The following is a 107,930-nucleotide window of genomic DNA, read 5'->3' as shown; positions in this document are numbered from 1 at the left end:
GAGCCCACAGGCCACTACTGGCACAATCTCGCCGGCTGGCTGCTGGAGCAAGGCATCGAGGTCGTGCTGGTGAACCCCATGACGACGCATCGCAACAAGGAAAACCGCGACAACAGCCCGTCGAAGAACGACCCGAAGGACGCGCTTGTCATCGCTGATGTGGTCAGCCGGGGCTACTACACCGACTACGCACCGCAAGAACCCATGTTCGACCGAATCAAGGCTGTGATGAGCGCACGCGAATACTGGTCGGGGCAGTCCACGAGTTTGGGCAACCGCATCGTGCGCTGGATCGACCTGTACTTTCCCGAGTTCCGAAGCATCTTCCAAGAGTGGGACGGCGTACGTTCGCTGGCCACGCTTCAGGCTTTTCCGCTGCCTAGCGATTTGGACGGCCTTAGTGCCGACGAGGTGATGGAAGGATGGCGCAATCAAGGCATGCGACGTGTAGCCGGCGTCAGCGGTAAAGCAAGGGCCGTACAGTTGCTGAACGCTGCGAAGCGTAGTGTCGGCAAGTCGGGCACAAACGATGCGGCACGCCAAGACATCTTGCGGCTACTGCATTTCTACGAAGAGACGCAGCGCATACTGAACGAGATGCAGCAAGAGCTTGAAGCCCTATTGGAGCAGGTACCAGTCGCTCAGCAGCTCCGCAGCCTGAACGGTCTAGGTACGATCACCATTGCCTGTCTGCTCGGATGCGCAGGAGATCTGCGTCATTACGCCCATGGTAGGCAACTGCTGCGCCGCGCCGGCCTTAATCTAGCGGAGCGAAAGTCAGGGAAGTATACGGGCCAGATCAAGCTCTCTAAGCGGGGGGACAGCATGCTGCGCAAATACTTATTCATGGGAATGCTGAACTTGGTAAAGCAGCATCCGGACTTCAAGCATTGGCATGAGCAAAACCAACGAAAGGGCATGCCCAAGATGAAATCCGTCTTTAAGCTCATCGGTAAGCTGGCACGAATTGTTGTTGGTATGGTGCAACGTGGCGAAACGTACCAGAGCAAGCAACAAGACGCTGTGGCCGCTTAGCCCAAAGCCTTCAGTAGTAGCACGAAACCTAAGATCCACTCACGAATGTTGACTCGTTCGCGGGACTTCAACGACAAAGAAAGCACAGAGAACCGAGTACTGCTTCCGTCAGGGCATATGACCCGTCTTCTAAACGCAATCGGTCTCCACGCCTTGGTCAGGTACAACGAAGGAATGTAAGGGCATAGACCCGTAGAGACATGGGAGGGTGAACCTCCAAGGGACAAGTGGAGCGTGCAGCAGAGCGTCTACGCGAAGTGCGTAACAACGCGACTTCTGTTCCTGTATGCCAAAAGTTCCGTCGACGATCGTCTATGCCGAAAACCATCCGCCCCACCTGAAATTCATCATGTTGAAATCCTGCGAATGAGTGAGCATTCGTGAGATAATCCCTAAAATACGAGGGACGGAAGCAGCCGACGCTATTCGGCTCAATTTGATCGATTTGATAGGCTAACGGAAGCACGGTGCCTTATTTATGTTTTTCAGGCTGAAAAACACCAATTTCAATGGAATAAGTGCTCTATGTTCCGTTAGATATCCGTATCGGCTCAAAATCGCAAAATAAGCGCGCTGAGTTCCGCTAGATCAACGAATGGTCGCGTTGGTCGCGATTGATCGCGATTGGTCGCGATTGGTCGCGATTGGTCGCGATTGGTCGCGGATCGTCGCGAATGGTCGCGGAAATGTCAGAGCGATCTTATAGCTAGCTCTTACCCCTCTTGCAAGAAAAACTGCATCGTACGGTCCGACGCGCCCGGCAGGCCTTCGTGGCCGAAGTCCGGGTAAATCGCGAGCTGCTTCGGCGCCTTGATCTTGTTATAAGCCGCAAACTGCGTGGACGGCGGGCAGATCGTGTCCATTAGGCCGACGAACATGAGCACGTCGCCTTGAATGCGATCCGCCAGGAATTGCAGGTCGATGTAGCCAAGCTTCTCGAAAATCTCGTCCTCGCGCTCATGCAGCGGGTCGAAATGGCGGAAGAACGTACGCAGCTCGTGGTAGGCGTCCTTCGCGAGATCCATCTCCCACGTCCGCTTGTAATCGCACAGGAACGGATAGATCGGCGCGAGCTTCTTCACGCGGGGCTCCAGCGCCGCGCATGCGATCGTCAGCGCGCCGCCTTGGGAGCCGCCCGCCGCATAGACGCGTTCCGGGTCGACTTCCGGCAAGCCCAACGCGATTCCGGCGAGCTGGGCCGTGTCGAGGTAGATGTGGCGGAACAGCAGGTTGTCCGGGTGATCGTCGAGACCCCGGATAATATGGCCGTGATGCGTATTGCCCTTCACGCTGCCCGAATCCTCGGACGAGCCGCCTTGGCCGCGGCAGTCCATCGCCAGCACGGAGAAGCCTAGCGAAGCATAGGCCAGCTTGTCGCTCCAATCGCCCGCATTGCCCGTATAGCCATGGAAGAGAACGACGGCCGGATGCGGCTCGGACGCGTTTTTCGGGCGAACGTATTTCGCGTGAATGCGAGCGCCCCGAACACCCGTGAAATACAAATCGAAACATTCCGCCTGCGGCGACTGGAACGCACTCGGCACAAGCTCGACGTTCGCGTCGACGGCGCGCAGCTCGGCAATCGCGCGGTCCCAATACGCGTCGAAGTCGGCCGGTCGCGGATTTCTTCCCTGGTATTCTTTCAACTTGTCTAGCGGCATGTCTACTAACGGCATCTCACAATTTCCCCCTCGGAAAAACGAATAGATTAGGCTGCATGCAAAAACTGCAAAATTTTCGCAAGAATAACCCCATCATACCCGATTTTGAGAGCGATTCCAATGTCAAAATGGCGTCATCCCGCCGCGAATCCAGGCTACCTCCAGTCGCCTAATTGCTTACGAATGAGCACGACTTGGCCGCTATGGTAACCGTCGTGAAGCATCCAATCCGCCAGCTGCCGGCCAACCGTCGATTCGATGTACGGCTTCTCCAGGTCGCCCTCGGAAAGCGCTGCGATCGTCTCGCGCAGCCGGTCCGCCAGCTCGTGCGTCCTGCCGAGCGTCGCCTGCCAAGCTGCCTCGTCTTCGGAGCCTCCTTCGCCTAGGAACGTCGCGTCGTTGGACGCCGCGCCTTCGCCGAGCGGTTCTCCCGTCAGCCGCAGCAGCCTGTCATTATAAAAGTTAATATGGCGAACGGTCTCCCAGATCGAATTGCCCCCGCCCTGCGGCTTCCAAGCCGCAACGGATGCCCGAACGCCCTCCAGCGCCACGCCCAAAGGAACGATCCACTCCTCCCGGCTCCACGATTGGTCCCTCTGCAGCAGCAACAGCTCTACGCGGTTCATGCTCATCCCAAACCTCTCCTCCCGAATATGTAACTAGCTAAATAATATTTTGAACGTTACAATGAAAAGGTAGCATATGCGCCATTAAAACGAAACCATCTAAATTAATTTAGGTCGTTACACTTAGAATAGACATTGGGGGAAAACAATGATGGAATTACTCTGGATCGATCTGGCCGACAGCCTGTGGCATGATTGGAAAGGTGACGGCCATGCCGAGGACAGGCTGGAAAGCCGGGAATGGCAAGCCGCCTTCCTCGAGCGCAACCGACTGTCCGCTCCCGTGCCCGCTTCCGAAGAGGAGGTCGCCGAGTTGCGGCGTTTCCGGGATGAGCTGCGCGGTTTCTCGGTTCGGCTGGCGGCAGGCGAAGCGGCGACGGAGGACATGGTACATGCCATCAATGATCAACTGGCTGAACAAGCGGTCGTTCGGCGGGCCGAGCTGGAGGAAGGAGGAAGCGTGCGCCTCTCCTGGACGCCAGCGGCGGATTCCTGGCGAAGCGTCCGCGCGGAAGCCGCGGCCGACTTCGCAAGATCGCTCGCCGAAGGGCTCGGCAGCCGGATCCGCTTATGCGACAACGGCAACTGCAAGTGGGTGTTCCTCGACGACACGCGCAACCGGTCCAAACGCTTTTGCGACGACAAGCTTTGCGGCAACCTGATGAAGGTCAGGCGATTCCGCGAAAGAAAGAAAACCGAGACCTAAGCCGTAGAAGGATTCCGGGCGCCCGCGCATAGGCTAAATCATGCAACGCCTTAATCCGTTAGGAGGTCTGGCTGATGGCAAGGTTTTCTCCCGCGTCGCCCCCATCTCGAACGCAAAGGCTCGACGCCTATTTCCGCAAATTAAACGATCGGAGAAACAAAAAAAAGTCCGGCCCCGTGCCGGACTTGCAAGTGCTAATCCGCTCCGAGCGGCTCGGGCTCGAATACCGGTATTCGTCGGCGAACCCACCGAGGCCCTACCACATCGCCAGCATCGGCAAGCTGTTCACGGCCGTCTTGACGATCATGCTCGCGGAGCACGGACGGCTCAAGCTGGAGGATGCCATTGCCGACTACTTCGAACCGGCCGAGCTGGACCGGGTATTCCTCCATGAACGGACGGATTACTCCCGCAAAGTCACGATCGAGCAACTGCTGACGCATCGATCGGGCATCGCGGATTATTTTGGAGATCCCGTCGCGGACGGTCCCTACTTCTACCAAGAAATTATCGCGAAGCCCGACCGTCTCTGGACCCCCGAGCTGCTCCTCGACTTCACCCGAACGAAACAAAAAGCCGTCGCTCCCCCGAACGGAAAGTTCCATTATTCCGATACCGGCTACGTGCTGCTCGGGCTGCTGCTGGAGCGCGCGACTGGCGAATCGTTCGGCGCGAACCTGAGAAGGCATATTTTCGAACCTCTTGCGATGAAGGACAGCTACCTCCTGTTCCATACGAAGCCCGCACGCGAGCCCGCCGCGGAGCTTGCCCCTATCTGGTTCCAGGGCACAGAGATTAGCAAATACCGCAGCCTGAGCTGCGACTGGGCTGGTGGAGGCATCGTATCGACCTGCGAGGATTTGCTGGCTTTCGGTTGCGCGCTGCGGGAAGGCAAGCTGATCCGGCCGGAAGCGCTTCAAGCGATGGAAGCATGCGACCAGCGGTTTCGGCCCGGCCTCTATTACGGGCAAGGCATGATGGAAACGCGGTTCGAGCAGTTCTTTTTCCTGCTGCGCGGCCTGCCTCGCCTCAAGGGACATATCGGCGTCTTGTCCACCCACTTCTTCTACGACCCGAACACCGACACCCATATAATCATGAACTTCGGCTCCGACGCCGACATGGTCCCAAGCTTTAAAGCGTTGATTCGCATCGTAAACGAGCTGAGGAATTACAAAAAAATCCCTTGACTTTTAGCTATGAATAAACGGGTACTTGACACCCGTATGCTATATTAAAAATGATTATTATTTAGCAGATTTAATCTACTACGGGAGAGGTATCTAATGTTTCAGTATAGCAATCAGTATTATTCTGAAGTAAACTTTGGAACGCAAGAATTGAGATACGGCGAGCTGATCGGTTGTACATTCCAACGCTGCTCGTTTGCGAACGGATCACTGGAGGAGATTGCTTCCACGAATTGCCGATTCGTTGAGTGCGATTTTCGGGGAGCATCGTTAAATGGCTCTCTTCATAAAGAATCAGCATTTGAGAATTGCAATTTTAACGGGGCAAATCTATTTTCTTCAAAATTCGAAACATGCAAGATGACAGGGTCTGATTTCACTAACTCCACTCTGGACGGGATCACGATTCTTCAGGGCGACTGGTCCTATACGAATATGAGAAATACCCGATTGGCCAGACAGGACTTGCGGGGGATTAAATTTTTCGAAGCGGACTTTACGGGAGCCAATCTAGAAAAAGCCGATTTAAGAGATGCCGACTTGACGATGGCAATACTCTCGAAAGCGAAAATGCAGGGAGCTGACGCGAGAGGGGCCAAAATGGAGGGTGTTGACTTCAAAACGTTTGCGATCGCAGGCATGAGAATGGACAGGGAACAAACTGTATTGTTTTCGATTTCCCATGGAGCCAAGGTCGGTTAATCGACCACGCTAACCTGCGAGGCTGCCGGATCGTTCGGCAGCCTCGCTCAACCAACCCATCAATCTGCGAACGTTCCCGAGCGAACGATCAACATATCCCAAAACAGGAGAGGCGGCAGCTCCAAGACGGCAACCATGCCGCGATCCGTCGTCTCCACCCGGTAATCGACCGCGACCGCTTGGCCGCCATTCGCGTCGGGGCTTGCCAGCAGGATGGACGACGGGGCATCGTCCACCTCGATCCGGACGATGCGCCCCGTAACGGGAGCCGGACGTTCCTTAGCCTCGTTCCAACGATCATCCGTCGCGGAAGCCAGATTCACGAAGTGGATCTGCGACATCCCTTCCCGTTCCCGGACGATCGTCCACGTCTTGCCCGCTTCCCCATACGTGCTGTAGGCGAATCCTTCGAACGCGTACTCCAGATTGTCGCCGTCCGCGTGCGTCATGGACACGTCCCGCAGCCCGGGAGCGTTCAGGACATGCCCGTACCGCACGCCGAAGTCGGCATAGTCACGCACGGTTCGCAAAAACCCGGGGCGCAGCTTCGAATGATCGACGTAGTAGCCTTGCGTCAGCACGCCGCCATTCTCCCCATGCAGCAGGTGGCTCGCCCCATGGGCGGTCACGACCGCGTTCAGCAGCCGGAACCCGTTCTCCGCCCCATCCTCGCCAAGCGGGCCAACCTCCCGGAAAGGCTTCAGGTAAGCCGCGAGTATGACGTTTTTGCCTCCGCTCAGGCTCTGCGCCCACGCAATGATTTCCCGCAAATGATGGTAACGCTCGTAAGGCTTCCATACTTCCACGTAAATCGCGTCCTGACTTGATCTCGCGACCGTGTCCACGGGCCAGTTTCCCACATTGTTGAAGACGAGGCAAATCTCGTCCTTAATCGGCGCAAGCGCCTCTCGCGTCGACTCGATCAGTGCCGGAAACTGCTCCGTGAGCCGCTCCCGCCGAGGCTCCCCGTCAAGCCGCGACCATCCCGTCTTCGGGAAGCCGTACGTGTCCATGTGAATGCCGTCGAAGTCAAGCTTCTCCACCGCTTTGCGGTATTCGCCCACGATATGATCATGCCAAGGGCAATCCCTCGAAATATTCATAATGTTAAAGATGCCGATAAAATCGTACGGCTCGCCCGAGCCCGTATACAGCCGCCAATCGGGATGACGCTCGGCGACCGGCTTGCTCGCGGCGTACACCGCCCCGTACGCCATCGCCTTCATGCCATGCTCATGGCATAACGAGATTTTCTCCTCGACCACGCTCCGGCTAACGGACCGGCCCATCAGGTCGGTATACGTCTCCTCATCGCTCACTAAGTCATCGTGACGGTACATCCAATCGTAGAACTGCACCAGATTCAGGTGCAGCTTGGCCATCCACTTCACGTCCTCCATGTCGCCGGCTTCCGCCCCGTCGAAGTCGCTCAGGAAGCCGTAGCGTAACGCGCGACTCCAATCCGACACGACGTCAAAAGCCGTTGACGCTCGGCTCGCGCCGACCGCAACGTCACTGCCTCGTCCCGGCACCATTCCGGCTAGCGCTCCAGAACGTTTCCCGTCCCCCGCAAGCAGCTCGGCGTCGACGCCGAAGCCCGCGTAGTCCACGGCGAACGGGCCCGCCTCCAGCCTCAGCGCCGCCGTTCCGTTCGCCGGAACGACGACCTCCCTCTCCAGCACTTCCACGATGGCATCCAGCTTGCGGATGACGCAGCGCACGCGCGCCGTCGCCGCTTCGCCCGACACGTTCGCGAGCTCGACGGCGAGCGTCGCCGTTTCCCCGCTGCGATACTGCGCCCTCACGGGATACAAATCCGTTATCGCAACCATCTTTTTACTTTCGTCCATTTCTTTCATCCTTTCAGCGCGCCCGCCGTGATGCCTTTAATGAAATACCGTTGGAACGCCAGGAACGCGAGCACGGCCGGAGCGAGCCCGATCAAAGCCGCGGCCGCCATCAGGTTCCACTTTGCCCCGTAAGTCTGGAAGAACATCGACACCGCGAGCGGCACCGTGCGCATCTCTTGACTCTGCAGGAAGAAAACCGCCTGCCCGTAATTGTTCCAAATCCCAAGTCCGGTCAAGATGACGACCGCCGACGTGACGGGACGGAGGAAGTGGAACGTGACCCGCCAGAACGCGGTGAAATACGTGCAGCCGTCCATGACCGCCGATTCCTCCACTTCCCTCGGCAGCGACCGGATAAAGCTCGTATACAGAAAGACCGACAGGGGCAGCGCGTTCGCCGCCGTCAGCAGGATCATCGCCCAATGGGTGTTGATGCCGCCGATGGATCTCATTAATGTGTACAGCGGCACCGTAATGATAATGGCCGGGATCATGAGGCAAGCGAGCAGCGTGTTGAAGATCGCGATATTCCCCTTGCTCCGGAACCGGGCAATGGAATAGCCCGCCGAGCTGGCGACGAAGACGATCAGCGCCACGGCGCCGAACGTAATGATCAAAGAGTTCAGCATGGAACGTCCTAGCTTCGACCCCTCCCACGCCTCCGCGAAGTTGCCGAAGTGGAAGTCGGGCACCAGGAACAGTCCGCCGAAGACGTTCGCCGACGGCGTGTTCATGGATAGGTAGAGCAGGACATAGAACGGGATCAAGGCGATCAGCACCATGATCCCCGCAATCGTATATTTGGCCGCAGCCGATAATCTCTGATTCATAGTCATGGCGGGTACCCTCTCAAAGCTCGTATTCGGATTTCCTCGTAAACCGGAGGAACAGCGCGACCGGGATCAGGATGATCACGAACAGGATCAACGCGACCGCCGTGGAATAACCTGTGAAGCTGCCGTACAGCATGCGCAGGATATAAATGCTGAGCGACTCCGTCGCGTAGCCGGGACCGCCGTCCGTCAGCGCCACGATGATCTCGAATACCGACAACGAGCCGATGATGTTCGTTACGACGTTAATCTTGATGGACGGGTACAGCAGCGGCAGCGTCACGTACCGAAGCGACGCCCATCGCCCCGCTCCGTCGATCCGCGCGGCTTCGTACATATCGGCCGGGATGCCCTGCAAGCCCGCCAGGTAGACGATCATCGTCATCCCGACGTATTGCCAGACGTTCACGACGATGAGCACGACGAGCGCCGGGGAGCTCTCCCCTAGCCAGTTGACGTCAAAGGAACCTAGGCCGATACCTTTCAGCACGTGGGGAAGATAACCCCGCTCCGGCTGCAGAATGAAGTACCAGATGTAGCCCATGATGAGCGGGCTAATGACGGCCGGCAGGTAGACCGCCGCGCGGACGATCCCCCTGCCTGCCAGCTTCCGGTCGAGGAACAGCGCATACAGCAAGCCGAACAAATTCAGCAGCGGCGCGCTGCCGAGCGCGAACCAGACGGTAATCATGACGTCGTTCCTCGCCCGGTCGTCCCGGAAGAAATCGAAGAAGTTTTGCAGGCCGACGAAGCTTGGCGCCGTCATGCCGTTGGAATCCGTTAAGCTGATCCCGATGCCCTGCGTGAGCGGATAGAGGAAGAACAAGCCGAACAGCAGGATCGCCGGCACCGCCATGAAATGATGCAGCTTGCCGCTGATTTTGTTAAGCATTACGCGCATGGTTTCTCTCTCCTGCCTGCCGACCGTTCGTTACTTGTTGGTCGCTCCCCACGCTTTGTCCCAAGCTTCCTTGTACGCAGAGGCGAAGTCGACGGATGTTTTGTATTTGCCTGCCAGCAGTTCCTGCACCATACGTCCCGCGTCGTCGCCCGAGAAGCCGGACGGCGTGTCGGTGAACGCGATGTTGACGCCGGCTTGCAGCGCCGCTGCCGCTTGATCCTTGAGCGGTCCCCAGTCCGCGCTGACGTCCGTGAACGCCGGCGGCGATTTCAGGAATTCGCTGTAGGCTTTCAGATTTTCCGGCTTGAACAGGAACTCCAGAAATTTTTTCGCTTCTTCCGGATGTTTCGACTCCGCTGTGATCGCGTAAACGGAATCCTCCGCCGACAGCGTCACCGGCTTCGTGCCGTCGACGATGGCCGGGAACGGCGAGAAGCCGATGTCCCCCGCCATGCCGGGATTCAGCGTCAGGAGATCGCCGAGCACCCACATGCCTTGGCTGAACAGCGCGGACTTGCCTGTGACGAACGCTTCCTTCTGGTTGTCGTACGTCGCCGTAATGGCGTCTCCGTTGATCAGCCCTGCTTCCTTCAGCTCGAGCAGCCTGCCGGCGAACGCATCGATGCCGCCGCCTTCGGCGTCGAACTGCAGCTTTTCGGACTCGTTGTTGATAAACGCCGCGCGGGCATCCGCCACGCCGTACTTTTGCTTGATGACGCCGTGCGCCATGAATTCGATCAGATGGCCGAGCGTCCAAGAATCCTTGCCCGCCAGAAACATCGGCGTCATGTCCGGTTTCTTGTCTTTGATCGTTTGCAGATTGCTCTTGAACTCCGCCCATGTATGGGCTTCTTTCAGGCCCAGCTCCTCGAACACCTTCTTGTTGTAGAAAATGCCCGCCATCGTGACGTTCGTCGCGACGCGAAATTGTTTGCCCGACTTGATGTCGGTGTTCAGCTCCTTGATCGCGGGCAGGACGCGGGACCAGAACGGCTCGTTCGAGAGATCCAGATACTTGCCCTGATCGACGTAATCCTGCGCGTACACGGTCGTAATATCCGGAATGTCGCCGGAGGCGAACTTGACTTTGATGACGTTGCTAGCGTCCTTCTGGTACTCTTGCTCAACCTTGATGTTCGGATTCTCGGCTTCGAACTTCGCGATCAGTTCATTGATGAGATCCACCGTTTCCACCTTGCCCGTAAAAAACTTCAGCGTCACCTTCTCCTGCGGCTTCTCCGTCGGCGCCGGCTCGGCCGAGGCGCTCGGCGAAGGCTCCGCCGTAGCGGCGCCGCCATTATTGCCGTTGTTGCCGGAGCCGCATGCCGCGGCCATGGCCATAATCAGGATGACGCTAGTGAACCCCATCACTCTTTTGCGTAGAATCACTGTGTTTCCTCCCCCGAGGATCGATTTTGTGCTACACGTTAAGCTTAAGCGGTGCGGAAGCCTGTTGGAATACCTGAAATCCACGATTGCGGTACGGATTTTTCAGATCGTCTTCCAAGGCGCGGGGATCGTCCTATACAATGGAGGAAGCAAATCAGCCGATTGCGAGGAGGAGCGAAATGTTGCCAGTCGCCCCGATCAGAAGCTACCGCGAATGGAGCATCAAGACGAAGCTGCTCGCCATGACCGGCCTGCTGCTCCTAAGCTCCGTTTTTTTCGAATCCTATTTGTCTTATACACGCTACACGCGCGACTTTCAGCGGCAATCCTCCGAGAAGGTCCAGCAAATCCTGGATCAAGTGACGCTCAATATCGATACGTATCTCGACGACCTGTACCGGCTGACGCTGTACCCGTACCGGAACGAAGGCATCATGGAGGCGCTTGAGGCGCCGTCCCCCGCAACCGAGCTGGCCCAACTGGAGAAACGGCGGTTAATCGAAAATTACCTCGACGAAATTATGATTTACCCCCGGGGCGACATCGTGCGCGTCTCTATCGTCACGGATGAAATCTATTCCAGCGCCCGGCTCCCTACCAAGCTCGTCCCGAACGAGAAGCCGGAGGAGTACGATTGGTACCGGCAAGCGCTCGCCACCCAAGCATATATTTTCGTTCCGGACAGCGGCAGCGCCGCGGGCGAACGCGGAGGCAAAGTGCGCACCTTCTCCGTCGCCAAGCAGCTTCGCAGCATCAGCAACACGCAAGTCATTCTAGGCGTCATCAAGGCGGATGCCGACTATTCGGGCATCGTCGACATTTTGGAGAAAGCGGAGATGGGCGCTGGAGGCGGCCTTTACATTCTGGACGCGGACAACGAATTCGTCTATGCATCGGCGGACGCCCATAAGGTCACGGCGCTGTCCGGGCTGGCCTCGCCGGACGCCATCGCGGACGGCTATCTGCTGAGCACGGCTTCCGTGCCCCGCATCGGCTGGACGATCGTGGCCGTCAACTCCGTCTCGGAGATGAACCGGGAAGCGATCGCGACCCGCAACCGGGCGCTGCTGTTCTCCGTCGGCTGCGCAGTGATCGCCTTGCTCGCGCTGATCGTGCTGACGCGGCATTTCCTGAAGCCTCTCCTCTCCATCGTCAAGCTGATGAAGGAAGTGGAGATGGGCAAGCTGGACGTCACGTTCCAGAGTGAACGGCGAGACGAGATGGGGTATTTGGGGGCGGCGTTCAACCGGCTGGTCGGGCGCATCGGAATCATGCTGCGGGAGAATACGGAGCTCGTGAAGGAAGTGTACGAATCCAAGCTGCTCCAGCAGGAGGCGCAGATCAACGCGCTGTTCAACCAGATCCGGCCGCATTTTATATTCAACACGCTGAACCTGATCAGCCTCTCCATGCAATCCGGCAAGCAGGAGAAAGCGATCGAGCATATTAACGCGCTGAGCAGCATCCTCCGCGGCATGTCGCAGTGGGACAAGGAGATGCCGCTGCGCAAGGAGGTCGAGCTGCTGCACGCCTACCTCGGCATCCAGAGCAGCCGCTACGAAGGCCGGTTGTCCTATGCGATCGACATCGATCCGGCCTTGTTCGGACATCACGTCCCGGCGCTGCTGCTCCAGCCCATTGTCGAGAACGCGGTCGTCCACGCCTGCGAGCAGCGGAAGGAGCCGACGACGATTACCGTCTCTTCGGCGCTGCTCCCGGGCAAGCTCCTGCTGGAGGTCCGCGACGACGGCCCCGGTATGGACGAGGAGACGCTAGCGACGCTAATGAGGAAGGTTGAGCAGTTGGAGGATTCGGCTAACGCCAACGCAGCCGAACGCACCCGCACCGGCATCGGGCTCGTGAACGTAAACAAACGGATCAAGGTCAAATACGGCGCAGGCTACGGCCTGTCTATCCGGAGCGCTCCGGGACAAGGCACTGCCGTGACGCTGGCGATTCCCTACCCCGATACGAAAGAAGGCTGACCGACATGTACAAACTGCTGATCGTGGACGACGAGCCGATGACGAGGGAATATATCAAATTGTTCGTAGGCGGGCTGCATCAAGAATGGATCTGCGCGGGGGAAGCAAGCGACGGACAGGAGGCGCTCGAGGTGCTCGCGGCGGCCGGCGAAGACTTCGACCTCGTCATGACGGATATCAAAATGCCGGTCATGGACGGGCTGGAGCTCGCCAAGGAGCTGTCGGCCAGACGTTCGAAGCCGCGGATGGTCATCCTGTCCGGCTACGACGAATTCGCTTTGGCCAAGGAAGCGATGCGTTACGGGGTAAACGAATATATGCTCAAGCCGCTCGTCAAGGAGGAGCTCGTTGCCGTGCTGGACCGGATGGCGCGCGAGCTCGCCGCCGAACGCGCGGAGCAGGCGGCCTATCTTTCGTTGTCGGAGCAGTCGCGGGAGCAGGTCGCCCGCAACTTCCTGCATGCCGTCGTGACGGACAATCATATGGAGATCAAAGTGCTCTACCCCCTCCTGCACCGGCTCAAAATCAACCTGCTCGAAGCGGAAGGCGCCGTCCTGCTCGTCGACCTCGACGAAGGGCAGCTGCTTGAGCGCGGAATCGCGCCGAGCGACCAAGCCTTGTACCGCTACATCGTCCATCAGACGGCCGCGGAGCTGGCGGAAGAGAACCCCGGCATCATCCTCTTCGCGGACCATAAACAACGAACGGCGCTGCTCGTGCCGGGCGAAGACGGCGATGATGTCGCCTTGCGCTGCGCGGCCCTTTTCGCCAAGCTATCGCAGGCCGTCCTCGGCATGACCGGCCTTGGGCTTTGGGGCGCCGCCGGTTCCGCCGAGCTCGACATTCTCCAGCTCGGCGCTTCGTACCGGTCGGCTCGGAGCGCCATGAAGGGCAGGCTGCTCGAGGAGGAGCATCGGCTGCTCCCGCCTGTGGGCCCGGGCTCCGATGACGGCGCCAAGCTGCTGGAGGCGGCCAAGGAGGCTTGCCGCGGCGCGACGATCGGCGGGCATGGACGCGAGGCCGCGCTTCTGGCGGCGCTGCAGCCCCTCATGCCGCCAGCGGGGAGCTGGAGCCGGCGAAGCGCGCTGCGGCTAGGCGTCTACCTGCTCCGATCGCTGGCGGAGGAAGACCGGCCGGCGGCCGCGAGGGCGATTGCCCTGCTCGTACGGCCGGAATCGGCGGCGGACCGCTACGGTCCGGAGGCTTTCGCCAAGCTTCTAGCCGCGGCGCTGGCATCCATGCGCGAACAAGCGCAAACCGGGACATCCGGCCATTCGGCCGGCGCCGGCGAGCCCGAGCACGAGACCGTCACGAAGATGAAGGCCTACATTCACGCGCATTACGCCGAGCCGATCAGCCTTGCGCTGATCGCGGACAAAATGGGCCTGTCGCCCGGCTATCTCAGCAGCCTTTTCCATCAGAACACGGGGGAATCCTACATCAAATATTTGACCCGCGTCCGGATGGAACGCGCCGCGCAGCTGCTCCAAGCGAAGCCTCCTGAGAAGGTATACGACGTCGCCGAGAAGGTCGGCTACCTGAGCGTCAAACATTTCTCCTACGTGTTCAAGCAGCACTTCGGCACGCCGCCGGGGGAGTACCAAATGAGTAGGTGAAAATAGTTGCGCTGTTTGTTGATAAATGAGAGTCTAAAATTGGCGAGAAATTTCCTGGGTAGCAGCGGCAAGTCTTGGACGTGAAAGTCCTAGACTGCCACTGCTTTATTGAGCTAACGTGCCCGTTAGTTCAATGAAATGGTGCAAGATTGCCCATACTAACGCACAAACAAAAAAATTAGTATCCAAAACACAAATACACCTAAAATTAAAGAAACAACATTAATCCACCATTTGTTTTTTGATAAAGTAAAAAATATAGCTGTTATTACAACTAACAACGCTCTTGAAACATTCCTGTTTATGTTCAGTGATTCAGGTAGGAAAACAACTGTTAAATAAAGTAGTATAACCATTACTAAAGAATAACCAATCACCCGTAAAGCCATTAGATAAATCACCTGCATATTCATTTAAACTAAGATTTGACAAATAAAGTAAATAATAGTCCTCCATACTAACTATCCTGCCCTTTAGCTTAACACCGCTGTCAGTCTAAAATTGCAGGACTATTGTCGTACTTATAAGCTTGACGTGGGCGAAGTTGAATGTCTACAATCGGGATGAAGGAGTGATAGGGAAATGATGGTAAAAATGCAGCGTGAAGTTTTTGAAAGGATGGATGACGGCGCTTTAATTTCTGCCTGCTTTAAACCGCTCATCCAGACATACAAGGAAGTAAGCAGCGAAGGCGGCGATTTGGTCGATTTTTACCACAAGATGACCTCCGGCCAGCAAGCTTTATTTATTTTCCGCACCTATTACAGCCATGTTATAGAGTCGGTACAGGAATTTTACTGGTGGAACGCCTTTTTTCTGGCTCAGGAGGCGAGATGGGCTACGCTGATTAAGAAGATGCGTGAGCTTGGGGACCTCAAATTCGTTACACTTATGCAAGACGTTGAAGGCATGCTCCGCACCCGTAATCATCCGATTCTTCTGACTGATTTTGCCTGTGTATCCCGTGATGGTCTGGATTCGGACACTGAGCTTCGCGTTTTCTTCCAGTCGGCATATGAGCGGCTAACCCAAGTTACCGTTGGAACAATTAAGCACCTGGCTGCATCGATTCGCAATTCACCGGACTCCTTCGTAACGTGGAGCTAGATCGCATAAAGCAGCACTGTTTAGGGGCTGCTTTTCTGTTAAATATATTTTAATCCAGCCAATGGGTTACCCAATTATCGTCAGTGTACCGAAGATAAATGCAAAGGTCGCGTATTATTGTGCTAATCTGCCAAAAATAGCTTAACGAGGCTGCCGATCGTCCGCGGCAGCCTCGTGGTGTTATTTATTGCGCTCTCGTACACGTTAGCGGAACAACGCCTTTTGAAGTTTGTGCCTCGATATTTATTGGGTGTGATAATAGAACTTCTAATGAGATAGCTTAGAGGGGCGGCGTTTGTCCACCCTACTAAATTCGTTAAACGTAACGTTAATCCAAATCTTTCAGCCATAAGGCAAGCGCTTCGCCAACTTCATCGGGTGCGTCTTCTTGGGGATAATGAACTCCCGGCACCGAGACTTCTGTCTGCTCTGGCCAACTGCGGCAAAAATCTAAGTGAGATTCTGGAGCTCTTCCATTTTTGGTATGAATGAATAGTTTTGGAATGGGACTTTGTGCTAACCAATCTCCATTAGCTGTGATAATTTCGGCCACCGCTGAATCGCTATCAAAAGGAAGTTGTCGTGCCCAAGATAACATCGGACGACGCCCCTCGCCTGGTTCGATAAAGGGACGGTGATACTGCGCCACCTCTTCCTCCGTCAACTCACGTAAAATACTAATGGGAAGATTGACATTGAGAAAAGAGTTTTGTTCCAGTATCATCTTTTCTCCTTCTGAAGATTGCAATGCCTGAAAAATTTTACGCCCTTGTTCTGAAATCTCATTCCAGCTACTCGGTTTGATAAGTGCTTCCATATAAACAATGCCGTCCACAGCGCTAGGATGCCGCCGTGCCCAATCAAATCCCAAAACCGAACCCCAATCGTGTACTACGAAAGTGATATTTTTATGGATTCCAAGTTTATCGAGAAGCTCATCGAGATATTTCCGATGCTCAAAAAAGCTGTAGGAGTCAGGACCGCTAACCGGTAATTTATCGGAATCTCCCATCCCAACTAAATCAGGCGCAATGCAGCGGCCAAACTTCTGGGCATAAGGAATAATGTTGCGCCAAAGATAGGAGGATGTCGGATTGCCGTGTAGGAAGACGATCGGATCACCGCTTCCTTCATCCACATATGCCATCTCTAACCCGAATACTTGATTTCGCTTTTTCTCATAGGGGAATGCCTCGTTAATCATTTATCATCTCACCCTTCAATTTTATTTGATCATATTTAGAACGCGCGATTTCAATGGCACAAGCAATATCTTGCTCGGTATTCAGATAAACGGATACCCAGCCTGAATCGGGATACATATGATGCGGACTTGCCTTCCCTTCTTCAATCCACCGATCACGTTCGGATTTCGACAAAAGCAAGTCGAACAAGCGGTTGCCGTGAAGATGCCCGATTTCAGTTTCGTTTAGCTGAAATTCCACCCCTCCGAACCGATGAGGTTGCTTTGTAACGTCAGCCCAAGCTAACAGCTCTTCCGTCAAGTCTGTTCTCCCGTACCTGCTCATCTTACATCTCCTCCTGCTCGGTCAGATTGCGAAGCACGATTTTCAGCAAGCTTACTAACAAGTCATACTCTTCATCGGTAATACCTTTCTGCGTTTTGTTCTTAACGCGGGCCAGCGCTTCCTGCACCTTAGGTACCACCTCACGTCCCGAGTCCGTCAAATAGAGCAGATGATAGCGGTTGTCGGCGGGATCGATTTCCCTCCGTACGTAACCTTCTGCTTCCAGCTTGGTAATTGCTTTAGCGGTAGTCGTTTTGTCAATGAGCAGTTTCTCACTTAGTTCCTTCTGAGTGATTGGTTGCTGAAACGCAATCGCCATCAGAAAAATATACTGTCCGCTTCCGATTCGATATGGTGCCAACTCGGCTGAGATCACTACCTGCATGTGTCGGTAGATTGCTGAGATGTATTGACCGTGCGATTCCGCTGCGCCCTTGTCATTCTGCCTCCAATGCTCGCTCACATTATCCCTCCTTTAATAGAGTGTTATTGCAACTAATTTCATGATACACCCAATAGGATGTTATTGCAACTATTTTTTGTGAGAATTACCCAGAACAAATATGCTATCGAACGCTCTGGTTTCGTTACACAAAACTGCCCGTTCAACACCGACGCACGAGTCTACTTTATTTTCCTAGTTTATCAAGACCTAAATTAAATTAAGTGAGATAAAATAACCCCTTATGCTTAACTTTCGTCTCCCATAGTTGAACGAGCCCTTACAGGAATGTCTAGTGTCTAGTGTAACGATGCTACCAAATCGCATCGTAAAATTTGAGCCATTGTCTTGTTAACTCTTTTCTTAAGACTTTCCGATTAAATGGAAAAAGAGCGCCTTCTCTTGGGGCGCTCTCTAGCTATAGAATAATTCATCGGAAAGAATAAGTCTATTCTTTTTTTCGGATTCCCGGTATATTGTTGTTGCTGCTTCCGCGCGGGCCAGCAATCAAAGGAAAGGAAGCGTTCAGCTATATGTCAAACGAACTTAATGATCCAAACCAACAACCAAAAGTAAAATTCATCACCATCAGCCTATTAATGGGATTGATCTTAGCCTCTATAGACCAGACTATCGTATCCACGGCTATGCCAACCATCATCAAACATTTGGATGGATTGTCCTTATACAGCTGGGTATTCACCATCTATATGTTAGCTTCGACGACCACTATCCCGGTTTACGGGAAACTGGCGGATTTATTCGGACGCAGGAACGTCTACTTAACCGGCTTATCCCTCTTCCTGATAGGGTCCGTTCTATGTGGATTCGCAGGAAGCATGACGCAATTGATTGTCTTCAGAGGAATTCAGGGATTGGGAGCCGGGGCATTGATGCCGATTGCCTTTACCATAGTTGGGGATCTGTACCCACCGGAATCAAGAGGGAAGTTCATGGGCCTGTTCAGCGCCGTGTTCTCTATCTCCAGCATTCTCGGGCCGGCAGTCGGCGGAATGATCTCCGAATACTTAGGCTGGGGTTGGATTTTTTTCATCAACCTCCCGATCGGTATTCCGGCCATCTACCTTATGGCTGCTGCTTGGAAAGAAAGCAAGCGCTATGCGAGACGATCCATCGATTGGGCCGGTGTTGTCACGTTCAGCATCTCTATCGTCTCTCTTTTACTGGCGCTGGTTCTAAGCGGGGACTCACCAACCATTATCGCCTTGTTCAGTCTAAGCGCTCTCTTTCTTGCTTTGTTTATATGGATCGAAACGAAGGCGAAAGAACCGATGCTACCGCTTCATCTATTTAAGATCCGCGTCATTGCTTTCGGAAACATTGCCGGATTTTTTATGAGCGCCGGAATGTTTGGTGCGATTGCGTTCATTCCTCTTTTTGCCCAGGACGTGATGGGAGTGAGCCCTACCTATGCCGGCTACATCCTGATACCGCTCATGCTGTCCGTAGTCGTTACTACGACAATAGGCGGAAGGTTGATGAGCAAGATCTCGTACCGGGCCATTCTCGTTCCCAGCATGGCTCTAATGGCAATCGGATTGGGGCTGCTCGGTGGGATGACAGTTGATACGACTTCGCTGCAGCTGGTCTTGTACATGATCATTACGGGTCTGGGCATGGGTGCGCTGTATCCGGTAGTCGGCACTGCTGCACAAAGTGCAGTGGAGCCTGGAATCCGGGGTGTCGCTACCTCTTCCTCTCAATTTTTCCGGTCTATCGGGGGAACGATCGGAGTCAGCGTGCTTGGCAGTTTGCTAACGCAGCGAATGGTTGCAGGCGGAAGCGAAACAGATTCTAGAGTGGTGCTGAGCCATGTCTTAAATAGTATCTTCCTGGTTGGGCTCGGCTTTGTCATTATCGCTCTGATTGCCTGCTTCTTGATGGGAAATGCGAGATTAGTTCCGAAAGCTAGCAAAGTGAAGCAAGGGGCTTGAAAATACATTGTGTCATATCCAGGTCGTGCAGATGTTTCCACGGAACGGATTGGTGTCCGTAAGATCGGCCCCTTCGTAAAATATGTTTAGACTGACCCAATAAATGAAACAGCGGCGGACTAGATTGTCTAAGAATGCCGCTGTTTTTTATTGATCTAAAGTCACCCGTTAGAGCGCAATTGTTGAACGGGTCTTCATTCATGGAAAAGTGAAAATGGCTTTAAACTGAGTGCACAGCGGCCACTCCCAGTCGAAGTTTATCGATTGCTTGAGTTTAGGCTGAAAATTTATCGAAATCGATATAATCAGCAATTGAAGATAACTGCCCGTTAACGTAATGGTAACTGCTATGCAATAGCCTTTTTGTAATAATCAAAGTGCAACCTAGACAATACTATATCCAGTTTTTAGTGTAGCAAAATCCAATGTTAGTCCGGTCCTAATCATATAATCAATTCCTAAAAGTCCATCAAATCCATACATTTCTTGAACCATACCAAGCTGCAGATCATAATCTTTCAATAACTTGCCATCAATATTAAGTCCGTTAACTTTTTGCTGATTACAAACCTCACCCACTCCCCCCACTCCATACATTTTTGTGGCCCTACCATTAACAAAATCGATTACAACGCCAATCTCTGCCATTAAATCCGTATCAAAAATTGTGACTGCGCATCCTGTATCTACCAATACATTTTTTAAAGTTATTGAATTTCCCTCATAAATTAACTCTAGTGTAGCAATAGGAAGGCCATTTTCAATTCGCAACTTCATACGCTCCCCCTAATTCCTACAAAAAATTGCTCTATGACTTCGGCTTTTTCTTTAGATGTATGAAAAATATAAAGTTCTTTCTCTGGCATATCTCTATGAATTTTTTTATATTCCTTCCAAGCGTCCATATTATCTCGAAAATCGGATAAAATGGACATTTCCTCGACTGTTCGAATATTATCCTTTGAAGATGTTCTTAACGCCTCAACTAGTACAATTTGATTTGGGTATTTCTCGCATATTTCAGACCATTGCATTATCAGTACCTCCCAAACCGTTTTATCTTCATTGTATCAAATCAAGGCAGTGATGTAGAGTGACTCATTCGTATATTGGTTCGCTGATGATACGTTTTTTACAAACTTAAGTCCTGCCTGTTCATTACGCTAAACTCCCGTTAGAATGAAACATCCCAGACTAATACTTACTTCGGCACGCCGCCGGGGGAGTACCAAATGGGTAAGGGAACGATTGGTTAGTTGTTGTTTTCTGAATAATTCAGCTAGATCATCATTGAAAATCAAGGTATATCGCAATTTCGTTCTCTTCCGGACCGGCTTGCCCGATCACTCGATCGCAGCCTGTAAGCAGGTATTGGCGGCTGGTGCTGGAAGCTGGATTTTCTTCGACTCGCAGTCCCTTGCATGTAGCTTTCTTGTCCCCGTACCGATATTGAAGATGCTCGTCTGTGTATATCACGTCACCGATATGCGGCTTTCCTTCGTCATCGAACCGGACAATGCGCAACTCGCCCTTAATTGAGGCGTCGACATCCTCAAAGAACCGTTCCAAGCTTTCTAGATTGAGAGGGCCTCCGGGCCCTTCCACGATAGCCCCTTCTTTTTTGGCTTCTTCGAGTGTGTAGGTGGAGCAACCAGTGATGAAAAGCAATGTTGCAATCATCAAGAATATCTTGGTCATGGCTATCCTCCTTTATTGAATAAGATGCCAACACAATCTCTGCTTTTCTAACTAAAAACCTTAATACGGAGGGACGCAGCACGATACTATATTACAATAAAACCCATCATTATTGGTGGGTTCAAAAGAAAAGACACCTCCAATTCCGCGTTCGAATCAACGCAAAATTGGAGGTGTCTTTTTTGGGGCATGCGTAAACCAATCAATGATCTAACGGAACTCAGCGCGCTTATTATGCGATTTTGAGCCCATACGGAGATCTAACGGAACACAGCGCTCTTATTCTATTAAAAATGACGTATTTCAGTCAAAAAAATCATAAATAAGGCACCGTGCTTCCGTTAGCCTATCAAATCGATCAAATAGAGCCGAATAGCGTCGGCTGCTTCCGTTAGCATTCAAAAGGATCATTCTACTAGGAACTGAGGCGCGAAACGCAGTGATAGCTAAATAAGCACATCACCGGAGGTTTCGCGCGTCAGAAACGCTTCAATCTCCGCCTTGTCCGGGATCGACGACTGCGCGCCGGGGCGCGTGACCGCCAGCGCGGATGCCGCGACGGCGAACCGCAGCGCGTCCTCCGTGCCGAGACCGTCCGCGCTAGCGGCGGCATACGCGCCGATGAACGTGTCGCCCGCGGCCGTCGTATCGACTGGCTTCACGCGGAAGGCGGGGACCGCCAGGCGAGCGCCCTGCGCATCCGCATAGAAACAGCCCTGCTCGCCAAGCGTTACAATGACGCTGGACGCGCCCTTTGCCAGCGCCCATTCGGCCGCGACCGCAGCCGACGCCACGCCGTCCACCTTCACGCCGGTGACAACCGCGGCCTCCGTCTCGTTCACGATAAGCGTGTCGAGCAGCGGAAACGTCTCGTCCGGCAGCGACCTTGCCGGCGCGGGATTCAGGAAGACGCGAACCCCGGCATCCTTCGCGCCGCGCATAGCGGACAGAGTCGTCTCCCAAGGAATCTCGTTCTGCAGCAGCACGGCGTAGACGCCGTCCCACGCCGCAGACGAAGCGACGTCCGCAGCCGTTACTTTGCCGTTCGCGCCCTCCGACAGGATGATGTTGTTCTCGCCTTCCTCGTTCACAGTAATAAGAGCGATGCCGGATGTGCCCTCCTTGCGCAGGACGGCGCCCGCATCGACCCCGCGTTCCGCGAGGGAAGCGACAAGCGTATCGCCGAAAGGATCGAGCCCGACCGCGCCGACCATGGCGCAGTCCGCTCCGGCTCTTGCCGCCGCGACGGCCTGATTGGCCCCTTTCCCTCCCGGAACAAAAGCCGTGCCGCCGCTGTGGATCGTCTCCCCCGGCAGCGGGAACTGCTTCACGTTGCTAACGACATCCATATTTATGCTTCCTACGACAAGCAACTTACGCAACGGTGGAAACGCTCCTTTCTACTAAAGCCAATTTCCAATTGATTCAGCCATTAGTCCGAGTATACCTTAACGTCCTTGATTTCGCACTCACCTTGCTTCAGGCAGCCGAAACCGAACATGCCGGCGGCGAACGAATCGTCCTTGCAGGTCAGGACGTTAACCCCGTTAATCGTTAAAGTCAATTCGTCATTCTCCGCCGTCAGCTTCAGACGATACTCCTCGCCATGCCGCCAATCGAATGCCGCGCCGGCCAATCGCTCGAGCCCAAAGTTTTGCCGGATCAGCGAAACCTTGCCTTCACCGTCGAAGCCCGCGAGATAATGGCGTTTAATGCCCTGCGCTCTTGCTATCATGCAATGGCTATCCCCGGAAATCGGCTTGATCGTCGCTTCCACGACGGTCTTCTCAGCGTAATAATTGCCGGAGTACGCGGAGCAATCGCCTTCCGACACGCAATGAAGCGCGCTTCCCCGCAGCTCCCACTTGCCGCGATGTTGGGCGAACGGCGTCACGGAGCCGAATTCCTTGGTTTGCTTGGCGAAATCGATGGCGTAATCCGCCGCTCCCGTCACGCAGAACTGTCCGAGGAACAAGCTGCCGATCGCCCGGTTCAGCAGCGGCGACGCGCTTTCCAGAATCCATCCGATCTCGTCGACCATGGCGCCGTCCGTATCCGGAATGACGAACTCGATATCCGTCCATTCGCCGCCCGAAGGCGTGACGGAGGAAAGCCTCATCTCTTCCTTCGTATGCGTATTGCGCACATACGGCGTAAGCGTCAGCGGCTCTCCTTCCCATTGCTCCACGTAAATCTTCGCGCTCACCTTCTGCCCGCCGCAAGCGAGGGGAGCGAAGGTCGGTTTGTATTTCTCGTCGTTAAATTCCTCGCGCCGGTAGAACGGCTTGAAAAACAGCTTGCTGCTGTCGCCCTCCACGAGCCGATCGAATACCACTTCGAGCGAACCTCTGCTCTCGAACGTACGCGCCGCGGAATGCCGCATAACCGGCGTTTTGAACGAATTGCTCGTACGGAAGCCGTGCGTCGAACCCGGCAGGTCGAAGTCGAAATACACTTCGCCGCGCCTCACCCTGCGCTTCAGCTCTTCCGGCACTTCCTCCCCGTTCACGCGGTAACCGAGCAGCGCCAGCTCCTTCGAGAACGTCGGGAAGTCGACGAGGTTCAGGTAGCCGGACACGCTGGACGCGACGATAAAGTCGTTGATCGGCTTCCGGTAGTGTTCTGGGATGCCATCCAGCCCGACCATGACGCCAAGAATAGTCCCGACGTTGCCCGCATTGCAATCCGTATCCCAGCCGCACATCGACGCGATCTCCACCGTCCGGGCGAAGTCGCCCACTCCGTAGAGCAACGCGAGCACGCAGACGCCGGCGTTCGGTATGATGTGGCAGACGCCGCCGTATTTGTCATATCCCCAATTCTCTTCGAGGTACTTCCAGCAAGCCCGGAAGTCGGTCGGCTCACCGCGGTGGAAATCCATAACCGCATGCACCACGCGAGCATACGTGGAGTCATCCGGTATAACGCTAAGCCCGGCCGCGATCACTTCGTCGATCGACTTCGTCTCGAACGCCTTCGCGATGCACGCCGCCATGAACCGCGCGCCGTACAGGCCGTTGCCGTCATGGGAGACGCTTGCCGCCTTTTCGGCATAATCCGCCGCTTTGTCGATATTTCCCGGGAAAAGCAAGCCCCATGAATCGATAAAAATCTGTCCGCCGATCTGCTCCGCCAGCTCCAGCCCGTTTACTTCGATAGAACCGGAGCGAGGGGCGGGAATGCCCCTCTTCAAATTCAGATAAGCCGTATGTTCGGTGCTGACGTTGTCCCCGCCCCACCAGAACATGCCAATGCCTTCCCTTGCGTAATTCAGCCACGCCTTCCCGACGTCGTCCGGCTCCAGGTCTCGATTCACGGCGTCGTCATACAGCGCTCGGATGAAAAAAACCGGACCGTTCGCGTCGTCGTCCGCGGAGAACGTCTTGTAATCTTTCACATATGAACGGATGTCGCCGTAAACGTCCCGGATGCGATCATGCGTCCACACGACCGGTTCGATCGGCGCGCCCAGCCGAATGCCGACGTTCATGCCGAGGAAACCCGCGTATATCGTCTCTACATAATGTTTCGGTATGATTTCTTTCACTCCCGCTCCTCCTCGCGCTAGTCCAGTATGCTTCTTCTCGCTTCATGCGCGCGAAGATCGTCTCGGATCATCTCTGCTGCCGCGTCGCTGAACCGGTCGGCAATGGCGAACAGGTCCAATCGGTTCACCTTGTTCAGCTGCTCGATATCCGCCGGGGCGATCGCCTCATAGCCGTACATGGCGCCTAGAATGACGCCGGCCATGACGCCGATGGAATCGGTATCCCGCCCCGAGTTGACCCCATCCAATATGGAACGGTAATAGTCGCCGTCGTTCAGGACGATGAAGGCGAGCGCCATCGGCAGCTCCTCGATCGACCACATGCGACTTGGCGTATAATGGTTGCTTGGCACGCCGACCTTGTCGATATGGCGGCTTACGTCGTCGCCCATCGGCGAATACTTAAGCAGGATCGATTGGAACGTCTCGATCACTTTATCCATGTCGTCCCGCTCCGCCCGAAGTGCCCTTGCCGCGTCGGTCAGCTCGCGGATCGCTTCCTTCGTGCCGTCCTTCGCCAACTCGATGGCGGTGCGGACGATATCGTCCACCGTCGCTCCGGGCTCGAACGCCTTGGCGACGCAAGCGGCAAGCACGCCCGCCGCCTCGAGGCCGTAGCTGCACTGATGGCCCATCGCGAACAGAATCGCTTCGTCGTAAGCGGCCTTCGGATGACCGGCATTGACAACCCCCACGGGGGCGATATACATCGCCGCCCCGCAGTTTACCATATTGCCGATGCCGCCTTCCCTCGGATCGCAATTCGCCAGCACATGGCGCATGAAGATATATTTCTCCGGATAGAACAACCGGTCGATAATAAAAGTCTCTTGATTCAGCTCCGGCACGAACGTCTTCCGGAAGGCGATTTCCTTCACGAATTCATTGCCCATGTCGTAAGCGTCCAGATGTCTGCCTTCGGTCAGATACACATTGATGAGCGCGACCGTCATGAGCGTATCGTCGGTCACGATGCCGTCGCCCCTTACTCGGCCAAGCCGGACGTCCGCGGGAAGATCGATCTTGTGCCAACGGGTCATCAACGATTCCACGCGGCCGTATTGCGACTTGATCCCTTCGTATGTCAGCTTCTCGATGGGCGCTCCCATTGCGTCGCCCAGCGCGGTCGAGGCGACCACGCCTCTCACTCGGTCTCGAAACGAGGTCATGGCTTTAGCTCCTTACTTGATGTTTTCGTTCGCGTATTTCGTAATATCCGTGCCGCCCGCCGCGTTCCAAGCTTCTACGAACTTGTCGAACTCGGACAGATCTCGCTTGCCGGTAATGAAGTCCGTCGAATATTCCTTGTACAGATTGTTCATGGCGTCCCAGTTCGCGATGAATTGCTCCGGAATGATGAAGCCGTTGTCCGCCGTGTAGAAGTCGGAAGCCGCTTGCAGCGATTTCGAACCCGGTTCGCCGAGCAGAGGCGTCTTGAGCGGAGTCTCGGACTTCATCTCGAGCGGCTCCCAGAAGCGCGCGTACCATTCTTTGTAATATTTGTCGTTCAGCTCGATTTGGCCGTCCTTCACCGTGTAATGCTCGTTCTCGAAGCCGAGACGATCGAGCATTTGTCCTTTCGGGCTGGCCATATAGTCGAACACTTTGAATGCGACGTCCTTATGCTTCGATTGCGAAGAGATGGCGAGGCCTCTCGACTCTTTCGTTACGTCGGTCGCGCCGAAGCCTTGCGCAACGCCTTTGGCAGGAGGCAGAACGACCAGGTTCGCGTCGTCGCCGTTCAGTTCTTTCATTCTGCCGTCGTACAGGTCGATGATTTTGCCCGCCGTGCCGGTAATGACCCCCGCTTCTCCCTTGTAGAACGCATCTTCCTTCGTATCCCATTGCTTCGTAATAAATTGCGGATCAAGCAGTCCTTCTTTGTACAGCTTGTTGTAGAACGTCAGCTTTTCCTTCTCTTGCTGAGACACTTTCGAGTATTCGTAAGTGCCGTCGTCTTTCTTCAGCCATGTCGTATCCAAACCGAATGCCGAGTTGAAAATAAAGTTGATTTCCGTAATGTCGCCCGCGGCCGTCAAAGCGTAGCTAGGTTTGCCGCCGCCCGGCTTCTTCTCCACCAGCTCCTTGAAGAAGGCGTAGTAGTTGTCGACCGTCGGATTTTCCAGCAATGCCTTCGAGCTGCCCATCGCGTTTAGCCAGTCCGCGCGGACAACCGGCGTTTTCGACGCGAGCGGTTTGATCCACAGCAGGTACGGATAGCTCTCCATTCTCGTTTGGTTATGCGGCATGATGATGTCTTTAATATAAGTGGACTTCTCGATATAAGGCGTCAGATCCTCCAGCAAGCCTTGCTCTGAAATTTGCTGGTCGCCGCCCTGGAAATAAATAATGTCCGGAATCGTGCCGCCGAGCAGCAGCAGGTTCAGGTTTTCCGCGTAGCTGCCTTGCGCCAGATCGACCAGCTCGAACTTCACGTTCAGTCCTTCGTCCTTCTTCAGCGCTTTCTCTAGCTCTTGGAAAAACTTAACCGATACGGGGTTAGCCGTCCCTTCATCCTTGTAAACGATCTTCAGCGTAACGGGATCCGCATTCGCGCTCGGATCGGAGGTTCCTGTCTCGCTCGGAGCCGGCTCATTGCCGTTGCCAGGCGTATTCGAGTTGGAACTGCATGCGGCCATGACCATAGCGAACATTGCGATAATGAGTAGCAGAGTTATTTTTTTCATGTACTCCATTCTCCCCTTATTTGTCATATAGTGAAATTGCCGAACATCTCTTCCCTTGCGCAAGCTTATATGCCGAGCTAATCCTTCACCCCTCCCTCAAGCGCTCCTTTCGCGTAATACTTCAGTATAAAAGGATATAGGATGAGGAGCGGCACAATCGCGAGAATGATCGTGCCGGCCTGCAGGGAAGCAAAGTCAAAATTCACAGCCCCGTTGAACAGATTATCTTGCGAGCCTATGATCGAAGTGTTGTCCTTGCGGACGACGAACTGCCTGAGCACGACCTGCAGCGGCCATTTGGCCGGTTCGGAAATATAGATGGTCGCCCGGAAATATTCGTTCCAGTGGAACACGCCGTAGAACAGCCCCAGCGTCGCCAGTCCTGGCTTGGACAAAGGAAGGATCATCCGGGTGTAGGTTCGGAAGTGTCCCGCGCCGTCGATCCGGGCTGCCTCCACTATTTCTTCGGGAATGTCCTGGAAGAAGCGCATCAGGATGAACAAATAATAGACGTTTACCGCTTTGTAGAGAATGAGCGACGTCAGCTTGTTCATCAGCCCCAGATCCTTCACCAGCAGGTATTCCGGAATGAGGCCCGGTTCGAACACCATGATGACGATCAGGAACAGAAGCACCAGCTTTTTCCCGATAAACGTCGTTCTGGCCAGCACGTAGGCCGCCATCGACGTGAGCAGCAAGTTGAGGAACGTGCCCGCCGCGGTAATCCACACCGAATTCACGATGCTTCCCGTAATAAGCGGATTGGACAGAAGCAGCTGGTAGTTGATGAACGAGAAGCCTTTGGGCAAAATGTCGAGCCCGCCCATCAGATGCGCTTTGCTTGGATCCGTCAAGGACAGCGCCAGCAGGTTCAGAATGGGAACCAGCACCGTAAGCGTCGACAGAAACAGAATGACATAGATGATGATTTTAGACATTTCCAGTCGTCTCATTGCGTGATCCCCCCTTTACCAGACGCCTTTGCCCGAGATGCGTTTCGATATAAAATGCGTGCCCAGAATAAGCACGATGCCGATTGCGCCTTTGAATAGGCTGGCCGCGGTCGCGTAAGCGAATTGGCCGTTGCCGATGCCGATCCGGTAGACGTACGTATCCAGAATGTCCACGACGCTGATGACGGAATCGTTCATGAAGTTAAATACTTGGTCGAAGCCCGCGTTCATGAAGAAACCGAGGTTCAGAATGAAGACGGTTACAATTGTGCTATATAAATGCGGCAGCGTAATGTACGTCATCTGCTGAAGCCGGGTCGCTCCGTCGATCTTCGCCGCCTCGTACAGTCCGGGACTGATCTTCATGATCGCGGCCAAATAAATGATGGAATCCCACCCCGCGCTCCGCCATATCTCGGATACGACGAATACCCACCGGATATGCTCCTTGCTTGTCATGTAATCGACGGACGGAATGCCGAATAGATTCGCGATTACGTTAACGCCGCCCTCGGCCGGATTCAGCAAGCTGATCCAGATGCCGGCGATAACGACCCATGACAAGAAATGGGGCAAATAAACAATGGATTGCACGTATTTCCGGTACTTCGAGCTGCGCACCTCGTTGATCAGCAACGACAGCACGATCGGAATCGGAAAAACGAAGATCATCTTCATCAAGCTGATGATAATCGTATTCTCCATCACGCTCGCGAACGCCGGCGAGCTGAACAGCACCTTGAAGTGCTTCCAGCCGACCCAGACATGATCCCCCAGGATGCGGTAATCCTGGAAGGCAAGCTTCATCCCGTACAACGGAATGAGATGGAAAATGACGAAGTAGAGCAGCGGCAAGGACAACATGGCGTACAACACCCAATCTTCCCGCATGCGTCTTAAAGCTTTCATGGTTTATCCCTCCTCCTCGGCGTCGATCGCCAGCATCATTAGAGGCGCGTGCTGCTGGGCTCCGTACACGTCGCGATCGCCGACGGTGCCGGATGAAATATCGCGCGAAATCGTAATTTTGAAGCCCAGCGCCTGATCAAAAAAGACCAAATGGTGAATCTGCTCCTCCGTAATGCCGTACAGCTCGCTGATCGTCCGTTTCGTAATGCGCCCGGACCGTTTCACCATACGGTAGTTGTTTTCGGAATCGAACAATACGTCTAAAGTAAGTTCGAAGGGGCCGGAATTTTTGCTTCGCAGCACCTTCGCCAGCTGTCCGAGCTGCGTCATCGTCCCATCCCTCCTACATGCTCGATTCGAAAGCCCTCTCCCGCCGTCTCCATCAGATGGTAGACTGAAAACTCGTATACGGGACCGAACTCGACGTCGCTCGGCGCGAAAGGAAAGGCGAGATTGCCCGCCGTCGACTTCCGGCCCTCGTAGCCGTAATGCAGGAAGGTGGAGCGCACGGTCGAGCAGATGCTGCTCGCGAGCTCCTGCGTCTTCGCGACGACCTCGAACATGACGCCGACCTCATGCCCGCGGAATCGTTCCGGTTCCTTATCCCCAAGCACGCCGTTAATGCCGTAATTGTAAAAATGAATGCTGTAGTCGGATTGCGGAATATCACTGTAATATTCTTGCGCCCCGTTCTTGACCAGCGCTTCGACTTCTTCCAGCTTGCCGATCAGGATCGGATCGCGGATGCCCGCCACGACGAACGTGCGGTAAGCGACCAGCCTCGCGCCTTCCAGCTTAATGAAATGTTTGTCGGCCGGAAGGTATCGGCTTCCCGTGACGCGGACAACTCCTTCGGTTGCTTCCTCGAACCGGCAGTTCTCGAGGTCCAGCGTAAAGCCTGGGCCGTGTAGAATGAACGGATGTTCCTTCTCGTAGAAGGTGTGGGCGGCAACGCTGGTCGGGCTGCATTTCCTAGCCGGATTAAGCGATTGCACCAGGAAGGCATCATCGGTGATTGTTCCCAGGATGCTGTCCTTCGTCGTGCCCGGCTCCGCGCATAACGCGCCGCATTCCAATATTTTGCCTAGATGATAGGAGAGACCCGGATCTTTGCCATGGTAGATGCCGATCGCCGCGAACGGCGACGGGTCGTACGCACGGCCGCAAACGATAATATCGGCGCCCTGTCTCAGCGCTTCCACGATCGGCTCATGCCCCATTTGCGCCACGATGCTGTTCGTTGCCCGAATCGCTTCTTCCTCCAGAGGCGGAACATTGGAACTGAGCGGATGGATCCGCCCTTCTTCCTTCGCCTTCAGCACTTCCTCTTGCGTAAAGTCTGCCCAAATGACGGAAATTTTCGCATGCAGGCCGCGTTCCTCCAAAATTTCCTGAATAATATCCAGCGTCCATTCGACATGTATCTTCGCGCCGGAGCCGCCTGCCGAACCGATAATGATCGGAATGTTCCGCGGCACTCCGTTCGAAATCATAATATCGAGATCTTTTTTCGCGGCGCGCTTGCTGACGATCGATACGCCGGCCCCCAGCTTATGCGGTCCCGCGTCCGTAGAACCCGCGTCGACGACGATCCCGTGAAGCTCATAGTCCATTCCTCTTAAAAAGGATTGCTCCGGGAATCCGTATCCCAGCATGCCGCATGGCGATAATATCCGTATGTCTGTGTTCATGTGCAATCCCTCTTTGGCAAATGATTTTTGGAAATTTGGATAATTGGATTGTCCAATTATAGCGAGAGAAGGGCGATATGCCCTTCCTTATATTGCGTGTTCAAAAAGTCCAGTTTTCATCGAATTGGCTTCATGTTATACTTCGTGATCAAAATTGGACTTTTTGAACTACCTATTAAACGTGAATGTAGTTTTTCTGTATGTTTTCTTTTACTCTGCCGAGGTGATGAAGCAGCGCCAGCTTCGCCTTGACGGGGTCGCGTTCCTTGATCGCCTGAAGGATGAGCAAATGCTCCTCGTACACTTCGCTCTTGCGGCCCGGAATTTCGGCCGTCTTTCTGAGCGTCCTTTGCAACAGATCCATGTGCAGCTCGATCATATTGACGAGCACGACGTTATGCGTCGCCTTCGCGATGGACAAGTGGAACGCTTGATCGGGCTTCGAGCGGTCTTCGCTGTCCTGGTTAATCTGTCCCCACTTCTCGAAAGCGGCTTCAATCTCGGCGATGTCCTCTTCCGTCGCCCGCTTCGCCGCCAGCTCCACGATGCCCGTCTCGAACAGCTCTCTTGCCTCCAACAGCTCGATAATGGTCGCGCGCTCTATATTGTCCATGATCCTGTTTTTGTATTCCGCGACGTCGAGCGACTTGCTTAGGAACCGCCCTCCGCCCGGTCTGGCGTCGATCAAGCCTTCGCGTTCCAGAATGCGGAACGCTTCCCGCAAGGTTCCCCGGCTGATGCCGAACGCTTGCGCCAATTCCCTCTCTGTCGGCAGGACGTCCCCGGGGGACAGATTCCCTTCCAGAATCAGATTTTTGATTTGCTCGATAACATCCTCGTAGACCCTATGATATTTGATTCGCTTAATCGTCATATTCGTACCCTTTCACATCGTAATGCGCTAAACGATAAGTTCGGGTTACCGATTTGATTTCGTACTGGATTCGAGTTGGACTCGAATTGGGTCACCCAATTAACCGCAAACTTAGAATAACCTCTCCGAACACCCGCTGTCAAGCGAAAGTAAGGCGCTTACATTCGCTATTGACAGGTTATTTTATCCATATTACGATTAATCCTGGATGATTGGGTGATCCAATTTTCCTATTGCGCCAAATGGAGGGATGTTCATGTATCGCAGAAAGAAGATGCTCGCGGCTATGCTGATTACGAACTTCATGTTATTCACCGCATCGGCGAACGCCGCTTCCGCTTCCGTGGAGAGCCAAAACGCCCGAACGACGAAAGTCGTCTCGTTCGCTTCGAACGCGCTGACACGGGACCATGTGACCGGCAACGACGAACTGACTTACAAAATCTATCTTCCGAAAGGCTACGACGAGCACCGAGCCGATGGTTATCCGGTTCTCTATCTGCTTCACGGCAGCTGGGGCGACGAAACCGGGTGGGACGACTTCTGGGAAACGCTTGACGGCATGATTGAAAGCGGTGACATAGATCCCGTTATCGCCGTCGCGCCAAGCTCCGGCAACAGCTACTGGGTCGATTCCGCCAAATTCGGCGCGTACGAATCAGCTATCACCCAAGATCTGATCGCCAAGGTCGACCAGGATTACAATACCGTCTCGGATCGCAAAGGCCGCTACGTATTAGGCTACTCTATGGGCGGTTACGGCGCGCTTCGATATGCGATGGCTTATCCCGATCTCTTCGGAGCCGCGACCCTGCTCAGCCCCGCCATTCAAAGAGACGAACCGCCTGCAACCTCCGGCGCGGTGGAGCGCGGCTCGTTCGGCGATCCGTACGATCCTTCGCTATGGACGGCGAACAATTACCCAACCGCGATCGACAGCTATGTGAAGCAGCCGAATCGCGTACCCGTTTATATTTTCGCCGGAGATGACGATTGGAACCATCTTAGCGAAAAGGAAGACCTTCCCCCTGACGCCTACAAGTACAACATGGAGGTGCAAGCGGTCCGGTTGTATCAGGAATTGAACCGCAAGAACATCTTTAACCTGCCTTTCGAGAAGTGGGAAGACGTGCCCGGCAGCCCGGCAGAGCTTCGCATTATCAATGGCGAGCATGATACCGACCTGTGGCTGATAGGCTTCCGGGATGGCTTGCGCTATATGTTAGGCAAAGCCGAGAGCGACGAGCTCAGCCCTTCGTTCAGCGCGGATCAATATGCGCCCAAACGCAAGGGCGCCGTCACGACGGAAACGGCATCGCTTGTGAGCTTGGCGGCAGGCGTCGATGCCGAGAATGTCGCGGATGCCGCGGATGGGAACGAGATGAGCTATCGGCTCTACCTGCCCCATGGATATAACCCGGATGGCAAGACGCGTTATCCCGTCATGTACCTGCTGCACGGCAGCGGAGGCACCGAGACGAGCTGGGACAAGTTCTGGCCGATTCTCGATACGATGATTGAGGAGAAGAAGATTCCGCCGGTCATCGCGGTCGCTCCCGTGACTGGCAACAGCTACTGGGTCGACTCGGACAAATTCGGAGCGGTCGAGTCCGCTGTCATCCGGGATCTGATCCCGCTGGTGGACCGCAGTTACAAGACAATTGCCTCCCGCGGAGGCAGAGGGCTTGTCGGCTTCTCGATGGGCGGCTACGGCGCGCTGCGGTACTCCCTCGCGTATCCGGACCTGTTCGGCGGAGCTACCTTGCTCAGCCCCGCCATTCAGGACGGCGAGGCACCGGCAACTTCGGGCGCCGTGGAGCGCGGCTCGTTCGGAGAGCCGTTCGATCCGGCGCGCTGGACGGAGCTCGGCTACCCGAACGCGCTGAAGTCGTACGCGACTAAGAAGCTTGCCGTGCCGATGTACATGATCGCCGGAGATGATGACTGGAACCATCTCAGCGAGAAGGAAGACCTACCGGCGGACGCTAACAAATACAACATGGAAGTGCAAGCCGTATCGCTGTACCAGAAGCTCCATCGTTCTAATCTCTTCGATCTTCCGTTCGAGAAGTGGGAGAACGTGCCGGGAAGCCCGGCGGAGCTGCGCATCGTGAACGGCGGCCACGACATGAACGTATGGGCGGCCGGCTTCGAACAAGGGTTGCCGTACATGTTCGCGAATGGATTGCAAGCGGCGACAGCCGGCTTCAAGGACTTGGAGACTCACTGGGCGAAGGCCGACGTGGACTCTCTTGCAGCGAAGGGCATCGTTACGGGGCGTACCGACAGCGAGTTCGCGCCGGACGCCGCTATCTCCCGAGCCGAATTCGCGGCATTGCTCGCAAGGGCGCTTGGCTTGAAGGCGAATATGACTGCCGATACGGATGCAGCGTTCGCCGACGTGCCAAGCGGCGAATGGTATTCGGAGGATGTTGTCGCCGCCGCCGAAGCCGGTATTGTCAAAGGGAATGGCAACGGCATGTTCCAGCCGAATAAGGCGATTACCCGCGAGGAAATTGCCGTGTTAATCGCACGCGCTTTGAAGGCAAGCGGCGATAAGGCGTCCGAATCCGGCAGCGGGCAAACGGCGGACTTTACGGATGAGAGCCGGATCAGCGGCTGGGCGTCCGATGCCGTCAAGCAGATGGCGCAAGCAGGCATCATCCAAGGTTATCCCGACGGCTCCTTCGGACCGCACCGCCAAGCGACTCGGGCGCAGTCTGCTGTCATCCTGAACCGGATGCTGGACAGCATGGAGTAAATAATCGAATAGCCAAAAAACGGGCTGGACATGATCCATTCATGTCCAGCCCGTCTGTATATCCGGCCGTTTTCTAGTTTCCACTAATACCCAGAATATCGTTCGCTACAAGGGCAAGATCCTCAATGTCGACTACGCCATCGCGGTTCACGTCCGCAATAGCCGCTTCTGGGTCTTGATCCACGCGCTTTCCGTAGTATCGGGCAACGATACCGAGATCCCCTACGCTGCATTTTGCATCGCCGTTCACATCTGTATTGACGATAAGGACTTCGAGGGAGGAAGTTTCAGCTGCCGTCTCCTCTCCGCTGCCATTAGCCACGATTGCGCGGGAAACGGCCAATTCGCTTCGCGAAGACGCCCCCCCTTTGGCCACGAATACAAGGTCAAGGATGCTGCTGTCAGAAGCGATCCCGTTCTCGCTGCCGAGCCTGGAAACGAGCAGTCGAATGGTACCGGCCGATTGTTCCGCTACATGAACCGCCAACCCCTCTTTTATATTAGCGATATCTTCGAATTCGAATACGTCGGGATTGTAGGTTATCGTATAATCCTGAGCGTAGATCGCATCCGCTGCGCCCGCTGGCACCTGGATGCCTAACGCTGCGCTGTAGCCTCCTCCGGATCCCACAGTGGATGGTCCGGTCAAGCTGACGACCGGCGCTTCGACCGTTTCGGCCGTTTCTTCGATTTTGAACGAATACACCTCAACATAGCGATTAGACGACGCTTGGTTTTTGCTGTCCTGCACCTCGATTTTGATCGTGTGCTGACCGCCTCCCAAATCCCCCGAACGGAACAGCAAAGCGCCGGTTTCTCGGCTCGTCGAATATAGATCGACGTTCGTCATGTACTGGCCGTCGATATAGACATCGGCAATGCCGTGATCGTCGCCGATAACGCCATACCATTCGATGAAATTACCCGTAAAGCTGTAGCTGGCCGTTGCTCCCGCCTCCGTTGAATCAATGGATTTATTGGAAGCTCTCGTCGTCCACGTACCCGTCTTCGCGATACCCGGGTCGTTTCCATAAACCGTTGCCACTTTCGGCATCACTTTAATCGTAATGAGCTTCTCCGCAACGACAGCGGCATTGGATTTGGATTTGGCGATAACTTTAACCGTTCCCGTTGCCTGATTGGATGTTAGCAATCCATTGCTGTCAATCGCGGCGAGCGTTGTGGCGCCCCCGTTAACATCCGCGACAGACCATTCGACCGATTTGTCGCTTGCGTATTGCGGGATGACCGAAGCCGTCATTTGCATGGACGAAGATAATCCCATCTCCTGGCTTTCGCTGGAAATCAGTGCGTTTTTGACAGGATAAACGTCATCAGGCGGCTGCGTCGTATGGTTATACACTTTGAATGCATCCAATTGCGCCTCTTGGGATCCGGACTTATACGCAACTTTAATTCTATGAGTCCCATATGGCAGATCCGTCTTTTTGTAAGCTTCAAATTGGTTTTGTTCAGGGGTGCCGTTAAAGGTCCCGCTGCCCGTAACCGTACCCGCCGCAATATCTCCATCGATATAAACGTCTATATTCGCCGACCATGACGCTTTTTTGCCAATCACACCAATGCCGGTACCCGTGAACTCCAATTCGACGGACGGCGATGCCGCTGTATTTTTGGAATAGTGGGCATCGTTGTTATGGTAACCGCTGTAGACGTTCGGGCCATAGGTCCATCCGGTATTCTCGGAGTACTTGATTCGGGCGTCGTTATTGTTCACCAACACTTCCGGCTCGGGCTCAGCTTGACGTACCGCTTTCTTGAGCGCGAAGAGAGCTTGAATGGTCGAATCCCCGGTCGTGCCGCCCTCCCACATTTTGATGTTTAGCGCAATTGGCACCTTTCGCTCCGACGCGCTCTTTACTTTGGCAATCAGCGTATTCGTATTGACCGTCAGATCAATCGTTTCGTTCTGGCTCGTAATGCCCCAGTTGCCGTTATTCAGCATCGGCATCCCCACTTGCTGCAGACCCGCTTCTCTGCCCACCTGGAATATGCCGTTCGCCGTTGGTTCCGTTACGTCCCCCCAAGTGCCTTCGCCAAAAATCATATCCTGGAACTCGGTGATCTTCGTCCCTTCCCAGGAATTATAAGAAACGATCCGATTCGGATTGCCTGCTTTCGTCGCGAGGGCCATTCTCTCGAACGGCGCAGGATAATAGACGCAGCCATCGTCGAAAAACCAGCCGTCCAAATTCGTTCCCAGCGTTGTGCCTATTTCCGTAACGACTTTCTCCCAGTTATTAATAAATGTGCTGCGATCCCCGACTCCGTATTTCGTAAAATCGTTTGGCCAATTTTGTTTCGCCTTCCAAGCTGGCTCCTGCTGAATGCCCTGATGGTAATACAAATAAAAGTCGATGCCTCTGGCCTTGGCGGCTGCGGCAATTTCGCCTACCAAATTGCGTTCCGTCGTCAGCGTTGAATCGCCCATGATGTCGTCAACCGCCTGCACAGGCATTTGCATTCTGTACTGCCACCATGTGATCGACCAGATGACGAAGCTTGCGCCCGTATCTTCCAACATGTCCACAAACGCTTCGACATCGAAATCATTGGTGGAATCCTCCGCATTCTTTTTCGGTCCGAATTGCGGATACCCCCATGTGCCATATTGGAAAAACAAACCGTAGCCGGAATTGCTAAATTTCGCCCGTTGCGCGCTTCCCGCGGCTTTATAAGACGCTGCCCTGTCCAAGTATGCCGCCTTGTCGGAAAGGCGGATCATATCAAGCCCTTTTATGGAGATGTTCTGATTGGCGCTTGTCACCTTCGTAAGCGTAATCGTGCTTTCTCCCGGCGGGATTTGCAGCGCGCCGACCTCCGCTACTTCCCAGCCATTATGCGCCTTGGTGAAATTCGTTTCGGTAGAGGACTGATTTTGCGTAACGGTCAGTTTGAACTGCGTACCCGTCGATGCTTTGATATGCAGCCATGCAAAATAATCGGTTGTTTCGTTCAAATCCGACCGCACGGTCCATTTCAGATAGTCACTGCTTCTTACGCCGAAATTGTTGATCCAAAAATATTTCGGCACCCCGGCGTTAAATATAGTGATCGCATCGTCCCGTTCTGCTGCTGCCGCCGGCAGCATCTCCAAATTATCGATCGTTCTTGCCGGGTTTAGCACAAACGCGCCTCCTTGCTGGGCTTGAGCCGACACGTTCTCCGCCGGCAAGAAAGGAAATACCAAGGCTAACGCCAATACCATCGCCAACCACTTTTTTGCTCTCATTTCATTTGCCTCCCTCATATATTTTTCATAGGTATTAAAATAAAAGCTGATCCTCTATCACATATGGTTGCACTCCCTTTTACAAAAGAAACCGCTTACAAGCAATGCTAATAAATTCCCTGCTTAATACTATTAAGCAGGTTATGGTGAAAAAGCTAAACCTTCGTAATGATAGGACGTGGATTCCGCCATTTCGCAACTATGCTAGCGTCACCTTCTTTCAGGGACAACCATTCCGTTAACGGATTATATGTCCGCGTCTCTTCCTCTCTAAAGTCAGCCAAAGTCAGGGAAGTCATCCTCCAAACCGAATCGATCCATCGGAAAGTTGCGGAATCCTAGCTCAAGCGCAGGAGAATCTGGCTTGACGCGATAATCGCCTCCCTCGGGATCGATAAACAACGGATCGCCGAATACGGAATGGGCGTCCCATCCCATCGACTGCCAATCCGACCATTCGTATGTCTCGGTCCGGCTCCCTAACGGGCGGTAATGGACGGTGGCAAGAAACCTTCCCACATCACTGAAGAGCACATTTCCATCCAGCTCACGCACCCATGTACCTTGGGCGGGAGGACCTATAAATTCGTACAATACGCCTTTAGACGCGCCTTTCTGGAAATCGATGTCGACCTCGGGATTGTCCCATTCGCTATCGGCAACGACGATGTTCCGGATGAACCGGTCACTGTTCCCCTCGTATCCGATATGAATGCCGGGAGGATTGGCTCCGTTGACGAATATATTGTTTTCGACCGTTCGGTGGTCGCCTTCCCGCAGCTTGATCGATACGCCGATGCACAAGTTTTCCCGCACAACGTAATTGGAGGAGCCGTCATCCAGGTCAATGCCCCATCCTTTGCGATCGCGGAACCGATTATTGCGGATGACGACCGGCTCCCTGGCATCCAGGCAGATATCTCCCGCGCCATGCGACGCGGGTCCGTGGGATTGGGACAGGCACCAGAATCGGTCTCGCCCCCATGAATTGAAGGGGCCGTGATCCCCTGTCTCCCTAACCGTATCGTAAATGTCGTTAAACTCAATGACATGCCCGCCCCAGGTACCGTCGTTGATGCAGACGGCGGCTCGCGGCAGACGGAAGATTTCGTTATGGCTGACGATATTATCTCTGCTGACCGAGATGAATACGCCAGCTGTCTGCTTCCCGTACACGCCGATATCGTGGATTTTGTTATTGCTGACCGTAATTTCGGCGGGGTAAGCATGCTGGCTTCCGAGTGTCAGCGGCTTGGAGCCGACCAGACAGACGCCGCTTTCTCCGATGTCATGCATCCAGCAGCCATGCACCCGGTTGCCCCGGTTGTACAGATTCATGAACACGGCATTGCCCCCCACGGAGTCGAAGCGGCAATAGGCGATCTCGCAATGCTCTGTCCCTTCCAGGAAGACCGCTCCTCCCCGGTGGATCGTCCAGTCTCCAAGCGACGGCGCTTCGTAAGCTTGAAGGTACGTCGGCGCCGCGTGTCTAAAGGTTAATCCGATAAACGCGACATGCCGTACGGGGCTCCGCTGCGTCCCCCTGCATGCGACAATGCCATCCAAGACCGGCACTTCCACGATGGCGGTACCCAACTTCAGGCCTTCGGGCGGATAATAATAGAGTAGTCCGCGGTCTCGGTCGGCGTACCATTCACCGGGTGCATCCAGCTCCTCAAACACGTTCTCGATGTAATAATCGGAACGCTGGTCGATGCCGGTGGCATCGGCTCCCTGCATGATGTCGTTAATCTGATAGCCGCCGTCGCCGAGACGGATCAAGCCCGCTTGGCGATCGACTTCCTTCACGCGCCATTGCAAGTTGCCCCATCGATTTTTGCCGAAGATATGTACGACCGCTTCTTCCGGGTGCGCCCAATCCTTGCCGGTAAACGTGGCGGGGTCGAAAGTGAATTCGGCATGCGGCCACGTTGTCGGTTCACGGAGAGGACGCACATAAGCCGGTTCGCCCATCACAGCATTCGGATAACGGGCCCGAATTTGCCTGACGCCGTTCACGAACAACTCGGTGAACAAGCTCTCCATCGGGACGCCTCGCCACTCCGGAATTTCGCATACCCAGATGCCGTCGCGGTAAGGCTCCCATTCCGCCTTCAGTCGCATACCCCCGCTTACGACAGGGCGTTCTCCAGGATAGGCGATATAACGTATCGGGGCATCCTCCGTCCCGGAATCCTCCGTCGTAAGCAGGAACGTCTCGCCCGCATAATGCGTGCCCTCCCTCAGCCATACAGTCGCCGAACGGACACCTGCCGCCCCCGTGCTTCGAAGCTCCCGCCTTGCCCGGTCCAGCGTAGCGAACGGCTCGCTCTCCGTTCCCTGAGAGCGGTCGTCCCCATGCGGGCTAACGTAATAATTGACCTGCGTCTGTAGTTCCCGTCGCATCGTTCCATCCTCCTAAACGTTTTTGCATCGCAAGCATTTGCCTAATCTTTGACGGCTCCCGAAGTAATTCCGCTCGTTATGAATTTCCGCGCAAATGTAAAGATGATGACGGCCGGCATCCCGAGCACAACAAGCGCCGCGTTAAATTTCCCCAGATCGGCGGGCGAGAAGCCGAACAAACCCTTCAGCGTGTTCACGGCTACCGTAGCCGTAAGCACTGATTTATCCGTCAGGAACATAAGCGGCAGCAGGAAATCTTGGAAGGACCACATGATCGAGAGCACTCCCAGATTGATTAAGGCAGGGGTGGATAACGGCAAATAAATGTGGATGAACGCCTGCAACTTGGAAGCCCCGTCGATCGATGCCGATTCCATCAGCTCCGGCGGCAAATTGTCGTAGTAGTTGCGCAGCATCAGGACGGCGAACGGCAGCGTCAACACCGCTTCCGAGAAGATAACAGCCCAAAGCGTGTTGTAGAGATCCAAGTTTTTCAGAATGTAATAAAACGGAATCAAGATAACGACGCCTGGCACGGCAAGGCATAGAAGAACCGAAACGTATATGGCTTCCTTCCCAAAAAATCGAAGCTTGGAGAAAGCGAAGGCGGCAAGCGCGCCTATCGACAGCAGCAGAAACGTCGAGCCGATCGCAATAAGCGCCGAGTTCTTGAACGTGCCCATAAGCGAAATACCGTTCAAATCGCTGGTGAACAAATCGACGTAATTCTGAAGCCCGTTCACTTTCAGCGAATTGCGAATGGCGGTATAGAACGGGAACAGCCATACAAGAGCGAAAGCATACAAAAATACGCTAATGATTCTTTTCTGCTTGCGGTTTGCGAGAGCGAAATTCATGCCCGTCCCCCCTTTCCCGTCCGAGGACGATAAGCGATAAGCTGGATGACGGATATCCCCAATGCGATAAGGAGCACGATGACGGACGCCGCGCAGACGTAACCGATATTCGCCCCGGCAGACCGGGCAAAGGAATAGATGTAGACGCTCGAATTTTCCGTCGTGCCCGCCGGACCGCCTTGCGTAAGCAGGAACACCCTCTCGAATTCGCGGAAGCTGCCAAGCAGCGTGGACAATATGATCGTCTTGTGGGCGTTCTTGAGCAGCGGAAACATAACGTTCCACAGCATACGTCCAAGTCCCGCCCCATCGATGACAGCCGCTTCGAGGATACCAGCATTGATCGTCGTCATATCCGCGTTGTAGTACATCATGGGCAGTCCGATCAGAAACACGGAGATGGAAATGATGGACATGTAAGCGAGTGTCGGATCGCTTAACCACCGCTGGGCAAGGAAATCGAGACCGATGCCGTGCAGCAGCTGATTCAGCGTGCCGAAGCGAAACTCCAGCATGATGGAGAAGACCATCGCGATTAGGGCAAGCGGCATGAAGGACGGGATAAAAAACAGCGAGCCCAGCAGCTTGGAGCCTCTGATCCCCATGCTCAGAACGACGGATACCAAAAACCCGACCGACAAGCTGATAACAATGGCGGCCGCCGAATAGGCCAAATTGTTCGCAATCGAGCGCAGAAATCTGTCATCCGACAATGCGGTGACATAGTTGTCCCAGCCTACGAACGTCGCATCCCTGAACGACAGCGTCTGGTCGTAGAAGCTGGCATTCACGATAAAATAAAAGCCATAAACTAAAAACACGGCAAACAAAAGCAGCAGCGGCGCGATAAACATAAACCCGACAACATGTTCCCTGCCTGTGATTTTCATAAGATGCACACTCCCTGCTTAGCAGGACAGGAGCGGAAGGCGGCGGCCTGCCGCTCCTGCCGGGCTATCATTCGTTCGGGTATTTGCCCGTCTGGAATTCTTGTTCAATCGCTTTGGCCGTCTCTTCTGCCGTCTGGTCGCTTATAAGCAGCTTCTGAAGCTGCCCGCCGGCGACGTCGGAGAACGGGGAGTTGTTGTTCCGGTCGGCTGTCGGGAAGCTGAGTAGATCTGATAACGTCTTATAGGATTGCTGCGCAGTCGGCGTCGTGAGCAGTGAAGCATCCGGCGCGAAGCCCGTCTTGTTGGTCGAGAAGGCGAACGTCGAGGCGAGCATGTCGTTGCCTTCGCCGAATACGAGGAAGTCGATGAGCTGCATCGCTTCCTTCGGATGTTTGGAATGCGCCGGTATGGCGATGCCGAGATCGATAAAGGATCGGATCGACGGTTTGCCGCCTGCCTCGATGGCCGGGATCGGCAGGACGCCTACGTCGCCCACGTCCACTTGATTGGACTTGCGGAAGCTCTCCAGCAGCAGGTTCGCCTCCCAAGTGCCTTGGATAAAAAACGCCGATTGGCCGGATGTAAAGGCGGTGCGGGATGATGTATAGTCCATATCGAGCACATCGTCTTTGCTGATGATGCCGTCATCGAACATTTTCTGGAAGCCGGCAACTGCCTGCGTAAACTCAGGTCCGTCCAGCTTCTTGCCGTTGTATCGCCACTGGTTGAACAGGTCGGATTGCTGACCGGCGATCGTCCAGACGAGCTCATCCATAATCCATGCATCCTTGCCGCCAACGGCTACGGATAGCTTGTCGCTCTTCGTCTCGCGAAGCTTATCGGATACGGCCTTCCACTCCGCGTAGGTTTGCGGTGCCGGCAGACCAAGCTCATCCAAGATGTCTTTGTTGTAATACATAACCATCGAGCCGACAGAAGCCATCGGTAAAAACTTCAGGCTGTCCGCTTGGGATTTCGCCTGCGCAACGCTGTTCTCGCTAATGACCGACTGCCAATCCGGCCGCGCTTCGGACAGCAGCTCCTCCAGCGGCAGCAGATCCGCCTGAATTTGCTTCGGCATCGCGCCGGTCTGAACGCCTACGACATCCAGTTCTTCCTGCGTGCTGAGGGCCAGCGGCATCTTCGTCTGGAAGTCTTTGCTCTCCATGACCGTAAGATCGACTTTGATGCCCGGATGCGTTTCTTCGAATTTCTCGATAACCGGCTTGTAGAGATCCGCAGACGGATGCCACGTCCAAAATTTCAAGGTGACGGTGTCCTCGCTGCTCGCCGTCGCGGACGGCATGTCGCTTGCAGCCGGCGCGCTGGCTTCGGGCTTGTCGCCCCCGTTCGATGTGCCGCACGCGGCCAGCATCATGGCAAATACGAGGAGCACGCTTAGCAGCGAATAAGCTTTGTTGATTGGTTTCTTCATGGATAATCCCCCTTCGAGCATGTATGAAGCGCTTGCAAAACAAGCGTAACATGCGCCGAAGGGGGCGCCCATGGACATTCCACATGAGTCGATATGGAAATCTTACATCGTTTTAGCGGGGATATTGGAACTCGGGGATGCCGCGGTCAATCGCGGCTTGCTTGCGGTAATTGTCCATGCCGGACAGTGCCTCTCGGGTCGTAATGACGCCTGTCATCGCTTGCTGAACCCACTTGGCCATTTCATACTGGCTGTAGCCAACGATAAACGGAGTGACGGAGGGAGACGTGTGACGATCGATCTGCTCCTTGTTCTCCACATATTGAGGGGTTGGCTGATTCGTCGTCACGCTGCCGAAATACGTTCCCGTCTTCAGGTCCCGGTAAATATCATTCAACACGGCAGGCTGCGCAAGGAAACGGATGAATTGCATCGCTTCCTCGGCATGGCTTCCGTTTTTGTTCACCATAAGCATAGCCGCATTCGGTCCTTCATACAGCTTGGCTTCCTTGCCTCCTACAAAGAGAGGCATTAACCCAAAATCGCCTGCCAAACCGGGATATTTCTCCTCCAGATCGGAATACAAATAGACGTCCCATGACATGACCATGGCGTAATCACCGCTATGCAGCGCGGCCGGCAAGCCGTCCCAGTTATTGCTCGCCGAATCGCTGCCGAAATATCCGCGATCATACATCGTCCTGTACCAATCGACGACTTCCTGAACAGCCGGCACGTCGGCCAAATTGACTTGGTTCGCATTCAGCGCTTCCACCAATCCCGGCGTTCGTTCTGCTGCGTAATCCATGCCGAATTGAGGCATTAGCGGCCATACATCTTTGCTAGCCAAATAGACCGGAACGATGCCTGCCGCAAGCAGCTTCTCGCACACGGCAAAAAACTCTTCCTGCGTCTCAGGAATCCGCAAGCCCAGCTTTTCAAATATGCGCTTATTATACAAGGTTCCGCTGGTGGAAGCCTCCCACAGGGGCAAGCCGTACAGCTTGCCATCCTTCGACAGGCGCGGCTTCACCTCGTCGGTCAGATCCGTCACCCAGTCCTCACCGCTCATATCGACGAAGTTACGCTCCGGATGCAAGTCACTGAGCGCAGCCCCTCCGAAATGCATGACCAGATCCGTAATTTCGCCGATCGCGACCCTCTTGCTGATTAACGTATCGACTGTGTCGATCGGAAGAGCCTGCAGCTCGATCCGGTTGCCGGTCTGTTCCTCGTAGAGCGCGATAGCCCGCTTCAGAATTGGCTTAACCGTCCAATCCTGATTGGCCATCAGCGTAAGCGTAACCGGCTGTGCCTTGCTAAGTGCGCCCTCCGGCTCCTTCTTGCCTGCGCTGCAGCCGAAGAGAAGGAGCGGAGCGAAGACGAGCAGCAGCCCTGCGATAACACGGAAGACCCGCCCGTTACATGACCCCGCTCTGTCCATCCTTCTCCCGCCTCTCCTTGTATTCCCTCGGGCTGACCCCCGTCGCGTTTTTGAATACTTTGCTGAAGTACAGACTGTCTTCGTAGCCGATGAGCTCCGCGATCTGGCGGAGCGACAGCTCGGGCCGTTCATGGATGAGCGCGATCGCTTTGTCGATGCGGAGCTTCGCCAAATATTTGCCGGGCGGCATGCCGACGACGTCGCTGAACACGTTGGAAATGTACGTTTTGTTATAGCCGAACACTTGCTGCAGCTTGTCGCTGCCGATCGGCTCCATGAAGTGTTCGTCCAAGTAACGCTGGACGTTCTCCATCAAATCTTTGGCCGAACGGTCTGGGCGGCTCTTGGCCAATGCCGCGTATCCTTCCTTCATGTATAAGCAGAACTGCTCCACCGCTTCATCCAGCGTCCGGCAGCCGGATACAAGCTCGTTCGCATCGAATGCAGCCACGGTCGAAGCAATTTCCTTCGGCCAATGCGCATGGAAGGAACGGACGATCGCCGAGAATAGACTCTCCGCTTCGGCCTGCCCGTAGCCTTCCTTACGCCACTCTCTTACCCATCCTTGCATAGCCTTCTCGAACGATTCATAATCGGCCGAATGGGTCAGGCTGCGGCAGGCCTGATCCAACTCCGACGTCAAGACAAAGCCGGGACGCCGCATATCGCCGCCTTGCATCCATAAGCGCGATTCGCCGAACCTCGTCTCGCGGGCTAATGCTTCCCTGAGTGTACGAAGCGTAGCCGCGAGCTTCTCCTCGACAATGGGCTCGGAGACGGCCATATTAACGGCCCCTTCATCCGCTGCCGCATGGGATGCCCATGCGGCCAGCATGGATTCTGCCGCTTCCCGGCGAACGGCTCCCGATTGCGGGTCCATCAAAGCGCGAACCGCAATTCTCTCATTCGACGCCCATCCGCTCATCCACCATATGGGAGCCGCCTTCCATTCGGGACTAACCGCCGCCTCCATGGCGTCATCATTCCACCTTTGATAGCCGTCGCCGGGCGAAGGCAGCCGATCTTCCCAAGCGCCGGTCCGGTAGGATCCTCTCCTTATGAGCAGCAGCTGATAATGCGGATATCCCGGATTCGCGGGTTCCTCTCCGAAATCGTCAGCCAGCTGCAATACCCGCTTCATATAGGCTCGTTCCGCTTTAGATTTGCGCTTGCGAAGCATGGCGGAAGCTTTGGCCAGCGCTTGCTCCAGATGGTCATCCTTCAGCGGCTTGAGCAAATAATCCCATGCGTTCTGCTGCAGGGCCTCACGGGCATAGTTAAAGTCGCTGTAACCAGACAAGATGATGCAAGGGATCTCGTACCCTCTCTCGGACAGCTCCCGCATGAATTGAAGCCCGTCCATAACCGGCATCCGAATATCCGTCACGATCAAGTCCGGCTTCGCTCCATCCTCTTCCAGCATCTTCAGCGCCTTCGCCCCGTTGAAAGCCGTATGCGATACGACAAAGCCCTGTGGAGATGACTCGATCATTCCCTTAATCATATGAAGGATGGGCGGTTCGTCTTCGATGAGCATAATTCGGTTCATGCCTTATCGCCTCCCCATTATCGTAAATACCGCGCCGCCTGCCGGAGCTTGGTCTACCCGAACCTCTACGGCTTCACCATAAAATAAGATCAGCCGGGCGACCACATTGGCAAGGCCGATGCCATTGCCCTCGCGTATCGGCAAACCGCCCGCTGCACCTTCCTCTTCGACAAGACGGTCCGTCTCCGCTCCGGGATCGTCTCGGAGCCGCCCGATTTGCTGCCGAACCTTCTCCAGCAGCTCAGGTGACAAGCCGATTCCGTTATCCGCGATCGAGATCGTCCACGTATCGCCACTGACCGTCCCCGATACGGCAAGCTTCCACGGCGGATCGATTCCCGCGAACCCGTGCTGGAATGCGTTCTCGACGAGAGGCTGCAGAGACAATCGCGGTATTGGAACGGGAGCGATCGCCGGATCGATGTTCATTTCGATCTCCAGAAACCCTTCGTACTTGCTTCGCATCAACGTCAAATATTGCTCCACATGCTCTATCTCCGCCCCGACGGTAGAATCCTTCCTATCGAACTTCATGGTATATCGAAGCATATCCGACAGCGCGATGCACATTTCCACTACCTTCGGATTGCTCGAGCTCTTGCCGTAGGCTGCGATGACCGTCAACGTATTATGGAGGAAGTGAGGGTTGACCTGCGCTTGCAGCGCGTTCATCTGCGCGACCATCTCCCGTTGCTTGGCCATCTCCTCTTGGCGCATCGTCCGCTTCAGCTCGTCGAGCAAGCCCTGAAACGCCACGCCGAGCAGCGTAATTTCGTTGCGGGTTCTCAGCTTCGAGGGCAGAAGCTCCAGCTTCGCAAGATCGACGTTGGCCAGTGAATCCTTCAGTCTCCTGAGCGGTCTTGTCACACGGCTGGTATAGAGATAGAGCGCCAGAAGCAATACAGCCATCACCGCCAAAAAAATCGTAACGGAGCTATAGCGCAAATACGCGATAGGCCTGCGATAAACGGATACATCCTCGATCAGCAGAACCGTCCAATCCGCCGCCGTCAGCTTCGAATAAAACACCATTTCATCAGATCCGGAAAACTGCATTCGGAAATGTCCAAATTCCTCATCCAGCGGCATCTTCAAGCGGTCGTTCTCTTCGACATTGCTTGCAATGGCCGGGCTTAGGCTGCTGAACAATACGCTGCGGTCATGACCGAGAATAAGCACATTACCGAAGGACAGGTCGTTGCGGAAAAAAAAGAGGTTTTCCAGCTCCTTGACCGAATAGCTGATCTCCACGTATCCGTACACATTGTAGTTATCCCTGAGCGGCCGTACGATCGAGACGACCCGATCTCCCGATTCGGACCATGGATCGGGATGGGGCGGCAAAAAACGTTTGTAATCCTCCATACCCAAGTACTCCCGGAACGTCGGCATGGCGCGCACTTGAAATTTGTCGGCTTTCACATTGTCCATCTTGTTGCTTAATCCCAAATAATCGCCGAAGCGGCTGACGATGCTAATTCTCCCTTTGAGCGGCTGCAGCGACGTGAAGGACAGCAGTGTATTGCGCACTTCCGCGCTAGTTTCCGGATGTGCGGTGAAGTAGTTCTCCCCGGAATTGGACGCGATCCCCCGGAGCACGCCCATAATCGAGTCGGACGCATTGACGGAGATCGACAACTTATCCATTTCCTCCAGCATGTCGTCGACTTGCTCCTGAAGCTTGATCGTCGTCTGCTGCTTGTTTTGCGCCATATCATTTTCGATCAACGATTCATTGCGGAAATAATGAATGACGTTAACGATCGTAAGCACCGCGAACAGGAAGACGGACAACGTCAAAAAAATCTTAGTTTGATATCGCAACGAACCGAACATGCCGCCCCCTTCCCGCGCGAAAAAGTAAGCGCATTCTTTATTGGTTCTATTAAATGTAACAAATATGGAGTGCCGAGTGAACAGGACAATCTACAGAGGGGGGGATGGAAAATTCACAGAGCGGAAAGCAGAAGCGCACAAAAGGCCATCCAATACGGGTTTCCCCGCCGTGAATGGCCTACTCGCTATTCGATCGTATTCAATGCTTTGCTCTTTCGCTTTCGCGTTCACCTTCCACAGGCACCAACCGAATGCGCTCCCCCGCTTCCGTCGGGATCAACAGCACGTCGCCAGCCAGCTTCTCTTCGCCCCGTTCGCAAACGAGTAGAGCTTCCGTCCACGGATTGTACAGCTGGAGCGTCGAACCCGCTTCGCTGACGATCTCGACTTCCTTCACCTTGCCGCCTTCCACGGACGCGCTCACGAGGAAACCTCCGACCGCGCGGAGCGTGCGGAAAGCCGCCTTCTTCTCCGCCGGCCAATTCGGGAACAGCCGGATGATGCCGTTGTAGCTTTGCATGAGGCATTCGTTAATGACCGCGGGCAAGGCGAAGTTTTCGAACCAAATGCCCATCGGCCTCATGTAATCGAACGGCGTCGTGTCCGAATAACGCCCGCCCGACTCCAGCAGCTTATCCGTGCAGGTGCCGTTCGGCAGCATGCAGTAGGCGATTTGCCGCTTGAACCGCTCCAGGTCCAGCTTGCCGAGACGGGCGCCCGCGAGGTTCAGGAACACGAGCTCGTTGCCGCCTTCGTTCCGATGGTTCAGGTACGAATTCACCGCAATCTCGTATTGCTCCGGCGGGGAATGGAGGCCATGTTCTTCCCCGGGAAATACGGTCGTCACGCCGTTCGGCACGTTGTACACGACCTCCGGATCCTCGCCCGGCACGGAGACGAATACCGTTCCCCTGCTCGATTTCGCCGTCGGATATGCCGGGAATCGGTCCAGGATGTCCCGGACATCCGCCAGCAGCTCCGCCTCTTCCTCCGCGCGCCCGAGTGCGCCGCAAGCTTCCCCGAAGGCGCGGAATAGAAACTTGGTCAGCGTCAGGTCCACGATGCAGTCGTAGTTCCGGCGGAAACCCGGCGTCAGCTCGTACAGCTCCGGCACGACCGTCGGGAAGATGTGGAAGTGGTCGTCGCCCCAAGCGCCGCCGCTGGCATCCGGACGTTTCATGTAATCAACCATGAACAGGACGGCTTCTTTGATCGGCCCGAACGCTCTCTCCGCCAGGAAGCTCTTGTCCATCGTATAGAGATAATGCCACCATAGGCTCTGCACCGTCCAAGGGGTCTCGCATACTTCCCAGCCCCAATGCGGGACGGGATACGGCATCATGTTCATCTCCACCGGATACGCGGAATGCGGGAAGTAGGCGCCGCGAAGGCCGTAATACTCTTGCGCCCACTTCCGGCTGACCGGCAGCACGTGGTCCACCATGTTCGCGTACGCGAGATGTTTGTCGGCATGATTGCTCGAGAAGGCGACCCAGAACGGCTGCTGCGTGTTGTAGTTCATATGGTAGTCGCCATGCCATTCCGCGCCGATCTTACCGTAGCTCCAGTTCGCGAACAACCCCGGGCAAGCCGCCTCCGGCTTGACGGAGCATTGGAAGAAATACAGGTTGCGATACCAGATCCGCTCCAAAAATTCATCCTCCAGCTCCACGCCCGACCGCGACCAGTAAGCTTCCCACACCTCATCCGACGCAGCGAGCGCATTCCGAAACCCGTCTCCATGCGGCTCCCCGATGCCGGCGAAACGTTCACCCGCATCCGCGCTCACGTCCTGGTCCAGCCCCTCCTCCAGAGCGACGTAAAGATCAAAGGATTCGCCCGCGCTAAGCGCGGCCTCCAGCGGCTTGCCGCTAGCGCGCGCCTGCACGGCGGTCGACAGCCTGGCCGTCAAGCGGAAAGCGCGCGACTTGCCGCCGGCGTCGTCGGCATCCTCGAGGGAGAAAGGCAGCTGCTGCCGGAAAGACAGCCCCCGCACTACGGCGTCTACCGTCTCCGCGCAGCGAGGAAGCTCGGCCGGCGTCTCGGGATCGGGAATCAGCTTGACGCGGTTAAAGATATTCGCATGCGGCATCCCTGCTCCCTCTCCCGCCGTTCGAAGCGTTGCCAGCAGCCGGTCCTCCCGCTGATCCACGAATACGGCAAGCGTCGCGACACCGTCCTCCGTCAGAAAGTCGATTTCGCATAAGCCGTTCTCGATCGACAGCCGGTGTCCGAGCACCTCCGTCGTCCGCCGGTCGAAGCCGAGCAGCAGCGACCCGCACGGCATCGGGCGCGGATAAGGTTTCTCGTAGTTGGCCCCGGCCATCCGCACGTAATCCCGATACCAAGGCTCGTCGCTCAAGGAAGCATAATGCTCCGGTATGGCCTTCAGTCGTTCGAACAGCTCCCCGAACGTGCCGATTTCGTCACCGTGCTCTTCCGCGATGCGGATATCCCAGACGTTGTTATGGCCGAAATGAATGACGACCGCGTCCGGCCGCGTCGTCACGACCGCTCCCAGCCCGCCGTTGCCTAGCAGCGCCCCTTCGAAAAAATCCAAAGCCGGCCCCTCGAACGTTATCGTGTGTTTCCTAGCTTTCTCTTGTATGTGCATCTCCCGTTGCCTCCTGAAATTCGGTTTAATTGGAATGATAGCGCTTTAGATAAGGCTCATCATAGCCCGCGTAAAGGCGTTACGGGTAGGTACACTTTCTCCTTTCCGCGTACAATTGCCCCTTTTTCGAGGGTCCAAATGGAAACAACGCGCACCGATTAAATATCGATGCGCGTTGTGCGAGTGAAGACGCCTCTGGCAGTTGAATCGGTTCGGCTGTCTCCGTCCCGGTTACTTCCATTCCAAAGCGGGCAGCAGATCCTTCTGCAGCTCGCACATCTCGTCGATCATGGCGCAGGCCTGATAGTAAGAAGGAGCCTGCGGATCCAACAAAATAGCCTGCAGAAGCTTCGTGCGGGATTTCTCGACATACGCCTCCAGCAGAAGCCTATGGATCGTTCCCTGAATGTGGATCGTACCGATGATCGCCGTCGGCAGCCCAACCTCCATCGGCTTCAGCGAAATGCCGCTGCCGTTCACAATCGCCTGCGTCTCGACGACCATGTCGTCGGGCAGTCCTTGAATCGCGCCGCGATTCGGCAGATTGGCCGCATGGATCTCCGTCTCGAAGCCGAAGAAGATGCTCTCGATAATCGGAACGGCGTACTCCTTGCTGCATGTCACCTTATCGCGATCGAACGCATAAGCTTGTTCCACCCATGCCTCTTGCGAGGTTACGCGGTCAAACAAACCCTTGTCCAAAGAATCGCCGCCCGCGCAATAGACGAAGTCGGGCGTACGGGACGCGCGATCGCCAATCTTCTCGCTTAGCGGATCATAGCGGAACTGCAGCGGCAGTCCGGCGTAGAAATCGCCTGCATACGGCACATATTCCCCGCAATGGTTCGTTCCTGGGTAAGGGTAATACCCGTACGTGCGGAACAACGTCCGGGAGAGCCCGATGTGGTCAAAGTGAGCCAGCCTGTTCGCTTGCTTCTCCTTCTCGCGGAACAGCGGGTACAGATCCTCCCCCGTCTTCTTGTCCCACAGCTTCGTGAAGAAACCGAAATGATTCAGCCCGCCGCCTTCGATGCCGATTTCCTCCGGATTCCGCTCCAGAAACTGGGCGACCTGATCAATGCCCATATCCAGCCCGTGGCATAACCCGACGATCTTGATCGAAGTCAACTTAGATATAGCCTCCACAAGCTTCGCTTCCGGATTGGTGTAGTTGATAAACCAAGCATCCGGGCAGACCTTCTCCATCATGCGCGCAATATCCAGCATCGGTCCCAGATTCCTCAGCGTATGGAACATCGATCCCGGGCCGCCGTTCTCCCCATAGACCTGCTTGCTGCCGTAGCGCCGCGGAATGTGGAAATCTTGCGCCCAATAGAAATAGCGGTCCACTTCAATCGCAACGATGGCGAAATGAGCGCCCGTCAGCGCATCTTCCAGACTTGTTGTCGCCCACAATTTGGCCGGCAGCTCGTAAGAGGCGAACAATTCCTTCGCGTAACGGTGAGTCCGGTCCAGATTCTCCGGATGAATGTCCATCAACGCGACTTCCAGATCGGCCTCTTCCCGCAGACGCCCGGACAGCACGATATCATGCAAAGCCCCCAGTGCGAAGGAAATGCTCCCTGCTCCAATTAGTGCAACCTTCAGTTTTTTCATCGCAATCATGCTCCTCTGTCGTTAATGTATGCAAGATACGCTGCTCCAATCAGACCCGCATCGGGACCGAAGGTCGGCAGCGTTACATGAATCTTGTCCTTCAGTTGCTCCAGCACCTTGTCCCTCGCCCGCTCGGCCGCTAATTCCAAGAGCCATTGGTTATGCTCGATAACGGCTCCCCCTACGACGAAAACACCCGGATCCAGCGTCTGCTTCAGCGTGGCGATCGCATCGGAGAAATGCTCCACCCACTGATTCACCGCCGATATCGCCTGCGCATCGTTCTGCTCGTACTTGTCGAATAAGGTAACGGCCGCCGCTTGCGGACCATAACATCGCTTGCTCGTTTCTTCCAGTGCCATGCCGCTGCATAGCGACTCCAACGTCTCGTATGCGCCGGACGTTCCCTCTCTTCTGGCCATGATCATGCCGCCGATCTCGCCCGCATAGCCGTGCGAGCCCTGATGGATCCTGCCGTTCACAACAATGCCGCCTCCGATCCCCGTGCTTACGGTGATATACATGGAGGTCGGATGAAGACGGGAAGAGCCGTGCTCCGCTTCAAGCAGCGCCGCTGCGTTTACATCGTTCTCGAAGTAGAGCGTATAGTCCGGAAAGTAATGGGCCACATCTGCCATGCGCATGTTCTCCAAACAGGGGATGTTTGTGATATCCATGATGCGCTCCATCCCGTCTTTCCAGGGGGCGGGAAGAGCCATGCCGATCCGGTTAACCTGTCCGTCTTCATTCAGCCTGTCGACCATGCGGCAAATGCAGGCGAGCAGCTCCTCTGCGGTTCGAAAGTTTGAAGTCAGAGCGGTCTCCTTCCGAATCAGATTGAACTGCCTGTCGATCCGGCCCGCTCTGATGTTCGTGCCCCCAATATCAATGCCGATCACGTCATCCAATCCAACTGGCACTCCCTTATTCCGTGACGTTCGCTTCCAGCTCGGATGCTGCCTCCGCATCCAGATAAAAATCGATATGACTGTGCCCCAGGAGCTTCTGTGCCGGGAGATCCGCTTCCGGGCGCGTCAGAATCGTCCTGACGATACTCGCTTTCTTTCTGCCGACAGCCGCCACGACAACCCGCTTGCTTGCGGCGATCTGGCCCAATCCCAGCGTAATCCCAAAGTCGAGCTCGGTCGGGTGGTCGAAGTACTTTTGTGCCACCTCCCTGGTCGTTGAAGACAGCCTTACCACGCTGCTCCTGTCCAGCACGGGAAGTCCCGGCTCATTCAATCCGATATGCCCGTTCATGCCGATTCCCATCAGGCTGAACGTGATGGGACCGTGCGCGATGCAGCTGTCGATCCGCTCGCATTCCCGCTGCAAGTCGGCGCTCGTCCCATCGAAGAAAGCAATCGCCCCCGGATCGATCGGCAGCCGGGAGAACAGATCGGCATCCAGCATGCCGTAACAGCTGCCTTCGCTGGTTCTTTCGATGCCGACCCACTCGTCTAGGCTGACGATACGCAATTGGCTCAGCCGCGGTTCCTCCTTGGCCAGGGCTGCGAACTTAGCGTAGCTTGCTTGCGGCGTACTTCCGGAAGCCAGGCAGAACACCGGCCGGGGATCCTTCCGAAGATGCAGGAGCATTTCGTCCGCAATGGCGGCCGACAATTCGTCGCCGCTTTCGAATATTCGAATCATCGAGTACTTGACCTCCTCGCGCGTTATGCAGAGAGCACGCGCATCATTTCTTGCTGCAAAATCAAAATTGCGGCACCCATCGCCGCTGTGTGCTGCGCTTGGCTGACGGTGATCGTCGGGCTCCATTCGATATACTGCTCCACATAATGCGCGATGCGGTCCAGCATGCGTTCCGGAAACAGATCGATGGTCGCCCCGCTCATGACAACCCGGTTGATGTCGAGCAGGCTTACCATATTCGTAACCACCAGTGCCAGATGTTTGGCGACATAATCGACGCAAGCCTCCGTGCTATCCGCGTTACTCAGATCGTACAGAGCCAGCAAGCGCTTCAATCCCAGCTTGCTCTCCAGCCAGCCGACCGAAGAGGGCGACTTCCTGAATTCAGGGTCGAAGCACATATATTCCAGTTCACCGGCTCTGGCGCTTCCTCCTCGATGAAGCTCCTTATTGATGATGATGCCCGCGCCTATCCCTTCACCGGCCGAAATATGAATCAGATCGGCAGATGCCTCGTCTTCAAGCTCGAGCTTGCGGAACTCCGCCAGGATGGAGGCGTTCACGTCGTTCTCGATAAGAACCGGCAACCCTGCCGCGCTCCCCAGGACGCCGATTAACGCTTCGTAGTGAAAGTCTTCTTCCCTCTCTCCCTCCGTTCGGATCCGTATCGTTTGATTGCGCGTATTAATGGCGCCATCCACGCCGATTCCAATGCCGATGATTCGACTCCCGGCTGCCTTTGCCTTCTCCTTCATATACGACACGATCTCTTCGACGACAGACGTGAACGCCTCGCTATAGAAGGGTACCGGACGATCGATCGTATAGACTTCCAGGACGCGGCCCTTCAGATTGACGAGCAATGCCGTGACGCTCTCCCCGATGGATTGAATGCCAATGGTGGTGTAGCTGTTTTCGTCGAACCGGTAGAGGGTCCTCTTCCTGCCCAGTCCGCTGGAGCCGTCGCGGCTTTCGCCAGTCGCGGCGAGTAGCCCGATCTGTTCGAAGAAGCCCACGATCTTGCTCACCGTCACGAAACTCATGGCGGTTTTCTCCGCAAGCTCGACCTTGGCCAGCTCGGGATGCTGCAACAAAATATCGAAGATGATTTTCCGGTTCTCATCCTTGATGTCGTTCGGCAGAAACGATTTCATGCGCTCACCCCCTTTGTTTAGTTTAGTTATCTAATTATGAAACTTATTTAATTAATAAAATTAAATAATTACTGATCTCAGTATAACTTACCTTCTCCGCATGTCAATACTTGTCCGTTCTTTCAAGAAACGCATACAAAAAAGCTCCCGTACCACTAAGGCCAGGAGCGTAAAAATCGTTTGATCCTTCTACCGCGTCGAATCTTCGTACGCCTTCTGCATAATCTGGACATACCGATCCGCGTTCAGCTTCCGCAGCCCGTTCACGTAAGCCTCCCAGTCCTTGTCCAACTGTTTGTTGCCCGTGATGAACTGCAGTGCGCTTTCTTCGATGTAATTGCGAATATGGAGCTGCAGGAAGTTGATTTCGTCCGCGGCCTCGGGTTGAATCCACAGCGACTCCACCGCCAGCGCTTGCTCCGGCTCGTGTCCGTCGTACAGCTTCGTCGCCTCCATTAGCCTGCGTTCGTAGCCATCCGGCGCGTAGATGTCCGCGCCCTGCACCCAACTGTCCCGATAGTCCCTAGGCATATAGAAGTGGCCCATGCCGCTCCATCCGGAGTTATTGGACTTCTTCCCGCTCTCGACCGGAATTCGCGCGAATCGCGGCTCAAGCTCCGGGTTCAGCGCCTGCTCGCCCGGCAACGGCTTCCTCCAGTCGACGCCTTCCTTGCCCGTTTCGGCGAAGGCTTGCCCTTCAGGCGTGTACATGTAATCGACCATGCGTATGAGCGCGATCTGCGCTTCCTTGCTGGCTTTGTTCGTAATGACAAACTTGGCTCCGGGAGTAACGCCGATGTGCATGTTCGTGGCGTAGGAAGCGTACGGTCCCCGGAGCGGAGGCAGCGGATTGTAGTCGTTCCCCCGCGTGTTGCCAAGGCCCGTATTGACGAAAATATCCGGGTGCATCGCCGCCCCTGCCCCGAGAATTTGCTCGCCTGCGTTTTCTCCGATTTGTTTGAAAGCGACGGCGTTCTGCGTGAACGCGCCGGGATCGATGAGTCCTTCGTCGTACAGCGACTTGATATAGGCAAGGCCCTCCCGCCACTCCGGCTGATCGGCCGCCATCCTCACCTTGCCGTCCTTCAGCTCGAGATAGGTCCGGTCATCGTCGTAGATGAACCCGTTCATCAGGTACGGAATGAGGCGTACCCCAAAGTCTTCGATAGAGCCGCTGAGCGGGATTTCGTCCGCCGCGCCGTTCCCGTTCGGATCGAGCGTCTTGAACGCCCGCAGCACCTCCTTGAATTGCTCCGTCGTCTCGGGCATATCCAAATTCAGCTTCTCCAGCCAGGCCGTGTTGATCCACATCTTGTTCGGATACGAGCAGTGGTAACACTCGCTATACCCCACGAGGCCATAGATATTCCCGTCCGGGGCCGTATTGAACGCCCGCAATGTGGCGTTCTCTTTCATCGCCGCCTTGATGTGGGGGGCATATTCGTCGATCAAATCGTTTAAGGGAAGGAACACGCTTTGCTGGCCGTAACGAAGCACGTCCGCCTGGGAGAATTGGTCGACGTAAGTCGTCAGAATGTACGCGTCGGGATAATCGCCGCTTGCGAACGATATCTGACGTTTCTCCTTGGCGCCGGCCGACGCGACAGCCTCCCAAGCGAATTTGACGTTAAACCGCCCTTCCAGCTCCTTCGTGAAATCGTTGGTCGCAAGATCGCTAGACGGCTCCTGCTGGGCGAAGACGCGTATGACGACGGGGTCGGCGGCGTCCGCACTGTCGACGTCGGTATCCGGCGCGGAGGAGCTGCACGCTCCGAGAACAAGCGAAAGCAAGAGGATCGCGGCAGCCCTATAGGTTGATTTTCTCATGTGTCTTCCCTCCTTAACCATCCAAAGCCGATTGCCTGAACACGCTAGGAGAGACGCCCGTCACCCGTTTGAACGCCCTTCGGAAGGAATGCGAACTGTTATACCCTACCCGTGCGGCAATCTCGTCCACCGTCAGGGCATCCTGCTTCAGCAGAATAGACGCTTGTTCCATTCTGACATTCTCCAAATAATCCGACAGGTTCTCGCCCGTCACTTCCTTGAACAGCTGGGAAATATATTTTTCCGGCCGCTCCACTTGCTCGGCGACCCGGTATAACGTCAGCGCTGAATCGGCATAGGACGAATGGACATACGTCTTGATTTGTTCGATCGTGCGCAAATGGCCGTCATTCTTCCGGCTCCGCACGACTTCGCACAATGCTTCCATGACGCCGGCCAGTTCCTCTTGAATCGTCTCCAGCGGATCCGTTGCCTGAATGCCGATGATCCTGTTTTTTAACTCCTCGAAGCATTCGGCTTCCATGAACACCTTCTGGTCAAGCAGCTTCAGGAACGTACCTTTCATCTCCACCGCAAGCTGCTGCTTCATCTCATAGGATAGCTCTCTCGTCTCCGTATTCTGGGATACGATCGATTGCAGAATCCGCCTCGCCTCCTCGAACTCCCCGGCGCGCACCGTGCCGATCAGCCGAAGCTCCAGCTCCAGCGGATAATGATAGGTCGCGCTCTCTTGCCGGATATCCTCGAACCAGGTCATCTCCTTGCGATTGTGGTGCACGGCCACGTCCAGCGTGCCCTTCGCTTGCTCGTAGGACTGGCTGACCTCCGTGATCGTCTGGAACAGTCCGCCGAGCACCACCGTCACGGAAATGCGGAATTCTTCGAACGCGAGACGCGACACCCGCTCCAGCGTCTTCGTCACCTCTTCCTTGCCGATGTCGGTCGCCACTTCCAAATCATGAAAGGCGAACAGGAACACGATTTTGTCCGAGCTGGTATCCGTCATGCGGACGGAGCTGCCGGAGTCGATTAGCGCTTGCTTCAAGATCAGCCTTGCCGCGTTCAGCTCGTTCAGCACCTCTACATTGTCAAGAAGCGGATAACCGTTTACTTGCAGAATGCCAACGTACCCCACGTCGCCCGTCAAACCCGCGTTCGACTGGACGGCCGCGGCGATAATTTCGTCCCGGGTCTGGAATTCGCCCGCGAGCAGCCGCTTGAAGAACGCGTCGCGGACGAGCGGCGCCTGGCGGTGAAGCTCCGATTCCAGCCGCTTGTGCTGTGTCAGCATTTGCGCGATATTGCCGTGAAGGAAGTCGAATTCGTTGCGGAGGGCGGGATCGTCCTGCCCTGGGCCGAATTGCTCCTTCATGACGCCAAGCATGCGAATGATAGGCGCGCTGTTCCGGTACGAGAGGAGCAGTCCTACGATGAGGCCGACAAACAAGGCGATGCCGGTCACGATCCACGTGATGAATTTGATCTGGTTGGCGCTTTCCATAAGCGCTTCCCTCGGAATGCCCGCTCGGTATACCCAGCCCGTCGTATCCGACTTGATCGTAATGACCAGGTCATCCTCGTAAAATTGGCTCAGCTTCTCTTCATCGAAATTTTTGCCCGTCGCCAGCGACGCGACCTGACTCTCCTCCGCTCCGCGCAGTCCGACCGTATGGCCTTCCGCATCGGCGATGTGGATCCAGCCCCCGTAACGATCCGTCAGACCGGAGAGCGGATCGGTGATCATTTTCTGGTCGATCATCACGACGGCGACGGCGGGCGAAGAGCCATTGAAGCTATCGAGAGGGAGCGACTGCATATATGTGACGACCGACGTTTCCGTCTTGTTGTCCATGTAGGGTCTAAGCGCCATAATCTCGCTGCGGTGAGTTCGCTCCAGAACGCTGCTCTTCCACTCGTCCAGCGGCATGTCGAGATAATGGTAGCTTTCGTAATAATGCTCCGGGCGGAAGTAAGCCGAACCCGGCGTCAGCACGACGTCATAATTGCTCAAGTATACGAAAAAGTTTTTCAAAAAGTCATTGGTCTGTCCGAACGTCAGGACATCCTTCATCATTTTCCAAATGCCGTACACATTCGATTGGTCGCCTGAGCTATTCTCGTTCATGAGAATGCTGAGATCCTGGTTAATGGCCAGCTGCCTCGTGAATCCTTCCACCTCGGCCATGCGCCGTTCCAGCAATTCCTTGCTCTTCTGAAGCTGCGTCACGCCGTTCTCGATCGAGACGGATTCCGTTACGTTAATAGCGGTCTGGTACGACATGTACCCCGCGATGCTGGGAATGATCAGGATGATAAGATACGAAACAAGGAATCTCCTGAACACCCTGGAATACCTTGGCAAGACGACTCCCCCTCACAATAACCCTTCTTCTTTGAGAGCGCTATCATAACCGATTGACGGATTTCTCGCAAGTCCCCGGCCCTCTCCTTTCTATTATCTCTCATCGAGAGACTGCGGGCAAAAGAAAAGCAACTGTCGGCAACAGTTGCTTTTTCCCTGCAAGCGCTACAGCACCGTCGCGCGAAGCTCCCCGTCGAGCTTGTACGCGCGCCCGGCTTCGGCGTCGAGCGCCGCCGTCAATCCGCCCAGGCGGACGACGAGCTTGCCGCTCTCGCGCGGTCTGATCAACGCTTCGGTGAGCCGTCCTTCCGACCAGCGAATGTCTACGATCGCGTTCCTTCTAGCGCGCAGACCTTCCGCCGTGCCGCTGCTCCAGTTCTCTGGCAGCGCGGGCAACAGCTCGATCGCATCGGCATGGCTTTGGAGCAGCATCTCTCCGATTGCCGACGTTCCGCCGAAATTGCCGTCCGCTACGAAAATATTCGTCTCCGCGCCCGCGATTCCCGGCTTCGAATAAGTAAACAGATTATCGAAGCAAAGCTGTCCGATCAAGTAGGTCAACTGCTTATGCGCATTCGCTCCATCTCCAAGCCGTGCGAAACTTGCAGCGAACTGCGCGAGCGTGAATTCGACGTCCTCGAGCCCCTCGCGCCCCATCCGGCGCCCAAGCGTCGTCCGTGCCGCTTCGCTCAGCTCCGGCGTCCCTTGCGGCGTAATCTGGTTGCCCGGGTACAGTCCGTATAGATGGGACAAGTGGCGATGGTCCGGCTGTGCTTCGCCGAAGTCCTCCAGCCACTCCTGCAACTGGCCGTTAGCGCCGACCCTAAGAGGCGGCAGCTGCGTTAGCGCCGTCTCCAGTCTTGCGCGCAGCTCCTCGTCCGCGCCCAGCGTCTTCGACGCTTCTACGCAGAAGACAAACAGTTCGCGTACCAGCATCATGTCCATCGTCGGACCCATGGATAGCGCATAATCCGCTCCGTCCTTGCGGCCGTTCGGGTAGAAGCTGTTCTCCGGCGAATTGGATGGGCCCGTGACGAGCCAGCCATGCTCGGGATGGACAACCATGTAATCGAGGAAAAACAACGACGCCTCCTTCAACACGGGATAAGCTGTTTCCTCCAGAAAAGCCCGGTCTCTGCCATACTCATAGTGCTCCTTGAGCTGCATCGCGATCCACAACCCGCCCGTTACGTTCATGCCCCAGCTGAGCCCCCATCCCGGCGAAGAGAAACCCCAGGCGTTCGTGAATACGTGGGCGACCCAGCCCTCGCTGCCGTAGAACGCCCGCGCCGAGGAGCGACCCGCCTCGGCCAGCTTCGCAACGAATTTGGTGAGCGGCACATGGCATTCCGCCAGATTGGCAGCTTCCGTCGGATAGTAGTTCATCTCCGTGTTGACGTCGAGATGGTAGTCGCAGCTCCAAGCCATCCGGTTCGCCTCGCCGTCGTTCCATATCCCCTGCAGATTCATCGGCAGCGGCGAGTTCTCGCGCGATCCCGCGATCGTCAAGTACCGCCCGTACTGGTAAAACAAAGCAAACAGCGCGGGATCGTCTCCTTCTCCGCTTCGCAGCAGACGAAGCCGCTCATCGGTCGGCAAAGTGGAACGTCCGTTATCGCCGAGATCCAGACGAACGCGGGCGAACAGTTCGCGGTAATCCGCGACATGTTTGGCTCTCAGCGCGTCGTAACCCTCGGTCACCGCTCGCTCGACGGCTGCGGCGCTTTCGTTCTCCCAAGCGTTGCCTGTCTTGCCGTAATCGGTCGAGACGGCGATATAAATGACGGCCTCATCCGCGCCGTCGATGCGGAGTCCGTTCCCGGCTCCGGTGATCGTCCCTCCCATCGCGGCTACGCGGACGATGCCTCCGGCGAATACGCCGCAGGTGCCGTCGCTGTGGATGTCCTCCGTCGCCTGGCTGCCGAAGGCGATCACGCCCGCTTCATCGGCGGCCGCCGAGAAGGAGGACGTTCGCCCGTTCAAGGCGAGCTCGAATGACAATCCGCCCGGTTCTTCCGAGGTCATCCGGGAGACGAGAACGTCACCCGCGTGCGTGGCGAAAGCTTCCCGCTTATAGGCATATCCGTTCCGGCGATAAGCGTGAGAGACGATCGCTTGCTCCAGGTCCAATTCCCGGCGGAACCCTTCTCCCCCTCCGCCTAGAAACTTGATATCCAGATCGGCCAAGGTCAGATGCGTCCCGAAATTGCCTTTCGGCGGCTCCAGCGTCTCCCTCGCCAGCCGTTCCCCTGCTTCGTAATCCCCGTCAAAAAACTTCTTTCGCATCTCCTCCAGGGCGGCCTTTCCCCCATTCGGGCTGTTCGGCTCCTCCGGATGGCCCGACCAATACGTCACCTCCGTCAAGCTCCAGGTTTCCCTCTCCATGCCCCCTTGAACGACCGCCCCGAGCCTTCCGTTCCCTATCGGCAATCCCTGCTGCCATCCGGCGGCCGGGCTTGAATAATGCATCTTCATATTCCCCATATCGCACCATCCCGTCAAATTTCAATGTTAGCGCTTACTCCTATAGATCGTAACGGCGATCGTCCCTTTTCGTAAAGGTACACTTACGGTTTGCGGGGTACGATCTTCCGTACGAGCGGCCGAAATCGCTTACGGGATGCGAGATGTGTCCGGCACGCGCGAAAATAGGGGCAAGTCGAAAAAACGTGTTGAGTCAAGGCCCCGGCGCGCTTTTTTTCTGGCTATGTTAAATCCTAATGTTGATTTTTGATTAAAAGATAACCACGTCGATAAAAAGGCGGTAAATTGAATTGCACGATTCCATTAGAATTCCTGTAAAACGAACAATTTGGCGTTTGAACAAAAACGAGCGCCTCTGTAAGATGGGGTTACGCACGAGGTCATTGCCTCAAAAAGCCCATCAGGAGGTCGCTCTACTAACACCGTCTAAGAACGATCATAAGGTTGCGTAGTGATTGCACACATGGTCAAAAACGGGTACTACTCCCCTGTTCGTTTCCATCCCGAAGACTACGAGGAATTGCGTATTCTTGTGGCCAATCCTCTTAAGCCCCGATATTTGATTTAAGTCTTGCCTACTAAACGTAGTAAGCTAGACGAAGAACCAGTGGAGGGGCTTAAGAGGTTAATCCGTACGCTTCTCCAAAATAACTGGAACGCCGGGCTCCAGCCGCAGCCGAACCGATTCTGCACCGGCCGGGTACTCACCTATCCCCTCCCGGCCATTTCCTGACATCCGGTAAGCGGCGAATTCCGCGCTTCGCCAGTCCACGGGCAGCGTCCACTCGCGGTCCGCTCCCGCGCGGCTATACGCGTAAATCCGATTACCGTTCGGAACGAAACGGTCGCCGTCCGAGGCGATCGTCACCTGCCCCCACCGCACGGCAAGCCGCTCCGTCACCTTATCGATGTCCACCTTTACGCCGTCGGAGTAGCGGATGAAGATGCGCCGCTCGTCCTCCCGCCATTCCGCCATTTCCCGCTCCAAATAAAACTGATAAAGCATGGAGCCCAAATAAATAATGTCGACGATCTGGTCCCACTTCGACTCGAAATCATTCGCCAAAAACTGCTCCCCAAGATGCCTTGTCGGCTCGCCCCGGTACAGAACGTCCGAATCGAAAGATGCGCCTTTTCCCCAGGCCACCGCGTTCATATCGACGCTGCCGCCTCCGACGATTTTGCCGTGGTACAGCATCGACGGGGAGTAATGCCAGTAGGCGCTGAACACGCCGCTGTCTTCTATCGGCATGCCGTTCAGCCCTTCCGTCGAGACGTCGATCCCTCTTTCGCGGAAGTAGGCGAGAATCGGCTTCATCCCGCAGACCAGTTCCTCCATCGGGCCGATAATGCTGCCGTCAGGCTCCCAGCTGGTGTTCGTGTTGCGGAACGCGTCGACCTGTACGGTACGCTCGACGGGGACAGTCCGCAGAAAATCGTCGATCCGGCGGAACACCTGGCCGCTCTCCACATCCTTCGTGTGATTAATGTGATAGGCCCGCTGCTTGGCGGTGTCCAGCCACACCCGATCCGATCCGTCCGGATCGCGGCTAAGAATGGCCGGGTCCCAATCAGGCGCGTCAACGTACGCGTCGTCCAGATTGATATGGTAGCTGACGATGCAGTCGTACTCTTCCTTGGCGCGGCGCACAAGCTCGCGCAGCTCTTCGTCGGCCCGATCCGGGTTCTCGGCCAGCTTCGGATTGACGCGGTTGAGGGATGGATAGCCGGTATCGTGTCCGTCGAACTGCCAACCGATCAAATAGGCGATCTGGCGAACACCTCCCGTAACGTTATGAATTTGCCGGATGATCTCCAGCGTCTCCTTGAAGGTCGTCAGCACGCCCCGGTCCTTTTCCGCATTGAACACCTGATACCAGATCGCTTTCTTGTACAGCGGATCCGCGTCCGGAAAGCGCCGATTCAGCCAGAGATGATAATCGCAATCGTCCGCCGTTCCGTCTCCGTTGATGTCTTCCAGAAACACGACCGCAAGCTCCAACGGCTCCATCGTCCGTTCCCGAACTCGGTATTGATACGTGCCCGGAGCGATTGAGAATCGACCTCCGCGGCCGGGATAACGTTTATCCTCCGACACGCGGGTGAGCAGCGGCAGCACCGGATAATTCGTCTGCACGAAGCAGCATAGGCTTCCGTCGAACGTGCATGCGTGCATCGTCGGCATCTCGACCGGATCGGGAACGGCGTCCCCGATCCGGTCCCGAACCCGCTTCCGGTCGTACAGTCCTCTCCCGCCGCCGGGGATCAGCTTCCAGCTTTTTTGCCGCGCTTCGGTCCGGTCGTACGCGAACGAAGGATCGTCGCATGTCAGCAAAGGCATGCGCGCCCAATCGAGCTTCGTCAACGACGCTTCCGGATCGTCCGCTACCGTCACCTTTACTTCGAGCGCTTGCGCGTCCAGCCGATATTCCACTTCGAGTCGAAGCTTGGATCGCCGCTGCTTCAGGCGATAGGTTATGGCCGTTCCGCCCTCGGACGGAAGAACGTCTACGTCCCACTCGCTCCAGTCTGTCTCCGTTCCGTTAATGGAGAGCCTTCCGTCCGGACCGCTGCCCGCCATCCGCGTCCCGGACGGCTTGAACATGTATTCCTGAACGCCCGGCCATTCGTGCAGCGTCACGGCCAGCCATTCGTTATTCAGCCTATACATTCCGTTTCCTCCGCTCCCGTTCGTATTACGAATTGCCAGTCTCAGCCTTCAAAACGGCATATTGACGCGTATATTCCGCTGCCAGCTTATTGACGCCTAGCCCCTCGGCCGCCTTCAACATATCGGCGAACAGAGCTTCGAATTCGCTCTCGGATTGAGCGAAGACGAGCTTTGGCATGTAGTCCTCGCGAAGCGTATTGATTTTCGCTTCGATAATGCCGAATTCGCTGGTGCTGTCGATCTTAAAATCGAACTCGGGGAAAAACTTCATTTTCGGCGCCATCATCTTGTCGTACGCTACCTTCTTTTCGTCCGAAGGATTCCAGAATACGGTGTTAGATACCGCCCAGTTCGTGATCAGCATGATCGGCTCGCCGAGTCCGGCCTGCTTCCAACTGCCGCCCCAATCGTTGTTCAGAGCATCGTTAAAGCCGGTCGTTAGCGCCGGCTTGCCATTCGGGAAGTAATCGTTCTTGACGGAGGTGTCATAGTAGAAATGCGGGCCAACGGTCAAATCCTTGAAGTCGTCCGCGCCTTTCCCTTCCACGCCGAACGAGAAATCGATCTGCCCTTCCTTGGAAGCCGCGTACTCCAGCAGCTTGATCGTGCGCTCCGGATCCTTATTGCTTTTTGGAATGACGAGCGCCATCCAGCCCCGCGGGATCGTCGGATACATGTAATCGGCGAACGGTGTCAGCACCTCGAATTGCGTATTCGGATTGTCCTTCGGAGGCGTGGAGTTGACCGCCGTCGAATTGTACGCCCAGACGATCGAATCTCCGGCCGCAACCTTCTGAGACGTCACATCTTTCGAATTGACGAACGATTCCTTGGTCAACAAGCCTTTGCTCGCCAGCTGAAATCCGTACTTGATCATTTCCTTCCACTTCGGATCGTAGATCGTGTTCTTCACTTCATCCCCGTCGACGTAGTACGGCTCGACGCCGAACTGCGACGAGAACCAGCCGAGGTCGCCGGAATGCTGGCTCTTGTCGCCGAGATACGGAATTTTGTCCGGATGCTTCTCGGCCATCTGCTCCAGCGCGGCGAGGAATTTCTCCGGACTGGACGTGTCCGGTCTACCGATCTCGTCGTAATAATCCTTGCGCACGACGAGCTGCGGGAGCCAGACAGGAGCCAGACCGGCGTTTTTCTGCGCCTGCTCCAAATATTTTTCCGTCTGGTAGCCGGAAACGAGCTTGTACGTATGTCCGTCCGTCTCCGCGAATTTCGTCAGAAGCTCCGGTCCGTATTGCTCGTCCAGAATCGTCCGCAGATTAGGCGCATATTGGTCGATCAGCTCGTCGATTGCGTACAAGTAATCCCCTTCGATGAGCTGGTCCAGCATTTTGTTGCCCCGGTCGACGACCATCAGGTCGGGCAAGCTGTTGCTCGCGATCATCAACGAGATGTCCTTCCCGTCGCTGTCATCCTGAACCGGCTTCTTCACGTTAAAGCTGACGCCGGTTTTCTCCGAAATCCGCTTCGCCCCAGGTCCCGTCCAATCGCTGTACCAGGCGCGGTCGGAATAGAGGTCGAGCGTGATCGGCTCAAGCGACTTTTGTCCGCCGCTGGCGGAAGCTTCCGGAGCCGAGGCCGGCGGCTGCGAAGCGTTGTTTTTGCCTGTGTCGGAGCAACCGGCGACCAAGGTTGCGGCAATGACTCCGGCAAGCAGCAGCGCGGACCTGCTTTTGAACGTTTTTTTCATCGAAAAGTCCTCCCCTTTGATTTATGTTGATCTATCAGAAGCCCGAGAACGGGCTTTTGATAACGCGGTTAAGCTTTGATGGCCCCGACCATCATCCCCTGCACGAAATACTTCTGAATGAACGGATACACGAGCGTAATCGGCAGCACGGTGACGATCAAAGTCGCGTACTTGATGGCCATCAGCGTGGACAGCGGGTCTGTCCTCATGTTCGGCGGCAGACTCTGCATGTTTTCGACGATCGCCGTGTCGGACAGCATGCGGACGATTATCGTTGGAAGCGTCCACAGCTGCTGGTTCGAGACGAAATAAGCCGAGCTGAACCAATCGTTCCAATGGTTGACGGCCACGAACAAGGCGACCGTCGCCAGCACCGGTTTCGACAGGGGCAGAATGATCCTGGCGAAAATGTAGAAGTCCCCACCGCCGTCCACTTTCGCGGACTCCTCCAGCTCCTCCGGCAGCTGCCGGAAAAAGGCCATGAACAGCAGTGCATTAAAAATATTGAACAGCGACGGAACGATGTACACCCAGAACGAATTGAGCAGATGGAGCTTCTGCAGCAGCAGGTAAGTCGGAATCAATCCGCCGCTGACGTACATCGTCACCAGGCCGATCATCGAATACGTTTTACGGAACACCAATCTCGGTTTGGACAAGGCGTACGCGCCTATCGCGGTGAACAGCACGCCGGTCACCGTACCGATCGCCGTCCGCGCGACCGTCAGCAGGAACGAATTCAGCAGCTGCTCGTCTCGGAAAATAACGGCGTAATTGTCGAACGTAAACTGCCTAGGAAACCAGTACAGCTGGCCTCCGGCCGCGTCGACCGGATCGTTCAGAGAGTAGATTAGCAAGTAATAAAGCGGATAAAAGGTGGCCAGAAATGCCAACACGCCGATAATCGTCACGATCGCATTCACGATCCGGTCTTCCCGCGTCAGCTTGATGTAGGAACGCAACCCGCTCCCTCCTTTGTCCTTGTTGGAATCAGAACAATCTGTTGCCGGATACCCGGCCCGAGAACCAATTCGCGAACAGCACGAGCAGCAGCGACATGACCGCCTGGAAAGAACTGATTGCCGTCGCGTAGGAATACCGGGTAAGCTCAAGGCCCATCTGCAGCGAATAGTACTCGATCACGTACGAAGTACCCTTGTTGAACGAGTTGCCGAGCAGGATAGAATGATCCAGGTTGCCGGTAAACAGCGTTCCGGCTTTCAGAATGAACAGCATAGCGAACAAGGGTACGAGACTCGGCAGCGTAATGTGTACGATCCGTTTGATCCGCCCAGCTCCGTCGATCATCGCCGCCTCGTACAGATCGGGCTGGATGCCGGCGATGGCCGCCAAAAAAATGATCGCTCCCCATCCCGTCTCCTTCCAGATGCTGATTAGCGTCGACAGCTGCCGGAACAGTCCCGGCTCCGTCCAAAACTCGATCGGATTCCGGATCAGCTGCAGTAGCTGCATCGTTTCGTTGACGATCCCTTTCGGATCCAGCAAAATGATCCACATCGAGGCTACCATCGCGAAAGCGATAAAATGCGGCAAATAGCTCGTCGTCTGCACAATCTTCCGGAATCGCCTGAAGGGAATCTCGTTGATGAGCAGAGCGAACAGCAGCGGCATCGGAAAAACGACAAGCAGATTCAGCAAACTCAGCAGTACCGTATTTTTTATCGCCTGATGAAAAGTTGGATCGCGCAGCATCTCGGCGAAATGGCTCAAACCGACGAATTCGCTGCCCGTAAAGCCGGACGTTATCTTGAAGTTTTGAAACGCGATGATGTTGCCCGCAAGCGGGATATATGCGAACACGATAAGGAACGCTATGCAGGGCAGAATCATCATTTGCAAGGCCCATTGGGATTTCAGTTTTTTCCAGGTTCCGCCGCCTTGTCTGTCCGGCGCCGCCACTACTTCCTTCATTGCATTCCCCTCCCTTGAAACAAGGATACCACCCCCGCGTCTGCTAACCTATGAGACAGATTTAAGCTTTACCGGTACAAAACCGCTGATTGTCTTTCTCAGCCGAACTAGAAGCGTGTCCCATTAATGTACGCTTGCATGTCAATCATAAAAAAAACGTTCCCCCGCCAAGCAGAGGAACGTTTACCGGCTCATCCGGCAGGGTCCGCCAATCCGTCCAAATCCGTCGAGTCCTTCGACAGCACGGGATGCTTCAACACGACCGTCGCGCCTTTGCCCGCCTCGCTCTCGATTTCGAGTCCGTACGGCTCGCCGAAATAATGCATCAATCGCTCGTGCACGTTAATCAACCCGAGCCCGCCTTCGCGTTCCTTGCGCGAAGGCGCGGCGGGGATCAGAAGCTCTCGCGCGATCTCTTCTGGAATACCCGGCCCGTTGTCCGTTATTCGAAAGATGAGCTTATCTTCCTCCAAGCCTCCTTGCACGATAATCATTCCTGCCTCGCCTTTGCCGGAGATGCCGTGACGGATCGCGTTCTCGACGAGCGGCTGAAGCACGAGACGCATCAGCGGCAACATGCGAATCTCCTCCTCGATCATGTACGTAACGCGAATCGGCCGGGAACGACGGGTCTTTTCGATATCGACGTACGCCTTCAGCAGCTCAAGCTCGCGCTCGACATTGGTCAGTTCCCGGCCTCCGTTTAGGCTGAGGCGGAACAACGAGCCGAGCGAGCTGACGATCTCGCTGATCTCGCCGACGTGATGGGCTTCGGCTTTCCAGCGGATCGTATCGAGCGTATTGTACAGAAAGTGCGGATTAATTTGATACGCGAGCACCTGGAACTCCAACTGCTTCTTGCGCTTCTCCGATTCTTTCGTCTCCTTCAGCAGCCGGTGGATTTCCCCGACCATTGCGGACATGCCTCGATAGAGCAAGCCCACCTCGTCGCTTCTTCCGGCATAGCGCGTATCGGCGAGCGTATCCTCTTTGAAATCGCTGCGCGCCATCGCCTTCATACGGCGGACCAGCTGCGAGATCGGATTCGTGTAGGTCATCGTCAAATAGCCGGCCAGAAACAAAGACAGCAGGAAGTAGAAGCCGAGCAGCGCCGCCGTGACCTTATTCAGCACGGCGATCGGATTGTTCAGGTCCTTGTTCGGCACGATGCTGACCAGCCTCATCTCGTTGCCTAAGACCGCGGAGAAACTGAGCAGGGATTTGCGTCCGGCACGTTTGATCGTCGCGGACGCGAGGGATGGCTTAAGGGCATTAAGCAAGCTAGGCTCCACGGCGTTGTAACGGCCGTTGGAACTGTAAGCCGGATATCCGTTCATATCGACGAGCAATAGCTCCTGATTGCGGAATTGACGCATCGGGAGGATGAATTCTTCGAGAATGGACGGCCGGATTTCCATCACGACGACGCCCAGGGGCGAGAAGGTTTTCAGACTGTGCAGCCGCTTCGCGTAGCCCAGCGTCGGCTGTATGAACAGGTTCGGGTGGTCCGCGGAGTCGTACCTCTTCCAGAACGGCCGGCCTTTCGTCGCGATGTTGGCAAACCATGGAGCTTGCTCGAGGTCGAGGCTGCCGTATGCCGATCTCATGTAAGTCGGGTGCTCCGACGGACGGAGCGGGAACAGCCGGATCCGAAACAGCTTGTTCGAATAGTTGAGCGCGTCGGTGTAAGCGATCAGCTTGTTCGAATAGGATATCTCGTCCGAAGGGTCATTCTGAGTGGGGTCGAACAAAGCCTGCAGCTCTTCGGACGCCATGATCTTGTCCTGCTCGTTCATGACATACCGGAAGAAGTTATCGAGATTTTTTGCGTTTTGCGCGACCGAATCCAGATGGCTGCCGCGAATCGTTTTCTCCGATTTGGACCAGGCTAGGTAGCCGACCAACGCGAACGGAATGACGATCAGCGCGAATAGGACGAGCATGAACCGGTAGCGCATCGGCAGCGGGTAACGTATCCGTTCATTCATCTTCGCAAAGCCCCTTCAGTTTGCGATATTCGTTGGGCGTGCAGCCGACCTTCCTTTTGAATAGCTTGGAAAAATATACCGTATCCCGATAACCGACCTCGCTGCCGATCTGGTAAATTTTCAGGGAGACGTCTTGGAGAAGCTCTTTGGCTTTCTCCATTCGAAGATGGGTCAAATAATCCAAAAAGGTCATGCCCGCGTTCTTCTTGAACAGCGTGCTCAGCCATTCCGGCGACAAGTAGACGTGATCGGCCACCATCTGTACGGTTATCAGCTCGCGGAATCGCTCCTCGATGAACGTCTTGGCTTTCTCGAAAATCCAGTTACGCGAAGCGGATGCGCCCTGCAGTTCTTCGTTCGCTTGCAGCAAATAATCCAAAACGAGCGGCTGCAGCGTATCCGAGGTTTCCAGTGCCTCGATCTTCTCCCAGACGAGAAGAGGCCGCTTTTTCCAGTCCTCGCGCTTCCAGCCTAACTTCCTCGCCTCCTCGAACGCGTCCAGCAGCCAATCGAACACCCGATGGTGCAAATCCCGAAGTTTCTCGACTCCCCATTCGCGCACCATGTCGGGAAAGAGCGAGACCGCCTCGCGCACATCCTGCTCGTCCCCGTGCCTCAACAGCTCCGCGAGCGCCCGCGGCTCCATTAGAACGTCGACGTCTCGAAACGTCCGCGATGTTTCCTGATCTGCTTCCTCGTCCTCTTCTCCGTAAATTTTGGCCTGCGTCATCTTGCGGCACGCTTCCCCGTACAGATCCGGCAGCGACGCCATAACGCCCGCTTCGGAGATGACGATCGTCGCGCTCGCTTTCATGTACTGCTTCAGGCTTGCGACGAGCTGCACCTTGAACTCTCTAAGCCACCGGATCAGCCCTGGGTTCCGTTCCTCCGCCGCAGAGAAAACAACGATCCATCTGCCCTCCGGCCGAGAGCGCAGCCAGACGTAATCGCCGACGCTTTCCGCCTGTTCCAACAGCGAATGCTCCAGCACGTTGCCGATCCCGAAGCGCACTCGCTCCAGTTCTCTTTCGGTATAGCCCATCTGTGCGAACGCCTTGAGATTGTCCGCTTCCAGCACAAGCAGAATAAGCCTGCTGGCGCCGAGCCACGCGATGCCGTATTGAGTCAATTGCCGGAGAATCTGTTCTTCCGCCGACGGTACCGGTGCGCGTTCGATCAGATCCTGCAGCAACTCTTCCCTGAGCTTCGGAATGGCGTCCTCTACCAGATAGAGGCTCATTCTCCGGCGCTCCTCCCGTTCCTGCATCGCAAGCGCCTTCTGCACGACCCGCTTTAATTCCTCGATGTTCACCGGCTTCAGTAGAAAATCGACGACGCCGTAGTTCATCGCCTGCCGAGCGTATTGGAAATCGTCGAACCCGCTCAGAATGACGACTTTGCCCGAGAAGCCAACCTCGTCCTGCAGCTTCCGGATCAGCTCGAGTCCGTTCATCTTCTCCATGCGAATGTCGGTGACGATAACGCGTACTCCCGGAGACGAACGGACCGTTTCCAAAGCTTCCTCCCCATCGTCGGCGCCTATCGCCTCTTCGAACCCCAACTCCTGCCATAGGGACAAGCCGAGCAGCCCGTTGCGGATTTGCGGCTCGTCCTCGACGATCAACACTTTACGCAACCTTCTTCCCCCCTCTTTCGTCCTTTAGCTCCTTAAGGCTCCTCTAGCTTCCAAAAGGACGAATGCGGTACGTCCGGCCTGTCTCGGTGGTGAACCAGATTCCTCCTTGCTTCAAGCGCTGAACGGCGATTTCCTCTCCGTCCTGCATGACCGACAGCCCGTCCGCCTCGGCGATCTCGCAAACCCTGCCGTGCAAGGAACGCACGTCCGCCTCCTCCAGTCGGCCATCCCGTCATCGGATACTGACTTCGAAGCCGTCGTCCGCGCCACATCGCCTGCGTTCCGGGACGGGATCCGGCGATCGCCCGTTGTTTCCGTCTTTCGATGGAGCTCCCGACCACAGCGAGTCTTCGTTTAAGCCGATGCGATCCCACTCGACGCCTCCGAATTGCATCGCTCCGATCCGACCGTTACCCAGCGGCAAAGCCTCCGTCCATTTCGTAGCCGGTTAGTCGTATTGCAGCTTCACGCGCATTCCACTTTCGTCGCTGTTATGTTTCGAAGCGTTTTACTCCGTTTTTGGAGAGATCGCTCACAAACCGGTTGTTCCGAATGTCCACTTCGCTGCAGGCGATCAAACGGAAAGCTTGCTCCGGCTCCGCAGTGACTCCTGCCGGAAAGCGAACCGTATTGCCTGTAAACTCCAGCGACCGTGTGCTCTTCGCGTCCAGTACCCGCGCCTCCCGCGTCTCGAAGACGTTGTCCGCGATGCGGATACGTCGGTGCACCGGCGCCGTTTCATCGATCTCCTCATTCTCGGGAAGAATCGCGATGACGGCTTGGTCCGGTCCTCCGCATTCGATAAAACGATTACCTCGAATCGTCATATCCTCGACTCGCCCCGATTCGTACCAGGACGCCGCGTCGTCGGAGACGAGCACGGCGCTCATCAGCATCCGCTCGAATACGTTGTCCGCGATAACGACCGGCCGCCTTGTCGTCGCCAGCACGCCCCTTGTCGGGATGCGGGCGAAATAGTTGCCCCGGATCTCCGCCTCAGGCGTCCACGTCACGTTCTCGATGACGTCCGCGTCGCCGATCCCGTCCGGCGGCCTCTCCTCCAGCGTCAGCAGCATTTCCAGCGGATCGGTCAGTTCGGCCGCCTCCACTCTCCCTCGCCCGTACGGCAACAGCGAGGCGGCGCGGACGAATTCAATCTCGTCTCCCGCCGCGAACGCCGCGAAGCCGTACGTCTGACGATGCATGAAGCGGACGGCAAGCTGGCGTTCGGAAGGCCGACCAACGATGCGCAGATGCGTGCCGTGCACGTTGATCACGTCGTCGTGTGCCCCGACGAATCTGCTATCCGCGATGTCGATTTTCCCTCCGCAGCCCGACAAGTGAATGAAATCCGCGAACGCGGCCACCGTGCGCCCCGTTTCCGGCCGCGGCGACATATCCAACCTGCGGAAGCTCAGATCGGCGCTGAACTGTCCAACGATGCCGAGCCCGTGAGTGAAATGAATTCCGACGTCTCGCCATCGCACGTCCCGGCTCCTGTGAATGAAAACGCCGACCTGATCGCGAATGCCATCCCGGACTTGAAGCGTCCAGCCTGCTTCAAGAGCTTCGCCGGGATCCCGGTCGAAGCGGAACTTTACCTTGCCGGGGCTCGTTTCCTCGGCGCTCGCCGCGAGGGCGACGACGTTGTCGATTCGCCAGGTCACGTTCCGCTCCGGATCGTACGCCTGCATCGGACCTTCACGGAAGCTCCAGCCCTGCCCGATCCAGGAAAGTTTGTCCCCGACGATCGAATAACGGGTATCTCGATGAACGGCTACTTCCATGTAACCGTCTTCCAAGCGCTCGATCGTCATCTCGGCCACCGTCGGTTGCGCGAAATCGGTATGCAAATTCCGGACGGCGATTCTTTCGCATTCGTCGACTGTAATCATCGTCATTTTACCATGAAAGAGAAATAGCGCTCCTCCCCCGTCCAGCGTAAAATCCTTCAGTCCCTTCATGCGGATGCCGATCGTCTTTACGGGATTTGGGTTTTCTTGTTCGCTTGCCGTGTTCGTTATGAAATAGATCGTTTTCTCGGCCGATTCCGCGTAGAAATCGTAATAACCCGGCTCGATCGCGAGCCGGACAGGACGCGCGGCCGCCGCGACCGCGGCCAATGCGCGCCGCATCGCCGGGCCGGCATCCTCGCCCGAATCCGGACGACCTCCGAAATCGGCGAATGCAAGTAGAAGCTCATGCTCCGTCTCGTGCGTCATTCGTCATCACCCACTCCGTTCGTTATTAGTCTTCGATGGCTTGCTCTGTTCCATTATAGATTATGCTATACTGAGTCAGACAACTTTCGGAAAGGACAAAACCTTGTACAAAATGGACATTCTTGATTGGAGGGAGCAAGGGTGAAGCTGGATCTGCGTTCTAATTTAAATTCCCATTCGGGCTTATCGGCTCCTCCGGTCGACCCGACCAATACGTCATTTCCGTCAAGCTCCAGGTTTCCCTCTCCATGCCCCCTTGAACGACCGCTCCGAGCCTTCCGCTCCCTATCGGCAATCCCTGCTGCCATCCGGCGGCCGGGCTTATATAAAACATCTTCATTTTCCCCATATCGCACCATCTCATCAAAATTCAATGTTAGCGCTTACTCCTATTGATCGTAACGGCGTTCGTCCCTTTTCGTAAAGGTACACTTGCGGATTCGGGGGTACGATCTTCCGTATGAGCGGCCGAAATCGTTTGCGGGATGCGAGATGTGTCCGGCACGCGCGAAAATAGGGGCAAGTCGCGACGATTGCCCCTTCCTTCCGTCTTATGCGATTACCCGGCCCATTGCTGACCGTCTTCTAGCTGATCGTAAGAATGATGAATTGAAGCTTCCACGAAATCGCGATATGCCCAGTGCGCTGTCTTAACATCCTTCCAGGGGACCTCTGTCCAGCACGCGATTGACGATGGTCACCGCTTCCGCTCACGTCAAAGCGTTGTTCGGCCTGAAGGTTCCGTCCTCGTACCCTTTCATGAGACCGGCGCCTTGCACGGCTAGAATGGCATCTCGAGCCCAGCCGCCCGCAACATCGGCAAAGCCTGCCCCCGTTTCGGTCGTCTCGTCGATCAGGAGCGAAACCAGCTTCGACATTTCCGCGCGGGTAATCGATTTATTCGGCCCGAAGCCGCCATTCGGGTAACCCTCCATCAAGCCCATTCGAGTCATGGCCGATATGGCGTCCTTCGCCCAGCCCGCCTCGTTTACATCGCCGTAATTTTTGTTCTCGGCTACCGCATCACGTGTAAGCACCCTGGACAAAATCGTGGCTATCTCGGCTCGGGTAATGTTTTTGTCCGGCTTGAAGTTTCCATCCTCGTACCCTTCCATATAGGCCTCATGCTCGTTGATTTGATCCGTCGGAACAATCGGCGTCGGCGTTGGCTGCGAACCCGTACTCGAATCGAAAGTCGGCGTTGGTGTTGGCGTCGTCTCGGCTTGCACGCTGAACGTCACGCCGTCAACCAGCATTGTGCCGCCCGATTTTTTCACGGCCTCGCTGCTAAGCAGCCCGGAGATGCTGAACACCGTCTGACCGGTCAACCGGCTTGCGTGGCGAGCGTCCACCGTTTCCCGGAACGCGCCGTCCACGAAAATATCGATCTCGCCCTACTCCGGCCCCTTAGGCGTAATGAAGGACAAGCCCGTACCCGAAAACGTGTATTCGACGGAGTCGCCATTCGTCTCCGTATAATGGATGTCGTCCAAATGATCGCCCTTGAAGGAGAACGTCAGCGCGCTCTGACCGTTAGGCAGCGTCGCCAAGTATTCCTTCTTGATCGTCACCTCATCGCCGTCCAGCGTATAATCTGCTCCCTGTACCAACGACTAATCCTTTCAGTGGATTATGGACAGGGCTACCTACCATATCTATTGTAAAGGTTTTTTTATGCGAAGGTTTCAGCAAGGCAGAAAGTTTTGAAATTTCAGAGAACATTAGTGCAACGCTAGTGAATTTTCTTGAAATGAATTATTGATTGGATTTTTGGAAATATCCAGGAGATAATCCCGTGATCTCCTTGAAAACACGACAAAAATATTTAGGATCGTTGTAACCCACCAAATCAGCTACCTCATATGTTTTCAAATTTTTGGTCATCAAAAGCTCTTTTGCTTTCCTGATTCTAAACTCCTTTACATATGCAGTAAAATTCCTTCCGACTTCCCGATTAAACTGACTACTTAAGTATTCAGGAGTAATTCCAAGTTTTGAAGCTACCTCTTCCAAAGAAATACCTTCCCTATAGCGCTCCTCAATCTGACCTAACGCTTTCTTTATGATCATTCCATATATTTGGTCTCCATTTTTCCGACGGGCTGTAATCTTTTCAACTATCTCTTGCACAATTCCTTTAAGTTCATTCCAAGTTATAGCATCCATAATGCTTTTGAGGGTTTCATTCTGATAAAGTTCTTCATAAAGTGACTGATCAAACTCTTTAAGCGCGTTGATCAAAGCAGAAGAGAATCTTGTAAATGCCTCAATAACATAAGTAGGTTGGTATTTGTCCCGTTGACACCATAACATAAATCGTTCTGCCTGTTCCTGGATTAATTGGATATCACCCTTAAAAACCGCTGACTTTATATTATTTTCTATTTCCACTGGATACTGCATTAATTTAGTGCTTGTCTTTAGGGTATTGGGATAGCATATTAGCACATCTTCGCCCAGTACAATCGACCACTTGAATTCTTTACGTATCGTTTGCAAACTCTCTCGAAAGTGTTCAATACCTGTGAAACCAATCCAGCCTATAATCATATTACCTTCATATTTTTGACGAATTGCTTTGAAAATCTCCTTTTGGAAGTGTCTTTCCAAAATGTGATCGCTTTCACTAGAATGGACTAGAAATACAATCTCATTAAGTACACTTAGTTCAATATCATAGTATTTAATTTCCTCGAATCTTTGAATTGATTCAACAATTGAACGTCTGACTTCATCTCTCTCAATATCATTAGATTGAGGCATATACACAGATATCGCAATAAATGCTTGTTCATTGTCAATGCTATGCTCATTTTTTAAACGGTTTAATAGATCTGTTTCATTATTTATATTTCCAAAAATAAGATTTTGAAACAAATAATCTACAGTCTCCAAACCTTGGATTTTTTTCAACTGAAGTTCTTTCTCTGCCATGAGCTCTATTTCAATATTATCTAATGTCTTTTTCAAATCATCGACTTCAATAGGTTTTAACAAATATTCATTGACTCCAACTTTTATTGCTTTTTGAGCATACTCAAAATCAGTAAAACCGCTAAGTATAATGTTCTTATGCCGTATTCCCATATTCTTTAGCTCTGCAAGCATTTCTAAGCCATTCATTTTAGGCATTTTTACATCCACAATAACCAAATCAGGCTTTAACTCCGTAATAATTTCTAGACCAATCAAACCATTTTCAGCTTCTCCTACAACCTCATGCTTAGATATTTTCTGTATTAACCTTATGATTCCCTGTCGGGTTTTGACTTCATCTTCTACCACTACAATTCTCATAAAGCTCTCCCCTCCACACTAGTCAAGTTTAGGTAAGGTCAACTTAATCCAAGTCCCTTCTTTAAGAATACTTGAAATTTGCCAACTAGCTTCCTCACCATAATACATCCTTAACCGTTCGAATACATTTCTTATGCCAATACCTGTTCCTTGGTAATCAACATTAATCGTTCTATTATTACAGATAGCTGCTAATGTCTGCTCATCTATTCCTTTACCATTGTCTTCGACTTGTATAATAATATATTTATTTTTATAGGAGCTAATAATAATATTAATAACTCCTCCAGAAGTATATCCTTCAAATCCATGAATTAATGTATTCTCTATAAACGGTTGGAACAATAGTTTATAAATTTCACATGACAACACCTCTTCATCCACAGAAATATTACATTCAAATGAATAGTTAAATCGATTTTGCTGCAAATAAATATATTGCTTCATCCACTCCAGTTCTTCGCGTATCGTTACAACTTTATTGCTTTTGCTAATACTGTAGCGAAGAATTTGTGCAAGGCTCTTAAGCATTTTACTAATATCATATTCTTCTTTTTCAATGGCCATCCAATTGATCGAATCTAATGTATTATAAAGAAAATGAGGATTTATTTGAGCTTCCAAAGCTCTAATTTCAGCTTCCTTTTGCTTAAAAGTCACATTTTTCACTTCTTCCAAAAGCAAACTAATCCGGTTCATCATCTTGTTAAATCTCAAGGCTATGATCGAGATCTCATCCTGTTCTTCCAATTCAACTTGTATAGATAGCTCGCCTTCTTGTACGGTTTTCATTGCTGCCAGAATCTTTCCTATGGATTTTGCAAAACTTCCGGATATGTAAATGATAAAGATGATGGAAAACAATATAGCAACCGCCCCAAATATAACAGTAATTCTCTGCAACAAGTAAATATCATTGAAAAGATACTTCTTATCAACAACATTAATGATCGACCAGTTTGTCTTCTCATCCAAAAAACTATTTATGAGTACGGGTTTCTCAGTAAATAACAAAGCTTCATTTAACAAGTTCTTTATATTATCATTATCGCTATCATTGACAGATGAAGCAAAATCATTGATGTTCTTACCTAAGAACTCCTTTTTAGGGAATGAAACAATATATCCATCTTTGTCAAACAAAAAATTTATTCCGTTGGAGTTTTTTTCATTATTTATCTCACCCAATTGATTACTGGCCTTGAATATAACATTCTCATCTAGACTTATCACTACTACCCCAATTTCTTTATTAAACTCCTTAAAGTCGATCATCTTTTTGGCGATATGAAAAAGGTAATAATCCTTCCCATCTCTATTTTCAACGAACGCTGTAGGCTCTAGAACCATCTGACTACTCTCGATCGCTTTTTTATAAACACTGGTTTGCGTAACATCCGAATAATTCATCCAAATATTATCAATTGACGAGGCTGTCACCGAATCATAAAAAGCAATACCATTATTTTCACATAATACAGCAATGCTTCTTACTCCGTCTTTGCCGCTTACAGCGTTTTTCAGCTTCTCACTTATTACGCTAAAAGCAATGATCTTATCATCATTAGACCCATTATTCATGAGTGCTACCTGCTCAACCAAATCATCATCCGTGTATAACTGATACAAAACGTCTGTATATGAATTTAACGTCGTATCCAAATTCTTTGTAGATGTTTCTAAGTTGAAACTTATCAGTTCATTTACTTTCTTCTGCATGGAAAGAGTTATGTTGTATAATGAGAGAGTCTGAATAAAGAGAATTGGAACTATGGATATAAAAATAAATGAAAAAATTAGTTTTTGCTTAAAGCTAAGTTTTTTAAATTTCCTAATGAACCAATTCCCATACTTCCCCTTATTAAAACTATTATTCACTCTTTTTGTTAGCATAGTTACCACATTCCCATACATTAATAGTAATAGCCTCTCGGCAAAGGAAGTTTCTCATGCCTATCGTAACAAATCACTCCGCTTCTGAATAGCAATTACCTTCATAAGCATATTACTTTTAAAAACCTGTGTCTGCTGTACCTACATAAGCATACAGATTCACAGGTTAATTCGTTTTGCTTCTCCAATTCGACTAAATAAGCTGCACTTTATTGTCTACCCATTGTACTTTGTACATTCTCTGTTCAATAAGATGATAATAATTGCCCTCACATGATTCTTGTCCGTTAGCCTTATAAATCTTGAAATCTACTTCATTCCAATCGATAGCTCTTGTATGTGCAGCTGGTTTTACTTGTGGGATAATACTTCCTGATCGAACTAAAATAATAATTGGAATGGTGCCTGCCTCAATATCGTACCATTTACCACCTGCATAGGTTTGATCTGTTTGGAAATCAATCCACATACCTTCCGGTACATATACTTTTCTTTCATTATCACTTTCAAATAATGGAGCGACTAGTATATCACTTCCGAACATATATGCGTCATCAATCAACCATGCATTGGGATCCTTCGGATTCTGAAGGAACAAAGTCTGCATCATAGGTAAACCTTGCTGACTACATAAATGTGCTTGTGTGTAGATATAAGGCATTAACCTATATTTCAGTTCGGTAGCTGATCGGAAATCATTCATAAACTCTTCACTATATTCCCAAGGCTCTTTAGGTGGTGCCCCATGACATCTGCTGTGGGAGGTCAACATACCAAATGGCATCCATCGGCGATATAACTCTTCCGGACTACGATGAACGAATCCACCAATATCATGACTCCAGAAAGTGAAGCCACAAAGTCCTAGAGATAAGCCTGCTCGCAATGTTGCGGCCATTGCACTGTTCGTATTCTCGGCATCACCACCCCAATGCAGCGGATAACGTTGACTCCCAGCCCATGCACTTCTAGCCCATATAATCGATTCACCTGTTATTTCCTTTGTAATATCTCCAACTGCTTTATTATAGCGAAGCGGATATAAATTATGCTCAAGCAAACCACTTTTGCCTGAATGGTACATGCCATGAATAGGAGCAGCTTCACCAAAATCAACTTTAATTGCGCTAACTCCCTTTTTAAGGAGACCTGCGATCTTTTCTTTATACCAAGTTACCGCCTCTGGATTACTGAAATCTAGAATTGCATCTTCAGTTGGCCATCCTCCGCTTAAATTTTTAACAGCAAAACCACGATCAATGATTTCCTGATAATATTCATTGTTTGGTGTAAAGTAAGGGAGCTGCCATAGACTGATTTGGAAGCCTTGCTCACGTAAATCAGCAATCATTTGGTCTGGATTCTCAAACCTCGAGGGAGCGAATTCATAATTGCATCGCCAGTCTGTCTCAAACCAGCCTGTATCCAAATGAATCACATCACATGGAATATGATGATTACGTAGCTTATGAGCTACTTCTCTTACTTCTGTTTCAGATTCATATGTAATTCTACTCATCCATAAACCAAAGGACCAGAGTGGGGGAACGGGACTTCTCCCCGTTAATGCAGTATATTCTGAAAGGAGTTGCTGTGGCTCCCCCAAAAAGAAAAACAAATCTAGCTCCTCATCATTTAAATAAATGCTGTTTATTTCATCATAAGTTTGCCCAAAATCTAATGTTATTGCTGCGCTTGAATGAATAAACATACCATATCCTCTACTGCTCATAAAGAAAGGTACTGGTTTATACATGTATGGTGTTTGAGCACCGAATGCATCCTTGGTCCATAAATTTATTTTTTGCCCGCGTTTATTCAATGCGGTGAATGATTCTCCACAGCCATATATTTTCTCTTGAGGCGATAAAGTGAAGCTAGCCGCAATTGTTGTCTGCATATCAGCATTCGAGCGAACGAAAGAGAATGGGATTTTTGTATTCACTAAAGATAAATTATCCTGCATATGATACGTTTGGGTTAATATTTTTCCACTTGTATCTTTAAAAATCAAATGAAACGGATTCATTTGTAAAATCACTGAGCCAGCGTCACTGACCCATTCAACCTCGTTCTCACGCATTACCTGTTTCCAACTAGTATCAGAAGGAATAGTCTCTGGAATCATCAGAGAAGGGACTTGATCGAATTTACCAGCTCTTGACTTCATTCGTATGCGAACTGTTCTATTCGAAACAAAAGAAATCGAAAATGGAAGTTCAGGCGATTCTGTATATTCCACTGGAAACTCCCATGATCTGGTTGGCTCAAAAGCAAGTTCTGCCTGATTAAAGGAAATACGTGACTTTCGACCAAAGCGTTCAAATCGTAATTTCCGATCTTCCTCTTCTACCCTACTACCCACTACATTCATACCAAAAAAAAACGTATTTTCAATTCGATTAAATTCCTGGCTGATATCTACAGAATCATTTAATAAAGTTGTACCTTGCATAGTGTTCACCTCTCTAGTTTTTAACCATACTACCCAGCCATCATTTCTAATCGATAGTTAAGCTTAGTCATCTCTTCGATGGCTGGGCATTTATGGACAATGCTCGAATACTTCAAATTGATTGGATATGCATAAAAATGCAGGTAAGTATCATTGGTTCAACTTATCTAGCATAGCTAAAATCAAAGTGACTGCTTCTGCTCGGGTTGCTGAGCTATTCGGATTAAATGTGCCATCCCCATTTCCCTTAACGATGCCTGCTTTTGCAGCTGCTGCTACATAAGGTTTTGCCCATACTGGAACTTGATCTGCATCATCAAATGGAAGTGTTTCGTTTGGATCCACTTCAAGACCCATTGCACGTACAATAATAACTACTAACTCAGTTCTAGTTATAGTATGATTTGCACGGAAAGTCCCATCTTCATACCCTGCAATAAATCCTGCTTTAGTAAGCGCATGAATGAATGGCATGGCCCATACTGGTGTTTGGTCTTGATCCGCAAAGCCAAACTCCGTTACTGCAGTATCTAATTTCAGTGCTCTAGCTAACATCGTTGAAAACTCACCGCGTGTTGCTGAATCATTTGGTCTGAACGTTCCATCTTCATAACCATTTACAATTCCGAGTTCCACTGATTTTTTAATGGATGCCTTAGCCCAATGATCTACGATATCAGATAGATCTATTTTTGGAGATTCTGGTTCAGTTGGTTTTTCTGGTTCTGTTGGTTCTGTTGGTTTTGTTGGTTCAGTTGGCTTAACTGGATCAGTAGGTGTCGGTGTTGATCTTTTCTTGAAAGTAACATGAATCGTATGATTGCCTACTACATCATTAAAAGTATAACTGTTGCCGGTTACTGTTACTGCCGTTCCATCTACCATCACTTGATCAACTACATAACCATTATCAGGTGTGAATGTAAATGTTGAGCTATCTCCTTCATTTACCGTTACTTCACCGCTTGGATCAATAATTCCGTTTGCTCCTGCTGTCGCTGTAAGGGTATGGGATATTTCAGTTTCAGAAATGGCTACCGCTTCTAAGGTTCCATTCGCAGGAACCGTAATGGTTGCGTAGCTAACTTTAACTCCGTTTATTTCCTTGTGCTCAGCATTATATTTCTGCTCACCGACTGTGATTTTATTAAAATCACCATAGAATCTTGCTTCCCAAGTAATAGGCTCGCTAGATACATTAGTGACTTTAGTTTGTTTTAGTCCGGTATGCTTAACATTGATCTCATGATCACCGACTGGTAGATATAAAATTTCTACATCACTTACTTCAGATGGTAGACGTGGTGCTGTAATGATGAAGTGCTCTCCAGCATATGGTTCAATTCCCATCATACCTGTAATGACCTGAGAAATGAATGTAAACGATATTTCTGGATAATCTCCATTAGTCCCTTGTATTGGTCTTTCATGTGGTCTATCTTTTCTGTCGATGATATATTTCATCCACTTCCAGGCTAAGTCTGACTTGTTGTAAGGAAAATACGTATCAGGTAGATAAGTATATGTCTCAATATTATTAGGAGCAGAGTCATTGCTACCAATACCACTTCCCAAACTTTCCTCAATAAGCTCGATTTCCTTTTCAGTACGTGCTCCAGGTTCTGCAAGCTCCTTCATCAGTAAAAAGAAGCTGCTCTCTTTACTAATTCCAAAATGTTTCGTACCATCATCGCTTACTCCCCAAGCAAAGTGATCTTTGCCTTCTTGAAAACTCCATTCTTCATTGAAGTAGTTCTTGTAATCGGCTGCTTTCTTCTCCCATATCGTCGCTTCATCTAGTTCCCCTCTTGCCTTCAAAATACCTGCATATGCAAGTGTAGCTTGATATTGAGAAGCGATACTTTCTCCTGCTTCAAGCGGCATAATACTGCCTCTTTCATTATAGGTGCTTTGACCTAGCCAAAGATTTCCACCTTGAACTCCCTCTGCTACTCCATTCCCGTTAGTTTCATGCAATGTGACAAAATCCGTCATAATCCTGGTGCTGAAATTGAACAGCGTTTCATCTTGAATATATCTTTCATCGCCAGTCCAACGGTACAATTCATATACTTTCTGGACAATCTCGAATGGAGCAGGTAACTCACGGATAAAATCATTATCATTTTTATAATCTAGAGTAAATGGAGAGCCGTCAAAATTATGTGCCCACACCGTGTACCATTTTCTTGATTCCGTTGAGCCTTCGGCAAAAGTTTTAATCATTTGGAAATTCTCATCAGCTAATCCTACTATTTGAGCACCGACTGCCTGATGAGCAAAGTCTCTGGCATAAAATGCAGTTCTGTCAAAATATCCGGCCCAATAACCTGGATTATAATCTACTGGGCCTGTTCCGGTACCATACTCATTTTGATTGATTAACCCCTTTTGACCTGTCACTACGAATATATCCGTTTTGTCAGTTGCCCATAGAAATTCATCTTGTAAATATTGATTGCTTGATATTATAGAAGGCTTTTTTTCCATCCCTATACATGTTATTGTCCACACATTGCTTACATTACCCTTACTAATCGTAAATTCTACAGGATGACTAAAATTCACTCCATTGGTTGATGGACTAATACTTGCACCTTCTGAAACTTCCATTACAACATCAAGTGAAGTAACATCAGTGTCATAAGGCACCTTGAACGATACTGACTTCTCCTCGTAATTAATCACAGCCTTGCCGAACTGCTTTTCTCCCCTGAAGTCAAATAAATTAGCCATATCCGGGATATCAGTGGTTGAATTTGCAAATATTTGAATATCATCGATTAATGCTTCTGAGGTACTACCACCTTTTGCATAAACTTCAACAACACTATTTTTTTCAAGCAGAACATGCTCTAAAGTCACTTTTTCGTAACCTTGCGTTCCATTTTCAGTTTGCTTTGAGTTAATAGCTGAAGTACTACCCGCATATCTGACACCGATCTCTGTACCTTGTGCTGCTGCTTTAATATACATGCTTAAATCATACCACGCAGTCTTTTCAACCTTAAACGCATAGGAAACATCTGCTTTTGGATTATTGGCAGGTAAATAACCAAATAGGAATCCTGTTCTTGCTCTATTTTTGTCATTAATAAAAGCACCGCCTTTACTAAACTTCCAACCTTCAGGCGATCGATCAGCTTCAATATCAAAGCTAGCGTTGCGAACATAATTGATCTTAACAAATTCGCTTGAATGTTCTGACATTGCTTCTTCTCCTTCAAGCTTCCAATTATCTTTAGGAGTAACAGCGTACTTAATATATTTGCCATCGAGCGCGTCTGTTATATATAGAGTTTTGCTAGTTTCCCCATCAATTACCTCATATTCACCATCTGGTGTATCAGAGGCTAACCACTGATAGGTACTATTTCCTTCCGTTTGGCCTTCATCCTCATCAAAAAAAGTGTAGCTGCCAAGTACGGTTTCTCCTGTCCATAAATTACCTGATATTGCTACATTTTGAGCTAGAGGTGGAGTATTCTCCATTTCACTTGTATCAAATAATAGTGAATAATTTGTCACTACAGCTCCATCAGTGACCGATATATCAAGCTCTTGATCTACTGCTAAATCTGTTACCACTAACTCCACTTCTTGAGGCGTTTCCGTTGCGGTTACCATTGTGTTACTTTCACCAGCAGTAATCGTAACATTACCATTACCGCTTACTGCAGCAGTTAGAATATAATCTCCTGCTTGTGGAATTCTAACCATCTGATTAAATTGATCTTGACTCATTAAATTATCCAAGACACTAGAAGGATCATATATAAAAGAGTAATCATCCCCATTGACCCATCCTGTTCCGCTCTTGGTATACACGACTACTCGATCATTTTGTTTCAAACGAATGGGTTCTAATTCAAAAGGTACATTATAGGTAGCTCCTGCTGGTAGAACAATATTCGCTAACTCATCACCATCAGCTCTCCTAACACCAAAAGCACCTAATTCTCCTCCTGTTGATATATAAGCAGAAGTTTTATATGTTCCGGTATAAGGCACTGTGACTTCCTGTTCAACATATCTGCTTCCAATATTTACATCCGGATCTAAAGCAAAAGCATACGCTCCCGAGTGTGGATTATTTCCCGCTATATTCGCATTGTGAAAATTCCATCCTGTTTTTTGATTTTCAAATCCTGGGTTTGTCAATAAATTTGTGCTTGCTGCCTTTACACTACTGTTAATCGAAGGGAAGGCAGATAAGATCATGGTTAGAGCTAATACCAATGATAAAGATTTCTTCATCGTAAATTATCACTCCCAATTTTTTTTTACTTTTCATCCATTTATTAACCTTTATGCTTTTATGGCTCCATTAGTTAGTCCACTAACAATATACTTTTGCATAAAAATAAAGATCAGAACTACTGGTGAAATTGTGATCATTCCATAAGCCATGACAGAGTTCCACGAAGTTCCATACTGCTGCATAAAGTTGTAGATTCCCGCGGTAATTGGCCTCATTGATGATTTGTTGATGAAGGTTAAACCATAAATCAGGTCCCCCCATGCATACAGTAAGGAAAACACTGCTGCAACGACTACTCCTGGGTAGGCAATAGGAATCATAATCCTAATAAAAGCCGTAAAGTGATTGCAACCATCCATTTTTGCTGCCTCTTCCAATTCCTTTGGTATTGATAAAAAATAGGTTCTTAGAATAAGTATGGCAAAAGGAATTCCAATGGTTGAATCTGCAAGAATAGGAGCAACATAAGTATTAATAATTTGTAGATTGTTAAACATGATGAATAACGGAGTCAAAACCAGTGTTGATGGAAGCATCTGTGTAACAAGAAAGGATAGAATAAAGAGCTTTTTTCCTTTAAATCTAAATCTAGCTAAACCATAGGCTGCCGGTATGGAGAGCACCGTCGATAGTACCATAGCGCTTACAGATATAATGGCACTATTGTAGAAAGCATTGAGCATATTGTATTCTCCACTTTTCAACTGAGACAAATAAGCGTTAAATGATACCGTTTCAGGAAACAAGGAGGGAGGAGATTTGAAAATATCAACCTCTGTTTTGAGAGAAGTTACGATTAGCCAATATAATGGATATAAAAATACCATACATATTAAAAAAGCAGCTGCAGCGGTTAATATTGATTTCTGTTTAGAGGAGAGTTTTTTCATATCTACATCACCTCCTCTTCTTCTTTGATAAGTTTCAAATAGCCTAGACTGATGATAAATAATATAACAAAAAGGACATTTGCTACCGCTGCACCCTTGCTGAAATTAAATTCTGTAAAAGATAACTTATATGAGAATGTTGAAAGCATCTCAGTAGCATTTACAGGTCCACCTTGTGTCATGACATATACAAGATCAAAGACTTTAAAGGTGAATATAAATCCAAGTATTAAGACCGAAGCAATTGCAGGTTTAAGCAAAGGAATAGTGATATGGAAAAACTTTTGGGATCTGTTCGCTCCATCAATATTAGCGCTTTCATATACATCGTTCGGTATAGTTGAAAGTCCAGTCGTCAGAAGAATCATATTAAATGGGATACCGATCCAACTATTTGCAATTATTAAGGACCACATTGCGCTAGCAGGTTGTAATAACCACTCGATCGGCTTATCAATAAAGTGGAAGAAAAGCAATATTTCATTAATGATTCCACCATTCACGCTAAACATAAATTTGAATAGTAAAGCGGTAATCGTCACCGGAATCAACCAACTAATCATAACTAAACCCCTAAGTGTTTGTGCTAGTTTGAATTTCTTCACAAAGAGTAGGGCAAGTGAAAAACCAATTACAAATTGAAAGGTAATGCTAGCAACTGTGTAAATCAGTGAATTCCGTAGAGATAGGAGTAATACAGAATCTTTTTCTTTGAACAACTCCATATAATTCGCAAGTCCAACAAATTGTTTTGAATCATTTGCCAGCGTCATAACGTTAACGTCCTGGAAACTAAGAATAAAGTTATTAATGATGGGATATCCAATAAACACCAGCATATAAATCAATGCAGGAAATACAAAGAAATGTCCCATATAATTCTCTTTTATTTTCCAGCTTCTATTTCTCATCACTAAACCACTACCCCTATCGCCATCGTGGAGAGGATAAATTAACTGAAGTACATGATTGAACTTCAGTTAATTATCCTAAGCTCGAAGATCTAATCTATCTTGTCTATTTTTTCTTGTGCATCTTTTGCTGCTTGTTCAGGTGTCTTTGTGAGTGTTAACGTTTCCTGCAAAGCAGTTGACATAGCATTCGAGATTTCAGGCCATTGTGGATGTGGTCCTCTAGGCATTGCATATTGCATTGCATCCATAAACACCTTAAGTACGGGATCATCTGTCCATGTCATATCTTGTGCTACATCCATTCTCGGAGGGAATGCACCATAATCAATTGCAGTCTGTTTGACGATCTCTGCCTGCCCAATATACTTAATAAATTTAACCGCAGCATCAACATTCTTGCCATTTACGACGCCAATGTTTTCTCCGCCAAGTACAGATGAGAACTGTTTATCTTTAGGGATCTGAACAACATTCCATTTAAGGTCTGGCGCCTCACTTTCTAAAGTCGGAATCTGCCATGGACCATTCACCATCATAGCAAGTTTCCCTGCCATAAACTGCTTGTTAACATCTGACTGCGTCCAGTTGATACTTTCCTTTGCCAAAGAACCATCCTTGATCATATCCGCTAAAAATGTAAAAGATCGAATACCTTCAGCACCATCGACTTTTTCTGCAGTCGCTCCACTTGAAAGCAACCAAGGAATAAATTGGAATGTTCCTTCTTCGGTCTTTGGAGCTGCAATACCAAGTCCTGATACTCCATTGCCTGTTACCTTTTTGGCAACCTCTCTTAATTCATCCCATGTTTCTGGGGGATTTACTCCTGCATTAGCAAGTATGTCTTCATTGTAGTACAATGCCAAAGTATTACTTACCATAGGTATGCCATAATTCTTGCCATCTAACATTGTAGATTTCCAAGGTCCTTCAAAGTACTGATCCTTATCTGCCCAATCACTAATTTGATCTGTTATATCTGCAAATAAGCCCATCGCAATATAGGAAGCCATATCAGGATTATCGATGATTACAACATCAGGAAGTTCATTAGCAGCCAAGCCTACGGATAACTGCTTTTTAAAATCTGCAAACGGAACATATTCATGACTTACTTCAATCTCACTTTGTGATCCGTTAAAACCCTCAGTCCAATCATCAAGCACCTTTTTTTGATTGGCATTTTCAAAATATGTCCACATGGTTAACTCCACTTTTTCTTTAGGATCCTCAGTGCTTACATTATCTTTTTTTGATGTAGGATCCGACGAATTCGCATTGCCACCACAGCCAGCCAAAGCACCTGCTAAGAGTGCAGTGATAGCAAGTAATGGAATCACTTTCTTCATTTCCAAGTCCTCCTTATTCATATCGTTTGGATTTATGAGAGCGCTCTCTTTAATTTAATTATCAAGCACTGCAACTTTTTCTTAAATTCTAAATATCTAATACGAGTGGACATATTTAATATAAAATTATATAGCTCCGCATGGAACGATGCGGCTAATAGTCTAGCTTGCTGAAGCACAACGATTCAACTCGCTTTACATTTTTCATCCAGTGTACAACAAACCCAGTACCGGCGCGGTACTGGGTTGTATTCTACAGAAACTGTATTCGTTTTGCAGGGCTCTCCTTTTACAGTGTTTTAAGATATTAACGATTTAAATAGACTGTTTGACCCGATCGGACTGATTCATAAATTGCTTCCAAAATCTCAGTGACAACAAGTGCTTGTTCTGCTGATACAACAACTTCTGAGTCATTCAGAATAGCATTGATCCAGGCTGCACATTCCACATCGATATCTTTTAGATATTGGCTATCCGGATGGAAGCGGTTATTGTAACCGACCGTAAGTTTGAGTCATTCGGTGTTAACACATGTACCCGGTACAAGCTTAATCCGATTAAATAATAATGCGGTTAATTCCGACCGTTCCGAATCCTTGAAGGCAAGCCATAAGCGGTCAACCTCCTGGTCAACGAGTACATGCAGCATAACGGATGTCCCCTCAACCAGGAAGTCTATCTCGCATAATCCATTCTCGAAATGGAGCGAATGACCGAGTACCTCAGCTCTGCGTCTGTCGAAGCCGAGCAACAGCGAACCGCATGGCATCAGGCGCAGGTAAGGATAGCTATAATTATCGCTCGCCATCTCCACATAGCAGCAGTATAATTCGTCCTCGCTCAAGGATTCGTACTCAGCTGGAATTCCCTTCAGTCTCGCGAATAGACTGTCGAAGGTGCCGATCTCTTCCTGGTGTTCTTCCGCTAATCAAATATCCGCGAGTCGTAACGACTGCCCCCCATGCCTCCGTTGCTGAGAAGCGTCCCTTTATAGAAGGTTGGCTCTGGCTATTCGCAAGTAATCGCATGCTTGCGCATTCTTTACTGTAGGTTCAAAATCATCTTTCTCCGCATCCTGCTTATGCTTTATCCGGCCCACTGCTCTCCGCCGTCTGTCTGTTGATCGTAGGAATGGTTAACCGTCGCTTCTACAATGTCGCTATACGCCCAGTGTCCGGTCGGAACGTCCTTCCACGGGGACAGCGTCACTCCATCTAACGGACCTCTGTCAAGCACGCGATTGATGATGCTCACCGCTTCGGCGCGTGTCAGCGCGTTGTTCGGCTTAAAGGTTCCATCCGGATAACCGTTCATAATGCCGGCGCTTTGTACAGCCAGAATGGCGTCTTCTGCCCAAGTCTTGGAAATATCCGTAAAGCCTGCACCCGTATGGGCCGGTTCCTCAATCATTATAGAAACCAGCTTCGCCATTTCGGCACGGGTAATCGATTTGTCAGGTCCGAAGGTGCCATCTGCGTAGCCCTGCATCAAGCCCATTTTGGTTGCTGTAGATATAGCGTCCTTCGCCCAACTTGACGAGCTTACATCGCTGTAAGCTATATCCGCTTCATTAGCATCCCGAGTGAGCACTCTTGATAAAATCGCTGCAATCTCGGCACGGGTAATCTTCTTGTCCGGCTTGAAGGTGCCGTCCTCATACCCGTTCATATAGGCCGAATGCTGATACGTTTCCGCTAATCCAGGCACCTTCACGAGCGAGAATAAACTGAAATGGTCGACGGTAAACTGCAATCCCTTATCGCCTTTGCTGTTATAAGGAACAACAACGCCTTTCAGCAGCTGTTTCGTTCCGTCGCTGTGCTCAATGTAGATACCGACATCCTTCAGCTCCGCTTCACTTAGCGCCAAGTCCTTCAACGGCAGTACAATCGTGACTTCGCGGCCCTGAAGATTCGTTTCAATCGTCATTGGGCGGCCCAGCACGGATGTCTCCTGATCGCCCGATACAAGCGTTACGACAGCTTCTTTATTCGCGCGGTTCCCGATCTCTTGTTTCTTGCTATCTTCTTTCACCGGAACCAACTGGAAGTAAAGGTCGTCCGCAAAGCCTTGCAGCGATTCATTCGGAACAAAGACTTTAGCGTTCTCCGTCGTTATGCCGAGTCCGATCTTGGCATCCGCAAGCAGCTTATTCGCTTCCTTCGGCACCGTTACCGTCGTCTGGGATACTTCGTCCTTTGCATCCGGAATGATGATCGTCGCCGATTTGTCGCCTGCCGCGAGATTTTCCACCGCCTTCTGGACTTGCTCCGCCGTTAAGACTGCATTGTCCTTCTTCTTGCCGTCCGCTTGCGTTGTTCTCGTAATGATAACGGTGGATAAAACATTCCCGGAGTTCCCATCCATGTTTTCCATGTTAACCGTTATTTGCTCCGGCTGAGGAACAGAAGGCGACGGCGTACCGGGTGTAGGTGTTGGACCTTCAGAATTGACGCTAAACGTCGCGCCGTCAACCAGCATCGCGCCGCCCGATTTTTTCACGGCCTTGAAGGTGTGCTCGCCGCTAGACAGCCCGGAGATGCTAAACACCGTCTGACCGGTCAACCGGCTTACATGGTGAGCGTCCACCGTTTCCCGGAACGCGCCGTCCACGAAAATATCGATCTCGCCCTGCTCGGGCCCCTTAGGCGTAATGAAGGACAAGCCCGTACCCTTGAACGTATATTCGACGGAATCGCCATTCGTCTCTGTATAATGGATGTCGTCCAAATGATCGCCCTTGAAGGAGAACGTCAGCGCGCTCTGACCGTTCGGCAGCGCCGCCAGGTATTCCTTCTTGATCGTTACCTCGTCGCCGTCCAGCGTATAATCGGCGCCCTGTACCAAAACGGCTTCGCCATTCGCGATCCCGTGCAGATTGCTGCCGTCGACGGCGAGCATCGTCGTAACGTCGGAAGCGGCCGACTTATCGATGTTTACCGTATCCGAACCCAGCAGATCCGACACCTTCACCTTGAATTGATCCAGCAGCATGTAGAAACCCGACTTCTTGACGACCTTGATCGTATGGGTGCCGTCCGTCAGACCGTTAATGCTGTACACCGTCTGAAGCGCTTGCTTGGTGTCGTTGTAAGTGCTGATCGTTTGTTTGAACTCGCCGTCGATATAAATACCCATATCGCCTTGAGACGGATCCTTCTCCGTAATCAGCTCGATGCCGGTTCCTTGGAACGTAAACTCCAAATAATCGTTGTCCTTCTCGGTAAAGTGCACATCGTCCTTGTAATCGCCAAGTCCCCTGTTCCGGTTATGCTGCCAAGCGCCTTTGTACGAAATGCCCGTGTCGTCGTCGTTCACGTCGACATAGCGCCCCCGCAGCGTGTCGCTCACCGTCACCGCCAAAGTCTGAGCGGCGCCATCGCTGAAGGTTAAGGTCAGATTGGCCATTCCTGCCGGCTGCTGCGCCAGATATTCCTTCTTGATCGTCAATTGGTTGCCCGACAGCGTGTAGTCCGCGCCCTCTTGCAGATTCGCCGCACCGTTCACCACGCCCTCCAGGCTGTTGCCGTTAAACGCGATCGTCGTTGATATATTCGCCTGCGCCGAAGCATTTTTATCGAAGCTTCTTGCGGTCGGCGTAATCGTGCTGTTCTTAGGCGTAGAATCGCTAATCGTAATGGACAGAGTCTGCGATTCACCATGATCGAAGGAGAAGTTCAAGTTCGTCATGCCTACCGGCCGACCTGCCAAATATTCCTTCTTGATCGTAACCAGTTGATCCGCCACTGTGTAATCGGTTCCTAATTGCAGCGCAGTCTCGCCGTTTGCAATGCCGGTAAGCGTATTGCCCGCAAGCTCCATCGTCGTCGCGACGTCCGCTTGCGCATCCGCCTTCTTGTCGAAGCTGCCCGACGTCGGGCTGATCGCGCTGTTCGCCGCCGAAGAATCGCGAACGGCAATGGACAACGTCTGCACCCCGCCTCCTTCGAAGGTTAACAGCAGATTCGTCATACCGATCGGCCTTGCGCCCAGATACTCCTTCTTGATCGCGATCTGACCGTCCGCGACCGTATAATCCGTGCCCGCCGCCAGTTCGGCCGCGCCCAGCTTCATGCCGCTCAAGCTTCTGTCCGTCGCTTCGGTTACTTCGACGTCCGCTTGCTGCCCTGCCGCCTTGTCGAACACGGCTTCCGTCTCGCTGATCAAATCCGGCGTGATGACTCGTAGCTTGTCGAGCAGCATGAAGATGCCGGATTTCTTAACGGCCTTAAGCGTATGCGGACCGTCCTCGAGACCAGTGATCGTATAGACGGGCATCTGAGCCTGCCGCCCGAGGTTATACGTGCTGACCGTTTGCCGGAACTCCCCGTCCACGTAGAAATCGATATCGCCCTGCGAAGGATCCAATTCCGTCAAATATTCGATTCCGGTTCCCGTAAACGAATATTCCAGATAATCCTGGTCATTCTTCTCCGCAAAATGGACATCGTCCATATAATCGCCCAGTCCCCGGTTGTAACTTCGATTCCAGAAGCCTGAATATTGAATAGCCTGATCGTCGTTGTTGATGGAGATCGAGCCGCCGGCCGACGTGTCTCTCACCACCAACGCAACCTTCTGCCGCGAACCGCCATCGAAGTCAAAGGCCAGCTGGTAGGTCCCGGTCGGCAAAGCCGCCAGAGCATCCTTGTTCAAAATAATCTCCGTATCCGACGCCGTGTAGTCCGTCCCTTCCGTTAGGGCCGATCCTTCCCGCGTCGCGCCTGTCAACGTATTGCCGTTCTGCGACAGCGTCAGCGCCACGTCGGACTGCGCCGCATGATCGAAGCTGACCGCGCCGGGCGTCACTTTGCTGTCACTTGCCGTCGTGTCGCTTACCGTAACGACCAAGCTCTGCGCGGAACCGCCGCTGAAGGTAAACGTCAAGTTGATCGCGCCGACCGGTCTGGACGCGAGATACTCCTTCTTGATCGTCACCAGGCTGCCGTCGACCGTGTAGTCGTCGCCTTCTTGCAGCGTGTAGCCGCCGTTCGATATGGCGCTCAGCGTATTGCCGTTCAGCGTCAGCGTCGTCCGGACATCCACGCGCTCTTCTTCCTTCTTGTCGAAGCTGGCCGTTGTCGGGCTAATCGTGCTGTCCGCCGCCTCGGAATCGCTTACATCGATGACCAAGTTCTGCTCGTCGGCCGCCATTTCCTTGCCGCTGTTACGCGTCCATTCCCCGGTATACTTCATGCCGGTATCGTCGTCGTTCACGCGAATCGTTCCGTTCTTGGTCGTTACTTTCAGCAAACGCGACGCATGCGGGGCCAAGTCCGCGGAGCTGAAGCTCGATGCGAAGTCGCCAAGCTCCTCATGGCTCCACAGATCGCGAACCGAAGCCGAGCCGATCAAGCCGATATCGCTCCAATTCGCCGTTACCGTCGCGGCTTCGTCAGCCAGGTTGAACAAGCCAACGGTGTAGGTGCCGTCTCCGTTGTTCGCGTACCATACCTGCTGCGGCGTCGCGGTCGATACGGGGCGCCCCGGGCGTCCCGCCTGATTCACCGCGATCACCTCTTCGTTGGTGAGCAACTCCAGGCCGTAGTCGTCCAGCCGCGTCATGTCGTTGCCGGTATACAATTGCGCTGACGACAACGACCAGAACGTCATGGCCGTCTTGCGTTCGTCCGGCGTAATGCCGTCCATCGCCCCGTTGCCGACGTTCAGCGAATCGAAGTCGTTCCAGCCGCCCGGACCCGCGTGGCGCCAGAATTTCTCCGCTATCGGGAATAGCCGGGCAATGCTGTTCCAGTCCGTTAAAGCCCCCGCGCAATAACATTCGATATCCCAATCAACACGCCAGCCGTTCGAGTATTGTTTCCAGTAGTCGATATATTTGAGATCGAGCGCCCAAGACAGCTCAAACCAAATACCATGCGGTTCAAGCGCCTTTGACCAGGCTTTTACATCATCCCGCGCATCCAGCGAAAGGTCGGAGATGCCCGATCCCGGCGTGACGCTGTCGAACTTCAGGAAGTCGACGCCCCATTCGGCAAAGAGGTCGGCAATGGAATCGATATATTTTTGCGCGCACTCATTGGAAAAATCGATTTTGTAGCCAAAACCCCAAGCGTCCGATTTTTTCGTCGGATCTCCGATATCCTTCATTGAACAACCAGGGGCATTGTAGATCGGCAGATCCTCATCATACGCCTCCCGCGATAAGCCCGGAATGATGTATAGGCCGAACTTCTGCCCGTTATCATGAACGTGATCAATAACATCTTGCAGTCCTTCAGGGAAAAGCGTCGTGCTTGGAATCGGGCGGCCATAACCGTCCATTCCCCCGTTCCAGGCCGCATCCACATTTATGTATTCATAGCCGTATGGCTGCAGCTTCTCATGCATTGCATCCGATTGCGCTTTTATCTGTTCGGCGGTTATCCACGTGCCTCCGTTACCGCCATTATAAGTATCCCAAACCTGCATGCTGTAGCTGCTCCAGCCCATGTACGGCTTGGCCGCTATTTCTTTCGAAGCCGCTTCCACGGCTGCAGGCTCTCCGGGAATAAACATTCCAAGCTGCGCCGCTAATACGACAAACGCCAACACGGCGATTCGGGCCTTCCTCATCCAGCCGGCTAATCGATTCATTTCTTGCTTGCCCTTCACTTCAATCATCGTAGTCCACCTTTCGTATCTGTTTTGTCAAAACAAGGTTGCTTTTCCCCTCCTCTGTCCAACTGCTCTGCGATACGAATGTCAGGAATAGCGGTTATTCGAAAGTCGGACACCTCTTCCGAAAGTGTCCGACTCCAAGCCTATTCTGTTACCCTTTCACGGACGCATCGTAAGCTTTTTGCAAAATTTCGAGATAACGGTCAAGCTTCAAGTCTTGCAAGCCTTTCACGTAGCTGTCCCAGTCTTTCTCCAAATCCTTGCTTCCCGTTACGAATTGAAGCGCGTTCTGCTCGATGTAATTGCGAATGTTCGTTTGCAGCATGCTCATCTCGTCGCTGTCCGCCGGATCAACCCATAGCGACCAGAACGGGAACAGCTCCTTCGGTTCGTGCCCTTCGTACAATTTCGTCGCTTCGTACAGCTTGCGCTCGTAGTTGGCCGGATCATTGATGTCCGTTCCTTGCACCCAGCTGTCGCGATATTCCTTCGGCATGTAGTAGTGAGCCATGCCGGACCAGCCCGCGTTTCTAGGCTCCTCGCCTTCCACGCCAGGAATCGTCTTGACCATAGGCGTTACGCCTTCGCCGAGCGCCGTGTCGCCGGGAGCCGGATCTTCCCAATCGATGCCCTTCATGCCGGAACCGCCGTTCGTTTGCCCTTCGGCCGTGTACATGTAATCTACAAGCTTGATCAATGCGATTTGCGCTTCTTTGCTTGCCTTGTTCGTGATGGCAAACTTGCCGCCAGGCGATACGCCGCCGTTGTCATGCGTCGCGAACGAACCGTTCGTTCCTTGAAGCGGCGGCACCGGATGGTATTTCGGGAAGCGCGGGCCCGCCATGTCGATGAAGATGGCCGGGTGCATGCCCGCTCCGATACCCAAAATTTCGGCATCCGCGTTTTCGCCGATTTTCTTTAGCGCCTCGGCGTTTTGTGTGAACGCGCCTTGATCGATCAATCCTTCGTCATACAACGATTTCGCGTAGGCGAGGCCTTCCTTCCATTCCGGCTTGATCGCCGCGGATTCCACTTTGCCGTTCGTCATGTTCAAGTAGTTCCGGTCGTCGTTATAGACGAACGGGTTCATCAGGAACGGCAGGACGCGCACGCCGAATTCTTCCGTCGATCCGCTCAGCGCGACTTCGTCCGCCTTGCCGTTGCCGTTCGGATCTCCCGTTTTAAACGCTTTCAGAACATTTTTGAATTCTTCGGGCGTAGTCGGCATTTCGAGATTCAGCTTCTCCAGCCAATCCGTGTTGATCCACATTTTGTTCGGATACGAGCAGTGGAAACATTGCGTGTAAGCGACCAGTCCGTAGATGTTGCCGTCCGGAGCCGTATTCAGCGTTCTCAGATCCGAATTGGCTTCCATGGCGGCCTTGATGTTCGGAGCGTATTGATCGATGAGATCGTTTAACGGAATGATAACGCCTTGACCGCCGAATTTGAGCAAATCGGCTTGCGAGAACTGATCGATGTAATGCGTCAGCATGTACGCGTCGGGGTAATCTCCGCTTGCGAGGGAGATCTGGCGTTTCTCCTTCGCGCCGTCGGACGGGATCACTTCGAAGTTGAATTTAATATTAAACTTCTCTTCCACATGTTTCGTGAACTTGTTGGTACTCAGGTCGATGCCCTGCTCTTGAACGGCAAATACGCTGATCTCTACCGGCTTCGATGGAGCGTCCGTTGTCGTTCCGGACGAGCCGTCCGTCGGTGTGCCGTTCGTACCGTTATTTACGTTATTGCCGCCCGAGCAGGCGGACAAGGTCAAAGCCAATACGAGAAGGAGCAACATCAGGCTCCAGCTAACTTTTTTCATTTGCAATCTACTCCCCTTTGCGTATGCAGGTATGGTGGAACTTCTTGCCTCGGACTTGCGGTAGTGATGCTTGCGCGTTTTCCCGGACGCTCACATCGTCCTCACCTCCTTATCCTAAGGAACGGCGGTCCGTCAGCCTTTGACGGAACCGACAAGCATCCCTTGGACGAAATAACGTTGCACGAACGGATAAATGATGAGAACCGGCAGCGTCGCCACGACGATCAACGAATATTTGAGCAGCTCCGCCAGTTGAGCCCTTTGCACCTGGATGCTGATGTCCATGGCGCCCGCGCTGTTGTTCTGAATGATGATACTCCTCAGCACGAGCTGAAGTGGAAACAGCTTATCCGATTTCAAGTAAATCAGCGCATCGAAGTACGCGTTCCATTGCCCTACGGCATACATGAGAACCAGCACGGCCAGAATCGGCTTCGACAACGGCAGGACAACGCTTCCAAGAAACCGCCAGTCGCTGCATCCATCGATCGCGCTCGCTTCGACCAGCTCGCTAGGAATCGTGGATTGGAAGAAGGACCGCGCGATGATGACCTGCCAGACCCAAATGGCGTTCGGAATAAGCAAGGCCAGTCGGGAATCGATCATGCCGAGCTCCTTCACGACCAGGTAAGTCGGGATCAGTCCCCCGCTGAACAGCATCGTGAACATGACCAGCATCAAGATGCCCTGGCGGCCAAAAAACGTTTTTCTCGAAAGCGGATAGGCCAGCATAACGGTGAGCGTTACGCTGATCAGCGTTCCCGCTGCCATGTAGATCAAGGAGTTTCCGTAACCGGTCATGATGAGCGGCGTTTTGAAAATCGTCGTAAATCCTCTGAACGAAATGTCCACCGGCCAAAGCCATACTTTGCCGGACACGACGGCTGAAGGACTGCTGATCGAGCTGCTAACGATATAAATAAGCGGATAAAGCACCGCCACGAGCACGAGGCTCAGAATGACGTAGATCGCAAAAACGAATATGCGGTCTCCGACGGACTCCCGTATTTTGCGTTTAGGCGCTGTCGATGAAGCAGCCATAGTAAGTTCCCCCTTGCCTACCAGATACTGTTGTTCGAAATTCGTTTGGCGAAGCTGTTGACCGCGACCAGCAGGATGAGATTGATCAAGGAATTAAACAATCCGACCGCGGTGGCAAAGCTGTAGTTGGCATTCAACAAACCCATGCTGTATACATAGGTCGCGATAACCTCCGACTTGGGCAAGTTCAGCGAATTTTGCAGCAGATAGATTTTCTCGAAGCCGATCGACATGATATTGCCGACATTCAGAATGAGAATGATCGTGATGGTCGGCAGAATGCCGGGCAAATCGACGTTCCAGATCTTCTGGAAGCGAGACGCGCCGTCTACTTTCGCCGCCTCGTACAAGGTCGGATCGATGCCGGCGAGAGCCGCGAGATAGATAACCGCCGCGTATCCTGCCGTCTGCCAGATATCCGACCATACATAGATGGACCGGAACATGCCCGGTTCGCCAAGGAAATTGACCGGCTCAAAGCCGAAATACTGGAGCGCGATATTCACGAAACCAAGCCGCGGCGCCAAAAACAACATAATCATGGATACCATGACGACCGTCGAAATAAAATACGGCGCGAAGGTGACCAGCTGGATGAACCGTTTGAAGCGGCCGTTGCGTATTTCGTTCAGCATAAGCGCCAGCAGAATCGGAATCGGGAACCCGGCCAGCAGCTGGTAGAAGCTTAATAGCAGCGTGTTTTTGACCAGCGTCCAAAAAATCGGATTCTCGAAAAACATATCAAAATATTTCATGCCGACCCATGGGCTGCCCCAAATGCCCTTGATGACGTTGTAATCCTTAAAGGCCAGCACGGCGTTGACCATCGGAACGTATTTGAAAATTAGAAAAAACAGCAGCGGCGGAATGACGAGCAGATAGAGCTGCCAATGCGTGCGCAGGCTTACGGCGAATTGTCTCCCGTACCCGTTCTTGATCGGGTATATGCCCTTCATCGTTTCTCTTGATGTATGTTGCTGCAGAACGATCCCTCCTCTATTTCTGTTGCTTGCGCCAATCCTTCCCCGGAAGACGGCTTCGCGGAATTTGTTTGCGCTTCCATGACCTGATCATAGTGGAATTCCGCCGCGTTCAGGAAGGTACACTTCGGTCTTTTCCCGTACAGTTGCCCCGTTTTTGAGGGGTCAATTCCCTTGTATGACGTACATTTCCGCCTTAGCGGGCAGACAACTCCCCGAATGTACGGGCTTCGCCAAAGAAATAAAAAATCCCGCCCGCGATTGCGGTCAGGATTTTTGTTTGCCCCGTCTGACAGGACATGTCCAACTTCGGGAATATAAGATACCAAAATCGGAAATATAGCGGATTACTCTTCCATTCGGCATTCGATAGAATAGAGTTGCCAGGCTATTCCTGGACTCTATCCAATCGAAAAAGGAAGGTGGATTTCGTGTTCAAGACATGGAAAACGACCGTTTCTTTCATGCTGGCGGCCGCGCTTCTGCTGCTCTCATCGCTTCCGGCGATGCCCGTCCGGCACGCGTCGGCTTCAGGCTCGGGAGGAATTGAAAGGGTTTACACGGACAAAGCCCGCTACGCCCCCGGCGCCCCCGTGACGATTACCGTCAAGGCCAAAAACGGGACCGGCTCCAGCTGGAGCGGTAATGTCGTACTGGAAATTTTCCACTTGGAAACTTCGGTCTACACATCCTCCCAATCGGTATCGCTGACAAACGGGCAATCGACGACGCTGACGTTCTCGTGGACGGCTCCGTCGACCGACTTCAAAGGCTACTTCGTGCAGATCAATGCCGGAACGCTCGGCAAAGGCGCGACGGCGATCGACGTATCCAGCGATTTCGCCAAATATCCGAGGTACGGCTACATCAGCGAATTTGCCGCCGGCGAGACGGCGCTGGAGAGCCAAGCCAAGGTGGACGAGCTCGCCCAGGACTACCACATTAACGCCTGGCAGTTCTACGACTGGATGTGGCGCCACGACAAGATGATCAAGCGGACCGGGGGAACGATCGATTCCACTTGGCTCGACCTGTTCAACCGCGAAATCTCCTGGTCCACCATTCAGAACCAGATCGGCGCGGTACACGGTCAGAACGGCAAGGCGATGGCTTACGCCATGATCTATGCCTCCCGCGAGAACTACACCCCGCTTGGCATTAGCCCTACCTGGGGCATCTACGAGGACGCTGCGCATACGAACCAGTTCGACGTGGATTTCGGAGACGGCAGCACTTATCTGTACATGTTCGATCCCCAAAACGCCAGCTGGCAAAATTACATTCACGGTGAATACGTCGACGCGATCGATACCGCCGGCTTCGACGGCATCCACGTCGACCAGATGGGCCAGCGCAGCAACGTTTACGATTATAACGGCAACCTCATCGACCTCTCCACCCGGTTTTCCCCGTTCCTAGACCAGGCGAAGAGCGTCCTAACCGCCAATGACCCGACCCGCGACACGCTCACGTACAACATCGTGGACGGTACGGTGAACGGCTGGGCGGCGAACGACGTCAGCAAAAACGCCGATCTCGACTTCCTTTACAGCGAAATCTGGCATCTGTCCGACAGCTATAATCAGCTCAAAAACTATATTGAATCGCTTCGCACGAACGGCGGCAACAAAGCGGTCGTGCTGGCCGCCTACATGAACTACAGCGACAATGCCGGCACGCGCTACGAAGCGGAGAACGCTACGTTGACGAGCGTCGCGACGAACACAAACCATGCGGGCTACACGGGCAGCGGCTTCGTCGACCAGTTCGCCAGCGTAAGCGATAAGGTGTCGTTCTCCATCAGCGCTCCCGAGGCCGGCGATTACTCGCTCGTGTTCCGCTACGGCAACAATACTGGCGGCAATTCGACGCTGAATCTGTACGTGGACGGCAATTTCGTGCAGAAGCTGTACTTCTTCAATCAGTCCAGCTGGGGCACGTGGAAGCACGACGCCTGGTATCAAGTGCCGCTGACGCAGGGCTCTCACACCGTGGAGCTGCGGTACGAATCCGGCAACACAGGCGCCGTGAATCTGGACAGCCTCACGTTAGGCACGTTCGACGAACATTCCGTCCGACTCGCGGACGCCATGATGTCCGCTAGCGGAGCTACGCATATCGAGCTCGGCAACGACAACCAGATGCTTCCGCACGAATATTATCCGAACCGCAGCAAGACGATGCGCAGCTCGCTCAAAAACGCGATGAAGGATCATTACAACTTTATTACCGCCTACGAGAATCTGCTCTTCGACGCGGATGTCGTTCCGAACGACGGCGGCTCGCAATTCGTTAATTTGACGGGCGTCAGCGCGAGCGGCAACGGATCGGCGAACACGGTCTGGTATATCAACAAACGGTCGGCGGACTACAACATCGTGCATCTCATCAACCTGCTCGGCAACGATAACCAATGGCGAAACACGGCTTCGCAGCCAAGCTTCCAGAGCAATCTGCCCGCCAAAGTCTACATCGGCGCGAACGAAACGATCACCGATGTATTCGTCGCTTCCCCCGACCTGAACGACGGGGCGACGCAAGAGCTAACGTTCACTTCGGGCACGGATTCAGGCGGGAAGTACGTGTCCTTCACCGTTCCGGAGCTGAAGTATTGGAACATGATTTACATGAAGCGCACGTTCAGCACGCCTACGAACGATATTTACGAAGCGGAATCCGCGATCCGAACGAATGTGTCCACGAACACCAATCATGCCGGTTATACGGGCAGCGGCTTCGTCGACGGCTTTAGCGCGACGAACGACGGCGTTTCCTTCGTCGTGAAATCGGCGGCTACCGAGGATTACGCGCTCCGCTTCCGCTACGCGAACGGAGGATCGGATGCGACAAGGGACGTATTCGTCGACGGTAAATTCGCCGGTACCATTTCGCTCAAGAGCACGGGCTCCTGGAGTACTTGGGGTTACGGAGAATTAACGGCGAATTTGACGCAAGGCCATCATACCATCGTGCTGTGGCAATCGAGCGGCAATACGGGCGCGATCAATCTCGACCACCTGGATTTGGACAAAACGTACATTTGGCAGTTCGACCGCCAGATTACGACCGTACCTGCAGGCTACCGCATTACGTTCCGGGCGGGGCTGCCCGGCTGGGCGCACTGGGGTGTGAACGGCTGGACCGGCGTCACCGATACCGCCCTGCGAAGCAACGGCTCATCGGACGGCAATCTGGACTACGAAACATCCATCGGACCCTTCACGTCAGGCACTAGCGTCAACTTCACCTTCTTATGGGATGACAACAACAACGGCGTTCTGGAGACGGGCACGGACAGATGGGAAGGGACGGACTTCGTGATCACGGTGAATTGAGACCGAAGGGGCAGACGGAGTACGAAATGGCTTGAGGGCGAGTAGCTTGAGAGCGTCGTGAACGAGGTGACAAAAGGGCATGGGAGACGGCTGAGCAGCCCCTTCCCATGCCCTTCTTTTCGGTGTCCAAAGAAAATAAAGTATTGGATTAGGAAGATAAAGTTGTAGACTGAGAAAATAAAGTATTAGACTGACGTTGTTTCAGGTCTATTAAAAGACGAGGAGTACAAGTATTTTTGATGAGAGGAAGTTGTAGATGAACGTAGTTGCGCTTGTGGTTGGCGGATTTATCGGGACAATCTTACGGTATGAAATTGGGGACTTAATTCCTCCTCTATCAAATGGATTCCCACTGGGGATATTAATTATTAACCTTTTAGGTTGCTTGTTTTTAGGGTGGTTTTTTACCGTGACATTAGTGCGTTGGAGCGTCCGACCCGAAATACGACTCGGATTAGGAACAGGAGTGGCAGGGGCATTCACCACGTTCTCTACTTTCTCGGTCCAATCCGTTGACCTTATACACAAAGGATACTTCTTCCATGCCGCTCTGTATATTCTACTTAGCATAATTGGAGGAATACTGTTGACTTTTGCAGGTATCCGTTTGGCAAAAAATCCAAGGAAGGAAGGAACGGCATGATTTGGTTGATTGGACTTGGTGGCGTTGCAGGAACGCTCACTCGTTATTACCTCGGCAATTGGATAAGTTCCAAGCTGAAACCGGGATTCCCTTGGGCAACATGGGTCATTAATTTGACTGGTTCATTTATCCTTGGGATTCTGTTTTCTCTACATACTAAACATGAGATTTCAGATTTACTGTGGCTTATTCTAGGCACAGGATTTTGCGGTGGATACACGACTCTTTCAACTTTTGGCTACGAAACATTCCAACTCATAAAGAAAGGGAAAAGAGTAAAGGCTGTCGTCTATGTAATGACTTCAGTTCTGTTGGGGCTATTATGTGCATTTGTAGGAATTACGCTTTCGTAGGGTGGAGTTAAGCTAACAGGAGACGTTAGCATTCAATGAAACAGCGCCAGTCTAACACTTTAATGAAAATTTACGCTAGGGACATTTTGAGCTTCAAACGAACGGTTTGTTTTTGTAGAGAGTCAAAATGAGGATGAGGATGAATAATTGTAAACCAATTATTCACTTAGTCCATTATTTTGATTTCGCTGTTTAATAAATAACAAAAATGATGCTGGGGGAATTTAGTGATTAAGAGGTGATGAGATTGCTAATTAAAACACTTATTTTTTGAAGCTTGCTTTTCACTGATTTATCAGAAGAACAACCGCATTTTATTTCAATTGAAAGTGAACCGCCAGTTATTAATAACTGGATTAATCTCAAAAAAAACAGACAGTTTAAGAATTATACTCGAAACTGAAAACACCTCATCCATTAATTTCAGCATAATCCCAACCGGAACAAATATAGACAGAGTATATACAAATATAGGTTCATTACAGGGAAATGAAAAAAACGAATGGGAATTCGTATGGGAACACCCTAAAGAATTAAATCTCCATCATCATCTGCTAATTAAAATTTGTAATGAGAATTACAGTAAATGCGAAGTGAATACTTTGAATATTCTTAAAGATGAATAAGAAAACTGTTCCTACGAGGGAACAGTCAGGCTGTCGAGATTTTCTCGACAGCCTGGCCATGCTTATGCACGGCTTTTTTTACGGTTCGCTGATAGCGCAGCGGCTCTTTCTCTTTCAACCACTTGCGAATCGTTTGCGATCTCTTCCCATCTCCTCAGCGATTTGCTTCACGCTCATTCCGATTCTTTTGAGGATTTAATCACCGTTATGGTGTCTGAAAGCTTTTCAAATTATGATCGGCAAACAAAATCAATGGATTTGGGAGTAATGCTTTTGATTCAAATACGCTGTCCATAGCGCTGCCTTCTCTTCATTTATCTTTTGAAGGCTACTTTTTTCAGATATCTCCAAATAGTCATTCGCTCCGGTAGCCGGCGACCACGTGGGAAGACCTTTTCCGTTCGGATTGCCGGTCCGGGCAAAATTCAGCAGATATTGCGAAGCGACATTGCCGATGGCATAGTCTGTCTTCGTCCAGTATGCTGCACGCAAATCGCTGAATTTATTGAGAAAATACGGAACGTCGGAAGTGTGGAACGCACCGTAAACCGCACTTTCCGGTCCAGGCATGACATGCGTGAAATAATACAGATACGTTGCTTTATCGCCGGAGGCCGCTCTAATTTGCGCCAATAGGTTTTGCAAAGCCATCATTTGATCTTTATTAATCTCCTCAATGACTTGGGGCAGTTTTCTTTCTTCAGCAGGGTAAAGCGCAAGAAAGCGATCCGCAAAATCTCCGAAGGCTGTTTTCACTGCCTTTTGATAATCCTCCACCGTCGCAATCATCGGAGAAATCGGCGATAACAAGAACGCATCGCCCGGAACCATACCAGACATGAGCTCCACCTTATTCGAACGGCCGTTTTTAATGGCTTCGTCATAATTTTCCTTCAGCACGTAACCGTCGATAACCGGTAAGGATCTCGTCTCCAGCTTCAACAGTTCTTCCGCAGGCATCGCGCGCAGCTCCTTGAGCGTTAAATCCCCCAAAGCCTTCGCGTTGACTTTGGCCATTTCCTCGCTCGTGGACAAATCCCAATTCACGATATTAAAGCTCATGCCGACAGCTTTCGAGAACAAGCCCTTATAAAGCGGCGATGCAACAAGCGCATTTACGGAAAATGAACCGGCGGATTGCCCCATGATGGTGACGTTGGAAGGATCTCCGCCAAATTGCGCGATATTTTCCTGCACCCACTTCAACGCTTTAATTTGATCCATCAAACCGTAGTTGCCGGAGCTTCCGGTATCCGATTCGGCAGACAACTCTTCCGTTGCGAGAAAACCGAGAATGCCGACGCGATAATTGATGCTGACGTAAACCGCATCCTGGCTGGCCATGTATTCGCCGTCATACACTTCAACGGAGGACCCGCCGCTAGTGAAACCGCCTCCATGAATGTACACAATAACGGGTTTATTGCGGACCTGATCGTTCTTTGCCCATACGTTCAGATAAAGGCTGTCCTCGGAATAACCCGTGTCCTCGATAATAAATTCCTCCGACCAAGACCAGAAAGGAGCCTGGGCAGGTTGAATCGCGCTGGCGCTCCAAGCAATCGTATCGCGCACGCCGTTCCATGGTTTAACAGGCTGCGGCGCCTTCCACCGCAGTTCGCCTACCGGGGCAGCAGCGTATGGAATTCCCTTGTAGATCGCAATCGATTTATCGTTAGCGGACAGATAGCCTTGAATTTTCCCGTCGGTGAGCTCGCGTCTCGTTGCCTCGTCTCGGAGATCGGACAACTTGCTTAAAGCGACGGAAACTTCTCCGCGGGTAATGAGCGTTTTCTTCGCGGCAGCTTGGACGGATTGAACGCCCAGATCTTCGCTAAATCGTTTCAGAATGTCATTCGTCCGTGCTGCGGTCAGTTTTTCATGTCCGGTCTCTTTGCCGTCTAACAATCCAGCTTCAATTCCCCACGACATCGACCCGGCGAACCAACCCTTGCTTTGATTCCCTGTCGCGCTCGCATTTATCGATGCGGATTCTCCCGCAATCCGCCCCAGGAAAGTCATCAACTCCGCAAGGATCAGCTCACGCTCAGGCTTGAATGCGTTATGCCCCGTTCCGACTGCTACTCCTTTCAAAGAGAGTTTTTCGATTGCTTGTTGATTATTGCTGCTTACGTTAATGTCATTGAATCCCCTTGCCTGAATTTCGGGACCTGAAATGAGACAGGCCGCTAACAATAATGAGATGACGCCCCTTCTTCCCATTCTCACAAGATACCTCCTTAAGTTTTAGTGATATAGCCATTCCATCATAAATTTGCAACGCTTTCATTTATACATGATTTTTTCGTTTTATATTTAAAAAATACTTTTATTCTTTCGCGACGATGTTACTCTTAAGATAAAGAGATCAAAACGATTGTACGGGAGGCCGGGAGCAATGCGAGGAGCGGATTCGACTCCGCCGGAAGTATTCCGGCAATATCAGGTGATTTTGCATAACCGAAGAGAAGGATTGCACATGCACCTCCCTATGGAGAAAGAAGTCCAAATGCTGGCCTATATCAAAAATGGAGAACCCGAGAAGTTTAAGAAGCTGTTTAACGACCTCGCGAAAGAGGGCGATCCCATTGAAATCTATCAACAATTGCAATTTACAAGGTATCTTTTCTGCGCGAGTATCGCTTTGTTTTGCCGTTTTGCCGTTGACGGCGGCTGCACTCATGACGAAGCCTATAGTTTGAGCGATGCATATATTATGCATATGCATACATTAAACACCGTACAGCAAGTCTTTTCGCTGATTGCGGTTGTCGGAGCGGATTATGCCGAAAGAGTACAATCCGTCAAAAAGAACCACCTGCCGATCGTTAGGCAATGCATTTCCTATATTTCCGAAAACCTGTTTCATAAATTAACGATTAAATCGATTGCACGAGCTTGCGGAACATCGGAAAGTTATCTTTCCGCATTATTCCATAAGAAGATGGGCATCAATCTAAAACGATATATCACAGAGGCCAAACTCGAAGCATCCACAGAGTTATTGATCCACTCTGAATTCACGATTTCAGAAATTGCCGTGAAGCTTTCGTTCCCATCCCACAGTGCCTTTACGTCAAAATTTAAAAATAAATTCGGGATAACGCCAATCGAATACCGAAATCAATATTTTGGAACGTGGGGGTTGAGCAAATATAAATAACTTGACTATTGCAAAAGACGAATTGTCAAGCTAAGTGCGACACCTCTTCCATGAAGGCTTCGTGTGCCGACTTCCACCCGAGACATTTACGAGGGCGGTTGTTAATCAACCGAATGGCATCGGCGAGTTGGTCAT

75 protein-coding genes and 2 pseudogenes are annotated in these 107,930 nt (G+C 52.6%); 13 read left to right on the top strand and 64 right to left on the bottom strand.

All coding sequences use genetic code 11. The features are described 5' to 3' along the window. The coding region (locus RB620_RS18985; protein WP_308096992.1) for an IS110 family RNA-guided transposase at positions 1 to 1,035 on the top strand (1,035 nt) is incomplete at its 5' end. Positions 1,036 to 1,748: 713 nt separating this feature from the next. On the opposite strand, the gene RB620_RS18980 is transcribed toward RB620_RS18985, so the two are convergent. Together RB620_RS18980 and RB620_RS18975 are read right to left on the bottom strand one after the other, a co-directional pair. Further along, on the bottom strand, positions 1,749 to 2,711 hold the full coding sequence (locus tag RB620_RS18980) for an alpha/beta fold hydrolase (protein ID WP_308096991.1): 963 nt from the start codon (positions 2,709 to 2,711) through the stop codon (positions 1,749 to 1,751). A 140-nt stretch (positions 2,712 to 2,851) separates the two neighbouring features. After that, the gene (locus tag RB620_RS18975; protein ID WP_308096989.1) at positions 2,852 to 3,328 is read right to left on the bottom strand and encodes a DinB family protein; all 477 of its coding nucleotides are present in this window, start codon (positions 3,326 to 3,328) and stop codon (positions 2,852 to 2,854) included. 142 nt (positions 3,329 to 3,470) lie between these two features. Between RB620_RS18975 and RB620_RS18970 the strand changes: the two genes are divergently transcribed. From RB620_RS18970 to RB620_RS18960, 3 genes are all read left to right on the top strand, one after another. Continuing rightward, positions 3,471 to 4,028: a CGNR zinc finger domain-containing protein gene (locus tag RB620_RS18970; RefSeq protein ID WP_308096987.1), complete on the top strand. Its 558-nt coding sequence runs from the start codon at positions 3,471 to 3,473 to the stop codon at positions 4,026 to 4,028. A 74-nt stretch (positions 4,029 to 4,102) separates the two neighbouring features. Continuing rightward, positions 4,103 to 5,218: a serine hydrolase domain-containing protein gene (locus tag RB620_RS18965; RefSeq protein WP_308096985.1), complete on the top strand. Its 1,116-nt coding sequence runs from the start codon at positions 4,103 to 4,105 to the stop codon at positions 5,216 to 5,218. 96 nt (positions 5,219 to 5,314) lie between these two features. Beyond that, entirely contained in the window at positions 5,315 to 5,920 is a 606-nt protein-coding gene (locus RB620_RS18960; RefSeq protein WP_308096983.1) for a pentapeptide repeat-containing protein, read from the top strand. Positions 5,921 to 5,979: 59 nt separating this feature from the next. On the opposite strand, the gene RB620_RS18955 is transcribed toward RB620_RS18960, so the two are convergent. From RB620_RS18955 to RB620_RS18940, 4 genes are read right to left on the bottom strand one after another with little or no spacing between them, the layout of a single operon-like run. Then, the gene (locus tag RB620_RS18955) at positions 5,980 to 7,770 is read right to left on the bottom strand and encodes a glycoside hydrolase family 66 protein (RefSeq protein WP_308096981.1); all 1,791 of its coding nucleotides are present in this window, start codon (positions 7,768 to 7,770) and stop codon (positions 5,980 to 5,982) included. A gap of 5 nt (positions 7,771 to 7,775) precedes the next feature. Continuing rightward, positions 7,776 to 8,606, bottom strand: a complete 831-nt coding sequence (locus RB620_RS18950; RefSeq protein WP_308096979.1) for a carbohydrate ABC transporter permease — start codon at positions 8,604 to 8,606, stop codon at positions 7,776 to 7,778. A gap of 13 nt (positions 8,607 to 8,619) precedes the next feature. Further along, positions 8,620 to 9,504 carry a carbohydrate ABC transporter permease gene (locus RB620_RS18945; protein ID WP_308096977.1) on the bottom strand — a complete coding sequence of 295 codons (885 nt, stop codon included), beginning with the start codon at positions 9,502 to 9,504 and terminating at the stop codon, positions 8,620 to 8,622. Positions 9,505 to 9,534: 30 nt separating this feature from the next. Continuing rightward, on the bottom strand, positions 9,535 to 10,893 hold the full coding sequence (locus tag RB620_RS18940; RefSeq protein ID WP_308096975.1) for an ABC transporter substrate-binding protein: 1,359 nt from the start codon (positions 10,891 to 10,893) through the stop codon (positions 9,535 to 9,537). Between the two features lie 179 nt (positions 10,894 to 11,072). Between RB620_RS18940 and RB620_RS18935 the strand changes: the two genes are divergently transcribed. Together RB620_RS18935 and RB620_RS18930 are read left to right on the top strand one after the other, a co-directional pair. After that, positions 11,073 to 12,878, top strand: coding sequence for a cache domain-containing sensor histidine kinase (locus RB620_RS18935; RefSeq protein WP_308096973.1), 1,806 nt, complete (start codon positions 11,073 to 11,075; stop codon positions 12,876 to 12,878). Positions 12,879 to 12,883: 5 nt separating this feature from the next. Next, positions 12,884 to 14,494: a response regulator transcription factor gene (locus RB620_RS18930; protein ID WP_308096970.1), complete on the top strand. Its 1,611-nt coding sequence runs from the start codon at positions 12,884 to 12,886 to the stop codon at positions 14,492 to 14,494. A gap of 158 nt (positions 14,495 to 14,652) precedes the next feature. On the opposite strand, the gene RB620_RS18925 is transcribed toward RB620_RS18930, so the two are convergent. After that, the gene (locus tag RB620_RS18925; protein ID WP_308096968.1) at positions 14,653 to 14,883 is read right to left on the bottom strand and encodes a hypothetical protein; all 231 of its coding nucleotides are present in this window, start codon (positions 14,881 to 14,883) and stop codon (positions 14,653 to 14,655) included. Positions 14,884 to 15,076: 193 nt separating this feature from the next. On the opposite strand from RB620_RS18925, the gene RB620_RS18920 reads away from it, so the two are divergent. Continuing rightward, complete coding sequence (locus RB620_RS18920) at positions 15,077 to 15,601, top strand: hypothetical protein (RefSeq protein ID WP_308096965.1); 525 nt, start codon at positions 15,077 to 15,079, stop codon at positions 15,599 to 15,601. Positions 15,602 to 15,929: 328 nt separating this feature from the next. Here RB620_RS18920 and RB620_RS18915 read toward each other — a convergent pair whose 3' ends face one another. The 3 genes from RB620_RS18915 to RB620_RS18905 are packed head-to-tail and all read right to left on the bottom strand — an operon-like array spanning position 15,930 to position 17,593. Next, on the bottom strand, positions 15,930 to 16,805 hold the full coding sequence (locus tag RB620_RS18915) for a haloalkane dehalogenase (protein WP_308096963.1): 876 nt from the start codon (positions 16,803 to 16,805) through the stop codon (positions 15,930 to 15,932). Further along, on the bottom strand, positions 16,798 to 17,106 hold the full coding sequence (locus RB620_RS18910) for a luciferase domain-containing protein (protein ID WP_374121430.1): 309 nt from the start codon (positions 17,104 to 17,106) through the stop codon (positions 16,798 to 16,800). Before RB620_RS18910 ends, RB620_RS18915 begins: the two co-directional genes overlap by 8 nt. Positions 17,107 to 17,131: 25 nt before the next feature. After that, a complete protein-coding gene (locus RB620_RS18905) occupies positions 17,132 to 17,593 on the bottom strand; it encodes a MarR family winged helix-turn-helix transcriptional regulator (RefSeq protein WP_308096959.1) in 462 nt (153 codons plus the stop codon). 512 nt (positions 17,594 to 18,105) lie between these two features. Here RB620_RS18905 and RB620_RS18900 point away from each other — a divergent pair. Next, positions 18,106 to 19,527 (top strand): MDR family MFS transporter, encoded by a 1,422-nt coding sequence (locus RB620_RS18900; RefSeq protein ID WP_308096957.1) that lies wholly within the window; start codon positions 18,106 to 18,108, stop codon positions 19,525 to 19,527. A gap of 384 nt (positions 19,528 to 19,911) precedes the next feature. On the opposite strand, the gene RB620_RS18895 is transcribed toward RB620_RS18900, so the two are convergent. The 12 genes from RB620_RS18895 to RB620_RS18840 form a co-directional block, all read right to left on the bottom strand. After that, the gene (locus RB620_RS18895; RefSeq protein ID WP_308096955.1) at positions 19,912 to 20,304 is read right to left on the bottom strand and encodes a hypothetical protein; all 393 of its coding nucleotides are present in this window, start codon (positions 20,302 to 20,304) and stop codon (positions 19,912 to 19,914) included. After that, a complete protein-coding gene (locus RB620_RS18890; RefSeq protein WP_308096953.1) occupies positions 20,301 to 20,561 on the bottom strand; it encodes a hypothetical protein in 261 nt (86 codons plus the stop codon). Before RB620_RS18890 ends, RB620_RS18895 begins: the two co-directional genes overlap by 4 nt. Before the next feature lie 253 nt (positions 20,562 to 20,814). Beyond that, positions 20,815 to 21,225 (bottom strand): DUF4362 domain-containing protein, encoded by a 411-nt coding sequence (locus RB620_RS18885; RefSeq protein ID WP_308096951.1) that lies wholly within the window; start codon positions 21,223 to 21,225, stop codon positions 20,815 to 20,817. Positions 21,226 to 21,671: 446 nt separating this feature from the next. Continuing rightward, the gene (rbsK, locus tag RB620_RS18880; RefSeq protein WP_308096949.1) at positions 21,672 to 22,607 is read right to left on the bottom strand and encodes a ribokinase; all 936 of its coding nucleotides are present in this window, start codon (positions 22,605 to 22,607) and stop codon (positions 21,672 to 21,674) included. 50 nt (positions 22,608 to 22,657) lie between these two features. After that, positions 22,658 to 24,763: an ADP-ribosylglycohydrolase family protein gene (locus RB620_RS18875; protein WP_308097002.1), complete on the bottom strand. Its 2,106-nt coding sequence runs from the start codon at positions 24,761 to 24,763 to the stop codon at positions 22,658 to 22,660. A gap of 26 nt (positions 24,764 to 24,789) precedes the next feature. Beyond that, positions 24,790 to 25,941, bottom strand: coding sequence for an ADP-ribosylglycohydrolase family protein (locus RB620_RS18870; RefSeq protein WP_308096947.1), 1,152 nt, complete (start codon positions 25,939 to 25,941; stop codon positions 24,790 to 24,792). A 12-nt stretch (positions 25,942 to 25,953) separates the two neighbouring features. Then, positions 25,954 to 27,459 (bottom strand): extracellular solute-binding protein, encoded by a 1,506-nt coding sequence (locus RB620_RS18865; RefSeq protein WP_308096944.1) that lies wholly within the window; start codon positions 27,457 to 27,459, stop codon positions 25,954 to 25,956. Between the two features lie 77 nt (positions 27,460 to 27,536). After that, positions 27,537 to 28,412: a carbohydrate ABC transporter permease gene (locus RB620_RS18860; RefSeq protein WP_308096942.1), complete on the bottom strand. Its 876-nt coding sequence runs from the start codon at positions 28,410 to 28,412 to the stop codon at positions 27,537 to 27,539. A gap of 15 nt (positions 28,413 to 28,427) precedes the next feature. Continuing rightward, a complete protein-coding gene (locus RB620_RS18855) occupies positions 28,428 to 29,321 on the bottom strand; it encodes an ABC transporter permease (RefSeq protein WP_308096941.1) in 894 nt (297 codons plus the stop codon). Between the two features lie 3 nt (positions 29,322 to 29,324). Beyond that, entirely contained in the window at positions 29,325 to 29,651 is a 327-nt protein-coding gene (locus tag RB620_RS18850; protein ID WP_308096940.1) for a DUF4387 domain-containing protein, read from the bottom strand. Continuing rightward, positions 29,648 to 31,012 (bottom strand): acyclic terpene utilization AtuA family protein, encoded by a 1,365-nt coding sequence (locus RB620_RS18845; protein WP_308096937.1) that lies wholly within the window; start codon positions 31,010 to 31,012, stop codon positions 29,648 to 29,650. Before RB620_RS18845 ends, RB620_RS18850 begins: the two co-directional genes overlap by 4 nt. A gap of 175 nt (positions 31,013 to 31,187) precedes the next feature. After that, positions 31,188 to 31,886, bottom strand: a complete 699-nt coding sequence (locus RB620_RS18840; protein ID WP_308096935.1) for a FadR/GntR family transcriptional regulator — start codon at positions 31,884 to 31,886, stop codon at positions 31,188 to 31,190. Positions 31,887 to 32,142: 256 nt separating this feature from the next. On the opposite strand from RB620_RS18840, the gene RB620_RS18835 reads away from it, so the two are divergent. After that, on the top strand, positions 32,143 to 34,647 hold the full coding sequence (locus tag RB620_RS18835; protein WP_308096933.1) for an alpha/beta fold hydrolase: 2,505 nt from the start codon (positions 32,143 to 32,145) through the stop codon (positions 34,645 to 34,647). Positions 34,648 to 34,720: 73 nt separating this feature from the next. Here the strand turns inward: RB620_RS18835 and RB620_RS18830 are convergent, their stop codons facing one another. The 40 genes and pseudogenes from RB620_RS18830 to RB620_RS18635 form a co-directional block, all read right to left on the bottom strand. Continuing rightward, entirely contained in the window at positions 34,721 to 37,900 is a 3,180-nt protein-coding gene (locus tag RB620_RS18830; protein ID WP_308096931.1) for a cohesin domain-containing protein, read from the bottom strand. 276 nt (positions 37,901 to 38,176) lie between these two features. Continuing rightward, the gene (locus tag RB620_RS18825; protein ID WP_308096930.1) at positions 38,177 to 40,306 is read right to left on the bottom strand and encodes a right-handed parallel beta-helix repeat-containing protein; all 2,130 of its coding nucleotides are present in this window, start codon (positions 40,304 to 40,306) and stop codon (positions 38,177 to 38,179) included. Between the two features lie 41 nt (positions 40,307 to 40,347). Continuing rightward, entirely contained in the window at positions 40,348 to 41,163 is an 816-nt protein-coding gene (locus RB620_RS18820) for a carbohydrate ABC transporter permease (RefSeq protein WP_308096926.1), read from the bottom strand. Continuing rightward, the gene (locus RB620_RS18815) at positions 41,160 to 42,053 is read right to left on the bottom strand and encodes a carbohydrate ABC transporter permease (RefSeq protein ID WP_308096924.1); all 894 of its coding nucleotides are present in this window, start codon (positions 42,051 to 42,053) and stop codon (positions 41,160 to 41,162) included. The genes RB620_RS18820 and RB620_RS18815 overlap by 4 nt, the downstream gene beginning before the upstream one ends. A gap of 67 nt (positions 42,054 to 42,120) precedes the next feature. Next, a complete protein-coding gene (locus tag RB620_RS18810) occupies positions 42,121 to 43,488 on the bottom strand; it encodes an ABC transporter substrate-binding protein (RefSeq protein ID WP_308096922.1) in 1,368 nt (455 codons plus the stop codon). A gap of 112 nt (positions 43,489 to 43,600) precedes the next feature. After that, on the bottom strand, positions 43,601 to 44,932 hold the full coding sequence (locus RB620_RS18805; protein WP_308096918.1) for an ABC transporter substrate-binding protein: 1,332 nt from the start codon (positions 44,930 to 44,932) through the stop codon (positions 43,601 to 43,603). Then, on the bottom strand, positions 44,910 to 46,481 hold the full coding sequence (locus RB620_RS18800) for a response regulator (RefSeq protein WP_308096916.1): 1,572 nt from the start codon (positions 46,479 to 46,481) through the stop codon (positions 44,910 to 44,912). Before RB620_RS18800 ends, RB620_RS18805 begins: the two co-directional genes overlap by 23 nt. 3 nt (positions 46,482 to 46,484) lie before the next feature. Beyond that, positions 46,485 to 48,317, bottom strand: coding sequence for a cache domain-containing sensor histidine kinase (locus RB620_RS18795; protein WP_308096913.1), 1,833 nt, complete (start codon positions 48,315 to 48,317; stop codon positions 46,485 to 46,487). Positions 48,318 to 48,516: 199 nt separating this feature from the next. Next, the gene (locus RB620_RS18790) at positions 48,517 to 50,931 is read right to left on the bottom strand and encodes a glycosyl hydrolase family 95 catalytic domain-containing protein (RefSeq protein WP_308096910.1); all 2,415 of its coding nucleotides are present in this window, start codon (positions 50,929 to 50,931) and stop codon (positions 48,517 to 48,519) included. A 231-nt stretch (positions 50,932 to 51,162) separates the two neighbouring features. Further along, positions 51,163 to 52,548 (bottom strand): family 4 glycosyl hydrolase, encoded by a 1,386-nt coding sequence (locus RB620_RS18785; protein ID WP_308096905.1) that lies wholly within the window; start codon positions 52,546 to 52,548, stop codon positions 51,163 to 51,165. 5 nt (positions 52,549 to 52,553) lie between these two features. After that, positions 52,554 to 53,447, bottom strand: coding sequence for an ROK family protein (locus tag RB620_RS18780; protein ID WP_308097000.1), 894 nt, complete (start codon positions 53,445 to 53,447; stop codon positions 52,554 to 52,556). Between the two features lie 25 nt (positions 53,448 to 53,472). Further along, positions 53,473 to 54,201 carry a 6-phosphogluconolactonase gene (locus RB620_RS18775; protein ID WP_308096902.1) on the bottom strand — a complete coding sequence of 243 codons (729 nt, stop codon included), beginning with the start codon at positions 54,199 to 54,201 and terminating at the stop codon, positions 53,473 to 53,475. Positions 54,202 to 54,224: 23 nt separating this feature from the next. Continuing rightward, the gene (locus tag RB620_RS18770) at positions 54,225 to 55,355 is read right to left on the bottom strand and encodes an ROK family protein (protein WP_308096897.1); all 1,131 of its coding nucleotides are present in this window, start codon (positions 55,353 to 55,355) and stop codon (positions 54,225 to 54,227) included. Between the two features lie 189 nt (positions 55,356 to 55,544). After that, complete coding sequence (locus RB620_RS18765) at positions 55,545 to 57,182, bottom strand: extracellular solute-binding protein (protein WP_308096893.1); 1,638 nt, start codon at positions 57,180 to 57,182, stop codon at positions 55,545 to 55,547. 13 nt (positions 57,183 to 57,195) lie between these two features. Further along, the gene (locus RB620_RS18760) at positions 57,196 to 59,505 is read right to left on the bottom strand and encodes a helix-turn-helix domain-containing protein (protein ID WP_308096891.1); all 2,310 of its coding nucleotides are present in this window, start codon (positions 59,503 to 59,505) and stop codon (positions 57,196 to 57,198) included. Positions 59,506 to 59,670: 165 nt separating this feature from the next. Further along, positions 59,671 to 61,989, bottom strand: coding sequence for a glycoside hydrolase family 95 protein (locus RB620_RS18755; protein ID WP_308096889.1), 2,319 nt, complete (start codon positions 61,987 to 61,989; stop codon positions 59,671 to 59,673). Positions 61,990 to 62,614: 625 nt separating this feature from the next. Beyond that, positions 62,615 to 64,660, bottom strand: coding sequence for an endo-alpha-N-acetylgalactosaminidase family protein (locus RB620_RS18750; RefSeq protein WP_308096887.1), 2,046 nt, complete (start codon positions 64,658 to 64,660; stop codon positions 62,615 to 62,617). Positions 64,661 to 64,685: 25 nt separating this feature from the next. Next, positions 64,686 to 66,368 carry an extracellular solute-binding protein gene (locus RB620_RS18745; RefSeq protein WP_308096884.1) on the bottom strand — a complete coding sequence of 561 codons (1,683 nt, stop codon included), beginning with the start codon at positions 66,366 to 66,368 and terminating at the stop codon, positions 64,686 to 64,688. Positions 66,369 to 66,436: 68 nt separating this feature from the next. Then, positions 66,437 to 67,330 carry a carbohydrate ABC transporter permease gene (locus RB620_RS18740; protein WP_308096883.1) on the bottom strand — a complete coding sequence of 298 codons (894 nt, stop codon included), beginning with the start codon at positions 67,328 to 67,330 and terminating at the stop codon, positions 66,437 to 66,439. A 28-nt stretch (positions 67,331 to 67,358) separates the two neighbouring features. Then, complete coding sequence (locus RB620_RS18735; RefSeq protein ID WP_308096881.1) at positions 67,359 to 68,300, bottom strand: ABC transporter permease; 942 nt, start codon at positions 68,298 to 68,300, stop codon at positions 67,359 to 67,361. A 191-nt stretch (positions 68,301 to 68,491) separates the two neighbouring features. After that, a complete protein-coding gene (locus RB620_RS18730) occupies positions 68,492 to 70,288 on the bottom strand; it encodes a sensor histidine kinase (protein WP_308096879.1) in 1,797 nt (598 codons plus the stop codon). After that, positions 70,281 to 71,915 carry a response regulator gene (locus tag RB620_RS18725; protein WP_308096998.1) on the bottom strand — a complete coding sequence of 545 codons (1,635 nt, stop codon included), beginning with the start codon at positions 71,913 to 71,915 and terminating at the stop codon, positions 70,281 to 70,283. Before RB620_RS18725 ends, RB620_RS18730 begins: the two co-directional genes overlap by 8 nt. Positions 71,916 to 71,967: 52 nt before the next feature. After that, on the bottom strand, positions 71,968 to 72,144 hold the full coding sequence (locus RB620_RS18720; RefSeq protein WP_374121431.1) for a hypothetical protein: 177 nt from the start codon (positions 72,142 to 72,144) through the stop codon (positions 71,968 to 71,970). 12 nt (positions 72,145 to 72,156) lie between these two features. Beyond that, the gene (locus RB620_RS18715; RefSeq protein WP_374121429.1) at positions 72,157 to 72,348 is read right to left on the bottom strand and encodes a glycoside hydrolase N-terminal domain-containing protein; all 192 of its coding nucleotides are present in this window, start codon (positions 72,346 to 72,348) and stop codon (positions 72,157 to 72,159) included. A gap of 67 nt (positions 72,349 to 72,415) precedes the next feature. Further along, entirely contained in the window at positions 72,416 to 74,146 is a 1,731-nt protein-coding gene (locus tag RB620_RS18710; RefSeq protein WP_308096871.1) for an alpha-1,3-galactosidase-related protein, read from the bottom strand. A 160-nt stretch (positions 74,147 to 74,306) separates the two neighbouring features. Beyond that, positions 74,307 to 74,495 (bottom strand): glycoside hydrolase N-terminal domain-containing protein, encoded by a 189-nt coding sequence (locus RB620_RS18705; RefSeq protein ID WP_308096869.1) that lies wholly within the window; start codon positions 74,493 to 74,495, stop codon positions 74,307 to 74,309. A gap of 361 nt (positions 74,496 to 74,856) precedes the next feature. After that, positions 74,857 to 75,522: an S-layer homology domain-containing protein gene (locus RB620_RS18700; protein WP_308096867.1), complete on the bottom strand. Its 666-nt coding sequence runs from the start codon at positions 75,520 to 75,522 to the stop codon at positions 74,857 to 74,859. Positions 75,523 to 75,540: 18 nt separating this feature from the next. Beyond that, positions 75,541 to 75,756, bottom strand: a complete 216-nt coding sequence (locus RB620_RS18695) for a X2-like carbohydrate binding domain-containing protein (protein ID WP_308096865.1) — start codon at positions 75,754 to 75,756, stop codon at positions 75,541 to 75,543. Positions 75,757 to 75,901: 145 nt separating this feature from the next. Beyond that, complete coding sequence (locus RB620_RS18690) at positions 75,902 to 77,443, bottom strand: response regulator transcription factor (protein ID WP_308096864.1); 1,542 nt, start codon at positions 77,441 to 77,443, stop codon at positions 75,902 to 75,904. An 18-nt stretch (positions 77,444 to 77,461) separates the two neighbouring features. Further along, a complete protein-coding gene (locus RB620_RS18685; RefSeq protein WP_374121428.1) occupies positions 77,462 to 79,024 on the bottom strand; it encodes a sensor histidine kinase in 1,563 nt (520 codons plus the stop codon). Positions 79,025 to 79,529: 505 nt separating this feature from the next. Next, a complete protein-coding gene (locus tag RB620_RS18680; protein WP_308096860.1) occupies positions 79,530 to 81,791 on the bottom strand; it encodes a glycoside hydrolase family 31 protein in 2,262 nt (753 codons plus the stop codon). Between the two features lie 150 nt (positions 81,792 to 81,941). After that, on the bottom strand, positions 81,942 to 86,048 hold the full coding sequence (locus RB620_RS18675; protein WP_308096859.1) for an S-layer homology domain-containing protein: 4,107 nt from the start codon (positions 86,046 to 86,048) through the stop codon (positions 81,942 to 81,944). A gap of 51 nt (positions 86,049 to 86,099) precedes the next feature. Continuing rightward, a complete protein-coding gene (locus RB620_RS18670; RefSeq protein WP_308096857.1) occupies positions 86,100 to 86,942 on the bottom strand; it encodes a carbohydrate ABC transporter permease in 843 nt (280 codons plus the stop codon). Between the two features lie 2 nt (positions 86,943 to 86,944). After that, positions 86,945 to 87,853 carry a carbohydrate ABC transporter permease gene (locus tag RB620_RS18665; RefSeq protein WP_308096996.1) on the bottom strand — a complete coding sequence of 303 codons (909 nt, stop codon included), beginning with the start codon at positions 87,851 to 87,853 and terminating at the stop codon, positions 86,945 to 86,947. Positions 87,854 to 87,945: 92 nt separating this feature from the next. Then, complete coding sequence (locus RB620_RS18660) at positions 87,946 to 89,205, bottom strand: sugar ABC transporter substrate-binding protein (RefSeq protein ID WP_308096855.1); 1,260 nt, start codon at positions 89,203 to 89,205, stop codon at positions 87,946 to 87,948. A 307-nt stretch (positions 89,206 to 89,512) separates the two neighbouring features. Beyond that, positions 89,513 to 89,656 (bottom strand): annotated as a pseudogene (locus tag RB620_RS18655) (Gfo/Idh/MocA family oxidoreductase); the annotation flags it as partial. 638 nt (positions 89,657 to 90,294) lie between these two features. Continuing rightward, positions 90,295 to 95,832, bottom strand: a complete 5,538-nt coding sequence (locus RB620_RS18650; RefSeq protein WP_308096853.1) for a X2-like carbohydrate binding domain-containing protein — start codon at positions 95,830 to 95,832, stop codon at positions 90,295 to 90,297. Between the two features lie 148 nt (positions 95,833 to 95,980). Continuing rightward, positions 95,981 to 97,654 (bottom strand): extracellular solute-binding protein, encoded by a 1,674-nt coding sequence (locus RB620_RS18645; protein ID WP_308096851.1) that lies wholly within the window; start codon positions 97,652 to 97,654, stop codon positions 95,981 to 95,983. Between the two features lie 132 nt (positions 97,655 to 97,786). After that, complete coding sequence (locus RB620_RS18640; protein WP_308096849.1) at positions 97,787 to 98,695, bottom strand: carbohydrate ABC transporter permease; 909 nt, start codon at positions 98,693 to 98,695, stop codon at positions 97,787 to 97,789. 17 nt (positions 98,696 to 98,712) lie between these two features. Then, positions 98,713 to 99,651 carry an ABC transporter permease gene (locus RB620_RS18635; RefSeq protein ID WP_308096847.1) on the bottom strand — a complete coding sequence of 313 codons (939 nt, stop codon included), beginning with the start codon at positions 99,649 to 99,651 and terminating at the stop codon, positions 98,713 to 98,715. 455 nt (positions 99,652 to 100,106) lie between these two features. On the opposite strand from RB620_RS18635, the gene RB620_RS18630 reads away from it, so the two are divergent. The 3 genes from RB620_RS18630 to crcB (RB620_RS18620) all read left to right on the top strand — a co-directional run bounded on the left by RB620_RS18630 (position 100,107) and on the right by crcB (RB620_RS18620) (position 104,006). Then, on the top strand, positions 100,107 to 103,010 hold the full coding sequence (locus tag RB620_RS18630; protein ID WP_308096845.1) for a glycoside hydrolase family 66 protein: 2,904 nt from the start codon (positions 100,107 to 100,109) through the stop codon (positions 103,008 to 103,010). A 256-nt stretch (positions 103,011 to 103,266) separates the two neighbouring features. After that, entirely contained in the window at positions 103,267 to 103,653 is a 387-nt protein-coding gene (crcB, locus tag RB620_RS18625) for a fluoride efflux transporter CrcB (RefSeq protein WP_308096844.1), read from the top strand. Next, positions 103,650 to 104,006: a fluoride efflux transporter CrcB gene (gene crcB, locus RB620_RS18620; RefSeq protein ID WP_308096842.1), complete on the top strand. Its 357-nt coding sequence runs from the start codon at positions 103,650 to 103,652 to the stop codon at positions 104,004 to 104,006. The genes crcB (RB620_RS18625) and crcB (RB620_RS18620) overlap by 4 nt, the downstream gene beginning before the upstream one ends. Before the next feature lie 875 nt (positions 104,007 to 104,881). Here the strand turns inward: crcB (RB620_RS18620) and RB620_RS18615 are convergent. Next, positions 104,882 to 106,855 carry a carboxylesterase/lipase family protein gene (locus tag RB620_RS18615; RefSeq protein WP_308096994.1) on the bottom strand — a complete coding sequence of 658 codons (1,974 nt, stop codon included), beginning with the start codon at positions 106,853 to 106,855 and terminating at the stop codon, positions 104,882 to 104,884. Between the two features lie 175 nt (positions 106,856 to 107,030). On the opposite strand from RB620_RS18615, the gene RB620_RS18610 reads away from it, so the two are divergent. Then, a complete protein-coding gene (locus RB620_RS18610) occupies positions 107,031 to 107,795 on the top strand; it encodes a helix-turn-helix transcriptional regulator (RefSeq protein WP_308096841.1) in 765 nt (254 codons plus the stop codon). Between the two features lie 25 nt (positions 107,796 to 107,820). Here RB620_RS18610 and RB620_RS18605 read toward each other — a convergent pair. Continuing rightward, positions 107,821 to 107,930, bottom strand: a pseudogene (locus RB620_RS18605) (IS30 family transposase); the annotation flags it as partial.

This window comes from Paenibacillus sp. LHD-117 (genome assembly GCF_030929555.1).
Classification (GTDB): Bacteria; Bacillota; Bacilli; order Paenibacillales; family Paenibacillaceae; genus Pristimantibacillus.
The sequence above is the reverse complement of the archived record's forward strand: the minus strand, read 5'-3'. Positions and strand labels throughout refer to the sequence as shown.

Excerpts from the sequence above, each read along its gene's own strand:
- crcB (WP_308096844.1), top strand. The coding sequence starts at position 103,267 with ATGAACGTAGTTGCGCTTGTGGTTGGCGGATTTATCGGGACAATCTTA.
- RB620_RS18895 (WP_308096955.1), bottom strand. The coding sequence starts at position 20,304 with ATGAAGTTGCGAATTGAAAATGGCCTTCCTATTGCTACACTAGAGTTA.
- RB620_RS18980 (WP_308096991.1), bottom strand. The coding sequence starts at position 2,711 with ATGCCGTTAGTAGACATGCCGCTAGACAAGTTGAAAGAATACCAGGGA.
- RB620_RS18900 (WP_308096957.1), top strand. The coding sequence starts at position 18,106 with ATGTCAAACGAACTTAATGATCCAAACCAACAACCAAAAGTAAAATTC.
- RB620_RS18830 (WP_308096931.1), bottom strand. The coding sequence starts at position 37,900 with ATGAGAGCAAAAAAGTGGTTGGCGATGGTATTGGCGTTAGCCTTGGTA.
- RB620_RS18665 (WP_308096996.1), bottom strand. The coding sequence starts at position 87,853 with ATGAGAAATAGAAGCTGGAAAATAAAAGAGAATTATATGGGACATTTC.
- RB620_RS18660 (WP_308096855.1), bottom strand. The coding sequence starts at position 89,205 with ATGAAGAAAGTGATTCCATTACTTGCTATCACTGCACTCTTAGCAGGT.
- RB620_RS18960 (WP_308096983.1), top strand. The coding sequence starts at position 5,315 with ATGTTTCAGTATAGCAATCAGTATTATTCTGAAGTAAACTTTGGAACG.
- RB620_RS18750 (WP_308096887.1), bottom strand. The coding sequence starts at position 64,660 with ATGTATAGGCTGAATAACGAATGGCTGGCCGTGACGCTGCACGAATGG.
- RB620_RS18685 (WP_374121428.1), bottom strand. The coding sequence starts at position 79,024 with ATGAATAATGGGTCTAATGATGATAAGATCATTGCTTTTAGCGTAATA.
- RB620_RS18650 (WP_308096853.1), bottom strand. The coding sequence starts at position 95,832 with ATGATTGAAGTGAAGGGCAAGCAAGAAATGAATCGATTAGCCGGCTGG.
- RB620_RS18770 (WP_308096897.1), bottom strand. The coding sequence starts at position 55,355 with ATGAAATCGTTTCTGCCGAACGACATCAAGGATGAGAACCGGAAAATC.
- RB620_RS18915 (WP_308096963.1), bottom strand. The coding sequence starts at position 16,805 with ATGATTAACGAGGCATTCCCCTATGAGAAAAAGCGAAATCAAGTATTC.
- RB620_RS18825 (WP_308096930.1), bottom strand. The coding sequence starts at position 40,306 with ATGCGACGGGAACTACAGACGCAGGTCAATTATTACGTTAGCCCGCAT.
- RB620_RS18675 (WP_308096859.1), bottom strand. The coding sequence starts at position 86,048 with ATGAAGAAATCTTTATCATTGGTATTAGCTCTAACCATGATCTTATCT.
- RB620_RS18920 (WP_308096965.1), top strand. The coding sequence starts at position 15,077 with ATGATGGTAAAAATGCAGCGTGAAGTTTTTGAAAGGATGGATGACGGC.
- crcB (WP_308096842.1), top strand. The coding sequence starts at position 103,650 with ATGATTTGGTTGATTGGACTTGGTGGCGTTGCAGGAACGCTCACTCGT.
- RB620_RS18945 (WP_308096977.1), bottom strand. The coding sequence starts at position 9,504 with ATGCGCGTAATGCTTAACAAAATCAGCGGCAAGCTGCATCATTTCATG.
- RB620_RS18670 (WP_308096857.1), bottom strand. The coding sequence starts at position 86,942 with ATGAAAAAACTCTCCTCTAAACAGAAATCAATATTAACCGCTGCAGCT.
- RB620_RS18710 (WP_308096871.1), bottom strand. The coding sequence starts at position 74,146 with ATGACGCACGAGACGGAGCATGAGCTTCTACTTGCATTCGCCGATTTC.
- RB620_RS18935 (WP_308096973.1), top strand. The coding sequence starts at position 11,073 with ATGTTGCCAGTCGCCCCGATCAGAAGCTACCGCGAATGGAGCATCAAG.
- RB620_RS18865 (WP_308096944.1), bottom strand. The coding sequence starts at position 27,459 with ATGAAAAAAATAACTCTGCTACTCATTATCGCAATGTTCGCTATGGTC.
- RB620_RS18810 (WP_308096922.1), bottom strand. The coding sequence starts at position 43,488 with ATGAAGAAACCAATCAACAAAGCTTATTCGCTGCTAAGCGTGCTCCTC.
- RB620_RS18785 (WP_308096905.1), bottom strand. The coding sequence starts at position 52,548 with ATGAAAAAACTGAAGGTTGCACTAATTGGAGCAGGGAGCATTTCCTTC.
- RB620_RS18615 (WP_308096994.1), bottom strand. The coding sequence starts at position 106,855 with ATGGGAAGAAGGGGCGTCATCTCATTATTGTTAGCGGCCTGTCTCATT.
- RB620_RS18885 (WP_308096951.1), bottom strand. The coding sequence starts at position 21,225 with ATGACCAAGATATTCTTGATGATTGCAACATTGCTTTTCATCACTGGT.
- RB620_RS18890 (WP_308096953.1), bottom strand. The coding sequence starts at position 20,561 with ATGCAATGGTCTGAAATATGCGAGAAATACCCAAATCAAATTGTACTA.
- RB620_RS18795 (WP_308096913.1), bottom strand. The coding sequence starts at position 48,317 with ATGTTCGGTTCGTTGCGATATCAAACTAAGATTTTTTTGACGTTGTCC.
- RB620_RS18970 (WP_308096987.1), top strand. The coding sequence starts at position 3,471 with ATGATGGAATTACTCTGGATCGATCTGGCCGACAGCCTGTGGCATGAT.
- RB620_RS18705 (WP_308096869.1), bottom strand. The coding sequence starts at position 74,495 with ATGGGGAAAATGAAGATGTTTTATATAAGCCCGGCCGCCGGATGGCAG.
- RB620_RS18925 (WP_308096968.1), bottom strand. The coding sequence starts at position 14,883 with ATGGCTTTACGGGTGATTGGTTATTCTTTAGTAATGGTTATACTACTT.
- RB620_RS18635 (WP_308096847.1), bottom strand. The coding sequence starts at position 99,651 with ATGAAGGGCATATACCCGATCAAGAACGGGTACGGGAGACAATTCGCC.
- RB620_RS18845 (WP_308096937.1), bottom strand. The coding sequence starts at position 31,012 with ATGAACACAGACATACGGATATTATCGCCATGCGGCATGCTGGGATAC.
- RB620_RS18765 (WP_308096893.1), bottom strand. The coding sequence starts at position 57,182 with ATGAGAAAATCAACCTATAGGGCTGCCGCGATCCTCTTGCTTTCGCTT.
- RB620_RS18640 (WP_308096849.1), bottom strand. The coding sequence starts at position 98,695 with ATGGCTGCTTCATCGACAGCGCCTAAACGCAAAATACGGGAGTCCGTC.
- RB620_RS18755 (WP_308096889.1), bottom strand. The coding sequence starts at position 61,989 with ATGGGGAATATGAAGATGCATTATTCAAGCCCGGCCGCCGGATGGCAG.
- RB620_RS18745 (WP_308096884.1), bottom strand. The coding sequence starts at position 66,368 with ATGAAAAAAACGTTCAAAAGCAGGTCCGCGCTGCTGCTTGCCGGAGTC.
- RB620_RS18610 (WP_308096841.1), top strand. The coding sequence starts at position 107,031 with ATGCGAGGAGCGGATTCGACTCCGCCGGAAGTATTCCGGCAATATCAG.
- RB620_RS18965 (WP_308096985.1), top strand. The coding sequence starts at position 4,103 with ATGGCAAGGTTTTCTCCCGCGTCGCCCCCATCTCGAACGCAAAGGCTC.
- RB620_RS18930 (WP_308096970.1), top strand. The coding sequence starts at position 12,884 with ATGTACAAACTGCTGATCGTGGACGACGAGCCGATGACGAGGGAATAT.
- RB620_RS18855 (WP_308096941.1), bottom strand. The coding sequence starts at position 29,321 with ATGAAAGCTTTAAGACGCATGCGGGAAGATTGGGTGTTGTACGCCATG.
- RB620_RS18860 (WP_308096942.1), bottom strand. The coding sequence starts at position 28,412 with ATGAGACGACTGGAAATGTCTAAAATCATCATCTATGTCATTCTGTTT.
- RB620_RS18730 (WP_308096879.1), bottom strand. The coding sequence starts at position 70,288 with ATGAATGAACGGATACGTTACCCGCTGCCGATGCGCTACCGGTTCATG.
- RB620_RS18950 (WP_308096979.1), bottom strand. The coding sequence starts at position 8,606 with ATGACTATGAATCAGAGATTATCGGCTGCGGCCAAATATACGATTGCG.
- RB620_RS18690 (WP_308096864.1), bottom strand. The coding sequence starts at position 77,443 with ATGAGAATTGTAGTGGTAGAAGATGAAGTCAAAACCCGACAGGGAATC.
- RB620_RS18790 (WP_308096910.1), bottom strand. The coding sequence starts at position 50,931 with ATGCACATACAAGAGAAAGCTAGGAAACACACGATAACGTTCGAGGGG.
- RB620_RS18815 (WP_308096924.1), bottom strand. The coding sequence starts at position 42,053 with ATGAAAATCACAGGCAGGGAACATGTTGTCGGGTTTATGTTTATCGCG.
- RB620_RS18680 (WP_308096860.1), bottom strand. The coding sequence starts at position 81,791 with ATGCAAGGTACAACTTTATTAAATGATTCTGTAGATATCAGCCAGGAA.
- RB620_RS18850 (WP_308096940.1), bottom strand. The coding sequence starts at position 29,651 with ATGACGCAGCTCGGACAGCTGGCGAAGGTGCTGCGAAGCAAAAATTCC.
- RB620_RS18805 (WP_308096918.1), bottom strand. The coding sequence starts at position 44,932 with ATGGACAGAGCGGGGTCATGTAACGGGCGGGTCTTCCGTGTTATCGCA.
- RB620_RS18840 (WP_308096935.1), bottom strand. The coding sequence starts at position 31,886 with ATGACGATTAAGCGAATCAAATATCATAGGGTCTACGAGGATGTTATC.
- RB620_RS18955 (WP_308096981.1), bottom strand. The coding sequence starts at position 7,770 with ATGGACGAAAGTAAAAAGATGGTTGCGATAACGGATTTGTATCCCGTG.
- RB620_RS18800 (WP_308096916.1), bottom strand. The coding sequence starts at position 46,481 with ATGAACCGAATTATGCTCATCGAAGACGAACCGCCCATCCTTCATATG.
- RB620_RS18820 (WP_308096926.1), bottom strand. The coding sequence starts at position 41,163 with ATGAATTTCGCTCTCGCAAACCGCAAGCAGAAAAGAATCATTAGCGTA.
- RB620_RS18835 (WP_308096933.1), top strand. The coding sequence starts at position 32,143 with ATGTATCGCAGAAAGAAGATGCTCGCGGCTATGCTGATTACGAACTTC.
- RB620_RS18735 (WP_308096881.1), bottom strand. The coding sequence starts at position 68,300 with ATGAAGGAAGTAGTGGCGGCGCCGGACAGACAAGGCGGCGGAACCTGG.
- RB620_RS18775 (WP_308096902.1), bottom strand. The coding sequence starts at position 54,201 with ATGATTCGAATATTCGAAAGCGGCGACGAATTGTCGGCCGCCATTGCG.
- RB620_RS18870 (WP_308096947.1), bottom strand. The coding sequence starts at position 25,941 with ATGACCTCGTTTCGAGACCGAGTGAGAGGCGTGGTCGCCTCGACCGCG.
- RB620_RS18645 (WP_308096851.1), bottom strand. The coding sequence starts at position 97,654 with ATGAAAAAAGTTAGCTGGAGCCTGATGTTGCTCCTTCTCGTATTGGCT.
- RB620_RS18975 (WP_308096989.1), bottom strand. The coding sequence starts at position 3,328 with ATGAGCATGAACCGCGTAGAGCTGTTGCTGCTGCAGAGGGACCAATCG.